The organism is Agrobacterium sp. Ap1 (assembly GCF_017313375.1).
Lineage (GTDB): Bacteria > Pseudomonadota > Alphaproteobacteria > Rhizobiales > Rhizobiaceae > Neorhizobium > Neorhizobium cellulosilyticum.
The window spans coordinates 167,984-280,966 of sequence record NZ_JAFLMY010000001.1 but is presented as its reverse complement, the minus strand read 5'-3'; the positions used below and the strand labels follow the sequence as shown (position 1 = coordinate 280,966).

The window sequence follows — 112,983 nt, the reverse complement described above, 5'->3', positions numbered from 1 at the left end:
GACGGCGGCGGTAGCATCGGAAGCAGCCTCACACAGGCTGCCGCGAGTTCGGACGCGGTGCATTCAGCGACCGATATCTCGCATCGAAACACAGCTATCCTTGTGTCTGGTCCGGGGGCTGCCGCTACGCTCAACGCCGGTTGCGCGCTGGATCTCTCGCTCGACGCTTTCCCGATCGGGGCCTGCTCGCGCACGCTGTTCGGCAAGGTGGAAATCGTGCTGCTCAGGACCGCGGAGAATACGTTCCGGGTAGAAGTCTGGCGGTCGTTCTCCGATTACGCCTTTGCTCTTCTGGCTGAAGGCGCGAGAGACGCCGCGCTCTGAATATCCGGTCTTCGACCATAGCCTAACTTGATCTTGGCTTATCGATATCGCACCCTCCCGGGTCAAAACGGGAGGGTTTTTCTATGCCGGAGACTCAATGGATCGTGCTTGGGCTGGCGGCGGCGATTGCCGGCGGTGCCATTGCTGCCAAACTGGCGGGTGTCGAACTCTGGAAGGGGCTGCTTGTCGGTGGGGCCGCAGCATTGGCCGCGCTTCTGGCCTCTTTCGCGCCCGGCATCGATCGTGATCTCTCCATGCCGATTGCGGCGTTGATTGCGTCCGGCATTGCCGGTACGACCGTCGGGCTCAGTGCTTCGCGAACCGCTCCAATCCTGATCGGTGCTGCCGTTCCGCCACTTCTCGGCATGATGATGCTGGATCTGAGTTGACAGGTGTATTGCTATTGCAGCCGCTGCCATCCGGCGGCTAGTCTCTTCAGGCAAAACTCTGGGAGGAGTTCGTGAAGATACGTGCAGCCGTCCTGCGGCAATCGCCTGTCATACCGCCTTTTGCAATAAGCAGGCCGCTTTCCATAGAAGAACTTGATCTCGATCCGCCTGGGCGTGAAGAGGTGCTGGTGCGCATCGGTGCGGCGGGGCTTTGCCATTCCGACCTTTCCGTCATTAATGGCGACCGCCCGCGACCCATGCCGATGGCGCTTGGCCATGAGGCCTCCGGTGTCGTCGAAGCCGTCGGTCCGGGCGTACATGATCTGGTGCCGGGCGATCATGTGGTGATGAGTTTCGTACCGAGTTGCGGCCATTGCCTTGCCTGCGCCGAGGGCCGTCCGGCACTTTGTGTGCCGGGGGCCGAGGCGAATGGCAAGGGCGTGCTGCTATCGGGAGAGCGGCGGCTGATTTGCGATGAGGTTCCTGTCAATCACCACCTCGGCGTATCCGGTTTTGCCACGCATGCGGTTATCTCCCGTCACTCGGCAATAAAGATCGATCGTGATTTGCCTCTGGCGGAAGCAGCATTGTTCGGTTGTGCGGTGCTGACGGGAGTGGGGGCGGTCGTCAATACCTGCAAGATACAGGCGGGTCAGAGCGTTGCTGTGGTCGGTCTCGGCGGCGTCGGACTCGCTGCCCTGCTCGGCGCGCTTGCGAGTGGTGCGGAGCGGGTGATTGCCGTTGATCTTGCTCCGGAAAAACTGGAGGTCGCCCTTAAACTCGGTGCTACGGATGTTTTTCTGGCGGGCGATGTGGATGTAATCGAAAAGATTCGCGAGGCAACCGGCGGCGGCGTCGATCATGCGCTTGAGATGGCCGGCTCGACCCGGGCCTTCGATCTCGCATATCGCATTACGCGACGAGGAGGGACGACAGCCACAGCCGGTCTTGCCAATCCTGTCAGTCAGTTCGCCATTCCGGCGGTCAGTCTGGTGGCCGAAGAACGGCGAGTGCTTGGTAGCTATCTTGGTGGATGCGTGCCCTCCCGGGATATACCCCGCTTTATTGCCCTTTACCGACGTGGAAAGCTGCCGGTGGACAGGTTGCTGTCATCAACCGGGCCGCTGGAGGAGATCAATGAGGCTTTCGACCTACTGCATGAAGGCAAGGTCATCCGCCACGTCATTACCTTTGATTAGACGCCTTCCGGCCGATCCTTAGGGTCAAACTGCACGATGGTGATCCAGGTGGCGGTCAGCGCTGGTTTCTTCTCGTTTTCGATCTCGATCGAAACTTCATAGGTGGTCATCAGCATGCCGCCGCCGCGGAAACGGCAGTCGGACAGGGTGAAGTGGCCACGCACACGTGCGCCGCATTTGACCGGCGACATGAAGCGGACACGATCGAAGCCGTAATTTATGCCCATGGTCTGCTCGCGGATCTTTGGCACGGTGCCGAAGTTCATCGCGGAAAGAAGGGACAGCGTGAGAAAGCCGTGTGCGATCGTGCCGCCAAAAGGACTTTCGGCTGCCGCCCGCTCTGGGTCCACATGAATAAACTGGTGATCGAGCGTCGCATCGGCGAACTGGTTGATCATCGTCTGATCGACGGTGATCCAGTCCGAAACGCCGAGTTCCTGGCCCACAAGTCCTGGCACGTCGGCCAGCGAAATCTCACGCATGCAACACACCGCTTTGTCGTCGTTTTAAGCTATTGCCCGTGGGCCGCAACATTACCCTTTCAGGCAGAAGCTGACGGAGCGGGAAGGAAGGAGGTTCGTCCAAGGCTTATCCGAAAGCAGATCCTGCCAGCCGCTGCCGGGCAGAATAAACTCAACATCTTCATGGCCCCGGTTGAAGAGGATTGCAAGACGAGTCGAGCTGTCCGATGAGCGATCGTCTGTCGCAACGATCATGCCTATCAGCCGGTTCTCGGCATTTTCCCAATCGGATACCTGCATGGGAAGGCCAGAGGGGGCCAACCATTCAATATCGCCGTTTCCGGCGAAGAAATCCGTTTCGGAAAACACCGAGAATCGCCTGCGGATACCGGCAAGCCATGTCGTATGCCGCACCAGTTCTGTATCCGGCTCCTGCCAGTCCATCCATGTAATCTCGTTATCCTGGCAATAGGCATTATTGTTGCCGCGCTGCGAACGACCGGTTTCGTCCCCCATGGTGAGCATGATGGTGCCGCGACTGGCAAACAGCGTGGACAGAAGTGCGCGGACATCACGACGACGGCGTTCCTGTACTGCAGGATCAGCGGTCAGGCCTTCCACTCCGTTGTTCCAGGAGTAGTTTTCGTTATGGCCGTCGCGGCTATCCTCGCCATTGGCATCGTTATGCTTGTGGTCGTGGGAGACGAGGTCGAACAGGGTGAACCCATCATGGGCTGCGAGGAAATTGACACTGCGTGTGCGGCCAGATTTTTCAAAGATGTCCGATGATCCGGCAAGGCGGGTGGCGAGCGCACCTGTCATCCACTGGTCGCCGCGCCAGTAGCGGCGCATGTCGTCGCGGGCGCGGTCGTTCCATTCGATGAAGGGCGCGGGGAAATTGCCGAGCTGGTAGCCGCCGGGACCTATATCCCAGGGTTCGGCGATCACTATACGATCCCTCAGCAGAACATCGGACAACAGTGCCGTCAGCGTTTCGCCATTCGGATCGAAACCCTCTGCCGTGCGACCCATAACCGGCGCGAGGTCGAAGCGAAAGCCATCGACGCCGGCATGCCGAACGAAATGACGCAATGTGTCGACGATCAACTGTCGGACGACCGGATGATCCGCGGCGACCGTGTTGCCGGTGCCGGCGTCGTTGACCAGCTCGCCCGGATCATTCGGCAGATGGCGGTAATAGGCCAAATTGTCGAGACCGCGCATAGAAAGCGTTGCGCCGTATCGGTCGCTTTCGCCTGTGTGGTTGAATACGAGATCGAGGATCACGCCAATGCCGGCTGCGTGCAGTTTCGTGACGGTTTCACGCAACTCCACCATGCCACCGGGGCAGAGGCGTGGATCGAGCGCCATGAAGGCGACCGGATTGTAGCCCCAGCCATTGGTGAGGCCCAGAGGCGGAAGATGGCGCTCGTCGATCCATGCGGTGATCGGCATGAGTTCGATCGCATCGACACCGATCTGTTTCAAGTGTGCGATAATACTGGGATGGGCGAGTGCCGCGACGGTGCCGCGGATCTCTTCCGGTATCTCCGGATGCAGGATCGTGAACGGTTTCACCGCGATCTCGTAAACGAAACCACCGGAAGGCAGGAGCGGAGCCGATATCTCCGCTTCGAGGTCTTGCGTGACGATAGCTCGAGGCACAAGGTTCGTGGTGTCGATCTCATAGGTCGCAAGGTCGTGATCTGCCTGGAAAGGGCGATCGAGTTCTTTGGCATAAGGATCGACGAGCAGTTTTGCCGGATCGAACCATAGTCCTTTGTCCGGATCATAGGGGCCGTAGGCGCGGTAGCCGTAACGCTGGCCATTGCCAAGGCCTTCGATCGAGACGCGGTGGACATCGTCGGTGCCGCGGAGCATGTCGTGACGAACGGTTTCGCTGCCGCTCTCAGTGTCGAACAGGCATAGCACGATCTTTTCGGCAGACGAGGACCAGACGCTGAAGTCCACGCCGGTCGGGGTGAGGGTGGCGCCGAGTTTTGGCTTTAGTGTCGAGGGCATGTGATACCCCCCTCTGCCCTGCCGGGCATCTCCCCCACAAGGGGGGAGATCAGCTGGAGGCGTGATCCCTGTGTTGCTTTAACAAAGAGTGCTGCAATCGATGCGTTGGAGATGGTCGAGGCGTTGCCACGAGTAATATCCCCCCTCGTGGGGGAGATGCCCGGCAGGGCAGAGGGGGGTAAATTCATCTGCGATCTCCGGGCTTTTATGGTCAGGCTCTTACGTAATCACCGTCGGCGCATCGCGGCCGGAGCGCTTTTTCAGGTCGGAGATTTCGTCCGCGACGGCGATCAGGCCGGCGAGCGCTTCCTGGGTGTCGATGCCGTGCTTTGCCGGGTCCGGCTCGTAACGTTCGACATAGACGCGGATCGTCGCGCCTGAGGTGCCTGTGCCCGACAGGCGGAAGACGACGCGGCTGCCGCCTTCGAACAATACGCGGATGCCTTGGTTCTTCGAAACGGAACCGTCGATCGGATCGTGATAGGCAAAGTCATCGGCGGCGGCGACCTTCAGCGAGCCGAAACTCTGGCCCGGCAATGAGGCCAGCTTTTCGCGCAGCGCGGTCATCATGCCGTTCGCCGCATCCGAATCCACTTCCTCGTAGTCGTGGCGGGAGTAGTAATTACGGCCGTATTCGGCCCAGTGGCTCTTGACGATCTCGGCGACGCTTTCGTTGCGGCCGGCCATGATGTTGAGCCAGAAGAGCACAGCCCAGAGGCCGTCCTTTTCGCGCACATGGTCGGAGCCGGTGCCGAAGCTCTCCTCGCCGCAGACGGTCGCCTTGCCGGCGTCGAGCAGGTTACCGAAGAATTTCCAGCCTGTCGGGGTCTCGTACATGCCGATGCCGAGCTTTTCGGCCACGCGGTCGGCGGCAGCACTGGTCGGCATGGAGCGGGCGATGCCGGCGATACCTTTCGCATAGCCCGGTGCGAGTGTTGCGTTCGCGGCGATGATTGCGAGGCTGTCCGACGGTGTGACGAACATGCCCTTGCCTACGATCATGTTGCGGTCGCCATCGCCATCGGAGGCGGCGCCGAAATGCGGGCCGTCCTTGCTCATGACATCGTCATAAAGCTCCTTGGCATGGACGAGGTTCGGGTCCGGGTGATGACCGCCGAAATCCGGCAGAGGGGTTGCGTTGCGGACCGAGCCTTCCGGTGCGCCGAGGCGGTTTTCGAGGATCTCCGTGGCGTAGGGGCCGGTGACAGCGCCCATGCTGTCGATGACCACACGTACGCCGCTGGCAATCAGCGCGCGGATGGCGCCGAAGTCGAAGAGCTGTTCCATCAGTTCGGCATAGTCGGCGACCGGATCGATGACCTCGACCGCCATGCCGGCCACTTTGAAGGTGCCGGTCTTGTCGAGGTCGAGATCTGCCGTGTCGGCGATCTTGTAAGTGTCGATCACCTTGGAACGGGCATAGATGGCGTCGGTGATCTTTTCCGGGGCCGGACCGCCATTACCGATATTGTATTTGATGCCGAAATCTTCGGTCGGGCCGCCGGGATTGTGGCTGGCCGAAAGAACGATGCCACCGAAGGCATGATACTTGCGGATAATGTTGGAGGCTGCCGGCGTGGACAGGATGCCGCCCTGGCCGACCATGACCTTGCCGAAGCTGGCAGCGGCGGCCATCTTGATCGCTTTCTGGATGACTTCGCGGTTGTAATAACGTCCATCGCCGCCGATCACCAGCGTCTTGCCTTCAAAGCCTTCCAGGCTGTCGAAAATGGATTGGATGAAATTTTCCGCGTAGTTCGGCTGGGCGAAGACCGGAACCTTCTTGCGCAGGCCGGACGTGCCAGGCTTCTGGTCCTGGTAGGGGGTCGTTGCGACGGTCTTGATCATACTCAAATGCCTTTTCTTTCAAGGATCTCGGAAAAGAGCGCGGCGTAAAGGGCTGCGCTGCGGTTCCACGAAACATCGGATTTCATGCCCTGCTTCTGGATCACAGTCCATAGCTTCTCGTCCTTATAAAGGCGGATGGCGCGACGGAGTGCGCGGGCAAGGTTATCGGTGGTCAACGGGCCGAAGGAAATGCCGGTCGCGGCCTCGGCTGCAAGACCTGCATGGCTTGCATCGATCACCGTGTCGTTGAGGCCGCCGATGCGCGCGACGATCGGCACGCAGCCGTAACGCAGGCCGTAAAGCTGGGTCAGGCCGCAGGGTTCGAAGCGGGATGGGATGATGATCGCATCGCAGCCGGCCTGCATGAGATGGGAGAGCGGTTCGTCATAGGCTGCAATCACGCCGATCCGGCCGGGATGGCGTAGCGCTGCCGCGTGAAATGCATCCTCCAGCACCTTGTCGCCGGAACCGAGAACGGCGAGCGTCGCGCCATGGGAGACGAGATCGTCCAACGTTTCGGCAAGAAGGTCCATGCCCTTCTGTTCGGTCAACCGTGAGACGACGCAGAACAGCGGCGCATCGTCGATGTCGAGCGCAAAGCGTTCCGCCACCCGCCGCTTGTTTTCCGCCCGTTCCTTGAGGGTCGATGCGGAATAGGTGCTGGCGAGAAGGGTATCTGTCTCAGGGTTCCAGACATCGGTATCTATGCCGTTGACGATGCCTGTCAGGTCTTCTGATCGGTGATGCAGCAGGCCTTCCAGACCCATGCCGTATTCAGGCGTGAGGATTTCCTCGGCATAAGACGGGCTTACGGTGGAGATTTCCCAGGCAGTCTGCAGACCGACCTTCAGGAAGCCGACCTTGCCGTAGTATTCCACGCCGTCGATCGAAAAGGCGTGCGGCGGTAATTCGAGTGCGGGGAAAATTTCGGCATCGAACACGCCCTGGAAAGCGATGTTGTGGACGGTGATGACGCTCGGCACTTCCGGCTCTTCCGCATAACGCATGTAGGCCGGCAAAAGAGCCGCCTGCCAGTCATGGACATGTACGAGATCCGGTCGCCAGCCGCCGAGATCACCCGTCAGCCCCTGCTGGGCGATGGTGGCGCCCGCCTTGGATAAGGCTGCAAAACGGCGCCAGTTGTCCGTATAATCCCTGCCGGTCATATCAAGATAGGGTCCGCCCTGCCGGTCGAACAGCTCGGGGCAGTCCAGGATCAGGAGGTCGAGACCCTTGTGTTCGATTTCGAGGATCCGGGCTTCTGCGCCGAGCAGATCGGGAAAGGTGCGGCGCAGGACGGCATTATCGACAATCCGCATCACGGCGGGGTAGCCCGGTATCAGCGTCTTGACGGAAATACCCCGCTTGCCGAGCGCGATCGGAAGCGCGCCAGCCACATCGGCCAGCCCGCCCGTCTTCACCAGAGGAAAGACTTCAGAAGCGACCGAGAGTACCTGCATCACAAATCCAACTTGTCGATCATCTTCTGGGTTATCAGGCAGATGCCGCTTTCGGTGCGGCGGAAACGCTTCGCATCGAGTTCCGGATCCTCGCCGACAACCAGTCCCTCGGGAATAGTTACCCCATGGTCGATGACAACATCACGAAGCTGGGCGCGGCGACCGATCCTGACATTCGGCAGCACGACCGCGCCTTCGAGCTTCGAATAGGAATTGGCGCGAACGCCGGTGAAGAGCAGGCTCTTGTTCAGCGATGAGCCGGAAATGATGCAGTCGCCGGAAATGACCGAGGACGTTGCCGAACCGCGACGATTTTCGTCGTCATGGACGAATTTCGCCGGTGCGGTGAGTTCCGCATAGGTCCAGATCGGCCATGACTTGTCGTAGAGGTCGAGGCCGGGAACGATTTCGGTCAGGTCGATATTGGCCTGCCAATAGGCATCGATCGTGCCGGCATCCCGCCAATAGGGTTCGCGCTCGTAGTCAGAGCGGACGCAGCTGTCGGCAAAACGGTGAGCGACGGCCTTACCGTGTTCGACGATATAGGGAATGATGTCCTTGCCGAAGTCGCGGCTTGAGCCGGTAACCTCCGCATCACGCTTCAAGGCGTCGATCAGGAACTTGGTGTGGAAGACGTAGATGCCCATCGAGGCGAGCGCGAAATCCGGCTTGCCGGGAATGCCTGGCGGATCGGCCGGCTTCTCGACGAAATCGATGATCTCGTCCTTCTCGTTGACATGCATGACACCGAAGCCGGTTGCTTCCATGCGCGGCACTTCCAGGCAGCCGACGGTGACGTCGGCGCCGGAATTGACGTGCTGCTGCAGCATCAATTCGTAGTCCATCTTGTAGACATGGTCGCCGGCGAGGATGACCATGTATTCGGTCGCATAACCCTCGATGATATCGATGTTCTGGTAGACCGCGTCGGCCGTGCCTTCATACCATTGCGTTTCCGAAACGCGCTGGGAGGCGGGCAGGATGTCGAAGCTCTCGTTGCGCTCGGGGCGGAAGAAGTTCCAGCCGCGCTGCATGTGGCGGATCAGCGAGTGGGCCTTGTACTGGGTGGCGACGCCGATGCGGCGGATGCCGGAATTCAGCGCGTTGGAGAGAGCAAAATCGATGATGCGGGCCTTGCCGCCGAAATAGACGGCGGGCTTGGCGCGCCGATCTGTCAGTTCCTTGAGGCGGCTGCCACGTCCGCCGGCCAGAACATAGGCCATGGCGTCGCGAGACAGAGGCTGGACACGTTGCTTGTCGTTCATTGTTCTCCTCCCCTATGCGTTGTTTTCGAGTTCCAGCATGATTGTCGCCAACGGTGGCAAAGTCACGTCCGCCCAGATGCTTCCTCCCGCATCCACGGCCTGAACCTTGCCGCCATTGCCCTTGCCGCTGCCGCCGTAGATCTCGGCGTCGGTATTCAGGACTTCCCGCCATTTACCGGCATGCGGCAGGGGAAGCCTGTAATTTGCGCGATAGACGGGCGTGAAATTGGTGATGACCGCGACCGGCTTTTCACCCGGCGCCATGCGCAGCCATGCGAAGACTGAATTGTCCGCATCGTCGACGATCAGCCAGCGAAAACCTTCGCCCTCGCAATCGCGGGCGTGCAGTGCGGGCTTGGAGCGGTAACAGAAATTGAGGTCCCGCACGAGGCGGCGCATGCCCTGATGCGGATGGTAGGCAAGCAGGTTCCAGTCGAGCGATTTGCTTTCGCTCCACTCTGCCCATTGGGCGAATTCCTGTCCCATGAAGAGCAGCTTCTTGCCCGGATAACCCCACATGAAGCCGTAATAGGCTCTGAGGTTGGCGAATTTCTGCCAGTCGTCACCGGCCATCTTGGCAATCAGCGAGCCTTTGCCGTGGACCACCTCATCATGGCTGAGCGGCAGCACGAAGTTTTCCGCGAAGGCGTAAACGAGGCCAAAGGTGATGGCGTTGTGATGGTGCTTGCGGTGGATCGGCTCGCGCGCGAGATAGCTCAGCGTGTCATGCATGAAGCCCATGTTCCACTTGAAGCCGAAACCAAGCCCACCTTCATGCACCGGCGCCGAGACCTTCGGCCAGGAGGTGCTTTCCTCGGCGATTGTCATCACACCCGGATGCGTGCCGTAGGAGAGTGAATTCATCTTCTGCAGGAAACGGACGGATTCGAGGTTCTCTCGCCCACCATATTCATTCGGAATCCATTCGCCTTCGCGGCGCGAATAATCGAGATAGAGCATCGAGGCGACGGCATCTACGCGCAGGCCGTCGAGATGGTATTTTTCCGCCCAGTAGAGTGCGTTGTTGATCAGGTAGGACAGAACCTCGACGCGACCAAAATTGTAGATCGCAGTGTTCCAGTCGGGGTGATAGCCCTGACGCGGATCGGCATGTTCATAAAGTGCGGTGCCGTCGAAATCGCGCAGACCGTGGGCGTCGGTCGGAAAATGCGCAGGCACCCAGTCGAGGATAACGCCGATGCCGACCTTGTGGCAGCCGTTGACGAAACGGGCAAAGCCTTCCGGCTCGCCGAAGCGGGCGGAGGGTGCATAAAGTCCCGTTGTCTGATAGCCCCATGACGGGTCATACGGATGTTCGGTGATCGGCAGAAACTCGATATGGGTGAAGCCCATGTCGACACAGTAAGGGATGAGGCGCGAGGCGAGTTCATCCCAGGAGAGGAACGATCCGTCGTCGCGGCGCTGCCATGATCCCGCATGCACTTCGTAGATGGTGATCGGCTGTCGGCGATGATCGGCCTTTTCCCAGAATTCCCGGTGAGCCTGATCTTCCCATACCTGGGCCAGTTCCGGGGATGTTACCGAGGCAGTCTTCGGTCGCATCTCGGCTCGCCGTGCAAACGGGTCTGCCTTCAAGGGCTGCAGCTTACCATCCTTGCCGATGATCTCGAATTTGTACGCGGCACCGGCACGAACATCGGGCGCAAAGATTTCCCAGATACCGGTATCCTGGCGCAGGCGCATCACATGCCGGCGGCCATCCCAGTTGTTGAATTCGCCAACGACAGAGACACGCCGGGCATTTGGTGCCCAGACAGCGAAATGAAAGCCCTCGACACCCTCATGCTTGAGCGGATGGGCGCCCATCTTGTCGAAGAGCCTCAAATGCGAGCCTTCGCGTAACAGATAGTCATCCATCGGGCCGAGAACCGGCCCGAAGGAGTAGGGATCGGTCACGGCCCATTCCACGTCACCGCGCTGGGCGCGGTAACGGATGGGCTGGAGTTGGCCCGCGTCGACGAGGCCTTCGAAATAACCCGCCTCATGACGGCAGGTCAGTTCGCCGAGTTCCGTGCCGCTGAGCGAGAGCACGGTCACCTCTTCGGCACCGGGAATGAAGCAACGGGCACGATATTTTTCGCCGAGCTTGTGAAGCCCAAGCACGGCGAAAGGATTTGCATGCCTACCTGCCAATATCGCCTCGATCTCGGACAACGGGATTTCTCCAGGAGCTCTCCCGTCATCGAGCGCACTCGGCGATTTTGTCATCAGGCTCTCCAGATTTCCGACGCGTACTGGCGGATTGTGCGGTCCGAGGAGAACCATCCCATCCGGGCGGTATTGCGAATTGTCTTTGAATACCAGGATTTAGGGTCTGACCAGATTTGGTCAACCGTGCGCTGTGCCGCAGCATAGGCATCGAAGTCGGCGGCGACCATGAACCAGTCATGGTTATAGATGCCGTCGATGAGTTCCTGGAAGCGCGAACGGTCGTCCGGGGAGAAGACGCCGGAAGCGATGGCGTTCAAGGCCTGCACCAGTTCGGGCGATTGCTCGATCACGGCACGAGGATTGTGCCCTTCCGAGCGCACCTTCGCCACTTCGTCGGCGGTCAGGCCGAAGATGACGATATTGTCGTCGCCGACATGTTCGCGCATTTCGACATTCGCGCCGTCGAGTGTGCCGATCGTCAGCGCGCCGTTCAGGGCAAATTTCATGTTGCCGGTGCCGGACGCTTCCATCCCGGCGGTCGAAATCTGCTCTGAAAGGTCGGCGGCGGGCACGATCGTTTCCGCCAGCGAGACATTGTAATTCGGCACGAAGACGACCTTGAGCAGGCCGCGCACCGAAGGGTCGTTATTGATCACACGGGCAACGTCGTTGGCCAGCTTGATGATAAGCTTGGCGTTGTGATAGCTCGGCGCCGCTTTGCCGGCGAAGAGTTTGACCCGCGGCACCCAGTCCAGTTCCGGATGGGAGCGGATCTGGTCATAAAGCGCGACGGCTTCGATGATGTTCAGAAGCTGGCGCTTGTATTCGTGGATGCGCTTGATCTGGATGTCGAACAGTGCCGACGGATCGAGCCTGATGCCCATGCGGCTGCCGACGAGGTTGGTGAGCGTCGCCTTGTTGGCCCGTTTGACCGCAGCAAACTTCTCCTGGAAGCTGGCATCGTCGGCGAACTTGTCGAGTTCGACCAGCGCTTCGGTATCGTCGAGGAACTTGTCGCCGATCGCATCGCGGATCAGCGAGGTGAGGCCGGGATTGCACTGCATCAGCCAGCGGCGAGGGGTGATGCCGTTGGTCTTGTTGTTGATGCGGGTCGGGTAAAGCGTGTGCAGGTCGGCAAAGACGGTGACCTTCATCAGGTCGGTATGCAGCGCCGAGACGCCGTTGATCGAATGGGAGCCGACAAAGGCGAGGTTGCCCATGCGCACCCGCCGTTCGCCGCCTTCGTCGATCAGCGAAATGGCGCGGACCTGCGTGTCGGAGAACCGCTTTTCCTTGCGGGCTTCGAGCAGGATCTTGGCGTTGATCGCGTAGACGATCTGCATGTGGCGCGGCAGAAGGCGCTCGAAGAGCGGCACCGGCCAGGTTTCCAGAGCTTCGGGCAGAAGGGTGTGGTTGGTGTAGGAGAAGGTCTGCCTGACGATTTCCCAGGAGACATCGAAATCCATGCCGTGGATGTCGACGAGAAGTCGCATCAGTTCGCCGATCGAGACGGCCGGATGCGTGTCGTTGAGCTGGATCGAAACCTTCTCGTGCAGGTTGGTGAAATCCGGATATTGCTGGAGATGGCGGCGCAGGATGTCCTGCAGCGATGCCGACGAGAAGAAGAATTCCTGGCGTAGGCGCAGTTCCTGCCCGGCCGGGTTTGCGTCGGCGGGATAGAGGACGCGGGTGAGCGATTCCGCCTTGTTGCTCTCGCGCAGCGCGCCGATATGGTCGCCGGCATTAAAGGCATCGAGCAGGATCGGGTCGATTGGCTGGGCCGACCAGAGCCGTAAGGTGTTGACGCGATTACCGCGCCAGCCGACGATTGGCGTGTCATAGGCCATGGCGATGACGCGTTCGGCCGGCTTCCACACGTAACGAGGCAAATCCTCGTAGCCGCCGATGGTTTCCACCGATCCGCCGAAGCCGATTTCGTAGGAGCTCTCGCGGCGTTCAAACTCCCAGGGGTTGCCGTGGGCAAGCCAGGTTTCGGGCAACTCGACCTGCCAGCCGTCGGCCATCTGCTGACGAAACAGGCCATGGATATAACGGATGCCGTAGCCATAGGCCGGAATATCGACCGTTGCCATACTCTCCATGAAACAGGCAGCAAGGCGGCCAAGGCCACCATTGCCGAGTGCGGCGTCCGGTTCCAGACCGGCAATCACCGACACGTCGACACCGAGAGAGGACAGCGCGTCGCGAATTTCCTGCATCAGGCCGAGATTGCTGACGGCATCGCGCATCAGGCGGCCGATCAGGAATTCCAGCGATAGGTAGTAGACGCGCTTCTGGCCTGTCCGGTAGGCCTGGCGCGTACTCTCCATCCATCTGTCGATAATTCTGTCCCGGACAACCAATATGGTTGCCGTCAGCCAGTCATGCGGCCTGGCCACCTTGGCGTCCTTGCCGATGCGGTAGGTCAGGCGCTCAATGATTTCTTCCGCCATGATTTCAGGGCGGGACGAGCGCGGGGCGGGATAGGGAATTTCGATGGGGGGAGTTGTGTTGTTCATATAGTCGCCAATTGTTCTCGGTTGAGCGGGTGGAGGAATGTCCGATTCAGTCGATATGGCAGAATGTTACCGGCACAGTTATGCATCGTTGTGAACGGCATGCAACGGCGGAATTGAAGATGGTTGCCGGAGGGTGACTGGAGCCCCTTGCGGTAGAACGCAAAAAGCCCCGCAAGGGGCGGGGCTTTGACTGAATTCTGATTGTGTCCAAATTTTCAATCGGCTCGCGGAGCGCGACTAATCATTGCGTGAGCAGTGTCTTGCTGGCGCTCGCTTCTTCACCAATCGCCTTGAAGGCGTTCAGCAGGTCGGACATGCTTTCTGCAGCATAATAGTAGCCCGCACCGCTTGAGCATTTATTGAGAAGGTTTTGGCCTCCCGTCGGCGCCATGAACGCGATCGAATAGATCTTGATTCCAGCAGCCTTGGCTGCTGTGCAAATCTGCAGCGTGTAGGTGTCGGAAGAAGAGTTGTTGTTTGAGCCGTCGGTCATGAAGACTATGTATTTTGTCAGCTTCGAGTTCCCAGCTGTGGTCTGAATTTTGGTTTCAGATCCACTGCCGGTTGTTGTGAGGTCCTCATACGCCTTTTTCATGGGAGCATATGACTCGGTGTTGCCGCCGGCAGACATCGTATTGATGACGTCGTTTCTGGTCTTGGTCGTTCCCCAAGCGAAGGCACTCGAGTCCTGAATGGAGCCACTCCAGGCAATTGCATTCGTGCGGACGTATTTTGACTTGGGGTCCGCCTTGTCGAGCTGATCCAAGAGCAAGTTCGAAGCAGTTTTGAGGGCTTCGATCTTTTTCACGTAGCAGGTAGCATTGTTTGAAACGAGTTTGCCGTTCGTGTTGTACTCGCTGCAGTTCTTCGCTGGCTGCACCTTTTCATTCGTGTTTGCCAGCATCGAGCCGGATTCGTCCAGCACAAGCGTCATGGACAATGCGCTTTTTGTCTCGCTGATACCGCTTGTCGTCGAACTGGTGGCACCGATCGGCGTCGAATACCGGCCGAAGACCGACATGAAGGGCGTCAATTTAAGCGTATAACCTGCGGCGATATTGATATCGTAGCGCTTCCCATCGGACGTTGCTGTCGTCGTGATCGTCGTTGTCACCGACTTTGCGATGTCGTTTGCGACTTCGGAGGTTACGGAGTTGGCCATCTGACCTTTGATGAAATCCAAAGCCAGTTTTTTGGCTCCGTCCTCCGTGGCCGATTCATTCTGAGCCAGATAGGTGGCTACTGCGAGCGATGCCGCATCGCTTGCTTCCTGTAGATCACGCTTTGAAAGCAGCATGTTTGAAACGTCTACCGCTAGCCCTGCTGCGCCCACCAGTACCGGCAGCACGATTGCGGTTATGATGCCGAAGTTGCCGCTCCGATCAGCTGACAGTCGCTTAAGCATGGACATGGTTTGGTCGCCCCGATCTATGTTTGCGCCATACAAACACTAGCGGCCCTTAATTACTGAGGAAGTCGCATAGAATTGCGTAAGGAAAACTCTCGCATTTTAGTGATCAGCCAGAATCAGCACCAAAACGGGTCTATTTGACCGGAATTACGTCAACGGCCTGATCAGCCTTCTGATTTCCGTAACCTTTAAGCACTCCGATGACCGGTGCGACATCGGAATAATCACGTCCGTAACCGACGACGATGTGGTCGCTGCCGGCTGGAATATTGTTGGTCGGGTCGAGTTCGACATAACCCAGTGCATCGCCGCACCAGACGCGTACCCAGGCATGCATGGCGTCGGCCCCTTCAAGCCGTTCCTTGCCTGGCGGCGGGATGGTACGCAGGAAGCCGGAGACGTACCCGGCCGGTATACCGAGGCTGCGCAGCGCAACGATCATCACGTGGGAGAAATCCTGGCAGACGCCGCGTTTCAGCTTGAAGGCTTCCTTTGGCGTGGTGTCGACCGTCGTTGCCTCGGCATCGTATTTGAAATCCTTATGGATGCGGGTGCAGAGTGCGGCGGCGATCTCGCGCACCGTCTGTCCAGGTTTCACTGCTTCGCGTGCGTAAGCCGCAATTGCCGGTTCCTCCGGCAGTCTGGGGCTGGAGCCGGTAAAATGATGCGGCGAGGACGGGTCGACGGACCAGACTTCGGCCAGTTCCGTGCGCAATACGTCGAGCGTCGGGGAAAGATCCGCCTGCATGGTCGGCGCCTCTACCATGACACGGGCCTGCATGCGGATGTCCAGTCGGTCATGTGGGGCGCGGACTAGAACCGAAGTCGCCTGCTGGCCGAAGAAATCGATGAAGGTGACCCTTTCGTCGGTTGCCGGCGAGACGGTGACCGAGCCTGCGATCAGGCGCTGGCGATCTGGCAGCGACAGCGGCAGAAGCCGGATGACATGGCGAGCACCGGAGGCCGGCACATCATAGGCATAACCCATGTGCAGAGAGAGGTCGTAGAGCATTCGTCGTTCCTCCCCTTCAACTCAACTGCAATAGGTCCGGCCGAGAAGATCGGAGAGGTTCTCCAGATCCTTTTCCAGCCTGCGATAGACATCCTCGTTCATCGTCTCCGGTGTCATCACCGCCAGCCCGGAATGAAGGCGCATGGCCTCGCGATAGAAGGGCGACATCTGGCCATTTTCGAAGGCGTTGGGCAGTTTTTCCACTTCGGTGCGGATCTCGTTCAGCTGGAACAGGATCGAGCGCGGGTTGAGCGGATCGAGCGCGAGCAGATCGTTGACCGTGAGACGCGCCGTGTTGACGTTGTAGCGGCGGCGGTGGGTCATGACGCTGTCGCCAATCTCCAGCAGCATGTCGAGCGAACCGTCGGGCGCATCCGGGCCGGAAAGATGGGCCAACATGCGCGTCATGTGCAGGCCGCGCTCCAGGTGGCGGCCGATGGACAGGAAGCGCCATCCGGTGAAGCGATACATGTTTTCATGCACGAGACCGGCAAAACCGGCGAGCTTGCGCAGAAGAATGGTTGCGGCGTGAGCTGCGTCATCACCCGGTTGAGCCGCTTCATGGAAGCGCTTGGCGGTCTTGGCCAGATCGGTCAGCGCCAGCCAGCCATCCGGCGAGAAACGGTCGCGGATATTGCTGGCGGAATAGATGGCGCTGTTGATGTTGGCAAGCAGCGGTTCCGGCACGGCCTTGACCATGTCCATATCGACCGACTTCAGATAGCGGGTTACATCGGCAAGCAGAGGCGCGTTCGGATCCGCCGATTCCGCGTAACGCAGATGCCAGGAGCGCAATATGCGCAATGCGCCTTCGGCCCGTTCGATATAGCGGCCGAGCCAATAGAGGTTATCGGCGGCCCGGCTCGGCAGCGAGCCCGGCATGTTGCGGGTAAAACTCTCTTCCGGTGGCAGCAGCGTCGATTTCGATACCGGCTTGTCGGAGACGATCCAGACATCGGCTGCCGCACCACCCGACTGCATGGCGATCGCGGCGACATCGTCACCGGTGCCGATACGGGCAAAGCCGCCGGGCATGATTTCCCAGCCGTTTTCGGTGCGGGCTGCGAAGACGCGCAGCGACATCGGCCGCGGCGTCAGCTTGCCGTCGACCCAGGTCGGCGTCGTCGACAGGGTCACGACTTCCTGGCCGACGAGTTTCCCGCCTTCGCTGGCCAGCCAGTCGCCGACCGCGTCCTTCGCGGTTTCGCGCAGCGACGAGCCGAGTACGGACTGGCTGTTGTCGTCAAAGAAGGGCAAGCGCGAATAGGCAGGGCCGATCACCATGCGCTCGATATTCTTCGCCACATGCTCACGCTCGGATGGCTGGCCGCACCACCATGTGGCGATCGACGGCAGGATCGGGTCTTCGCCGAGCAGGCGACGGCAGATGGTCGGCGCGAAGGCGAGAAGCGCACGGGTTTCCAGAATGCCTGAGCCGAGAGCGTTGACCAGGGTCAGCGAGCCGGAGCGCAGTGCCTGCACCATGCCCGGCGTACCGATATGCGAATTCTGGTCGAGCTCCAGCGGATCGGCATAGGAGGCATCGAGGCGGCGCCAGAGCACGCCGACCGGTTTGAGGCCGGCGACGGTGCGAACCATGACGCGGTTGTTGACGACGGTCAGATCCTCGCCTTCGAGCAGCATGAAGCCGAGATAGCGGGCGATATAGGCGTGTTCGAAATAGGTCTCGTTGGCCGGGCCGGGGGAGAGAACGGCGATCCGGTCATCCGGGTGTTGCTTGCGCGACTGCAGCGCATCACGGAAGGCGCCGAAGAAGGAAGCGAGGCGATGGACGTGGGTCTCGCCATAGATGTCGGAGAACGCACGGGTGGTGGCGACGCGATTTTCCAGCGCGAAGCCAGCGCCGGACGGAGCCTGGGTACGGTCTGCCAGAACCCACCAGTTGCCATCCGGGCCGCGGCCGATCTCGAAGGAGCAGAAATGCAGGTAATGGCCGCCGACCGGCTTTACGCCAACGAGCGGACGCAGGAATTCGGGATTGGCGGCAATCAGTTGCGGTGGCAGAAAACCCTCTTGCACCAGCCGGTTTTCACCATAAATATCGGCAATCATCGCCTCGAGCAAATCGGCGCGCTGCTGCAGACCGCGGGAAATATTCTGCCACTCGTCTTCCTGGATCAGGACCGGGATATGCGAGAGAGGCCAGTTACGTTCGCCGTTGCCGCCCGGGCCTGTGCCGCCATAGGTGCGGTAGAAAACGCCAGCATCGCGCAGATAACGGTCGGCACGGGCGAAACGCTCATAAAGATCGCCTTCCGACAGGCGGCTCAGATGTGCGATCAGGTTCTGCCAGACGGGCTTGATTTCGCCGTGGGCGTCGAGCATCTCGTCGGCCACGCCGGGGAGCGCGGCATAACCGAGGATCGGATCGTGTTCGATCTCCTCATCCATGCGTCGTTCGCTCGCCGTGCCAGTCGTCAAATCGCGTCATACTCCTTGCGGCCGGCGGAGATCGAGCGTCAGGGGGAATTCGGGCGAAGGCGTCTCCGGCATCAAAGGATAAAATCCTGCCGTGTGACCCCAGGGCTCGAACCGCGCCAGACGCCGCGCTTCCGCCTCGTTGCCGTTCACCGGGAAGGTCTCATAATTGCGGCCGCCCGGATGCGCAACATGATATCTGCAGCCGCCAATCGCGCGGCCAGACCATGTATCATAAATGTCGAATGTGAGCGGTGTATTAACCGGCAATACGGGGTGCAGGCCGGACCTCGGCTGCCATGCCTTGAAACGCACGCCTGCGACCGAGACTCCAGACTGGGCGGTTTCTCTCAAAGGTACCGCGCGGCCGTTGCAGCTCACGGTGTAGCGAGACGGATTGGAGGTTTCGAGCCTGACCTGCAGGCGCTCGACGGATGAGTCGACGTAACGGACTGTGCCGCCGATAGCGCCCTGTTCGCCCATGACATGCCAGGGTTCAAGCGCCTGCCTGAGTTCCAGCTTGGCACCTTCGTATTCCACCTCGCCGAAGAAGGGGAAGCGGAATTCCAGCTGCGCCTCGAACCATTCGGGCCTGAGGTCAAAACCGTTTTCGCGCAGGTCCTGCAGCACATCCATGAAATCGGCCCAGATGTAGTGGCCAAGCATGAAGCGGTCCGCGAGCGCCGTGCCCCAGCGGGTAAACTTGCCCTGCAAAGGGTTCTTCCAGAAACGAGCGATCAGCGCTCGGACGAGAAGCTGCTGGGCAAGCGACATGCGGGCGTTCGGCGGCATCTCGAAACCGCGGAACTCGACAAGGCCGAGACGGCCGGTCGGGCCATCGGGTGAAAACAGCTTGTCGATGCAGATTTCCGAACGATGGGTGTTGCCGGTGACGTCGGTCAGCAGGTTGCGGAACAGACGGTCGACCAGCCATGGCAGCGGCGGTACGCCTTGACCGGGAGCGGGAACCTGCGCCAGCGCAATCTCCAGCTCGTAAAGACTATCGTGTCGGGCTTCGTCGATCCGCGGTGCCTGCGAAGTCGGGCCGATGAAGAGGCCGGAGAAGAGATAGGACAGCGACGGGTGGCGCTGCCAGTGCAGGACCAGGCTCTTCAAAAGGTCGGGGCGGCGCAGGAACGGGCTGTCATTCGGATTGGCGCCGCCGACCACGACATGGTTGCCGCCGCCGGTGCCGGTGTGGCGGCCGTCGATCATGAACTTGTCGGCGCCGAGGCGGCTCTGGCGAGCCTCCTCATAGATCGCGGTGGTGATGTCTACGGTCTCCTTCCAGCTTGAGGCCGGATGGATGTTCACCTCGATGACGCCGGGATCGGGGGCGACGCGGATGACGTTGATGCGCTCGTCATGCGGCGGTGCGTAGCCCTCGATATGGACCGGCAGGGTCAGCCTGGCGGCGGCATTTTCGGCGGCTGCAATCAGTTCGAGATAGTCCTCGATCTTCTCGACAGGCGGCATGAAGACACAAAGCCGTCCATCGCGCGGCTCGACGGAAATTGCCGTGCGGACCGCGCCGCCAATCTCACCCAGTGTCTGCTCGATACGGCCAAGATTGGTCGGGTCGCCCGCCTTGAAGGAGGATTCCGGCATGGCCCGACCTTGCGATGGATGCCCGGCGGGTACGAACGTATCCGGCAATGCGCCGCGTGGGATCGACGGGTCGGCCTCATGAATATAGGGAAACTGGGATGGCGGAATATAGGGCAGGGTGCCGAGCGGCAGGCGATAACCGACCGGGCTGTCGCCGGGAACAAGGAAGATGCGGCCTCGGCGGGTGCGCCATTTTTCGCTGATCCAGCGACGACTGACAGGCGCCCCGCTAGCCTGTGCATTCCATGCCTGAACGGGCAGAACGTGGCCGGTGGGTTTGGTCAGGCCGCGTTCGAAGACACGGGCAATGCGATTGCGCTCTTCCGGATCCTTGAGCTTCGAATTGGACGGGTCGACATTGTCGGGCAGCGAGCCTTCCTTGATGATCCACTCCGCCGGGTCTTCATAGGCCGGCACCACCATTTCGGCTGCGATGCCGAGTTCGCCGGCCAATGCCGTCAGAAACTTTTCTGAATCATCCTCGCCGGCGCCATGGTCGCCGCCTTCCTGTGCCACGAGGTTCGGGTCATTCCAGATCGGCTTGCCGTCCTTGCGCCAGTAGAGCGAGAAGGTCCAGCGGGGAAGGCTTTCGCCGGGATACCACTTGCCCTGGCCATAATGGAGAAAGCCGCCGGGGGCGAATTTTTCGCGCAGGCGTCGGATCAGGATGTCGGCCTTTTCGCGCTTGGTCGGGCCGACGGCATCCGTGTTCCATTCCTCCGACTCGAAATCGTCGATGGAAACGAAGGTCGGCTCGCCGCCCATGGTGAGGCGGACGTCCTGTGATGACAGGACGCGGTCTACCTGTTCTCCGAGATCGTTCAGCGCGTCCCAACTTTCGTCGGAAAACGGCTTGGTGATGCGCGGGTGTTCGGCGACGCGGGTGACGTTCATAGCGAAGTCGAACGAGGTGTTCGCTTCACCGAAGTAGCCGCCGGAAATCGGCGCGGCGTTACGGTAATTGGGCGTTGCGGCCAGCGGAATATGGCTTTCGCCGGTCAGAAGACCGGAGGTCGGATCGAGGCCGACCCAGCCCGCGCCGGGCAGATAGACTTCGCACCAGGCGTGAAGGTCGGTGAAATCCACCTCGGTGCCGGAGGGGCCGTCGAGTGCTTTCAGGTCCGGGGTGAGTTGAATGAGGTAGCCCGAGACGAAACGTGTGGCGAAGCCGAGATTGCGCAGAATCTGGACGAGCAGCCAGCTCGTGTCGCGGCAGGAGCCGAGTGCTGCCGTCAGCGTTTCCTCCGGCGTCTGGACGCCGGGTTCCATGCGGATGACGTAACTGATGGCCTGCTGCAGGCGCGCATTGATGCCGACGATCATGTCGACCGTTGGCTGGTCCGGCGACATGTCGAAATGCTTCAGATATTCGACCAGGGCAGGGCCGGGCGGCTCGGGGATCATGTAGATCGAGAGGTCCTCGATCAGGTCTTCAGGATATTTGAACGGCCATCTGGTGGCCTCTTCCTCGACGAAAAAATCGAAGGGGTTGTAGACCGTCATGTCGGCGACAAGATCGACCTCGATCTTGAATTCCGTTACCGGGTCCGGGAAAACGAACCGCGCGAGATAGTTGCCGTAGGGATCCTGCTGCAGGTTTACAAAATGGTTTTCCGGCGTGACCTTCAGCGAATGCGACAGCACTTTCGTGCGCGAATGGGCGGCGGGTTTCAGGCGGATGATCTGGGGTCCGAGGCGGACGGGCTTGTCGTATTTGTAATGGGTGAGATGATAGATGCTTGCCTTGATCGACATGCTGTCCCTTCGAATGCCCTTATCCGGGCGCTCCCGTTTTCCCCTTTCGGGGCGTTCCCGCGGATGCTGTTTTTCGACCTCGTTCAGCGGGCCGGTGCATCACTATTGCAACTAAGTTTGTGCAATGCAGAAGAAGAAAGCAAGGACGATTGCGCGGTTATCGCTCGGACGGAATAGGGCGAGCTCGATTTATTGCATGGCGTTCTTCCGAATCGTTACTACAATTCCCGATATAAGGTGATGACAATCGGAAACCGAAGGTGAAGCCTCTTCGCCTGTACAACCCTTTACCGCGTGGTAAGTCTGCAGGAAGCATAGAGTCATGACATTGCGAGAGGAGACAGTCGCAGATGTCTAAAGCGGCCGCAGCAGCATCCGAACCTTACGAACTTCCGCTTTCCGGCCAACTTCGCATGATGATCGGGGCATTCTGGGCGTCACCGGTGCGTCGTCATCTTCTTCTGCTGGCGGCCGCGTTGCTGATCATCATTATTGCCACAACCTATGCGACCTATCGCCTGAACGAGTGGAACGGGCCCTTCTACGACTCGTTGGAACGGCGTGATATGGCCGGGTTCCTTCAGCAGCTCGGCGTATTCGCCATTATTGCGATTTCACTCACATTGCTCAATGTCATCCAGACATGGCTCAACCAGACCACTGCGCTGAAAATGCGCGAGGGGTTGGCGCGTGATCTTGCCAATGTCTGGCTGACGCCTGGGCGGGCGCTGAAGCTTGCGGGTGCGGGATCGATCGCCAACAATCCTGACCAGCGATTGCACGAAGATACCCGCATCCTGGCAGAGAACACCACGGCGCTGGCTATCGGTCTGGTCAATTCAACCATCCTGCTCGGTAGCTTCATCGGCGTGCTCTGGGCAATCTCGACGGATTTCGGCTTCAATATCGCCGGTCATCACGTCGTCATTCCCGGTTACATGCTCTGGGCAACCATCCTTTATGCGCTGACCGGTTCAGTACTCAGCAATGTCGTCGGCAGCATGCTGGCAAGGCTCAATGCCGATCGTTATGCCCGCGAGGCGGATCTTCGTTCCGCGCTGGTCCGTGCCAATGAGAACCTGAAGCCGATCACGCTTGCCCGGGGCGAGCCGAGCGAGCTTGCCCGGGTGCAGGATGCGATCGGCGGCGTGCTCGGCATGCTGCGCAAGCTTGCCTGGGCGCTGACCAATCTCACATGGGTCTCGTCCGGTTTCGGTTGGCTGGCGCTTGTGGCGCCGATCATCATTGCTTCGCCGATGTATTTTTCCGGCGAACTGACATTCGGCGGTTTGATGATGGCGGTTGGGGCGTTTAACCAGGTGAATACGGCCTTGCGCTGGTACGTGCAGAATTTCAGCGTCATCGCCGACTGGCGGGCCACACTCGCCCGCGTTTCCTTCTTCCGCAATGCGTTGCTGATGGCCGATACACCTGCAAAGGAGGGCGAAGTCATCAACTACCAGCATGGCGTAGAAGGCGATGGGGTTTCTGTGACGGGTGTCGAGGTTTATGGCGAGCCGGACAAGGCAGCCGACGGGCACGGCATCAAACTGAAAGAAAATGGGTTCACGGTCGAACCCGGAGAGCGAGTGATGGTCAATGGAGATCCGGGTACGGATCGCCATCTATTCTTCCAGGCGCTGGCCGGGATATGGCCCTGGGGTAAAGGCGAAATCCGGCTGCCGCAGGCAGAAAGGATGATCCTCATGCCCCAGGAAGGCTATCTGCCGACTGCGAAGCTGCGTGAGGTCATTACCTACCCATCAGGTATTCCCGATGTTACCGACGAGGCGTTGAAGGCTGCTCTGCTGCAAGTGGGCCTCGATCGTTATGTCGGACAACTGGACAAGGTAGAGCGCTGGGATCGGGTCCTCGACAAGGAGGAGGAGGCGGCGTTGCAAGTGGCGAATGCCGTTCTGCGCAAACCGGACTGGCTCGTCATGGACGACGTCCTGGAAGGGTTGGAGCCGGAGGTGCGCGTGCAACTGATCGGTGTTCTCGAAGGCCTTGAAGGCACGACCCTCATCTATGTCGGTCGCTCGGAAGACTTCGCCAATCGGTTCAAGCCGAAGATCTACCATGTTGCGCCGCTTCATCCGAACGGGGGGAATGGAAATGTGCTAGACAGCGCCCCAAACGACGGTGAAACTGCATGAATAATCACTCCTCGCTCGCCAAAAACGGACAGGCCAAGACTGGACAATGTATCGTCTGCGGCCGAACCTTTCCGCTGTCCAAGCTGCACAAGGCCGGCAGTCTCAGGCCGCATCTCTACGAGATGATTGCCGAGGAGGTTAAAGACTGCGCTCCCACCAGTCTGATCTGCGACGAGGATCTTGCGCGCTTTCGGCGCCGCTATGTCGAGCAGCTTCTGGAAGAGGAGCGTGGCGAGCTTTCCGATCTCGACCGACATGTTCTGGACAGTTTCGAGAAGGGCACGCTGACGGTGCAAACGGACTCTGCCGCGGCAGCGGACAGGAAGTCCAGCTTCGGGGAGCGTGTTGCCGACAAGGTGGCGTCCTTCGGCGGTTCGTGGACTTTCATCCTGTCCTTTATCGCCGTTCTGGTGATCTGGATGGCGATGAATGTTGTCGGCGTTTTTGCCAGGCCCTTCGACCCGTATCCGTTCATTCTTCTCAATCTCGTTCTCTCCTGCCTTGCCGCTCTGCAGGCGCCGGTCATCATGATGAGCCAGAAGCGGCAGGAGGAGAAAGACAGGCTTCGTGCCGAAAACGACTACATGATCAATCTGCGCGCCGAACTTGAAATCCGGCAATTGCACGAGAAGATCGACCACCAGATGGCCAAGCAATGGGAACGGCTAGCGGAGTTGCAGCAGATCCAGATCGAACTTCTGGAAAAGCGCGACGACCCGAGACATGGATGAACCTCTAATTCGGTGTCTGTGGGATGCGACCGGCGTTCGGCCGGCGCAGGTTGAAGAGGTTGCCGGTCAGGATAAGTGCCGCGCCGACCGCCATTAGGGCGTCTACCCCTTCGGAATACATGAAATAGCCAATTACGGCCGAGAGCGGCACGCGCAGATAGTCCATCGGCATCGCCACCGTCGCATCGGCGTGGGAAAGCGCCTTGGCCAGGCAGAAATGTGCGAAAGTTCCGGTAAATGCGATGATGAAGATCCACGGCCAGACACCGGCTGACGGCCAGGTCCAGACGCGCAGCGCCGGGATGAGGCCGATGATCGACTGGATGATCAGCATCCAGAAGATGATCTTCGTGGCACTGTCCGTTCGCGTCAGGAACTTCGTTGCGATGAACGAGACGGCAAAGAAGAAGGCCGCACCCAGCACGACCAGATGACCGGGATCAAGCGGCACCGCGCCCGGCTTGATGATCAGCAGCACGCCGACGAGGCCGAAGCCGATTGCAACGCATTTGCGCCAGGTCAGGCGTTCGCCCAAGAACGCCGCTGCCATCAGCGCCGCCCAGATCGGTGCGGTGAATTCGATGGCGATCACCTGAGCCAGCGGGATCATGGTGATCCCTATCAACCAGGTGAACTGGCCGACATAATGGGCGATGTTACGGGCGATATGAGCCGGCAGGATGCGTGTGCGCATGGCCTTGAAGCCGCCCTCACGATACACGAACGGGAGAAGCATGACGAAGGCGATGACCGAACGCATTTCCATCGCCTGGAAAACGTCGATCTCACGCGTGACCTCTCGCCCGGAAACCGCCATGAGCAGGAAGAGGGCAATTGATGCCATCATCCATCCGGCTGCCTTTGCGATCGATTGTGTATTCTCCACCCGTATTCCTCCTGCGGCATGCTCGTTCCGGCAATGCCCTATAGGGTTTCAGTGGCTAATGGAAATGGCCTTTTCGCCACAGAGGAAGGCATCGTTCGAGGGCGGAGGAAACTCCTACGCCGAAAGCCGTCGCAGCTGCGAACCGATGATGGCGACAAATATCTCAGGTTTGCCGAGTGCCCGTGCTGAAAGCATCGCGCCATGGACGCATGCCATGAGTATCTGCGCTTCTTCCTCCGGCGTTCCGCTCAATCTGAACTGTCCCTGCTCAGTGCCGGCCTTCAGGACGGAGGTCAGCCAATGGCCCAGATTTTCGAAATGCCGTCTGACATGCAAGGCGACCTCTTCCGGCAAAAGCTCCATTTCGCTTGCCAGCATCGCGCAAACGCAGAAAGGCTCCGAAGCTTCGACGATGCAGGATCGCCAGTGTTGGAAATAAGCCTGTAATTGGTCGGCCGGGTTTGGGAGATTGGCGGAAACAGCATTCAGGCCATCTTCCGCCTGTTTTGCATATCGTTGCAGCAGGACGGACGCGAGATGCGCCTTGGTAGGAAAATGGTGATGAATGCTCGCCTTGCGAATACCGACCGCGGTTGAAATATCGGCATAGCTGAAGCCGTTATAGCCGCCGGCCACGATCAGCGCCTGCGCTGTGTCGAGAATTTTTTCCGAAGTCGTCTGTTCCATAAAGCTGCCTACCTCCCAGTCGGAAGGCCGTCAAGAATTGCGGGCTGCTATGCTCGCAAAGTTGTGAGGGCCGGTTCGGATTGACTCTTTTCAATCTATCTACCTATTAGTAGGTAGGCAGTAAATTAGGATCTTACCGTGTCTGTTCAATCCCCCACGCAGTCGAGCTGGCTGCGATCCTATTATTTCGTACGCGCGCTCTTTTCGATCGCGTGGATTGGCGCTGCAGTTCTGGCTCAAGGCCAGATCGCGGCGGCATCGCTGCTACTGGTGATTTACCCGGCCTGGGATGCGATCGCCAATCTTGCCGATGCCCGCGCCAATGGCGGGCTTGCGGCCAACCGGTCGCAAATGCTGAATGTCGTTGCCAGCAGCATCATGACGGTGGTGGTCATCTTCGCGGTGATGAAGAGCAGTTATGCCGTACTTGCAGTCTTCGGCCTCTGGGCAATCCTGTCCGGGCTGCTGCAGCTTTATACCGGTGTGCGGCGCTGGCGGATTGCCGGGGCCCAATGGGTGATGATCCTCAGCGGCGCACAATCCACGCTCGCAGGCGGGTTTATGATCAGCCGTTCGGTGGCCGATGCCGTGCCGACCATTCTCGATATCGTCCCTTATGTCGGCTTCGGCGCCTTCTACTTCCTGCTGTCCGGCCTGTGGCTGACCGTAGCAGCCTACAGGCAGGCAAAGGCCTAACGCCACATGCCACGCATGCGGGCCGTGACGTCTATTCGCACCTGTTGACGATGCTGCCGTTCGGCATCCGACATGGGGGCGACCACCGGCCAGGCGGAGGTTTCGAAGAACTGCAGCAGTGTTGCCGGAATGAAGCGGGTGCGGGCGGCATAGACATGCCGGTCGCCCTGCGAATGCTGTCCATGAACGAAGAAGCGCTGCGGTGTGATGACGTGGAGATGATCCTTGGCGCGGGTCATCGCCACGTAAAGCAGGCGGCGTTCCTCCTCGATCTCGGCCGTCGATCCGACGCCGAGATCGGATGGGATGCAACCGTCGACGCAGTTCAGCAGGAAGACCGAGCGCCATTCCTGTCCTTTGGCCGAGTGAATGGTCGAGAGGATCATGTAATCCTCATCGAGCAGCGGCACACCAGCCTGATCGCTGGTCGCATCCGGCGGATCAAGCGTCAGTTCGGTGAGGAACCGTTCGCGCGAGGCGTAACCCGAGGCGATCTGTTCGAGTTGCAGAAGGTCCGCCTTGCGGGTCTCCGCATCTTCATGGACGCGTTCGAGATGCGGCTGGTACCATTCGCGCGCCGTGCCGATTTCCGCCGGCCAGCCTTCGTTTTTGCGGATGGCGGTCAGCATTTCGATGAAGGCAGGCCAGTCTGCTCCGGAACGGGGCGGGGCGGGGATTTCCTGCAGGGCCGCGAGCGGCTCCGGATCGGTCGCGATTGCATCGAGGATCTTGCCGGCAGTTTGCGGACCGATGCCGGGGATGAGCTGCATCAGCCGGAAACCGGCAACGCGGTCGCGCGGGTTCTGGGCGAAACGCAGCGCCGCCAGCATGTCCTTCACATGGGCGCTGTCCAAAAACTTCAAGCCGCCGAATTTGACGAAGGGAATGTTGCGGCGGGTGAGTTCCACTTCCAGCGGGCCGGAATGGTGCGAGGCGCGAAACAGCACGGCCTGCTGTTTGAGCGTCATGCCGGTCTCGCGGTTTTCCAGCACCTTTTCGACAATGTAATTGGCCTGCTCCGTCTCGTCCTTGACGGCAACGAGGCGAGGGCGCTCTTCCGACTGGCGGTCGGTCCAGAGGTTCTTGGTAAAGCGTTCGCGCGCAAGCTCGATCACGCCGTTTGCCGCAGCAAGGATAGTGTTCGTCGACCGATAATTGCGGTCCAGCGTGACGATATTGGCCGGCGGATCGAATGTATTGGGGAAGTCGAGAATGTTGCGGATCGTCGCGGCGCGGAAGGAATAGATGGACTGCGCATCATCACCGACGACGGTCAGGCCGCGGCCGCCGGGTTTCAGGCCCATCAGGATCGAGGATTGCAGCCGGTTAGTATCCTGATATTCATCGACCATGACGTGGTCGAAGCGGGCGCCAACATCCTCGGCGATAGACGGTTCGCTCATCATCTGCGCCCAGTAGAGCAGCAGGTCGTCGTAATCGAGGACGTTCTGGGTCTGCTTGGCTTCCACATAGGATGCGAAGAGTTCGCGCAGCTGTTTTTCCCAGGCCTGGCACCATGGGAACGAGGTTTTCAGTACTTCGTCGAGCGGTGTTTCGGAATTGACCGCACGGGAGTAGATGGCGAGGCAGGTGCCCTTGGTCGGGAACCGGCTTTCCATCTTGGAGAAACCCAGCTCGTGGCGCACGAGGTTCATCAGGTCGGCGGAATCTTCCCGGTCGTGAATGGTGAAATCCGGGTCGAGGCCGATCTGGTAGGCATAGATGCGCAACAAGCGCGAGCCGATGCCGTGAAACGTGCCGGCCCAGGCGAGCGCATCGGACATGATGCCGCCATTCGCGCCCATAACCTGCTTGCAGATGCGTTCGACACGGCGGCCCATTTCGGTGGCCGCGCGGCGGGAAAAGGTCATCAGCAGAATGCGGCGCGGATCGGCGCCCGAGACGATCAGGTGGGCAACGCGATGTGCGAGCGTGTTGGTCTTGCCTGAGCCGGCACCGGCGATCACCAGAAGCGGACCGGCAGGACCGCCATTCGGGACGTCCGAACCATGCTCGACCGCACGGCGCTGGGCGTCATTCAGTTTTTCCAGATAGGCGACCGACATCAAATTCCGCACGTTGTTCCCGATGTGTTCGTTAGCTGTAACTGATTCGCTCGGGAACAGGCATATGGTGCTGTGGAGAGAGGAGGTAGTGGTGAAGGCAGGATTGGGATGAGCGGCGTTCAGGTGTCTGTCAGGGTCAAGGCGCAATCGGGGCCGGCATCGATCAGACCAGGGACGCACCGCTACAAGCCAGTTTGTTTTTTCACCAGCCAACCTTCATTCCGCTAGATTTTTTTAGCTGATCGAGATGTTTCGATCGGATGTTTATCTTTTTGTTTTTATTGTTTTAATAGTGATTTGTTGTGTCGATTTCTCTGGATTAAACTTGACCAGCCTTGTCCTGTTTGGATATGAGAACACCGTGAGTTTTCCACGGAGGCGATCTTGAAAACTTCTTCTTTCCTGGCAGGCGTAGCGCCCGCCTTTTCCGTTTTTGCTATTTCCGTCCTGTCTCTTTCGTCGCCGGCATCAGCCCAGGTGGCTGACAGCCTCACCATTTACAACGCCCAGCACGAAGGGCTGACCAAGGAATGGGTGGACGCCTTTACCGAAGAGACTGGTATCGTCGTGACCGTTCGCAATGGTGGCGACATGGAAATCGCCAACCAGATCGTACAGGAGGGGGCAAACTCTCCGGCAGACGTATTCCTCACCGAGAACTCGCCGGCGATGGCGCTGGTGGATGGCAAGGGCCTGTTCGAGCCAATCGACAAGGCCACGCTCGATCAGGTGCCGGAACAGTTTCGCCCGGCGAATGGCCATTGGACGGGCATTGCCGCTCGCTCCACGGTCTTTGCCTACGACAAGACGAAGCTTTCCGAAGACAAGCTGCCGAAATCGCTGCTGGATCTGGCCAAGCCTGAATGGAAGGGTCGTTGGGCAGCATCTCCGTCGGGTGCCGATTTCCAGGCGATCGTCGGTGCCCTGCTGCAGTTGAAGGGCGAAGAAGCGACTGCGGCATGGCTGAAGGGCATGAAGGAAAACTTCACCTCCATCCGCGGCAACTCGACGGCGATGAAGGCGGTCAATGCCGGCCAAATCGAAGGCGCGGTGATCTATCACTATTATTATTTCAGTGACCAGGCGAAGACCGGCGAGAACAGCAAGAACGTCTCGCTGCACTATTTCAAGAACCAGGATCCGGGCGCTTTCGTCTCGATTTCGGGCGGTGGCATTCTCGCATCCTCCAAGCACAAGCAGCAGGCGCAGGCTTTCCTCAAATGGGTTGCCGGCAAGGGCGGCCAGAAGATCCTGCGTGACGGCACCTCGTTCGAATATGCCGTCGACAAGGACGAAGCCTCCAACACGGCGCTTGTGCCGCTCGCCGACTTGCAGGCGCCCAAGGTCGAGCCGACCGAGCTTAACAATGCCAAGGTTACCGACATGCTGACGGCCGCCGGCATTCTCTAAGAGCTGGTGCCTTTCCTGAGCCTATAATTCCAGTTAAAGGGAGAGGTCGCAGATGCATCTGCGACCTCTCGTCATATTCAGGTAATCCATGACGTCTTTCGCCGACAGCAAGCCGCTTTCCATGCCACTTCCCCGTCTCCAGTCGGGAAAGCGCGGAACGTTTGTTTTGGCCGTCATCATCGCGTTTCTGGCGCTGCTGCCGCTCGGTTTCGTTTTCTGGGCAACCGCCGTAACGGGCTGGGAAACCGCGTCGCAGATGATCTTTAGGCCGCGTGTCGGCGAGTTGATGACCAATACGCTGCTGCTGGTGCTGTTTACCGTGCCGCTTGCAACCCTGCTCGCCACCTCGCTTGCATGGCTGACGGAACGCAGCGACCTGCCGTTTGCGAGGGGATGGTCGGCGCTCTGCGTTGCGCCGCTCGCCATTCCCGCCTTCGTCCATTCCTATGCCTGGATCGGCATGTGGCCGGGTTTCCACGGATTGCCTGCCGGTATCGCGATTTCCGTCACGGCCTATTTTCCGTTTCTCTATCTGCCGATTTCGGCGGCGCTCAGGCTTCTCGATCCGGCGCTCGAAGACCAGGCCGCTTCGCTCGGCCTTTCCGATGCGGCCGTTTTTCGCCGTGTGGTGCTGCCGCAATTGAGGCTGTCCATTCTCGGTGGCGGATTGCTGGTCGGCTTACATCTTCTGGCCGAATACGGCCTCTATGCGATGATCCGCTTCGACACGTTTACAACCGCGATCGTCGACCAGTTCCAGTCGACCTATAACGGCGTGGCGGCGAACATGCTGGCTCTGGTGCTGGTTTTATGCTGCCTCGTCCTGCTCGGTTTCGATGCAGGCTTGAGAGGCCGTCGGCGTTATGCCCGCATCGGCTCCGGCGTAGCGAGGAAGGCGAGAAAAGTCTCTCTCGGCCGCTGGCGTTATGTCTGCGTGCTGTTGCCAATTGCGGCGGTCGCTTTTGCGCTGGGGATCCCGGCCGTTACCCTCTCGCATTGGCTAATCGCCGGCGGCGTGGAAATCTGGCGGATGAACGAAATCGGCCTGGCGCTTGCCCAGACGCTCGTGATCTGTGTGGTCGGCGGGCTTGCAACGACGCTTGCAGCGCTTCCCATCGCCTGGCTTTCGGTTCGCCGCCCCAGCCGCGGAAGCCGGATCATCGAGGGGTGTTATTATCTCGCCAGTTCGATGCCAGGCGTGGTCGTGGCGCTGGCGCTGGTGACGATCACGGTCAGGGTGGCGCTGCCGCTTTACCAGACGGTTGCAACGATCGTGCTTGCCTATGTCATCATGTTCCTGCCACGCGCACTTGTCAGTCTTCGCGCCAGCATCGCACAGGTGCCGGCGGAGCTTGAACAGGCGGCTGCGAGCCTCGGACGCTCGCCGGCCAACGCGCTCTGGTCGACCACCGTCAGGCTGGCGGCGCCAGGGGCCGCAGCAGCAGTGGCGCTCTCATCACTCGGCATCATGAACGAACTGACCGCAACGCAGATGCTGGCGCCGAACGGTACCCGCACGCTTGCCATGGCCTTCTGGGCGCTGACCAGCGAGATCGATTATGCGGGGGCTGCACCCTATGCGCTGCTGATGATCCTGTTCTCGCTGCCGATGACGGCACTTCTCCACCATCAATCGAAAAAGATCGCCGGCCGATGAGCTTTGTAGAGATCCAGAGACTACGTAAGAATTTTGGGCCTGTAGTGGCTCTCGACGGGATCGATCTTACCGTCGAGCGCGGCAGCCGCACTGTCGTCGTCGGTCCTTCCGGTTGCGGCAAGACCACACTGTTGCGCCTGATTGCCGGTTTCGAGGTGGCGGATGCGGGCCGTATCGTTATCGGTGGCGATACTCTGGCCGATGGTGTGAGTGCAATGCCGGCACATAAGCGCAATATCGGCATCGTCGCGCAGGACGGGTGCCTGTTTCCGCATCTGACCGTTGCCGGTAACATCGTCTTCGGCATGACGGAAGAGCCGTCGGCGAGGCAGCGAAGGGCCGCGGAATTGATGGAAATGGTCGGGCTGGAGCGTTCAATGCTGGTGCGGCGGCCGGACGAGCTTTCCGGCGGGCAGCAGCAGCGCGTGGCGCTAGCGCGCGCGCTTGCCCGCAAACCGCGACTGATGCTGCTCGATGAGCCCTTCTCGGCGCTCGATACGGGCCTTCGGGCTCAGACGCGCAAGGCGATCGGCAACGTGTTGAAAGAGGAGGGGATGGCGACGCTGCTCGTCACTCACGATCAGGCAGAAGCGCTGCTCTTTGCCGATCAGCTAGCGGTGATGCGGGGAGGCATTCTCGTGCAATCCGGCCGGCCGCGTGATGTCTATTCGCGCCCGATCGACCCGGCGACGGCCGCGTTTCTCGGCGAAGCGATCGTCCTGCCGGCCGAGATCGCGGATGGATATGCTCATTGCGTGCTGGGGCGGCTGCCGCTTGCTGCCTCCGTGGCTCCCGCGCGGCAGGTGACGATCATGCTGCGGCCAGAGCAGATCAGCGTCACCGAGCCGGGTGAAAGGGCCTGTGAACGGGAAATTCGCGGACGCGTGGTCGAGGCCGGTTTCCGCGGCTCGACCAGCGATCTGCGCATCGTTCTACGCGAAAACGAGAATATCGTCCTCAACATCGAAGTGCCGAGTTCAGTCGACGTGATCGCAGGTCAGGAAATTGCCCTGCGTGTCTCGGGAGCCGCGCACGTATTCAGCTGATTTTGTTCCAGAGACGGGAACCGGGAACATTGGCAAAACGTTATTCGGCCATCGCAATCAAGGACACAAATCCATGCTGAAATGGGCGCTCATTTTCCTCGTCATCTCCCTAATTTCGGGTTTCCTCGGCTTCTCGGGAGTTTCTGCCGCGACGGCAGGCATCGCCAAGATCCTGTTCTTCCTGTTCCTGGTTATCTTCCTGGTCTTCCTCGTGCTTGCGCTTATGGCGGGCAGTGCGATCATGTGATCGCTTGAAAGCCTTAAAACGATGAAGCCGCCCTTGCGGGCGGCTTTGACGTGTTCCGGCGAAGCTATATGGACTTCATCGTCCCGGGTGTTTCTGGGCGAAGACGAGCAATTGCCAGACGACCGGCCCCAGAAGCGAATGCTCGTGATGGCTTTTCGGGATCGTTGCCCCCTTGTCGACGACAATCTCGTCACCGCAGGCCCGACAGCGGTAGATGCCGGCATTAGTGACGGGCTGTCCAGGCTTGTAGTCCTGGTCGAAGGCCCACGAATTGGCCTGAACGAGGCGGTCAGAATATTTGTACTGTGCCATCCTGCTTCTCTCGGATCGATGCCTTTGGTCGGCGCAAGACTGCCCAAAACAAGTGACCAAACAGTAATTTAGGTCTGAGGCATTGCAGATTTTTTGCCTTTTGGCAGATTTCGACAAAGATTTTTTCGCTGCAGGATTGCATGAGCATTCGGCATTGTAATCCAGGGTGAATATACGCGGCCTGATTTGTTATCCTTCAGCGGAATGGGGCGGGTCTTCTGGTTCTGCCAGGGAGAGCAGGAACGAGGCGCAGGCTATGACGACCTGATCTGTCCAGACCCATTAAGAAGGCGATTTGTCGACAGGCGCGGAACGTGTACTGACGTCTGCAGGAGATAGTCGATGAACGTCAGTAATCCCGTCGAAGACGATAAGCCGCCGCCAAAGCGAAAGCCGATATGGCCATGGCTGGTTATGCTGGTTCTCACGCTCGCGATAATTTACACCCATCATCGAATATCTTTGATCATCGATGACCTGGCGCAGATGGCGAGAGATTTTATCCAGTTGCTACGATGGATTCTGGCAAAGCTGGAGGGCTAATCGGAAGGTAGGCAAAACTGGCCGGAGCGGACTTTCCGAATTGGTTCAGCCGAACCCAGCGGCGCTATTCGCGTATCTTCCAGAAATGCAAAAGGCCTTGTCATTACAAGGCCTTGCTTAAAGTTCGGATGGTGGGCGTGACAGGGATTGAACCTGTGACCCCTACGATGTCAACGTAGTGCTCTCCCGCTGAGCTACACGCCCATCCGATGTCGGCGCATAGACCATACCGTGATCGGGGCGTCAACTGGTTTTTTGGAAGAAATGCGAAGCTTTTTTGACCGGCCTGCATTTCTGGGATTTTTGTGCCTGTGGATGATTGAAGGCGGGATTAGGGGGCGGTTATGTGCCGATCCCAAAACGCAAAAGGCGCCCGATTGGGCGCCTCGATCGTTCGTCTGATTCCGAAAAAATGATTCAGGCTGCAGCGAGCATCTTGTTTACTTCGTCGACGAGGTCACGAAGGTGGAAAGGCTTCGACAGGACCTTGGCGTCCTTGGGGGCCTTCGAATCGGAATTCAGGGCAACTGCGGCAAAGCCGGTGATGAACATCACCTTGAGGTCGGGATCGAGTTCGGTGGCGCGGCGGGCAAGCTCGATGCCATCCATCTCCGGCATGACGATGTCGGTCAGGAGAAGAGAGAAGGGCTCTTCGCGAAGCCGGTCATAGGCGCTTGCGCCATTGTCGAAAGAGGCGACCTTATATCCCGCCTTTTCCAGTGCCTTCACCAGAAAACGGCGCATATCGTTGTCGTCTTCGGCGAGAAGGATTTTCTGTATCATCGTCGGGACCGTATCCGTGCATGCCTGAGGTTGTATGAGCCTTCCATAATGCCGGCTTACGGTAAATTTCCGTTTAACCGACGCGGAGCGGCGTTTGGTGGGCTATACATAGTATGGACTTGGCGTCGGGCAACTGGCAACATGCCACATCAGACTTGTTCGTGACATGGTAAAGGCAGGATGGATCAGTCGACGGGAGATTTTCAGGAATTCGAAGTCAGAGAACCCGCGTCGCAGACCATTCCATTCGTCTTCAATTCACCGCATAGCGGCAACCATTTTCCTGTGGATTTCCTCGCGAGCAGCCATCTGGACTCGCTTTCGATCCGGCGTTCTGCCGATCATTACGTCGATGAGCTTTTTGCCGATGCCCCTGAACTGGGAGCCCCGCTTCTCGTTGCACACTTTCCGCGTGCATATCTCGATGTCAACCGCGAACCGTACGAATTGGACCCGCGCATGTTCGACGGGACGCTGCCGCCCTATGTGAATATAGGGTCGATGAGGGTTGCAGGTGGTCTCGGGACGATTCCGCGGATTGTGGCGGAGAACATGGAAATCTACCGCAAGCGGCTTTCCGTCGATGAGGGATTGTCCCGTATCGAGACGATTTATAAACCTTACCACGCCTGCCTGCGAAAACTGATCGCGCGCACCCATGCTCGGTTCGGCATCGGCATCCTGATCGACTGTCATTCGATGCCGGGCAATGTCCGTCTCTCCGGTTCGGATGTGCGGCCGGATTTCATTATTGGTGATCGTTACGGAACGAGTGCGTCGGCCGAGCTTTCGCGCGCAGCGCTGCAGTTCTTCGATGACATGGGTTTTTCCGCCGTGCGCAACAAGCCATATGCGGGCGGGTTCATTACCGAGCATTACGGTCGGCCGGTTCGCGGGCTGCATGCGCTGCAGATCGAGATCAATCGTGGCCTTTATGTCGATGAGGTGACGCTGGAGAAGAAGGCGGAGTTCCCGCTTGTTGCTGCAGCGCTTTCCACCTTCATGCGGCAGATGGCGGAGCTCGTCGGTGATTTCGCCGATGATGCAGGCGCTCTCGCGGCGGAATAGCCGCGTTCTCAAGATTCCAGCTTGTATTCCTGAATTTGCCGGGCCTTGCGCGCGTCGGCTGACGTGCGGGCAAAAAAAACCGCGCTCATCGCGCGGCTAAGTCTAGGGAGGAAACACCCAAGGAGGGTATTTACAGTCAAAGACTGTGATTAGGAAAATACGGCCAGTTATGCACAATTGTCAAGCATGTTTTTCGAATGACTAAATTTGCGTCATTTTTGGGCTTTCTGATTAAGGGGTCGGCATCGAAAGCGGTTTTCTTTGGCAGAAGGACGCCTTAAGAAGGATTTGACCTGCCTACGCTCAACGTTTTCACGCCACAAACCCAAGGATTTGCCGATGTTGCCTGACCGCGATTTCTTCGATGCGCTTGCCGATGCCGCCAAGGGTGAGACGCTGCCGCGGTTTCGCACCGGAATTTCCGTCGTCAACAAACTGGCCGGCGGTTTCGATCCGGTAACAGAAGGTGACCGCGCAGCTGAAACGGCTATCCGTGCGCTGATTGAAGAGCGTTTTCCCGAACATGGCATACTTGGCGAGGAGCATGAAAGCATCGGGCTCGATCGCGAGCATGTCTGGGTGATCGATCCGATCGACGGAACGCGGGCGTTCATTTCCGGCCTGCCTGTCTGGGGCACGCTGATCGGTTTCCGCTCCAATGGACGCGCGACCATGGGGATGATGGACCAGCCGTTCATTGGCGAGCGTTATTTCGCCGATGGCAATCGTTCGTGGTATTCGGGGCCGGACGGCGAGCGGCAGATTTCGGTGCGTGACTGCGGATCACTTTCCGATGCCATCTTGTTCACGACCTCGCCGCATATCTTTCAGGGGGATGACCTGAAGCGCTATCGGGCCGTCGAGGAGAAGGTGCGGCTGTTCCGGTATGGCTGCGATTGTTATGCCTATGCGCTGCTTGCGGCAGGGCATGTCGATCTCGTCGTCGAAAACAGCCTGCAGCCTTATGATGTCGGGGCGCTGATCCCGATCATAGAGCAGGCAGGTGGTATCATCACGACTTGGGACGGCGGAAGGCCCGAGAATGGCGGCAATATCATCGCAGCCGGCTCGAAGGTCGTTTACGAGCAGGCTATGGCGCTGCTCGCCGGGCGGTGATCAAAGAAATCAGGCGGCGGTTTCTGCCATTTCCAGCCCGCCATCGAGGCCGGGCATGAAGGTCTCGATCGCATCCATGGCCTGGGCGCGATAGATATCCTTCTCCTGAAACAGTTCGTGCCGGCCACCGGTGACGGGGATGAGCTGTCCGGCACGGAAATTCCGCGACAGGTTTTCCTGCAACCGGTAGGGCACGACGCCGTCGAGCACGGGTGCGAGAATCAATGTCGGGATGGTGATTTCCATCAGGTGCGACTGCAGTGATACGCGGGAGGCTGCTTTCAGCGTTTCGTGCACCCAGCGCGCCGTGGGAGCGCCGACAGTCAGGTCTTCGAAACTGCGATAAAGTTCGAGATTGCGTTCGAAACGCTTCCGGTCTCCCGTCAGGCCATTGCCCTCGAAGGGGATCAGTCGTCGGTCGCCGCCGAGCTGGACGCCGCCGAAACCGGTCCAGGACATCAGTCGCGCCAGAGGGCGGGCGAATTTTTCCGATGCGGGCTGGCCATGGAAGCCGACATAGGGGGATGCGAGCGCCATCCGGCTGATACGGTTCGACAGGCGCGGTGCGACTGAGAGGGCAATCAGCGCGCCGGTGGAATGGGCGACAAGGAAGAAGGGCAGGCGGGCATCCGGCAGCACGACCTGTTCCAGAAAGATCTCGAGATCCTTCTCGTAATCGGAAAAGCGCCGGACATGCCCTTTCCTTGCGTCTTTCTTAAGCCGGTCGGATCCGCCTTGCCCGCGCAGGTCATATGTTGCGACCCACAGGCCCATCGCGTTCAGATGGCGGATCGTCTCGAAATATTTCTCGATGAACTCGTTGCGACCCTGCAGCAAAACGATGGTGCCGCGCGCCGGCACGATATCCGAGCGGAACAGGCCGTAACGGATTTTTGTGCCGCGGTGGCCGGTAAAATAGCCCGCGGAGTAATTGTCCGGCGCAGGGTTTTCCGGCGTGGGGCGAAGGATGTCGTGGCTGATCTGGTTCTCGCTCATGAATTCAGCGTTAGGCGAGTGCCGCTGCAGGTCAAGCAAAATCGCGTCTTCCAGGATTATGCGTGGAGCGTGGGTGGACATGGGCGATGTAACTGTATAACGCATTATATGTAATGTTATTACATATAGGAGAGGTTATGTCCCATTTGTTGCGTGTTGCCGGATTTACGGCGACCCTTCTCGCCTCGAGCGCGGTGTTTGGATCCGTTGCATTTGCAGAGGAAAAGGATGCGGAGACGTGGCGGTTGTTCGTTGCCGATCACACTCTGCCAGTGATGCGCGCCATCAATCTTTCGTCCGGCAAGGAGATCGGCAAGTTCGATCTGGAAGGATATGCAGCGCTTTCAGTGAGTGACAGCGGGCGGACGGTTTTCGCCGTTCAGGGTGACGAGAATATCGTTCATGCCATCTCAACCGGAATTGCGCTGTCGGATCATGGTGAACATCGCGATATCGAAATCAACGAACCGAAACTGATCCCGACGGCGATCAAGGGGCAGAAGCCCGGCCATGTCGTCACCCATGGTGATCAGGTCGCCGTCTTCTACGATCGGGAAGCGAAGTTCGATCTGGTCAGCGAAGAGGCGCTTGGGGATGGCGGCGCGGTGTTGAAACCGTTCGACACGATCGCAGCCCATCATGGTGTCGCCGTTCCAGTCGGCAATCATTTCCTCGTTTCGGTGCCGAATACCGAGGTGGCGGTGAAGGAGGGCGAATTGCCGCCGCGTCTCGGCCTGCGTGTCGTCGATGCCGATGGTGAGCAGGTGGGCGAGGTCGCGACCTGCACCGGCCTGCATGGCGAGGCAAGCTCTGCGCGGCTTGTCGCCTTCGGTTGCGAAGAAGGCGTTCTCGTTGCGCGGCCGGGCGGCATGGATGGGCCGAAGCTTGAGATGCTCGGCTATGGCAAGGACCTGCCGAAGGGAAAGGTGTCGACGCTACTGGGCGGAAAATCGATGCAGTTCTTTCTCGGCAATTACGGTGAGGACAAGATCGTGCTTGTCGATCCGGACAGCGCTGAGGAGGTTTATCGCCTGATCGAGCTGCCGACGCGACGTGTCGACTTCGCGCTCGATCCTGCCGATCCGCATAGCGCCTATGTGCTGACCGAAGACGGCAAGCTGCATCTCATCGATGTGGTGAAGGGGGAGATCGTCAAGAGCGAGACGGTAACCGAGCCTTACAGCAAGGACGGGCATTGGCGTGATCCGCGTCCGCGGCTGGCTGTTGCTGATGGCCAAATCGCCGTCACCGATCCGCGCAAGAGCCTCGTTCGCGTTGTCGATGGAGACAACCTGAAGGAGGTGCGGACCATCGCCGTGGAAGGTCAGCCCTTCGCCATCGTGGCGGCCGGCGGGTCGGGCGCGGTGCACTGAACCACGCCATTTTCAGCCGGGGTGGGCGCTGGTTCGGCTGGCGCTCATCTGCCTATGACGTGAGAAAAAGAGGGCCGGAACCGGCGACACGGGGATGACAGCGCGGTTCCGGCAAGGCTGACCGAAGCGACGGGACGAATATGCTTCGGTCCAAGGAGGCATGCCGCCTTCCAGAACCTTGCTTCTAGCAATGGGGGGCTGAACCTCAGCAAAACCTGCTGTTCATGCGGTGTTCATTGGCAAAACGGCTGTGACGTATCGGGGTCTTGAAGGGCGTGGCTGCAATTCCCATCTTCACTCTGCAGGCGCCGAAAGGGTCTGCTCAACGGGGTCCTCATCGCCATTACGGGATGTTGACGCCCAAGTGAAAACCGCAACGTCGCTTCAATGGAGGACATTATGCGTCACGTCGATTTCTCCCCGCTTTACCGCTCCACCGTCGGTTTCGACCGGCTTTTCAATCTTCTCGACAATCGCAACTTTGGCGATCAGGGGCAGAGCTATCCGCCCTATAATATCGAGCGGACCGGTGAAAATACCTATCGCATCACCATGGCTGTCGCCGGTTTCGACGAAAAAGAACTTTCGATCGAATTCCAGGCTCATGCGCTCACCGTAAAGGGTGAAAAGGCTGAAGAAGATGGCGCCGATCAGAACGAGTTTCTCTATCGCGGTATCGCCAAGCGCGCCTTCGAGCGACGCTTCCAGCTTGCCGATCACGTCGAAGTCGAAACCGCTTCACTGAAGAACGGATTGCTTCATATCGACCTCGTCCGGAATATTCCGGAAGCGATGAAGCCCCGCCGTATCTCGATTGCAGCTGAAGCCGGCGACACGACCAAAACGATCGAAGCCCAGGTCGCTCCGCAGCAGGTGAATTAACGCTTTCGTCTCTGATCCTCCCATCAAGGACCGCAAGCCGCCGCCCCTTCCTTTCGCGAGGAGGGGGCGTTTTTGTATTCGGGCCTGGTTAAGCCGCTGCCGGTTCCGCCTTCAGTTCCTTTGCTTTCAGGCGGTCCGCATATTTCTGCGCCAGCACTGCACAGGTCATCAGCTGGATCTGGTGGAAGAGCATGATCGGCAGAACGATCGCGCCGATCGATGCGGAATTGCCAGAAAAGATTGCATTTGCCATCGGCACGCCTGATGCCAGCGACTTCTTCGAACCGCAGAAGGTGATGGTGATCTCGTCTTCCTTGCTGAAGCCGAGCAGTCTGCTGCCGAACATGGTGATGCAGAGTACGGCGGCCAGCAGGACGATATCGAGGCCAATGACGACGGCGATATCGGTGAGCGAGAAGGTTTTCCAGATGCCTTCCATAACGGCTGTCGAGAAGGCGAGATAGACCACCATTAGGATCGAGCCGCGATCAAACGGCATCAGCAACTTCTTCTTCGAGCGGATCCAGTTGCCGATCCAGGGCTGCAGGAGCTGGCCGAGGACGAAGGGGGCGAGCAGCTGCAGCGCGATCTTTTCCAGAGCATCAAGCGAAACCCCGCCGCCGCCAGTTGTCGACAGAAGCAATGCGATGAGGGCAGGGGTCAGGAACATGCCGAGAATGTTGGAGCCAGATGCTGCGACGATGGCGGCCGGAACGTTGCCTCCGGCCATTGAGGTGAAGGCGATCGATGACTGCACGGTAGACGGCAAAACGCAAAGGAACAGCATGCCGAGATAAAGCGGTGCCGGCAGTATGCTTTCGGGAATGAAACCTAGGGCAAGCCCGAGAAGCGGGAAGATGGCGAATGTGGTGAGCACGATCGTCAGGTGCAGGCGCCAGTGCAGTACGCCGGCGACAACCGTGTCGCGGGCAAGGCGTGCGCCATGCAGGAAGAAGAGAAGGCCGATGGCGATATCCGTCGCAATGGCGAACCAGTCTGCCCAAGTGCCGTAAATGGGAAAGAATGACGCAAGGATCACGGTTCCCAGCAGCATCATCGTATATAGATCGGGCAGAAAGCGCTTCATCACATGCTCCGCGGGCCTTGGCCCTCAAGGGTGGGTAGATTGCGGTTTCTATTATCGTAAAGTAGAATGCAAACACTAACAGTTATCATGAAGCGCGATAGCAATGCTGAACCTTCATCATCTCGACAGTTTTCTCATGCTGCAGCAGACGGGCAGTTTTACCGAGGCTGCGGCTAGGCTCGGTGTCGGGCAGTCGACCGTAACGCAGCATATTCAGCTGCTGGAAAAATCGCTGGGACGCCAGTTGGTGTTTCGCGACACACATCAGGTGAGGCTGACGGCGGATGGCGAGGCGCTTGTCGGTTATGCGCGGGGGATGCTGGATCTCAATGGTCAGGTCCTGTCGCTTTTCGGTGAAAGCCGGCTGCGCGGGCGGCTGAGGCTCGGTGTGTCCGAGGATGTGGTCGCCAACCGGTTGACGGGAATATTGGAGGATTTCATTCGCCTCCATCCGCTGGTCGATCTGGAGCTGACTGTTGCGCTGTCGGCGGTGCTCAACCAGATGCAGGATGCCGGCGATCTGGATCTGGTGCTCGCCAAGCGGCATGTCGGCGAAACGCATGGCAAGCTTCTGTACCGCGAGCCGTTGGTCTGGCTTGCGCGTGATCCGCACTTCGCTCCGGCCAGGGATGCGGTTCTGCCGCTGATCGCATTTCCGCCGCCCTCCATTACCCGACGGGTGGTGCAGGAGGCGCTGGATCGGGAGAAGCTTGCGTGGCGCGTCGTCTGTACCTGCGGCAGCCTGAGCGGGCTGACCGCTGCGGCGCGCGCCGGCATGGGCGTGATGGTGCAGCCGCGCAGCATGGTGCCTGAGGGCCTGCGTGAGATTGCCGGTGACCGCCTGCCGCGGCTTGAAGACGTGGAGTTCGTGCTGATCTCGCGGCGTGGCGCCGATGCGGTGATGGTTGAGGCCCTGTCGAGCCTGATTGCGGCACGCATCGTGCCGCAATCGATTTAAGCGTCGAATCCGATCTTACGCAGAAGCGCAGATAGACAAGAACTGGTCGACATCCTCTTCGGTCGTAGCAAAAGAGGTGACCATGCGGATGAGAGCTTCATCCTTGCCGACTTTTTCCGGCATGTCGCGCGGTTCCAGCCAGTCGTAGAATTTCGCGCCCTGTTCGGCTGCAGCCTTGGCTGAGGCTTTGGGCAGGACGGCGAAGACTTCATTCGCTTGCGTCGGCCATGCTAGGCGTGCGCTGTTGAGCGAGCCAAAGCCTGTGCGCAGGCGATCAGCCATCGTATTGGCATGCTTGGCCAGGCCTAGCCACAGATCATCCTGGAGATACGCTTCGAACTGTGCGGCGATGAAGCGTGACTTAGAGAAAAGCTGGGCGGTGCGCTTGCGCAGGAAGGCGAAGTCCTTTGCAAGCTGCGGGTCGAAGAAAACGATGGCTTCGGCGCACCAGCAGCCATTCTTCGTGCCGCCGAAGGAGAGAACGTCTACGCCGCGCTTCCAGGTCATTTCCGCCGGCGTGCAGCCGAGTGAAACCAGAGCATTGGCAAAGCGCGCGCCGTCCATGTGAAGCGGCAGGCCATTTTGCTTGGCGATCTTCGAGATCGTGTCGATTTCGTCGAGCGTATAAATGGTGCCGACTTCCGTTGCCTGGGTCATGGTGACGGCGGCAGCGCGGCCATGGTGGACGGCGTCCTGAGGGTAACGCGCAATCCGCTCCAGAAGGTTTTCCGGAAGCATCTTGCCGGCCGGGCCCTCGACACCAACCATGCGCATGCCGGAGAAGAAGTCCGGGGCGCCGCATTCGTCTTCGATCACATGCGCTTCGGTGTGGCAGAAGGTCAGGCCGCCGGGGCGGGCGATGCTGGCAAGCGAGAGCGAATTGGCGGCCGTGCCGGTGGCGACAAAAAAGACCGCGACCTCTTTTTCAAAGATCTCGTTGAAGCGCTGCTCAATGGAGCGATCCAGATCGCTCGTTCCATAGGCTGCGGCGAAACGAGTCGATTCCTTCGACAAGCGTTCGTTGATGGCAGGATGGGCTCCTGCCCAATTGTCGGAGGCGAAGAACATAAAATGACACCTTGGGGTGGTTGGGAGGTGCCGGGAGATTAAGACTTTTTCGCATTCGTGCAACGGTAAAGCCTGTCTCCGACGGGTGGACCTATTCGCATGGCAATGAAAGGGTTTATCGGATCGGCTTTGCGCAATTAAATTACTCAAACCCCTTTGTTTTGCGTAATGGACTGTCGCGTCGCGTGCAGATTTTTGCAGACACGCCCTTGTGAGAAAGTTAAAATCATGCGATATCAGATTGAGAATTAGGTCAGCTTTTCTGTCCTAATTTATCCGGCAATCAGCTTTGAACTCGTGTCGAGCCGCCGAATTTGACGCCGATCTGGTTTGGGCTTTGAGTCTTTATAGGTTCTTGGCTCGATGCTGGAGCGGCGCAGTTGCGTGACTGGTGATGGCTCTGTCATCTCCAGGATTTGATGGGATGCCACCTTGCTCGCTGAAGATAGCGGCCAACAGGAGGAATGACGATGACGAAGAAGGTTCTAGATCAGCACTGTCCCACCGACATGGCCTCGGCGAAAGCCGGGCAGGGCGTGCCTTTCGTCGCGTCAGGCATTCCTGCCGCCCAAGGTCTTTATGATCCGCGCAACGAGCATGATGCCTGCGGCGTCGGCTTCATTGCCAATATGAAGGGCCAGAAGTCTCACCAGATCGTCAAGGACGGCCTGTTCATCCTGGAAAACCTGACGCATCGCGGTGCTGTCGGTGCCGACCCTCTGATGGGTGACGGTGCGGGTATTCTTGTGCAGATCCCTGATCGTTTCTTCCGTGAAGAAATGGCAAAGCAGGGCATAACGCTGCCGAAGGCCGGTGAATATGCCGTTGGTCATTTCTTCCTGCCGCGCAACGCCGAGCAGATCGAGCATTTCAAGAAGGTCATCATCGATGTGATCGCCGAAGAGGGGCAGCAGTTCCTCGGCTTCCGCGATGTGCCGGTCGATAATTCCTCGCTCTCCAAGGCGCCGGATATTGCCGCCACCGAGCCCTATCATCTGCAGGTCTTTATCGGTGCGGGGCGCGATGCCGCGACCAATGCCGAATTCGAGCGCCAGCTTTTCCTCGTCCGCAAGGTAATTTCCAACCGCATCTACGACCAGTTCGGTGGTCAGGAGACCGGCTTCTACCCGGTTTCGCTGTCGTCCTCGACGATCGTCTACAAGGGCATGTTCCTCGCCTATCAGGTCGGCGCCTATTACAAGGACTTGGCAGATCCGCGTTTCGAGACGGCCGTGGCGCTGGTTCACCAGCGTTTCTCGACGAACACCTTCCCGTCCTGGAAGCTGGCGCACCCGTATCGCATGGTCGCGCATAACGGCGAAATCAACACGCTGCGCTCCAACGTCAACTGGATGGCGGCGCGTCAGGCGTCCGTTTCGTCGCCGCTGTTCGGCGACGATATCTCCAAGCTGTGGCCGATCTCCTACGAGGGCCAGTCGGATACGGCCTGCTTCGACAACGCGCTCGAATTCCTGCTTCGCGGCGGTTATTCGCTGGCGCATGCGATGATGATGCTGATCCCGGAAGCATGGGCCGGCAACCAGTCGATGTCGAAGGAGCGCAAGGCGTTCTACGAATATCACGCTGCCCTGATGGAGCCGTGGGACGGTCCGGCAGCCGTCTGCTTTACCGATGGCAAGCAGATTGGCGCGACGCTTGACCGTAACGGCCTGCGTCCGGCCCGTTATCTCGTCACCGATGACGACCGCGTCATTCTCGCGTCCGAAGCCGGCACGTTGCCGGTGCCGGAAGAAAAGATCATCAAGAAGTGGCGCCTCCAGCCGGGCAAGATGCTGCTGATCGACATGGAGAAGGGCCAGATCATCTCCGACGAGGAGCTGAAGACGACGCTTGCGACCAAGCACCCATACGAGAAGTGGCTCGATCGCACCCAGCTTATCCTTGAAGACCTGAAGCCGGTGGAGCCGCGCGCGCTGCGCCGTGACGTTTCGCTGCTCGATCGCCAGCAGGCCTTCGGTTACACGACCGAGGACACGAAGATCCTGATGTCGCCGATGGCGACGACCGGTCAGGAAGCCGTCGGTTCGATGGGCACCGATACGCCGATCTCGGCGATGTCGGACAAGTCGAAGCTGCTCTATACCTATTTCAAGCAGAACTTCGCGCAGGTGACGAACCCGCCGATCGATCCGATCCGCGAAGAACTCGTCATGAGCCTCGTGTCCTTCATCGGTCCGCGCCCGAACATTCTCGACCATGAAGGCATGGCGAATGCCAAGCGTCTGGAAGTGCGCCAGCCGATCCTGACCAATGGCGATCTGGAAAAAATCCGCTCGATCGGTCACACGGAAGATCGCTTCGACACCAAGACGCTCGATTTCACCTATGACATCGAGCGCGGCGCCGAAGGCATGCCGGAAATGCTCGATCGTCTCTGCGAACGCGCAGAGGCTGCGGTCAAGGGCGGCTACAACATCATCGTGCTGTCCGACCGCCAGATTGGCCCTGACCGTATCGCGATCCCGGCGCTTCTGGCGACGGCTGCCGTGCATCACCACCTGATCCGCAAGGGGCTTCGCACCTCGGTCGGTCTCGTCGTTGAATCCGGCGAGCCGCGCGAGATCCATCACTTCTGTCTTCTGGCCGGTTACGGTGCGGAAGCGATCAACCCCTATCTCGCGTTCGACACGCTGACCGACATGCATATGCGCGGCGAATTCCCTAAGGAAGTCGATGCCGGCGAGATGGTCTATCGCTATATCAAGGCGGTCGGTAAGGGCATTCTCAAGGTCATGTCCAAGATGGGCATTTCCACCTACCAGTCCTATTGCGGCGGTCAGATCTTTGACGCCGTCGGCCTGAACTCGGAACTGGTCAACCAGTATTTCTTCGGTACCGCGACCTCTATCGAAGGCATCGGCCTCACCGAAATCGCCGAGGAAACCGTCAGTCGCCATGCGTCCGCCTTCGGCAAGGACCCGGTTCTGGCCTCGTCGCTCGATATCGGCGGCGAATATGCCTATCGCATGCGTGGCGAAAGCCATGCCTGGACACCGGATGTGGTGGCGACCCTGCAGCACGCCGTGCGCGGCAACAGCCAGGATCGCTACCGCGAGTTCGCCCAGATGGTGAACGAGAGCTCGGTTCGGATGAACACGATCCGCGGCCTGTTCAAGATCAAGTCGGCGGAAGCGCTCGGCCGCAAGCCGGTCTCGCTCGATGAGGTCGAACCGGCTGTCGATATCGTCAAGCGTTTCTCGACCGGCGCGATGTCCTTCGGCTCGATTTCTCGTGAAGCGCATACGACGCTCGCAATCGCGATGAACCGGATCGGCGGCAAGTCGAATACCGGTGAGGGCGGCGAAGAAAGCGATCGTTACCTGCCGCTGCCGGATGGTTCGATGAACCCCGAGCGTTCGGCAATCAAGCAGATCGCGTCCGGCCGCTTCGGTGTGACGACCGAATATCTGGTCAATGCCGACATGCTACAGATCAAGGTGGCGCAGGGCGCGAAGCCCGGCGAAGGTGGTCAGTTGCCCGGCCACAAGGTCGATGCGACCGTTGCAAAGACCCGTCATTCGACGCCGGGCGTTGGCCTCATCTCGCCGCCGCCGCACCATGACATCTATTCGATCGAAGATCTGGCGCAGCTGATCTACGACCTGAAGAACGTCAACCCGACGTCCGACATTTCGGTCAAGCTGGTGTCCGAAGTCGGTGTCGGCACGGTTGCTGCCGGTGTCGCCAAGGCGCGCGCCGACCATATCACGGTTGCCGGTTTCGACGGCGGCACGGGTGCTTCGCCGCTGACCTCGCTGAAGCATGCCGGTAGCCCATGGGAAATCGGCCTTGCCGAAACCCAGCAGACGCTGGTGCTGAACGGCCTTCGTTCGCGCATCGCGCTGCAGGTCGATGGCGGCCTGAAGACCGGCCGTGACGTCATCATCGGTGCGCTTCTCGGTGCCGACGAGTTCGGCTTCGCGACGGCTCCGGTCATCGCTGCCGGCTGCATCATGATGCGCAAGTGCCATCTCAATACCTGCCCGGTTGGCGTTGCCACGCAGGATCCGGTTCTGCGCAAGCGCTTCAAGGGTACGCCGGAGCACGTGATCAACTACTTCTTCTTCGTTGCCGAAGAAGTACGCGAGATCCTGGCATCGCTCGGCTTTACCAAGTTCGACGAGATCATCGGCCTTTCCGACCTGCTCGAGAAGGACGACATGCTGGCGCACTGGAAGTCCCAGGGGCTCGATTTCTCCAAGATCTTCCACAAGGTAGAAGCTCCGAAGAGCGCTACCTACTGGACCGAGCGTCAGAAGCATCCGATCGACGACATTCTCGACCGCAAGATGATCGAGAAGTCTGCTGCCGCGCTGGAAAGCAAGGAGCCGGTTGTCTTCGAAGTGCCGATCAAGAACGTCGACCGTTCTGCCGGCGCGATGCTTTCGGGTGAGCTTGCCAAACGCTGGGGCCAGAAGGGTCTGAAGGACGACACGATCCATGTGACGCTGACCGGTACGGCCGGCCAGTCCTTCGGTGCCTTCCTCGCCCGCGGCATCACGTTCGATCTCGTTGGCGACGGCAACGACTATGTCGGCAAGGGCTTGTCCGGTGGCCGGATCATTGTGCGTCCGCCGGAAAACTCGAAGATCGTTGCCGAAAACTCGATCATCGTCGGCAATACCGTGCTTTACGGCGCGACGACCGGTGAGTGCTATTTCCGCGGTGTTGCCGGTGAGCGTTTCTCGGTGCGCAACTCCGGGGCGATCGCGGTTGTCGAAGGCGTGGGTGACCATGGCTGCGAATACATGACCGGCGGCATTGTCGTCGTTCTCGGCGAAACGGGCCGCAACTTCGCGGCCGGCATGTCGGGCGGCGTCGCTTACGTGCTGGACGAGAAGGGCGATTTCGCCAAGCGCTGCAACATGGCGATGGTCGAGCTTGAGCCGGTTCCGGAAGAGGACGACATGCTGGAAAAGCTGCACCATCACGGCGGCGACATCATGCACAAGGGACGTGTCGACGTTTCCGAAGACATGACGCGCCACGACGAGGAGCGTCTCTACCAGCTGATCTCCAACCACATGCATTACACCGGTTCGACCCGCGCCAAGGATATCCTTGATCGCTGGAGCGAGTTCCGGCCGAAGTTCCGCAAGGTCATGCCGGTCGAATATCGCCGTGCGCTGGTCGAGATGGAACGCATGCGGATGGGCGTGGCTGCGGAGTAAGCCAGATGGCTTTTGTTCACCGACTGGTTTCGGTGAGCATCGCAGTCGCTGTGCCAGCGGCTGCATTCTTCGCGAGCGGCAATGTTGCAATAGAGTTTATCGTGCTGGGGGCGGTTATCGGTTTCGCCTACTGGTACTGGGGTCCTACGGGCACCCTGCTTTGAAGAGGGAATGACATGGGCAAGGTAACGGGTTTCATGGAAATCGACCGGCAGGTGGCGAAGTACCAGCCTGCGTCGGATCGTATCCGCCATTTCCGCGAATTCACCATTCCGATGTCGGATGCGGAAGTAACCAAACAGGCTGCCCGCTGCATGGACTGTGGCATCCCCTATTGCCATGGCCCGACCGGCTGTCCCGTGCATAACCAGATCCCGGACTGGAACGATCTGGTCTATAACAACAAGTGGGAAGAGGCGATCCGCAACCTCCATTCCACCAACAATTTCCCGGAATTCACCGGTCGCGTCTGTCCCGCGCCGTGCGAGGAAGCCTGCACGCTGAATCTCGAGGATGCGCCGGTTGCGATCAAGACGGTTGAACAGGCGATTGCCGACAAGGCCTACGAGCTTGGCTATATCGTGCCGCATCCGGCAACGGTGAAGACCGGCAAGAAGGTTGCCGTTATCGGTTCAGGCCCCGCTGGCATGGCGGCTGCACAGCAGCTTGCCCGCGCCGGTCATGAAGTTCATGTCTATGAGCGCGAGAGCAAGGCCGGCGGCCTGCTGCGTTACGGCATTCCGGACTTCAAGATGGAGAAGAACTTCATCGATCGCCGCGTCGAGCAGATGACCGGCGAAGGCGTTACTTTCCATTACGGCGTCAATATCGGCGTCGACAAGAAGGTCGAAGAACTGACCGCCGAACACGATGCCGTCGTCTATTGCGGTGGTTCGGAAACTCCGCGTCCGGCCGGCATCCCCGGCGCTGACCTGCATGGTGTCTATGATGCCATGCCGTATCTTGTGCAGCAGAACCGCCGCATCGGCCGCGAAAACATCGATAGCGTTGCCTGGGCGGCCGAACCGATCCTCGCCGGCGCCAAGCATGTCGTCGTCGTCGGTGGTGGCGATACGGCGTCCGACTGCGTCGGTACGGCCTTCCGTCAGGGTGCCGTCAAGGTAACCCAGCTCGACATCCGTCCGCAGCCGCCGGAAAAGGAAGACAAGCTTGCCGTCTGGCCCTTCTGGGCAACCAAGATGCGTACCTCTTCCTCTCAGGCTGAGGGCGCTGTCCGCGAGTTTCAGGTCGCGACACTCGAATTCATCGGCGAAGACGGTCAGTTGACCGGCGTGCGTTGCTGCGAAGTCGACGAACGCCGCAAGCCGATCGCCGGAACCGATTTCATCATCAAGGCCGATCTCGCCTTCATCGCCATCGGATTCTCGGGTCCGCTGAAGGAAGGCGTGCTGAGCGAACTCGACGGAAAGCTCGATATCAATGTCGACCGTCGTGGCTCGACCAATGTCGTTGCCAACGAGCGCGACTACAAGACGTCGGTCGACAAGCTGTGGACGGCAGGTGACGTGCGCCGCGGTCAGTCGCTGGTCGTCTGGGCGATTCGTGAAGGTCGCCAAGCGGCTCGCGCCATCGATGAAGCTTTGATGGGAAGCTCTCTGCTGCCGCGCTGATATCGGCCTTCGAGCATTTTCAAGTCATGATGATCGAACCAGAGCCGCTACCTTCCCGAAAACCGGGTAGGTGGCGGTTTTATTTTGTCTGAATCTCATGGTGCCGTCACAATTTTGTAAATTTGACCAACGTCAAGGGGATGGCGGCGGGATCGTGTAACGCCTTGTTCGAAGGGCCTTGATAAACATCAAGGCCCTGGACACCCGAGGACAAGTAAATGCGCTTCAGTATTCCGGCTATTCTAAGTTATTTCAGGGACATGGTTCCGTTCCGAATCATTCCGGCGATCATCACGACGATTTTTCTGTCCACCCTTCTGGCTATCCCGGCCCCTGCTGGGCTGGATGAAAACGGCTGGAAGATGCTGGCCATCTTCCTGACCACAATCCTGGCGATCATCCTCAAGGTCATGCCGATCGGCGTGATGGCGCTGATGGCGATCGTTATCGTCTCGCTGATGCAGGTGACATCACCAAATTCTAAGGGCGCCGTTGCCGATGCGCTCAGCAGTTTCGCCAACCCGCTGATTTGGCTGATCGTCATTGCGGTCCTGATCTCGCTCGGCCTGCGCAAGACGGGTCTTGGTCGCCGGCTCGGCCTCGGCTTCATCGCGCTTCTCGGAAAGCGGACGATCGGCATCGGTTACGGTCTGGTTTTCTGCGAGTTGATCCTAGCGCCGTTTACACCGAGCAACACCGCACGTGGCGGCGGCATCATCCACCCGATCATGAAGTCGATCGCCAATGCCTTCGATTCGGATCCGGCAAAGGGGACGCAGGGCAAGGTCGGCACCTATCTGGCGCTGGTGAACTATCACGCCAACCCGATTTCGTCGGCGATGTTCGTCACCGCGACCGCGCCCAACCCGCTGGTGCTCGAATATATCGCGAAGTCGACCGGCGGCACGATGCAACTGACCTGGGTTACCTGGGCGCTGGCCATGTTCGTGCCGGGTCTGGTCGCGCTCGTGGTCATGCCGCTCGTGCTCTACATGATCTCGCCGCCTGAGCTTAAGCGCACGCCGGATGCCGTTTCGTATGCCAGGAAGGAATTGGCGGCGATGGGGCCTCTGTCGGGCAAGGAAATGGTGATGATCGGCACTTTCGTCATGCTGCTGATCCTTTGGGCCAACGTTCCGGCGATGATCTTCGGACCTGCCTTCACGCTCGACCCGACCGTGGTCGCAGTGCTCGGTCTCTTCGCTCTCCTGATCACCGGCACGATCAACTGGGATGATGTGCTGTCGGAAAAAAGCGCCTGGGATACGCTCATCTGGTTCGGCGCGCTCGTCATGATGGCCGACCAGCTGAACAAGCTTGGTGTGATCGGCTGGTTCTCGAACGGCATGAAGGACATGATCTCGCATGCGGACTTGAGCTGGCAGATGACGGCTGCGATCCTGGTGCTCATCTTCACCTTCGCGCACTACATGTTTGCCAGCACCACCGCGCATGTCAGCGCCATGATGCTTGCCTTCCTTACCGTCGGTGTGATGCTGATCCCGGCAGAATACCATGCCGTCTTCCTGCTGATGATGGCAGCCTCGTCGTCGATCATGATGACGCTGACCCACTACGCGACAGGCACATCGCCGATCATCTTTGGCAGCGGTTACATCACCATGGGCAAGTGGTGGGGCGTGGGCTTCATCATGTGCCTGGTCAATCTCGTCATCTTCGCCGCGGTCGGCGCAGTGTGGTGGAGAGCGCTCGGCTACTGGTGATCCGTCAGCACCGTGCGAGACTGAACATTACAGGCGCCGTAAATGGCGCCTGTTCTTATTGTGTCTTCGAGATCTTGTAGTTGTCGATGCGGCCTGCGGGAGCCGGGTCCATTTCGCCGCGCTTGACCAATCGCTCGCGCGGGGACTGGGTGAGGCTGTTTGTCTTCGGGACCGCTCCTAGCAGTTCCTTGCCGCCGTCGAGGTCGGGGTCGGATAGGCTGATCGGCAGCGCGGGGAGCGTCTTGTTGGGATCCACCGGCAGATTGAGGTCCGGCAACGTGCCGGGTCCCAGGTTCACCAGTTCCGGGCTTGCCATGTCGCCCAGGTGGCGGCGGGCAAGCTTCTCGACATAGAAGGCCAGTTTCTGCTTGCCGGCTTCGGTAAAGGTAATGCCATCTGCTCCACGCAGGCGGACCTGCTGGCCGTTCACATCGGAGCCGGTCAGGATGAACTTGCCGTCCTCGTCGACGAAACCATCCCAGATATCGACGAATTCGCCGCCCACGTCTTCCGTGCGTGCACGGTAGATGGCGTTGAGCTTGGCGGCATCCGCCATCATCGACGGCGACTGGAAAGAGGGCAGGCCGACCCAGAGCAGCGGCAGCCGGCGGCTGGTCACGATGCGAGCGACCTCCGATACGCGTCGCCGGTATTCGGCAAACCACGCGTCTGTCGGGAATTTTTCCCTTGCCCCCGAGGTCATCTGCTGGCGATCGTTGGCGCCGATCATGACGACGACCATCGCCGGCTTGGCCTCGGTGATGATGCCCGGAAGCTCCTTCAGCCAATCGTAATGATCGTCTCGAACGAGGCCCGAAGAGCCGTCGCTTCGGGTGAATACGGCGACGCCGGGAGATGCTTCAAATGTGGTCTCAAGCTGACCGCCGATATTGCCGGCGAAGAAATCACCGACCACGAGGATCTTGCGGGCATCTTCCAGTTTCGCGACCGGATCGGGTTTAGGCGGCGCAAGTGGGATCGGAGGCCGTGGAGCGGGCGGTCTTGCAGCGCTTCGGTTGCGCTCCCGTCGCGGAGCCGTCTCGATGATCGAGCCGTCACGTCGGTTATAGCGGACCGGAGGCTCTTCCCGTTCGTAACGGGGCCCGCCGAAAAGCAGATCAAACAGGTTCCGGCGTCTTACCGGTTCCTGTGCTCCGGCGGAAACGGGAAAGCTGCCGGCCAAGAGAGCAACCGTCAGCACGCCGCAACCAACGCGCTGAACAAGGCTTTTCTTCATGGGGTCAACAAACATCGTTACGAATCCCGACGGGCTATCATGATCACAAATCTTGCGCCCGCTGGATCACATGTCAACGCAGGGCGCGCAGCAGCGATTGCGATGGCTCGCCGTCTTGGTTCATGCCCAGTCTTTTCTGAATCGCAGAAATCGCGGCCTTGGAGCCGGAGCCGAAATTGCCATCGACTTCGCCGTCATAATAGCCCAGTTCCTTCATGCGGCTCTGCAGTTCAAATTTTTCCCTGATATCGAGCGTGCCTTGTGGGCGCGGCCATGATTGTTGCATGCCGCCATAACCCGCGATCTCGTCGGCAAGAAGCCCTACAGCCAGAGCGTAGCTGTCTGCCGCGTTATATTTCTTGATGGTGTAGAAGTTTTTCATCATCAGGAAGGCCGGTCCGTTTGAACCGCCCATCAGCTTCAGCGTCGCACGATCCGTACCGCGCGGGAAACCCTTGCCGTTAGGGCGTACAAAGCCGAGTGCGGCCCATTGGGCAAGCGTCTTCGTCTGGCCTTCGTATCTGCCAGCGCCCGATGGAAGAACGGCCTCGTAACCCCATGTCTTGCCGGTAGTCCAGCCGTTCTGGGCGAGAAGGTTGGCGGAGGTTGCCAATGCATCGGGGATAGAGTGCCAGATATCGCGCTTGCCGTTACCATCTGCATCGACCGCGTAAAGCAGGTAGCTCGTAGGAATGAACTGCGTATGGCCCATCGCGCCGGCCCATGATCCGGTCAGCTGCTTTGGCGTCACGTCACCTGCCTGCAGGATCTTCAGGGCGGCGATCAGCTGGGTACGGGCGAATTTTGCTCGCTTGGGATCCGCCCACGCGAGTGTGGCCAGTGCCTGCGGAACGTGATGCAGCCGTTCCGGCTTTTCCAAGACTGCGCCGTAATTGGATTCCATGGACCAGATGGCGAGCAGGATGTTCTTGTCAACGCCGAAATGGCGCTCAATGGCGTTCAGCGTGGCGCCATGGCGGGCGGCCATCTGCCGACCAATCTGAACGGTGTAGGGATTGACGCGGCTATCCAGATATTCCCAGATCTGCGATTTGAACTCGGGCTGGTACTGGGCCTTCTGTAAAGCCTCCGGGTCCGGTTCATTGATGCCGGCAAAAGCCTTCTGGTATGTCGAACGCGTGATGCCACTTTTGGCTGCGGTCTCGTAGAAATCTGCAACCCATCTCTTGAAGCCCGCATCGGCCTGAGCATTTAATGGCATCATGGCCGTCGCGAGACCGGCTGCAAGCAGGAGGGCGAAGCTACGTGAGCGGGTGCGGAATCTGGTCATCGGCAGTCGTATCCATTCCTTCATGCGCCGTTCATGGCGTGTCTGGTATGCGGCTCAACGATGTCTTAACGTAATAGAGTCAACAAATTCTTTACCATAGATCACGGGTTCGTGGGAGCCTTTTGCGAAACAGTAGCAATTGCACACTACAACCCCGAAGGTTTCATATCCGCACAATGAAGTGCATTCAGGAGGCATGAGTGTCTGAACAGCGTAAGATCCGCAAAGCAGTTTTTCCGGTGGCCGGACTCGGCACGCGTTTCCTTCCGGCGACCAAAGCCGTTCCAAAGGAAATGCTGACTGTGGTCGACAAGCCGGTCATTCAGTATGTGGTTGACGAAGCGGCTGAGGCCGGCATCGAGCATTTCGTTTTCGTCACAGGTCGCGGCAAGGGTGTCATCGAAGACTATTTCGATATCCAGTTCGAACTGGAGCAGATGCTGCGCGAGCGCAACAAGAATGCCGAACTGACGCTTCTGTCGCATATTCTGCCGAAGGCCGGCACGGCGAGCTTCACTCGCCAGCAGGTTCCGCTCGGTCTCGGCCATGCCGTGTGGTGCGCCCGTGACATTGTTGGCGACGAGCCTTTTGCAGTGCTGCTGCCCGACATGATCATGTCATCGGAAAAGAGCTGCCTCAGGGGCATGGTCGAGCTTTACGAACAGACTGGTGGCAATGTTCTGGCCGTCGAGGAATGCGATCCGGAACAGGCGCATAAATACGGGATCGTCGGCAAGGGCGCTTCCGTCGGCAATGGTGGTTTCAAGATCACCGAGATGGTCGAGAAGCCGGTTAAGGGCACCGCACCTTCCAACTTCTTCATTAACGGTCGCTACATCCTGCAGCCTGAGATCTTCAAGATCCTGGAGACCCAGGAGCGCGGCGCCGGCAACGAGATCCAGCTGACCGATGGCATGCTGGCCTTGGCGAAGGATCAGGACTTCGCCGCCTATCCGTTTACCGGCGAGACCTATGACTGCGGCGCCAAGGACGGCTTCATTCTGGCAAATCTCGCTTTTGCCCTGCAGCGCCCGGATATCCGCCCGGCCATCGAAGGCCCGCTCAAGGCGCTTGCTGCCAAACTGAAGTAACATCTGCGCAAGCTCAAAATAAAAGAAGCCGCCGAGGTCTGCCCCGGCGGCTTCTTTCTTTTGGAGCGTGGGGATTTACCCCACGCTAGATAAGCAATGTCAGACGGCCTTGTGGCCCTTGATGCCGTAATAGAAGATGTAGATGTAGCAAAGGACCGGCATCAGGAAGGCGAGGTGGATACCGATCGTATCGGCAAGAGCGCCCATGATAACCGGAACGATCGCACCGCCGACGATGGCCAGGCACAGGATGCCCGAACCCTGGCTGGTGTGACGGCCAAGACCTTTCAGCGCAAGGCTGAAGATTGTCGGGAACATGATCGAGTTGAACAGGCCGATCGCGAGAACAGCCCACATGGCCAGCTTGCCGCCGGCAAAGACCGTTACCAGGAGAAGAACAGCTGCCAGAACGGCATTGAAAGCAAGTGCCTTGCCGTCTTCAATGTAGCGCATGGCATAGGCGCCGATGAAGCGTCCAACCATTGCGCCGCCCCAGAAGTAGGCCACATAGTGCGCTGCTTCTGCTTCCGGCAGGTTGGCGATAGTTGGCTCCGCAAGGTAGTTTACCAGGAAGCTACCAATCGAAACTTCGCCGCCGACATATACGAAAATGCCGATCGCACCGAGAACGAGGTGTCGGTAGGACCATGCGGAAGCGCGTTCGCCGCCTTCGGTCTCAACGGCTTCCTCTTCGATCTGCGGCAGCTTCAACGCTGCGAAGATTGCCGAAAGCACGAGGAAGGCAATCGCCAGAAGCATGTAGGGGAAGCGAACTGCATCGGCTTCTTCCAGGCGCAGCGTTTCCAGTTGCTGACCGGTGGCGGTGGCGATGTCGCCGGTTGCTGCCGACAGTATCAGGAAGGCGCCGAACAATGGAGCAACGGTCGTGCCGAGCGCGTTGAATGCCTGAGTGAGCGTCAGGCGGCTGGCTGCCGTTTCCGGTGCGCCGAGTTCGGTGACGTACGGGTTGGCGGCGACCTGAAGGACGGTCACGCCAGAAGCGAGAATGAAGAGCGCTCCGAGGAACAGACCGTAGACGCGGTAGGCGGCTGCCGGGATGAAGAGGGCGCAGCCGATCGCGGCGATCAGCAGGCCAACGACGATACCCCATTTATAGGTGATGCGCTTAACCAGCGCACCCGCTGGCAGCGATACGATGAAATAGGCGCCGAAGAAGCAAAGCTGAATGAGCATCGACTGCGTGTAGTTCAGCGAGAAGACGTTCTTCAGATGCGGAATGAGAATGTCGTTCAGGCAGGTGATAAAGCCCCACATGAAGAACAGCGACGTCAGTGCAATAAGAGCGAACTGATAATTGTTGGCGCCGGCCTTGGAAGACTTCGTGCTTCCGGCCTTTGTGCCGTTGTTGGTAAGACTAGCCAATTTGAAACCTCAAACTTGCGCCATGCGGCAATGCTGCATTGCGGCAAAAATATGCCGAATGGGCCGCTATATGCTGCATCTGCTAACAGATGAAAGAGGTAGGGATCAGGAAACAGCGATATTTCACAGTTCACTTCCGGCTTGATATTACCGGGCAGCCTTTTAACCATTGCATTTCAAGCATGGGAAACATGATGTCTAAATGGTTGCGCGAAACATTTGTTCATAGGCTTCGAGATTGCGACAAGATGCGACAACTTGTCGTCATGCCATGATTTGTCTGCTGAGCTTTTGCTCATTCTATAGGCAAACTCCAGTTGTGGGAGTTGCGACGTATGCTCATCATGCATCACGTCTGTTCACGGAAATGTGATTATCGTCGCAGGGTCAGCCCTATGCCGGCGCGAAGAATGTCCTGATCGGAGCCGCCGCCGGTCGTTGTTTCGTATTCTACGTCGCCGGTCATATCCAGATATCGATTGATACTCCATGTCAGGCCTGCTCCGGTAATCCAGGTGACATTGTTGTTGCCTGATCCCTGAAAATCGCGAAGCGTCGCACTTCCCGTCAGGCGGCCGACGAGATGATCACGCATCTGGTGAGCGAGAGCGGAACTCAGCTGATATTCCGCCCACCCGCCTTGGCCTGCTGCAGTCGAATCCTGGACAGTGCTGCGAAGCCCGATGTTGATGTCAGTGCCACGGCGCGGTGACCAGCTGACGTTGCCGTCTGCGGTAAAGGCGTCCACCGCATCCAGCCGGGAGTCCTCATAGGCCACGCGTTGATATCCGCCTGCCAACTCTCCGCGCAGTTTTTCACCGAAATCGAACGCTACGCCGGCGCGTGCTGCATAATTGTCGGAAGAGCGTTCATAACCGGCGCTGTCGCGTCGGCGGTCGTAAGACGTATGCCCAAGTGCCACTTCGGCGAAAGGAATGATTGCCGGCGAAAGCTCGTATCCAAGGCGTAGACGTCCGTCGATGCCGGTGCGGTCTCGATCCTTCATGCTGAAGACGGAGCCATCGGACAGTTTCGCATCCGTATACACATTGCGGCTGGCACCGATGGCCGCCAGGCCGTGGACGCGCCCCACCTCACGTTCTATCGAGGCCTCGGTCTCGAATTGATGGACGCCTGCCTGTTCGGAGGCATTGCCGACTGCGTTGGGGGCCGCGACATCCTCGCGTTCGAAACTGTAATTTCCGGTAATATGTGCAACTGTATCGTCGGCAAGATCCAGCCGAAGATCGGCGCCGATCCGTGCGTTCGGATCGGCGTTGTTCTGGCTACCGTTCAAATTGCGTTCGTAGACGCCCTGACCGGTAATCGTCAGTGCGTGGCGAGACCAGTCGGAGGTCAATGTGCCGCGTATGCCAGTTGCAAGATAATTGCGTGTTTCCTTCGAGCCGTGATCGCGGATCACTTCCGTATTGATGCTCTGATTGACGGATGGACGGAGAACGAACGTGCCCAGACGCATGCCGGGCGCGTCAGCGCCCTCGCGGTACCGTTCTTCCCATTGTGACCGGTCCAGAGGCCCCGGGTCGTCATCCGCCGGCTGGTCGTATTGCTGATTCAGATCCTGTTCTACAGGTTGGTTCAGGTCATCATTCTCAGCGGTATTTTCCGGCCGGGCAGGTCGTTGCGTCGCTGGAATAGCGGTGGGATCATAAAGGCGGGACGCTCTCTGATCGATATCATCCTGCGTTGTCGGTGTCGGCCACGTCGCCGTTGCGGCACCGCCCGTAACACTTGTGGTTCCGGCTGTTCCGAACTGGCTGTCCGGAAGGCCGGGCAGGGGAGTGGTGTTGCTTGAAAAAACACTCTGAGCATAAGCCTGATTGACGCCGGACACAGCAGCCACTGCGACGACAAAGCCTAAAGCCGTCCGCCGCCCGCGTCGAGCCGTACCTGTCAGAAGCGTTTTTTTCATCGAATGCCCGGCAACCATAAATGCTTACCCAAATGTAAATCACTGTGGTTAAGGATTGGTTGAAATAGCCGGCCGGTAGTGGATGGACAAAGGACCGCGCCGAAAGCCAATGGACTTGAGGCGGAAAAGGGACTAATCCTGCCGCCATGATCAAGCGCGCATTACAACTCGTCGAACATGATGTCGTCGATTCCGCCTTGCGGACAATTGCTTTCGGACAACAAGGGCTTAGCGCTCTTGAGGAGACTCTGAAGGATAGCCTTGGGCCAGCCTTTCGACAGGCTGTGGAGACAATTGGCGCAATCGATGGTCGAGTGGTGATCACGGGTGTCGGCAAGAGCGGGCATATCGGCCGCAAGATTTCGGCGAGCCTTGCCTCGACCGGTACGCCGTCTTTCTTCGTTCATCCCGTCGAGGCAAATCATGGCGATCTCGGCATGATTGCGCCCGGCGATGTGGTGCTGGCCTTGTCGTGGAGTGGCGAGACTGCCGAGTTGCAGGGTATCGTCTCCTTCACCCGTCGCTTCTCCGTTCCCCTGATCGCGCTGACCTCGGGCGAAACATCGACGCTTGCGCGTGAAGCAGACATCGTGCTGTTGCTGCCGAAGGCGCAGGAGGCATGCCCGCATGGATTGGCGCCCACAACGTCTACGCTGATGCAGCTCGCACTCGGCGATGCGCTTGCCGTGGCCCTGCTTGAGGCGCGTGGGTTCTCTGCAGCTGATTTTCGCGTCTATCATCCGGGCGGCAAGCTTGGCGCTATGCTATCTCATGTCAGCGACCTGATGCATACGGGAGATCGCCTGCCGTTGGTGAACAAGGGCGCGTCGATGCCTGATGCGATCCGCGAGCTTTCTGCCAAGCGGTTCGGCTGTGTCGGCGTGATTGATGATGAGGGACGTATCTGCGGCGTCCTGACTGATGGCGACATCGCCCGTCATCTCGATGGCAATCTCGGTACGATGATCGTTGACGAAGTCATGACGGCCAACCCGAAAACGGTCGGCAAGACGACACTTGCGACGGCTGCCATGGCGCTTCTCAACAAGCACAGTATCGGTGCTCTTCTGGTGGTCGACGAGGAAAAGCGACCGATCGGTATCGTGCATTTCCACGATCTGTTGCGGGTCGGAGTGGCCTGAGGTCGGACTCGTTGCTGGATCTTCATGCTCTCGAGGTGGCGCTTCAGACGAAGGAGGTGCGGTCTTCAAGGGCGCGTCTGCTTGAGATCCTCGCGCCGGATTTTCGTGAATTCGGCCGCTCTGGCCGGTCTTATGGTCTTGTGGAAATCCTTGCAGGTCTGACGACTGAGGTGACGGTCGCAAAAACGGCCATCGAGGATTTCGCCATATCGCTTCTGAGCGAGGAAATTGTGCTCGCGACCTATCGCGGTATCCGCTTCAATGATCACGGGATCGAACTGCGGACCAATCGCAGTTCGATCTGGCGCCTGGAAAAGGATTGTCGCTGGCGCATGGTTTTTCACCAGGGCACGCCAGCGGCCTGAGCGTCTTCATTTCTCCCGGTAGAATATCATGCCGCCGTGATGCAGGACGTCTTTTTCCACGAATGTCCCGTCGGCGGTAAAGCCGGTATCGTCCCAGTAATCAATATGAGCGCCGGTCACGACATAACGGCCCTGATATGCGCTCTTCCTGTTTCCCCGGGCCTCGTCATAACGACCGGTGGGCAAGAGCTCCTGGCGTATCCGGCCATCGCCGGTTACCCACATGCCGAGATAGGGGTGGTTTTGGGCTTGCGCCTGAGTGCTCATGCTGTTCTCTGCCTTTGCCATATGGACAACCGCGCCAAGCGAGGTGGCGGTGGCGATGATAATGCCGACAATGACGGCAAGGGGGTTGTTCAAGATCCTCATGGACGAGCCTCACCGTTTTCCACTTCGTTCACGGCGCGTCTTTCCTCGAATAGCTGCGACAGCGTCTGTGATGCGGCAATCGCCTTGGGGAAACCTGCAGGGACCGTGACCATGTAGATGAGTTCCTTCAGTTCTTCTTCGGTCGCACCGATATTGAGCGCATAGCCCGCGTGGACACGCATCATGGCTGTCTCCCCGATGGCTGCGAAGGCTGCCACTGCCGCCATCTGGCGTGTCCGGTTATCAAGGCCGGGACGCGACCAGACATCACCCAGTGCATAGGCCTCGGTTGCCTCTGCAAGGAACGGGAATTCCTGCCGCATGGCCTCCAGATTGGGCTGGGTCTTCCCGTTGTTGAGTTCGCGGATTACGGCTGCGCCGCGTTCGCGCCTCTCCTCCGTCGTCTGTCCGAATGCCGGTTGTGAGGCAAGCCCCAGAAGGGCAATTGCGCCGGTAGTGGCGACATGGGATCTGATCTTTTGAAGCATCACTATCTCCTCAATGATTGCGTGATTGGGTCCAATCCGGATGGTGATCAGTAGGAAGAACGTGTCGGGCGCACGACGATCTCGTTGACGTCGACATCCTCGGGCTGCTCGATGGCGAAGCGCACCGCGCGAGCGATCGCGTCAGGCTTGAGCGCGATGGCCCGGTATGTCTTCATGCCTTCGGCGGCAACCGGATCGGTGATCGTGCTGGCCAGCTCGCTTTCCACCACGCCGGGATGGATGCAGGTGACACGCAGTCTGTCGTTCTCCTGTCGCAGCCCGTCCGAAATGGCCCGCACGGCGAATTTCGTGGCGCAATAGACGGCCGCCGTTGGCACGACCTGGAGTGCACCGATCGAGGCTATGTTGATGATGTGGCCCGAGCCGCGTTCCGTCATCTCGGGCAGGACGGCAGCAACGCCGTGAAGAACGCCCTTGATGTTGACATCGACCATGCGGTCCCATTCGTCGACCTTCATCGAGGCCATGGGTGACAAGGGCATAATGCCAGCATTGTTGACGATGACGTCGACGCGGCCGAATTCTCTTCTTGCCGCATCGGCAAAGGCTGCGACATCGGCGCGGTTCGTCACCTCCAGCTTGCGGGTCATGACCTTTCCGCCGTTCTGGCGGATTTCATCGGCCAGTTCTTCGAGACGTTCGGTACGTCGCGCGCCGAGCACCACAGTTGCTCCGGCCTTTGCCAGTTCACGCGCAATTCCTGCTCCGATGCCGCTTGAAGCGCCGGTGATGAGAACAACCTTTTCCATGACATTTCCTTCCATATTTTCCGCTTGATTGCGGTTGCCAGAAAGGTAGTCGCAGGGCATTGTCGCGATAAGTCGCTTAGTGTTTTCCAGTTTGGTAAGTGAAGCTAACCAATGTTGCCTGACTTCAATGCCCTTGCCGCTTTCGTTATCGTTGCCGAGGAGAAGAGTTTTCGCGCTGCGGCGGATCGGTTGGGCGTCACGCGCTCGGCAGTCAGCCAGACGGTCCGCAAGCTGGAGGAAGCACTTGGTATTGCTGTGGTTTCGCGCACCACCCGCAGCGTTGCCCTGACCGAAGCGGGCGAGCGGCTTTATGCGGAAGTGGCGCCTGCATTTTCCGCTATGCAGTCAGCTATCGAGACGGCGGCAAGCCTGCGGGACAGGCCGCGCGGGCAATTGCGGCTTGCCGTCTCGTCCATCGCCGAGAGTTTTCTGTCCGGGCCGATGCTTGCTTCCTTTGTGGAACGCAATCCTGAGGTCAGGCTGCATCTCACGGTCACCGACGAGGAATTCGATATCGTCGAGGAGGGCTATGATGCCGGCGTGCGGCTAGGGGAGGTGATTGCCCAGGACATGATCGCGGTTCCGGTATCGGGCGAGCAGCGCCAGCTTGCCGTCGCATCGCCGGACTATCTCAAGCGCTTCGGGGTGCCCGCTCATCCGCGCGAACTGACCGAGCGCCGCTGCATCGGCTGGCGCAAGGCCCCCAACCTGCCGGCTTATCGCTGGGAATTCGAGGAAGACGGGCGGGAAATTTCCGTCGCAGTCAACGATGCGATCACGACGACCGACATGGCGTTGATGATCAAGCTTGCGGTCGCCGGCGCCGGTATCAGCTTCGGTATGGAGGACAGTTTTCGGGCAGCCATCGAACGCGGAGAGCTTGTGCCGCTTCTCGAACGGTTCTGCCCTCAATTTCCGGGTTTCTATCTGTATTATCCGAGCCGCCGCAACATGGCGCCGAAACTGCGCGCGCTGGTGGATCACCTGCGCGGTTTTCGCCAGAGCCAAACGCTTTCAAACGGATGAGATGCGGCAGTGGATTTCGCAGTCCGCGCTTCAAACTGAGTGGCGGCGGTGTTATGGCGCGTGAGATCCGCAATGCTGGCGGGATTAGGAACGGGCAGGGAGCCGCTGCGGCTAAGGGACATGGATCGGAATTCTTCTCCCTATATTCTGTTTCGTGACGATCTTGCCGAGCGGCAGCTTCTGTTTGCGTCTCCGAGCGAGCTGGTTATTGTGCGCCGTGTCGACGAGGTCATTCCGGCTTTGCGACGGCTGGAAGAATGCCGGGCCTCCGGCAAGTGGCTTGCCGGTTACCTTGCTTACGAGGCCGGTTATGCGTTCGAGGAAAAGCTTCGACCGCTTGTGCCGGAGTGCCGGGGGACGCCGCTCGTCTGCATGGGCGTGTTCGACGGACCGGTCGAGGATGGTGATCCGAGGCTGGAGCCGCCGGCAGGGCTCAAGTCCGACGCGACCTTGAGCGAGCCGCATGCGGCCTGGAACGAAGAGAGTTATGCCGCCCGTTTTTCCGTCCTGCATGATCACCTGCGCAAGGGAGACTGTTTTCAGGGTAATCTGACCATGCCGATCGAGGCGCATTGGCCGGGGGATGCGCGGGATCTGTTCTGGTCGCTGATCGCGCGCCAGCCGGTCCGTTACGGAGCGCTTGCCGAACTTGGCGGTCCCGCCATCGTCTCGCGGTCGCCGGAATTGTTCTTCTCCGTCGACGAGAATGGCTGGATCGAGACCCATCCGATGAAGGGGACGGCCGCACGCGGCGCTACGCCCGAGGAAGACGAGGTTATCAAGCAGCAGATGCTGGCGGATGAGAAGACGCTGGCGGAAAACCGGATGATCGTCGATCTGTTGCGAAACGATATCTCGCATGTCAGCGAGGCGCGCACGCTTTTGGTGCCGAAACTGTTCGAGATCGAGACCTATCCGACCGTGCACCAAATGGTGAGCCATGTCCGTGCAAAACTGCTGCCGGATGCGGGGTTACCGGAGATCATGCGGGCGCTGTTTCCCTGCGGATCGATCACCGGTGCGCCGAAGCTTTCCGCCATGACGATCCTGCAAAAGCTGGAACAGGTGCCGCGGGATGTCTATTGCGGCGCGATCGGCTGGTGCGATCCAGCAGGGCCGATGCGATTTTCGGTGGCTATCCGCACGATCAGCCTTTTTTCCGGCGGAAGGGCGGTTTTCAATGTCGGCGGCGGTATCGTCTTCGATTCGATGCCGAAGGCGGAATATGAAGAGTGCCTGTTGAAGGCCAGGTTTGCGGTGGGAGACCAATGGATTTCTCGTTGATCGAGACGATGCGCTGGACGCCCGAGGACGGGTTCGTCCGTCTGGAGCAGCATTTGCGCCGTCTCAGCCGTTCCGCGGATGCGCTCGGCTTTCGCCAGCCGCAGGATGCACGCAAAGCGCTCGATGACGCCGTCGATGGCGAGGAACCGCTGCGTGTCCGGCTCGTCATGTCGTTTCGCGGCAAGATAGAGGTGACGACCGCGCCCTTTGTTATCCAGTCTCCGGAGACCATCTGGAAAGTCAGGATCGGGGCGACGAAGCTGAGGTCTGACGATCCGCTCTATCGTCATAAGACGTCGCGTCGCGAACCTTATGAAGCGGCGCGTGCGGAATATTCCGCCGACGAAGCGGACGAAGTGCTTTTGACCAACGAGCGCGGGGAGATGTGCGAGGGCACGATCACCAACCTGTTCATTGAGGATCAGGAGGGCATGCTCATGACCCCGCCGATCACCAGCGGCATCCTGCCCGGCGTGCTGCGCGCCGACCTGATCCGCGAGCGTCGCGCCAAGGGGGCGGTTCTGAAACCTGCCGATTTGCAGGAGGCAATGACGGCCGGGCGAAAGATTTTCGTCGGTAATTCGCTTCGCGGGCTTATTCGGGCCGAGTTGCTGTGATCTGTTCCAAAGCGCTTGAAAAGACGCGGTCTTGAAACGACACTGCGGCAAACAGGAGATGTCGCGGATCCGATGCCTGCCCCTATAGCCCCGACCTACACACCTTACGACGGTTCGTCGAAACCCTTCACGATCGGTCTTCTGCAACTGGAACCTGAGCGCTGGATCGAGCCCGATGGCGAGCTGGCCGAACAGGTGTCGCTGAAGCGTCGGCTGGTCGCTGAGCATGGCGCGCTTGTGCTGCGCGCCGAGGCGGGTACGCAGGAGGCACAGCAGGAAGTTCTCGATCTCCTGATCGACTATCTGCCGCACTATCATCCGGAGAATTACCGTCTGGTTGGCAATGATGTGCGCATCGCGGGCCTCGATCCGGATATTGCGGATCAAGAGATGATGCCGCTGCATCGGGCCGGACTGCTGGTGCAGGACGATCTGGTGATCATGCGCAAAGGCGAAAACGGATGGCGAATTGCCGCGGCATTTCTGGCCTTCCCATCGTCCTGGCGGCTATCGGAGAAATTCGGCCTGTCGATGGATGAGGTGCATGCACCGGTGCCGGGTTTCGAAGGCGGCAGCCGCAATGCCGGGCTGATCAACCGGATGTTCGACAATCTCTCCGCGGACCGGATCGTGGTTCGCTGGAACTGGTCGGTGAACTGGTCGCATGCGCTGTATCACCCGGATGCGAAATCGGCAGAAGAAAAACGCGGGGTGTCTGCGGACAAGGCCTTCATCCGGGTGGAGCGTCAGACACTGCGCAAGCTGCCGGTTTCGGGCGATATCCTTTTCACCATTCGCATCTATCTCGATCCGGTTTCCGCCATTCTTGTGCAACCGAATGCAGTGGAACTTGCAGCCTCGATGGCGGAGCAGCTGGAAGCGATGTCGGATGTAGAAGTCGCCTACAAGGGGCTGACGGAAAAGCGCGTCGAGCTTGTCGGTTTGCTGCGCCGAACGGAGCCGGTTAAGACTTTGGCAGAATAGTATGCTGTCCTTGTCGCGATCCCGGCACAAGCCCTTTATTGTGACTGATTTTTGTGATCTAGGGCCGCGCATCAGAACAGCGTCACACTCGCTGATTATGCGTGAAGCCAGGCTGCGGTTTGCATAGAGCAGTCGATTTTTAGGGAGTATGACATGTCGGATACCAACTACCCGGTCCATGCTGAAATTACCGGCCCGATCGTGATGATCGGCTTCGGTTCGATCGGTCGCGGCACGCTGCCGCTGATCGAGCGCCATTTCAAGTTCGACAAGAGCCGGATGGTGGTCATCGACCCGCGCGAAGAACCTTCCGACATGGAAATTCTTGCCAAGCACGGTGTTCGCCACATCAAGGAACACGTCACCAAGGACAATTACAAGACGCTTCTCAAGCCATTGCTGGACGACGGCAAGGGCGGGCAGGGTTTCTGCGTCAACCTGTCGGTTGATACCGGCTCGCTTGACCTGATGAAGCTCTGCCGCAAGCTCGATGTTCTTTACATCGATACGGTCGTCGAGCCGTGGCTTGGCTTCTATTTCGACAAGAGCCTGAAGAATTCAGACCGCACCAACTATGCGCTGCGCGAAACCGTGCGCCATGAGAAGAAGAAGAACCCGGGCGGCACGACGGCTGTTTCCACCTGCGGCGCAAACCCGGGCATGGTCTCGTGGTTCGTCAAGCAGGCGCTGGTCAACCTCGCCAACGACACCGGCCTGAAGTTCGACGAGCCGGATCAGAATGATCGCGAAGGCTGGGCCAAGCTGATGAAGAAGCTCGGCGTCAAGGGCGTGCATATTGCCGAGCGCGATACACAGCGCACCAAGCATCCGAAGCCGCTCAACGTATTCTGGAACACATGGTCTGTCGAAGGCTTCATCTCGGAAGGCCTGCAGCCGGCCGAACTCGGCTGGGGCACCCATGAAAACTGGATGCCGAAGAACGCCAAGAAGCACAAGAAGGGCTGCAAGGCCGCCATCTATCTGGAGCAGCCGGGCGCCAATACCCGCGTTCGCACCTGGTGCCCGACGCCCGGCCCGCAATACGGCTTCCTCGTCACCCATAACGAGTCGATCTCGATTGCCGATTACTTCACGGTCGAGAAGGACGGCGAAGTCGTCTACCGCCCGACCTGCCACTATGCCTATCACCCGGCCAATGACGCCGTGCTTTCGCTGCACGAGATGTTCGGCAATGGCGGCAACCAGCAGCCGGTCCTCCACGTTCTCAACGAGGACGAGCTTGAGGATGGCGTCGATGAACTCGGCGTGCTGCTCTACGGCCACGAAAAGAACGCCTACTGGTTCGGTTCGCGCCTGTCGCTGGAAGAAACCCGCCGCATCGCGCCTTACCAGAACGCCACCGGTCTGCAGGTGACGTCGGCTGTTCTTGCCGGCATGGTATGGGCGTTGGAAAATCCGAAGGCAGGCATCGTCGAGGCGGACGAGGTGGATTACAAGCGCTGCCTCGAAGTGCAGACGCCTTACCTTGGCCCGGTCGAAGGTCATTACACCGACTGGACCCCGCTCGAAGGTCGTCCGGGTCTCTTCCCTGAAGATATCGACGAGAAGGATGCCTGGCAGTTCAAGAACATTCTGGTGCGGTAAGCACTGGCTTGTTGCCGATCTTTTTGTGTATTTTGGAAACGCCCGCGCAAAAGCGGGCGTTTTCTGTAGAGACAGAATGTCCCGACACTGTACAAGCTGGCGGCTTGCCATAGATGAAGCGGGACGCCATGGTCCTTGTTACGTATGACCGAGCGAATCGCGGGAGATAAATCATGAAACTGAAAATGGGCTTTGCGCTGATCGCAGCTGCCAGTCTGAGTGCTTGCGTGTCTTCGCCGCCGCCGCGGCAGATGGCTGCGGCCCCGCAGCCGCAGGGCGTCGAAGGAAGCTGGGTCGATCCGAACGGCATCGTCTCGACCTTCCAGGCGGGGACGTTCAACACCCGCGCCAGCGACAGCAACGCGCTGCTGGCATCCGGTACCTATACGACGCTTTCGCCAACGCTGGTCGAGATCAACATGACCTCTCTGGTGCGCAAGACCCAGTCGCGCGTCAACTGCTCGCTCGTGAGCACCAGCCAGCTCAACTGCACCCAGGATAGCGGCGCGCAGTTCTCGCTGACGCGACGCATCTGATTTTAGCGCACAACATTCGAAGTCTCTTGAGAACCCTGCGCAAGCGGGGTTTTCGCGTTATGGAGGCAAAATGATGCAGTGCGCTCTTGTCATATTTGCCTTGAAACCGATTTTGCTTGGTGAAAGCATGCAGTGCACAATCACTGTCACGCTGAAAAGTTAAGACAATCGGGAACAGCCGTGCGTTCTGCACGGTGATTAAACAAGGAGAGAAATGATGATGAAGACTATGGGATTGGGGCTGTTGACCGCATCGGTCATGGCCTTGTCGAGCGGAGTGGCCTTTGCCGACTACGAACTCAATATCCTGCACATCAACGATTTCCACTCCCGTATCGAATCCGTCAACAAATTCGATTCCACTTGCTCGGCCGAAGAAGAAGGCAAGGGTGAGTGCTTCGGCGGTGCTGCGCGCCTGCTGACCGCGATCAACCAGACGCGTGACGCGCTGAAGGCAGACAACAAGAATGTTCTGCTGCTCAATGCCGGCGACAACTTCCAGGGCTCGCTGTTCTACACGACCTACAAGGGCGCCGTCGAAGCCGAAGTCCTGAATGCGATGAAGTTCGATGCTATGACCGTCGGCAACCACGAATTCGACGATTCGGACGATGTTCTTGCCACATTCCTCGACAAGATCCAGTTCCCGGTCGTAACCGCAAACGTCGTTGCTTCCGCAGCTTCCAAGGTCGGTGACCGCATCAAGCCCCATATCGTTCTTGAGGTCGGTGGCCAGAAGATCGGTATCGTCGGTGCGGTGACCAACGATACGCCGGAAATTGCAAATCCCGGTCCGAACATCACCATTGCCGACGATATCGCCAAGATTACCGAAGCCGTGCAGGCGGTGAAGGCTGAAGGCGTGACCAAGATTATCGCGCTTACCCATGTCGGTTATCCGCGTGACCTCGCCTACATCGCCAAAATCCCGGATGTCGACGTCGTTGTCGGCGGCCACACGCACACGCTTCTTTCGAACACCGTCAAGGGTGCCGCCGGTCCTTATCCGACCTGGGTGGATAATCCGGGCGGCTACAAGGTTCCGGTCGTGCAGGCATTCCAGTACAGCCGCTACCTGGGCGACCTGAAGGTCGTGTTCGACGACAACGGCGTGGTCAAGTCGGCCGAAGGCGAACCAATCCCGGTCGATGTCAAGTTCCAGCCCAATCCGGACATGGTCAAGCGCGTCGACGAGTTGAAGGCGCCGATCGACGAGCTGAAGAAGAAGGTCGTCGGCTCGACCGAAACGGCGATCGAGGGCGACCGCAAGATTTGCCGCGCAGCCGAATGCTCGATGGGCAACCTGCTTGCCGATGCGCAGCTCGATCGCGTCAAGGATCAGGGCATCACCATCTCCATCCAGAATGGCGGTGGTCTGCGTGCGTCGATCGATGCCGGCGAAGTAACCATGGGTGAAGTGCTGACCGTTCTGCCGTTCCAGAACACGATCGCCACCTTCCAGATCAAGGGTTCGGACCTTGTTGCCGCGCTTGAAAACGGCGTCAGCCAGATCGACGACGGTGCAGGCCGCTTCCCCCAGGTCGCAGGCATGAAGTTCTCCTTCGACAAGTCGAAGCCGGTCGGCTCGCGCACCAGCGACGTGCAGGTGAAGGAAGGCGATGCCTTCGTCGCAATCGATCCGAACAAGGTCTATGGCGTTGTCACCAACAACTATGTTCGTGGTGGCGGTGACGGGTTCAAGATCTTTGCGACTGCTGCGCAAAACGCCTATGACTTCGGTCCCAACCTTGAGCAGGCGGTTGCCGATTATCTTACGGCTCACAATCCCTACAAGCCTTACACGGATGGACGCATCACCGACCTGACGCCGGCTGGCTACACGCCGCCTCCGCCGCCGGCCCCGGCTGCTGCACCGGCTGCCGCTGCACCAGCCGCAACGTCTGCTCCGGCTGCTCCTGCCCCGGCAACCACTGCCCAGGCTCCCGCTGCAACGGCTCCGGCCGCAGTCGAAGCCCAGGGGCAGACAACTCCGCCGGCTGCGGGTCCGAGCAAGTACACGGTCGTGAAGGGCGACTCGCTGTGGAAGATCGCCGAAAGCACCTATGGCGACGGCGAGCGCTGGACCGAAATCGCTAAGGCCAACAGCCTGCGTCATCCGAACCTCATCCAGGTCGGCGCAGAGCTGGAACTGCCGGCCAAGTGAGGTTCTTGATCCCGGTCAAGGCCGGGATTGATAAACTAAATCATTGGATCGGGACAAATTGTCTCAGCGACGATTGCGGCTCGGGGTTTCCCGAGCCGTTTTTTGTTTCTAAATGATCCGCAGCCCGTCGATCGCCGTAATGGTTTCGGTTCGCATATCTGGAAAGCTTTCATGAGCACGTCTTCTGCCTCCATGCCCGCATCCCATCCGTCCGTTTCCTTTGGCAAGGTCGGCGTGCTGCTGGTCAATCTCGGCACGCCCGATGGTACCGACTACTGGTCGATGCGGCGTTATCTCGCCGAATTCCTGTCCGATAGCCGCGTCATCGAATGGTCGAAGCTCTATTGGTACCCGATCCTTTACGGCATCGTCTTGAACAAGCGGCCGCAGAAGGTCGGCAAAGCGTATGAGGAGATCTGGAACAAGGATCTCAACGAAAGCTATCTGCGCACCTATACCCGCAACCAGGGTGAGCTGATGGCGCAGCGGCTGAAGGATCTGCCGAATGTGGTGGTCGACTGGGGCATGCGTTACGGCAGTCCGTCGATCGCCTCGAAGATCGATGACCTGAAGGCGCAAGGCTGCGACCGCATCGTGCTTTTCCCGCTTTACCCGCAATATGCGGCAGCGACGACCGCGACCGTCAACGACAAGGCGTTCGAGCACCTGATGAAGATGCGCTGGCAGCCGGCCGTGCGCACGGTGCCGACCTATCATGACGATCCGGTCTATATCGAAGCCTTGGCAAACTCGGTGCGCCAGACGCTGTCAACGCTTGACTGGGAACCGCAGCTGCTGATCACCTCGTTCCACGGCATCCCGCAGTCCTATTTCAAGGCCGGCGATCCCTATCAGTGTTTCTGCCAGAAGACGGCGCGGCTGTTGCGCGAAAAACTCGGCTATCGCGAGGATCAGTTGCGGATCACCTTCCAGTCGCGTTTCGGCCCGGAAGAATGGCTGCAGCCCTATACGGACAAGACGATGGAAGGGCTGGCGGCAGAGGGCATCAAGCGTGTCGCCATCATGAACCCGGGCTTCGTTTCGGATTGTCTCGAGACACTGGAAGAAATCGCCGGTGAGGCGGGCGAAATCTTCATGCATCACGGCGGCGAGAAATTCGTTCACATCCCCTGTCTGAACGACAGCGAGGGCGGCATGGACGTGCTGGAAACGGTTGTGCGGCGGGAGCTGCAGGGCTGGGTTTGATTGGTAGAGTGCGCTCTTAGAGAGAGCCTCTGCCCCTCACCCTAACCCTCTCCCCCCCAAGCGGGGAGAGGGGACGTGCCCTGCCTGATGCTCGAGAGGGACGGAGGCCTTGCGGTTCGCGTCCTTCTCCCCGTCATTACGGGGAGAAGGTGCCGGCAGGCGGATGAGGGGCAGCGCCAACGCTCAAGATGACGCTTACAGCGAAGCCAGTTATCCAAAGGAATATCGCATGAAAAAGGCAATCATCACCGGCGGAGCAGGGCTGATCGGGGCTGGAATTTGCAAGGCTCTGGTTGCCCGTGGTTTCGAGGTTGCCTCTTTCGACCTCTCCGGCAAGACCCACGCTGTCGAGGGTGTTCGTGCCATCGAATGTGATGTTGCAGACGAAGCCTCAGTCGAGATCGCGATTGCCGAACTTGGCTGGGATCGTCTCGATCTGCTCGTCAATAATGCCGGTGCCACAGGCGGGGCGCTCGGCACCTCCATCCTCGACATGTCCTATCTCGACTGGCGCCGCGTGATCGACAGCCATCTCACGGGTGCCTTTCTGATGACGCGTGCCGTCGTGCCGTTGATGAAAACCGGCGGAGCGGTGGTCAACATGGCGTCCACCCGCGCCTTCATGTCGGAGCCGAATTCGGAAGCCTATGCGGCGTCCAAGGGCGGGCTGGTGGCGCTGACCCATGCGCTTGCCGTCAGCCTTGGCCCGACGATCCGGGTCAATGCGATCGCTCCGGGCTGGATCACCAACGAGACGAATCTGAGCCATGAGGACAAGGCGCAGCATCCCGCCGGCCGCGTCGGGCGACCGAAGGATATTGCCGATGCCGTGCTTTATCTTGACGGTGCCGGTTTCGTCACTGGTCAGGTGCTGACGGTCGATGGCGGCATGACGAAGAAGATGATCTACGCTGAGTAAAATTGGGCGCGTTTCTCAGACGCCCCGCTTGTTGCCCCAGAGCAGAACGTGAAGCTGCGGCAGAACCGTTGCCGAAAACCAGCGGTCAGCCGTCACCTTGTCGACCAGCCACAACATCCGATCCATGATGCCGTCGAGATCGATGCGGGCATCGTCGTCTTCCGGTGGTGGCGGCGTGTGGTTGCCGGGCTGCAGATAGACGGGCAGTTCCGGAAAACGCAGCGATGCCTCGCGGGCAAACGCATAATCGGCATCGTCGAAAATGACGAATTTCAGTGCGATGCGCGGCGCTTTTCCTGCCGCCTCAAGACAGTCGGCCAAAACGTCCCAATCCGTTTCCATGCCGCTCGATGGCGGCTTGGGAGAGAGCACGAGCACATCGAGATCGGCAAACCAGTCACGGGCGATGCTCCCCTGGGTCTCGATGGCAAAGCGGTAACCGTCGTTCTTGCCGCGCCGAATCAGGGGCTTGAGAGGCTGGATCGCAGGATTGCCGCCCGAAAGCGACACCATCAGTGGCCTGCCGCCCGAAAGGTCGCGTACCTCCTGCCAGATCGCCTCGGCATCCATCGGCGTCCAGTCGTGACGATACGCGCTGTCGACCGCATGCAAAGTATCGCACCAGGAACAACGGTAATCGCAGCCGCCGGTGCGGACGAAAACGGTCGGCTGGCCGATCAGCATGCCTTCGCCCTGAATGGTCGGGCCGAAGATCTCGCTGATGCGGATCGTTTCTGCGGATGCGGTCATGGTCTGTACTCAGCCCAGGTCTTGGGCGTTTCGCTGACCTTGACGGCCGAAGTTTCGGGCAAGCGCCGTTTGCACCAGTCGTAAAAATGCTTCGCCAGATATTCCGAGGTCACCTTGTCATGGCCCAGAACCTCGTTCAGGTGACGGTGATCGAAATCTTCATCGATATAGCGCTTCAGCGGAGCCAGTTCGTGATAGTCGCGAACGAAACCGTCGTCGTTCAGACCGGCGGAGGCAAGTTCGACCACGACGATGTAGTTATGGCCGTGCAGGCGGGCACATTGATGATCCGCCGGCAGATGCGACAGCTGGTGCGAAGCGGAGAAGTGGAATTCCTTCGTGATGCGATACATCAGCGGACCTCCTCGGCCTTAAAACCCTCGGTCGCGGCTTTCCAGAAATCCGGGTCTTCATAATCGGTCGGATCTTCGACGCCGGAGAGGTGGAAGGCTTCGCGGCGTTCGACACAGGTGCCGCAGCGGCCGCAATGGCGGGTGCCGCCCTTGTAGCAGGACCATGTCTCGACGAAGGGCGTTTCGTGCTTTGCGCCGTCGGTGACGATGTCGGCCTTGGAGCCGGTGACATAAGGGGCGAGCAGTTTTACCGAGGCGTAACCGTCCAGTGCATGGCGCTGCATCGTGTCGAAACTGTCGATGAAGCCGGGGCGGCAGTCGGGATAGATGAAATGGTCGCCGCCATGCACGGCGATTGCCACAGCATCGGCCTGGCGAGCAGCCGCAACGCCGAAAGCAATCGTCAGCATGATTGCGTTGCGGTTCGGAACGACGGTTATACGCATCGTCTCTTCGGCATAATGGCCGTCGGGAACGTCGACATCATCGGTCAGCGCCGAGCCGGTGAGCTGGCTGCCGATGGCGCGCATGTCGATGATCTGGTGGAAAACGCCGAGGCGTTCTGCAGCGGCTGCGGCAAATTCCAGCTCCTTTTTGTGGCGCTGGCCGTAGTCGAAGGAGATGAGGCCCATAAGCTCGCCCTTGGCGGCGATGTTATGGGCAAGCGAAACGGAATCCAGTCCGCCGGAGCAGACGACGATAGTCTTCATGATTGGTGTCCTTGTTTTATCCGGGTAGGCTGCGACCGGTCTTCGTGGAGCCTTCTAGACTACCTTCCTGTGCTTGTGAATGGTGCTGTGGTTGAATAGGATTGCCGCGATTTTAAGCAATTCATAAGGGAGGCTTTTATGGGCTTGGGTGGTTTCGATATTTTCGTCATCGTCGTGGTGATCTTCGCGATCCTGCTCCTCTTTGCATTGGTGAAGACGGTACCGCAGGGTTACGCTTATACGGTCGAGCGTTTCGGCCGTTACACGCGTACGCTTCAGCCGGGGTTGAACATTCTCACACCGTTCATCGAACGCATCGGCGCGAAGATGAACGTGATGGAACAGGTGCTCGACATTCCGACACAGGAAGTCATCACCAAGGACAATGCCAGTGTGGCTGCCGATGCCGTGGCCTTCTACCAGGTGCTCAATCCGGCGCAGGCGGCCTATCAGATCGCCAATCTGGAAAATGCCATCCAGAACATCACGATGACGAATATCCGCTCGGTCATGGGCTCCATGGATCTCGACGAACTGTTGTCGAACCGTGATGTCATTAACGACAAGCTGTTGCGCGTGGTCGACGAGGCAGTGCACCCGTGGGGCATCAAGGTCACCCGTATCGAGATCAAGGACATCCAGCCACCTAAGGATCTGGTGGAATCCATGGCGCGGCAGATGAAGGCGGAACGCGAAAAGCGTGCGCTTGTGCTGGAAGCCGAAGGTGCGCGTAACGCGCAGATCCTTCGGGCGGAAGGTGCAAAGCAGGCTGCAGTCCTTCAGGCCGAAGGCGAGCGCGAAGCGGCGTTCCGCGAGGCAGAAGCACGCGAGCGTCTGGCCGAAGCCGAAGCGAGGGCGACTCAGTTCGTCTCGGAAGCCATTGCTGCCGGTGACGTGCAGGCGATCAACTACTTCGTTGCGCAGAAATACACAGAGGCGCTGGTCGAGATCGGCAAGGCCAACAATTCCAAGATCGTGTTGATGCCGCTCGAGGCCTCGTCGCTGATCGGTTCGCTCGGCGGCATCGGCGCCATTGCCAAGGAAGTGTTCGGTGATGGCAATGGCCCGGCACCGTCCACTCCTCGTACTCAACAGCCACGTCCGGCGCGCAGCACGCCGACGGTGACCGCCGTGGTTCCGCCATTCACCCCGCCGACTTCCGAGAGGTGATGTGATGGTGGTTGAACTCTGGAACAGTCTCGGTCCCTGGGGCTGGTGGATTGTCGGTATTGCGCTGCTGGTGCTGGAACTGCTGGTACCCGGCGTATTCCTGATCTGGATAGGTGCCGCGGCCGTGGTGCTCGGCGCGCTGTCGCTGGCACTCTGGGATGCCGAATTCTGGGGCTGGCATGTTCAGCTTCTGCTGTTTGCCGTTCTGTCGGTCCTGTTCGCGGTGATCGGCCGGCGGATTTATAACGGCAAACGTACGACAAGCGACGAGCCCTGGCTCAACCGTCGCGGCGAAAGCCTCATCGGTCGCACGGCGACGCTTTCCGAACCTATTCAGGAAGGGCGCGGAAGGATCAGGCTCGATGATACGATGTGGTCGGTCATGGGCCCGGATCTGCCGGTCGGCTCCCGCGTCCGGGTCGTGGCGTCGAGTGGCCGGGATCTGACAGTGGAACCGGTGGTGCGGTAGACATTTACTTCAAATAGAAAACGGCCGGGTCTCCCCGGCCGTTTGTCATTTCAGGCTCTCAGCCCAGTTCCTTGTCCAGTGCTTCCAGTTCGTCGATCAGACCTTCGATCATCGAGAGGCCCTTGGACCAGAAGGTCGGGTCTGTGGCGTCGAGGCAGAAGGGCTTCAGGAGTTCGGAATGATGCTTGGTGCCGCCGGCCTTCAGAAGCTCGAAATACTTGTCCTGGAAGCCCCCTACGCCCGAATTGGGAGCAGCGTTTTGGTAGACGGCGTAGAGCGAGTTCACCAGGCAGTCGCCGAAAGCATAGGCATAGACATAGAAAGGTGAGTGGATGAAGTGGGGGATGTAGGTCCACCAGCTTTCATAACCTTCCGAAATCTTGATCGCCGGGCCGAGGCTTTCGCCCTGAACCGACAGCCAAAGCTCGCCGATCTGCTGCGATGTCAGTTCACCTTCTTTGCGGGCCGTGTGGACCTTGCGCTCGAACTGGTAGAAGGCGATCTGGCGCACGACCGTGTTGATCATGTCCTCGACCTTCTGGGCGAGCATCGCCTTGCGCTCACGCTTGTCCTTCGTTTTCTCCAGTAGCGTGCGAAAAGTCAGCATTTCGCCGAAGACGGAGGCGGTTTCGGCAAGCGTCAGCGGCGTCTGGCACATTAGTGCGCCCTGTCCACCGGCGAGAACCTGATGCACGCCATGGCCGAGTTCGTGGGCAAGCGTCATCACGTCGCGCGGTTTGCCGAGATAGTTAACCAGAACATAAGGGTGGGCAGACGGCACGGTCGGATGAGCAAAGGCTCCGGGCGCCTTGCCGGGACGCGACGGCGCGTCGATCCATTCTTCTGCAAAGAAGCGGCCGGCGATATCGGCCATTTCCGGCGCAAAGGCACCATAAGCGGAAAGCACGGTCTCCTTCGCGGTCTCCCACGGAATGACCGCCTTCGGCGTTTCCGGCAGCGGTGCGTTGCGGTCCCAGTAATTCAGCTGGTCCACGCCGAGCCATCTTGCCTTCATCGCATAATAGCGGTGCGACAGGCGCGGATAGGCGTCCTGAACGGCGGCGGCCAGCGCATCGACCACTTCGCGCTCGACCCGGTTGGCAAGGTGGCGGCTGTCGGCGATATCCTCGAAGCCGCGCCAGCGGTCGGAAATATCCTTGTCCTTGGCGAGCGTGTTGGTGATCAGGGTGAAAACACGCAGGTTGTCGCTAAAGGTTTTCGACAGGGCGCTTGCCGCCTTGGCGCGGATGGCCGGATCGGCCTCCTGGAGCATGTTGAGCGTGACTTCGAGCGGCTGCTTTTCGCCGTCGATATCGAAGCGCAGTTCCGCCATGGTCTCGTCGAACAGGCGGTTGAAGGCAGAAGCCGAGGTCATCGATTTTTCGAGGAAAAGCTGTTCCAGCTTGTCATCCAGCTGAAAGGGCTTGTCCTTGCGCAGGTCGACGATCCAGGGGCGATAATGGCCAGCCGTCGGATCGCGATCCATGCAGGCATCCATCACGGCGTCGTCGACGCGGTTTAGTTCCAGCGCGAAGAACAGAAGGTGCGACGAGATATCAGTGAGTTTCGACTGCACGTCGCCGAAGAATTTGCCGTTGGCCGGGTCGGACGTATCGGAAAAGTAGGTGAGGCCGGCGAATGAGCCGATCTTGCCGAGGAGATCGTCGAGCGCTTCGTATTCCTTGAGTGCCTCGCCGATACCGCCTGCGCCGTTCTTCGTCGCGGCCTCGGCCAGCTTGCCCTTCCACTTGTTTTCAAAAGCGAGCGCGTCCGTTTCGGATTGCTTCAGGTCGCCTGTAAAGGCCGGTGCATCCTTGGCGGCATAGAGATCGGAAAGCTTCCAGACGGGCAGGAGACCAAGCGCGGGATCCGTTGCGCCGCCACCGGCCGCCGGTGCGGCATGTGCAATTTCAGACAGCGCTATGCGATTTTTCATGGTCTTTCCTTCCCTCAACCGGGTACTCGAATGGGTGCCAGATGGGTAGCATTTCAACCCTTCTGCCGCCACCCGTCCGTTTTCTGTTCAGACTGTTAAAATGTGAGCTTTTCTCAAAAGGGGATGTTCAAGCCTATCTGGCACAACTTCCAGCATAAGAGCCCGCAAAGGGTGCACGATGAACGTTGCCGGGAGTTCACAAATGTCTGCTCATATCCTTGTCGTCGATGACGATCCCATTCAGCGCCGCCTTCTGAAGAATGCAGTCGAGCGGCAAGGTTATGTCGCGCATCTGGCCGAAAACGGAAAGGTCGCACTCGATTTTCTCAGCCGCACCAGCGGCGATGTGAATGTCATCGTGCTCGACCTGATGATGCCGGAAATGGACGGGCTTTCCTTCCTCGCCGCACTGCGCGAGATGGGCGTCCAGACCCCGGTCATCGTGCAGACCGGACAGGGCAGCATCGAATATGTCGTTCAGGCCATGCGAGCAGGGGCTTTCGATTTCGTCGTCAAGCCGGTCTCGCCGGAACGGATCGCCACATCCATCGCCAACGCATTGAAGCTCGATTATCGCGAGGGCAAGGCCAAGGTCGGCCGCCGTCGCGCCGGTGTCGTCGGTTTCAACGACATCGTCTCGGCCAGCCCTGACATGCTGCGTGTCATCGATCTGGCACAGCGTGCGGCGCATTCGAATATCCCTGTCGTGCTCGAAGGTGAATCCGGCGTCGGCAAGGAAATGATCGCGCGCGCCATCCAGTCGGGCAGCGATCGTGCCGGCAAGCCGTTCATCACCGTCAACTGTGGTGCGATCCCTGCCAATCTGGTCGAGAGCATTCTCTTCGGTCATGAAAAGGGCGCGTTTACGGGAGCGACAGAGCGTCACACCGGCAAGTTCGTCGAAGCCGATGGCGGTACGCTTTTCCTGGACGAAATCGGTGATCTGCCGCTCGAAGTTCAAGTGAAACTGCTGCGCGCGGTGCAGTCGGGCGAGATCGAAACGGTCGGTGCCGGTCGCGTCCACAAGGTCAATGTGCGGTTGATTTCGGCGACCAACAAGGACCTGATCGAAGAGGTCCGTGCCGGTCGCTTCCGCGAGGATCTCTATTATCGCCTCAACGTGTTCCCGATCACGATCCCGGCTTTGCGCCGCCGCAAGGAAGACATTCCGCATCTGGTGCGCGTTTTTGCCGAGCGTTTTTCGCTGGAGCAGAAGCTGCCGCAGAACCTCAATGTCAGCGCCGGTGCGCTGGCACTGCTGACGGCTTACGACTGGCCGGGCAATATCCGCCAGCTCGAAAACGCCATCTTCCGGGCCATCGTACTTGCGGAAGGTGACGAGCTTACAGAGCTTGATTTCCCGCAGATTGCGGCCCAGGTGCCGGAATTCCGCACTCCCGAGCTGGTCGCGACTTCCACCACACCAATGTCTGCTCCTTCAGCGGTCCTACGCCCGATCACCGAGGATCTGGGCTTCCCGCAGCCGATGCTGCCGCCTCGTACGACACGGCCGGATCCGCGTGCGCTTCTGGCTGCTGCCTACCCAGCATCGGACAATGTCATCGTCAGCACCGACGACACGGGTGAAGTGAGAAAACTTGCCGATGTGGAAGAGGAACTGATTCGTTTCGCACTGAAGTTCTACCGCGGCCAGATGAGTCAGGTTGCCCGCAAGCTCGGCATTGGTCGCTCGACGCTTTACCGCAAGCTGAAGGATTACGGCATCGATCCCGATGATCCGCTCAAGGAAGCCGCTTGATTAGATAGTGTTAATTTTCAGGCAAGGAAGCGATGGCAATTTCTGTCAATCTCTCTTTAGCACATCATTGACTATAAGAGAGATGCTTGTACATGTGTGGCAGATTTGCCATCGTGTGACCGCAATTGTCAGCCAAATGGGACAACGAGGGACGTTGTCTGCAGGACGGGGATCGCTTTGCCTGATTTGAATGCAAAAGAAATGCCTTCGGGCACAGGCGTTCGTCGCCTCGTCCTAAAGGCCTTTCAATCGCTCACCAGGCGTGCCGCTCAAGGTGCGGCACTTGCTGTCGTTGCTGCTTCCATCTGGTCTGTGCAGGTGTCCGAGGCGGCTGCCGAGAACCGCAGCCTCAAGCTCTACTTCATCCATACGGGCGAAAAGGCCGAGATCACGTTCAAGCGTAACGGCCGCTTCGATCCCAAGGGTCTCCAGCAGATCAACAACTTCCTGCGCGACTGGCGCAAGAACGAGCCGACAAAGATGGACCCGCGTCTTTTCGATCTCGTCTGGGAAGTCTATCGGCGCAGTGGCGCAAAAGATTACATCCACGTCGTCTCTGCCTATCGTTCGCCGACCACCAACGGCATGCTGCGCGGTCGCTCGCGCAATACCGGCGTGGCGAAGAACAGCCAGCACATGCTCGGCAAGGCCATGGATTTCTACATTCCCGGCGTGAAGCTTGCGACGCTGCGTGCGCTCGCGATGCAGATGCAGGTCGGTGGCGTCGGCTTCTATCCGACATCCGGTTCACCTTTCGTGCATCTGGACGTCGGTGGCGTGCGTGCATGGCCGCGTATGTCGCGCCAGGAGCTGGTGCAGATTTTCCCGAAGGGCAATACGCTGCATCTTCCGGCAGATGGTCAGCCGCTTCCAGGCTATGATCAGGCGCTCGCAGATTACAAGAAACGTGTCGGTTCAAGCTCGATCGAGATCGCATCGACGGCCGGCGGCGCGCCCGCTGCTGAACGCAAGCGTCGTGGTTTCCTCGCAACTCTCTTTGGCGGCGGTGCCGACGAAGAAGAGGATAATGGTGAAAGCAGCACGCCAGCCATTGCGTCGCCGCGGCCCTCCGCGCCTGCAAGCCGGCCGGCTGATGCAGAGGACGAAGCACCTGCCGCCGCTCCGCTGCCGGGTGTGATGGTCGCTTCGGCCCAGCCTCAGCAGGCGCCGCAGCCGGAGAATATCACGGCGCCGGTTCCCGCTTCACGCCCAGCCTTCCGCCAGGACGGTCCGGGTGCACTTGCAGCTGCTCTCTATTCGCAACAGCGTAATCCTGCCCAGGAGGCACTTGCGCTTCAGGCCGCTGCGGCTGTTAACAGCAGGCCTCAAGGTGAAAGCTTCGAAGATCTGACGAAATACGCCGTTCCGGTGCCGACCTTGCTCGGTTCGCGCGGGACGAAGGCTGATGCCGACACATCAAACATGATGGCGTCGCTGGGCGATGTTCCGCCTTCGCTGCAGGATGTATCGGGCGTACCGCTTCCTGCTCACCGTCCGGTTGTCGCCCAGGTTGCCGCAATGGTGCCAGCTCCGCAACCGGCGGAACGGGCAAGGGAAAATGAGCAAGCCTTGACGCCTGAACTGGTCGCAGCCCTTTCGCGCAGTGTGGATGATGATCGCAGAGCAGCGGCCGGTATTCGTGCTGTCAGCGATGAGGCCGGTGCTACTCCAGCACCCGTGCATTCTCAGGCGCGCAAGCCGACGGAAGTTGCAGCACTACCGAAAAAGGTTATCCAGGCACCTTCGGCTTCCGGTCATTTCGGCGATGGTTTCGATACGCCCAAGTGGGTCGCTGCAGCAGCTTCCGCAGTGCCGACCAAGGGTGGCCGATCGACGAAGCCTGACCTGGCACCGGCTTCCGGCAACCTGACCAAGGATACGCTAGAGAAATGGGCGCTGGATAACAAGCGCTCGGGTGAGGTGGTTTCGATGAAGGCGCCGCGTGTGGTGACCCGTACGCTGAACAGCGAATATTCGGCTGCCTATGCCAGCGAGGGCTTCAAGCCGGTCGCTGCGGCGGTTGCGATCGATCCCAATCGTTTCAGCGGCTCCAACTGATCCCGTTTTGAAGCTGATTGATGCTCGGCTAGGCTTACCCGAGCTGAAGTCTATTCTCTGTCTTTCAAGATAGACTGCGCAGCCAGTTTTCCGGCGACGATCGCACCCTCGATATATCCAGGGAAAGACGGCGACAGTTCCGAACAGGCAAAATGCAAGCGCGGCAGTCCCTTGAGCAGGATTTCTTCCGCATCCGTGGCCTCAAGGTCGGTGATGACGTCGCTATAGGCACCATCGCTCCAGGCATCGTTGACCCAATCGCGAATGCAGACGGAAACCGGTTCGTGACCTTTCCCTCCCAATGCGGCGCTGAGTTCTGACGTGACGAAGTTCGCCAGCTCGGTCTGCGGTCGCTTGTGCCATTCCGAGGCCAGCGGTCCGCCAAGAAAGACGACGACGCCGAAATAATCGTCATGGCTGGCGTCGCAGGCGTAGATGCCCTGCGGATCGCTCCACATGACTGACCCGCTCAGTCCCTTGTCGCGCCAGAATGGTGTCCTGTAGCCGATCTGCAGCTTGATCGCACAACCCGGCTCCCAGGCAGAAAGTGCCCTTTCGAGTTCAGCTGGAAGCGGTGGCGATATTTCTATTCTTCGCGCCATGACGGGCGGTACGGCAATGATCACATGCCCTGCAGTGAGCGCACGTCCCTCGACATCCACTTCAACCTCATCTTCCATGATGGTGATAGAGGTGGCGGGGGCGGACAGTCTTAGTCGGTCATCGAGGCCCGCCGCTAAACGGTCGGCCAGCGCGTGCATGGTGTCACGCATGAACATCTCAAGTTCGGGATAGATATTGGTAATCCGCCGGTCGTTCGAGACGAGATAGGCAAGCGCCACGTCTTCCGGCGCGCGGCACCACAACCCCTTGATCAGTCTTCGGAAGGAGCCGGTGACGTCCGAAGGCATGTCGGTCTGGCGGTCGATCCATTGCCCCCCGGTCAGACCCGAGAATGTAGGATTGGCGAGATCGATGGAGCGCATTCGCTCACGCAACTGCTCCACGCCGTTCCAGATGGCATCGCCGTGTTCGGGTGGAATGGCGGGGCGATAGGATTGTTCTCCATCGACATGAGAGAAGACAGTGCGTGCTCCGAAGCGCTGCGCCGTCTCGACCAGATGGGTCATGTCACGGCATAGGAACTGGCCGCCGGTATCGATGCGTGTCCCGTTCGGCAAATATTCCGATTCCACCCGGCCGCCGACGCGGTTGCGGGCCTCAACCACGATGACATCGAGGCCGGCCGCCATCAGGTCCGTGGCCGCGGTGAGGCCGGTAAAGCCTGCGCCGATAACGATGACGTCGTGATCTGCCATTGGAAACTCGCGTGAAGGGAGATTGGCTGCATCAGGCGCAAAAGAAAAAGCCCGCCTTCAAGGGGCGGGCTTTGAAAAGCGGATCAGGCGGCTTCTTCCTCGTCGGTGCCGGCGCCCGGGATCATGCCGAGGGCGCTGAGGTAGGTGTCGAGGATCAGGTCCTCTTCCATGCGCTCCTGGTCATCCTTCTTGCGAAGGGCGATGACCTTTTTCATGATCTTGGTGTCGTAGCCCATCGACTTCGCTTCGCCATAGACGTCCTTGATGTCGTCGGCGATCGTCTTCTTTTCTTCTTCAAGTCGTTCAATGCGCTCTACAAAAGCGCGGAGCTGGTCGCGGGCGACGCCATGAGCATCAGACATCGGTGTCTCCTGATAATGGAAATCTCTATTGGATAGTGGTCAAGTGCCGAAAAGCAGGCGCAAGGTCAAGCCTAATCAATCGCCAATGCCAATTCAGCCATGCGGCGGCTTGTTGATCTCGAATGCGGCTTTTTGAGCGTCGCTTGCTTCCATCTGGTGAAGGTTCTTCCAGTCTTCATAAGGCATGCCGTAGACGATCTCGCGGGAAGCCTCTTTTGAAAGGTCCAGTCCTGCCTCGGTCGCTGCATCGCGATACCAGTTGGACAGACAGTTCCGGCAAAAGCCTGCCAGATTCATCATGTCGATATTCTGGACGTCGCTCCGTTCACGCAGATGCTGGACGAGCCGGCGAAATGCCGCCGCTTCAAGCTCGGTTTGTTGTTGTTTGCTGAGTTCGGTCATGGGAACGTCTCCTGACTGCTCTCGTCACACGGCGGGGTAGGGGCCGGTACGCGACGGGAAAATCCTGTATTCATGCAATTTGGGGTCTGCGTTGAGCGAGGTAAAGATCGGCGCAAGCCTTGCCGCCCAGGCATCCATGCCTGCATCATCGCCGATCAGGTCCTGCCTTACTTCCAGAAGCGTGTGCGGAATGCCGGGGATCATGCAGTGGCGATACATCGTGTCGCCCTTCAAGGCGCCATCATAAGGCTCGTTGTCGCCGATAACGATATCGCCCGGTTCGCGAAGTTTTGACAGAAGTGGCAAGACTGCCCTGTCGTCGCTGTCCCATAACACTGCTGCATGCCAGGGCCTTGCGAAATCCTTCCAGTAGGGAGTGAAGGAATGTATTGAAAGCACCAGAGGCGCCCGGCCGGATGTCGAGGCCTTGGCTATCGTCTGTTCGACGGCGCGGTGATAAGGCCGGTGGTAGGTGTCGAGGCGGGTTTGCCATTCTTCATCGGTAATGGGGTGATTGCCGGGAATGATCGCGCCGTCGGAAATCTTCATGATCAGGGTCGGATCGTCCTCGCCACGGTTCGGATCGATCAGCAGGCGCGAGAAGCAACCGAGCACTGCCGGCACGCCGAGCATGGCGGCAAGCCTGCGTGTCAGGCCCTCGACGCCGATATCGAAAGCGATGTGTCTGAGAAAGGCGCTGTCGGGAAGGCCAAGACTGCCATATTTCGAAGGAAGGCGGTTCATGGCGTGATCTGCTAGAAGCACCATGCCTGTGTCATAGTTGCCGTCTATGATTTCGAACGATTGGAAATTCTGCATGCTCACGTACATTTCAAACGATTATGTTGTGAGTTTGGTGATCGCATGACAGCCGTTTTTGCACAAGAGAGGCGGCCTGTGCTTGTCAAAAAGCAAGCCCGTGCAGGGGGATGAAACAAATTTAAGCAAGCGTAGCGGCAGGGCGACGCAATCAACCACAGCTTCGTTGACTTTCTGCCCGTTGCGCGCGAGAAAGTGCCTCCACGATAACCATGGAGACCTGACGGAAACCGTGCCGATAAAATCGATTAAAATCTATCTTCGTTCGCTCCTTTCCGTTCCGGCGGGTGCTTTTGCTGTTTGCGCAAGCGCACCGCTTCTCATGGCTTCTCCGGCTCATGCTGATTTTCGTGTCTGTAACGGCACGCAGAATCTTGTCGGGGTGGCAATCGGTTATCGTGCCCAGGATGGTTGGAATACCGAGGGTTGGTGGCAGGTTCCTGCTTCCACCTGCGCTACTCTGATCGAAGGGGAACTGCAGTCACGATACTATTATCTTTATGCCGAGGATGCCGCCCGCGGAGGGCGGTGGACCGGAAATATCAATATGTGCGTCGCCGAGAATGAATTCAAAATTGTCGGCGTCAATGATTGTTTCACCCGTGGCCACCAGCGCATGGGTTTCAAAGAGTATGATACGGGTCGTCAGGGAAGCTGGATGGTCCAGCTGTCCGACACGCCCGGTACGCAAGAAGGCCAGAATTGATGAGGCGTAACCGCAAAGTAAAGATCCTTGCCACGCTCGGTCCGGCATCGTCGGAAGAGGCAATGATCCAGAAGCTCCACGAAGCAGGCGCTGACCTCTTCCGTATCAACATGAGCCATGCCAGCCATGAAATGATGCGTACCCTGATCGAGCGCATCCGCTCGGTCGAGAAGAAGTCGGGTCGCCCGATCGGTATTCTCTGTGACTTGCAGGGACCGAAGCTTCGCGTCGGCAAATTTGCCAACACCAAAGTAACACTGACCCCGGGTCAGACATTCACGCTCGACAACAACGAAGCGCCGGGTGACGAAAACCGCGTCTACCTTCCGCATCCGGAAATCCTCGAAGCGGTCAAGGCCGGCGATCGCCTGCTGATCGACGATGGCAAGCTGGCTCTGAAGGCTGTCGAAGCCGACGGCAAGAAGATCGTCTGCACCGTTGTTGCCGGCACCAGCATTTCCGACCGCAAGGGCGTCAGCCTGCCCGACACGATCCTGACCGTCGGCGTTCTGACCGACAAGGACCGCGCCGACCTCGATGCCGTTCTTGCCACCGAAGATGCCGACTGGGTTGCGCTGTCCTTCGTGCAGCGCCCGGAAGACCTGGCGGAAGTCCGCAAGATCGCTCGCGGCCGTGTCGGCATCATGTCGAAGATCGAAAAGCCGCAGGCTATCGAACGCATCGACGAGATCATCGAGCTTTCCGATGCTGTCATGGTTGCCCGTGGTGACCTTGGCGTTGAAATGCCGATCGAAATGGTTCCCGGTATCCAGAAGCAGCTGACCCGCGCCTGCCGCCGTGCAGGCAAGCCGGTCGTGGTTGCCACCCAGATGCTGGAATCGATGATCACGGCTCCGGTTCCGACCCGCGCGGAAGTCTCCGACGTGTCGATCGCCGTCTTCGAAGGCGCCGATGCCGTCATGCTGTCGGCCGAATCCGCTTCCGGTCAGTATCCGGTCGAAGCTGTCTCGATGATGGCGTCCATCGCCCGTCAGGTCGAGCAGGATCCGCTTTATCCGAGCATCATTTACGCACAGCGCGCAACGCCGGAAGCCACTGGCTCCGACGCGATCTCGCTTGCTGCACGCCAGATTGCCGAAACGCTCAAGGCTGCCGCGATCGTCACCTACACCCAGTCCGGCACGACCGGTCTGCGCGCCTCGCGCGAGCGTCCGAATGTTCCGATCCTGGCGCTGTCCCCGAATGTCAAGACGGCCCGCCGCCTTGCTGTCTGCTGGGGGCTGCACTGCGTCGTAACCGAGGATGCAAGCGATCTGGAAGACATGGTGAACCGCGCTGCGCGCATCACCGTTTCGGAAGAGTTCGGCAAGCCCGGCGACCGCGTCATCATCTCGGCCGGCGTTCCGCTCGGCACGCCCGGTTCGACGAACATGCTGCGTATCGCCTATATCGGCGCTGACGGCCAGACCGGCGCATAATCGGGCTGACACAATTTGCAATTACCAGACGGCCGGAGCGATCCGGCCGTTTGTCGTTTTGGAAATGGGCGTGGAGCAGTAAAGGCGGTCTGTAAGCGCAATCAGTGCGCCAGAGCGGTGACGCTTCACTTTCTTTCGATCGCCATTCCCAATGTTGTCTCGCTCGTAGTTCCCGACTGGGTCAGCCGCGCCTCAGCCATGCGTGCCAATGCCTGCAAGTCGCGGTCCATGCCTGCGATCTTTTCCATTGCGGCGATTGCCACGTCGGGCACCACATAGTCCGGCTTGTGGCCGAGGCCATGGATTTTCACCAGTTCGGAACCGGCTATATCACGCGCAAGCCCTTGGGAATGGATCTCTTCGAGCACGATCGGGTCGCTGTCGCCGGTGATGACAATGGTTGGTGCCGTAATCTCTTTATAACGTGGTGAGATGCGCGTGACATAGTCGTGCAGATTGGCGACATCGACCGCGTTGTTGCGGAAGTTTTCAGGCCTCAGCACCAGTGCGGGTGCGCCCTTCTCGACATAGCGGTCACGACGGAGGTTGGGGCTGAAGACGGACCTCGTTGCACCATCCAGCAGAACAAGGCCTGCGGGCAGGCTGATGAGGCGGGTGAACCAGAAGCCCAGATAGGGAGCGGCCGAAATCCTGTAGTACCAGTCCACGCCGCCGGGCCAGGGATGGGTTGCCGGTGCGAGAAACAGCAATCCGGCCGTCTTTTCGGGATGGAAGACGGCAAAGCTTGCAGTAATCGCCCCGCCGAAGGAGTGGCCGACGATGATGGCGCGCTGCATGCCCTTCATATCCATCACGCGGCTGATGGCTACCGCCTGTCCGTCCGGAAAGCCGTTCTCGGGCCTTCCGCGCTCCGAATAGCCATGTCCGGGCCTGTCGATGAAGAGAAGCTCCGCACGGCCTTCCAGGAGCTTGCGGAAGGCCGTTTCCTGGTCCCGCAGGTTGCCGCTTGCTCCATGGATGAAGACGATCGGGGGCAGGGCGGGATTTGGCGGTGCAGGAATGTGCAGAGCGTTGATCCTGTAGCCGCCGACATCGATCAGTTCGCCATGGCGCGGAAACTGCCGCTCAATCTGGCGGCTTTTCCAGGCGGTAAAGCTGAAGGCCGCGGCGACAAGAATGGCGACAAGGGCAAGCGGCAGAATCATTGGAGAATAACCTGGGAAAGGCTCAAGTTCTGTTCCCGGCGATCTTTTCCGAGAGTTTCGAGACGGCTTCCTGTGCCTCCCGATCTGCTGGATAGACGTTGAGATAGCGCTCCCAGGCCTTAAGCGCCATGTCGTCATCGCCGGCTTCCGTCAGTATTCCCGCTAAGCCGGCAAGAGCGCCGAAGTGGCGCGGTTCACGCTTCAAGACTTCGGCAATATCGGCCATCGCCTTGCGCTGATCCCCCATCGTGTAGTGAAGTGTAGCACGCCTGTTCCAGCCCTCTGTGAAGGCAGGATCGAGAAGGGTTACACGGTCGAGGAAGTCCAGCGCGGCGGCGTTCTTCTTTTCCTTGATGGCGTCTTCGGACCACTGCATCAGAAGGTTGACCGTGGCGCTGCCGGAATCGTTCATCTCGGCAATGACCTGGCTGGCAATACCCTTGGCCTTTTCAGGATCGCGCTCGCGTTTCAGCACCTCGAACAATGTGTCGAGCGGTTTTGCAGCTGCGGTCGTGGGGGCGGCTGATTCTGCTGCGGGGGTGGCCGGTTGCGGAACGGCTTGTGCAGGAGGGGCGGCTTGAGGCGCCTGTGCATGAGCAACAGGGGCGAGAGCGGCCAAAGCCAGAATAGGTGTGCTCAAAAGCAAATAGCGCATCCGGATAAGTTAATCCGGATGCGCCGAAGGTCAAAGCCGAATTGTCGCGCTATCGACAATTTGATTGCCGGCGAGAAACTCGCCTGCAGCAATCAGCCCTGGCGGGCCTTGAAGCGCGGGTTCTGCTTGTTGATGATGTAGATGCGGCCCTTACGGCGAACCAGACGGTTGTCGCGGTGACGAGCCTTCAGCGCCTTAAGCGAGTTCTTGATCTTCATTGTACTGGTCCAGCAGTCTGTGGGCTCATAGAGCCGCTTGTCTCTAACAATCGAAAGCGCGCCGCCTAGTCCCTAGAGATAGGGGCGCGCCTCAGGTTGGGGTGCAGATAACCCGAGGCTTTCTCCATGTCAACCTTGTGACGAGGTTTTCCGGCCTTTCAATTCGGTGACATGGCCCATTTTACGGCCCGGACGGGCTTCCGTCTTGCCGTAAAGATGGACAAGCACATCCTTGGTTGCCAGCCATTGCGGCAGCGTCAGAATGTCGTCGCCGATTAGGTTGGTCATCACGCAATCGGAATGCCTGTCCGGGTCGCCGAGCCCAAGACCGGCAACCGCGCGCATATGCTGCTCGAACTGCGAGATGACGCAGGCAGCCTCCGTCCAGTGGCCGGAATTGTGGACACGCGGGGCAACCTCGTTGGCTATCAGCGTGCCATCCGCCATGGCGAAGAATTCCATGCCGATAACGCCGACGTAACCGAGCGCTGCGAGCAGCTTTTCGGCCGCAGCACGGGCGGTTGCCGCTGTCTCGGCCGGGATGTTTGCCGGCAGGGTCGACGTATGCAGTATGCCATTGCGGTGGACATTCTCTGCCGGGTCGTAGCACCGAATCGTGCCGTCCTTGGCACGGGCGGCGATGATCGAGATCTCGCGCTCGAAGGCAACGAAGCTTTCGAGAATCAGGGGCACGGAACCGAGCGCTTCATACGCGCCTGCGGGTGAGTCGTCGCTCGAACGGAAAACGCGCTGGCCCTTGCCGTCGTAACCCATGCGACAGGTCTTCAGCACACCTTTGCCACCGAAGTCGACCAAAGCTGCTTCGAGCTCCTGCTGGCTGTTGACCGCATGGAAACGGGCCGTCTCGATGCCACAGTCGTTGAGGAAGTGCTTTTCCGTTAGTCGGTCCTGCGCGACTTCAAGTGCCTTGGATGGCGGGTAGACGGGAACCGAGCGCTCCAGCGTCTGGGCGGCCGAAACCGGCACGTTCTCGAATTCGTAGGTGACGATATCGCAGCGTCTGGCCAGTTCCGCGAGAGCGGCAGGATCATCATAGGCTGCGGTGATCTGCTCGTTGGCGACCTGAGCTGCGGGACAATCGGCCTGCGGTTCCAGAATGATGATGGTGAGGTTCAGCCTTGCGGCTGCCATTGCAAGCATGCGGCCGAGCTGGCCGCCGCCGATAATGCCGATCGTCTGCGCCTTCATGCTTCGTCCATCGGGTATTCGGCGACTGCGGCACTCTGGCGGGCGCGCCATTCGTCCAGGCGATAGGCGATGTCCTCGTCGGAGAGGGCAAGCACGGCCGCTGCAAGCAGGGCCGCATTGACCGCACCGGCGCGACCGATGGCGAGCGTGCCGACGGGAATGCCGGCCGGCATCTGGACGATCGACAGAAGGCTGTCCTGACCGGATAGAGCCTTGGACTGGACCGGAACGCCGAAGACCGGCAGCGGTGTCATCGAGGCGGCCATGCCGGGCAGGTGGGCAGCGCCGCCGGCACCGGCGATGATGACCTGAAAGCCCTCGTCACGCGCGCCCTTGGCGAAATTGAACAGGCGTTCGGGCGTCCGGTGTGCCGAAATAATGCGGGCCTCGTAGTCGATTTCGAGGGCATCGAGGGTTTCGGCGGCGTTCTTCATGGTCTCCCAGTCGGACTGGCTTCCCATGATGATGGCGACGGGCGGTGTCTCGGCCATTTGAGCGTTCCTAGGCAATGATGTCGGGCAGGATCTGATCTTCGATCTGGGTCATCTTGTCTTTTATGGCGAGCTTTTTCTTCTTCATGCGCTGCACGCGCAACGCATCGCAGCCCACCTTTATCATGGCGTTGATCGCGGCGTCGTAGTCTTCATGCTCCTGCCGGAGCTTTGCCAGCGCCAGCCGGTTGTCCGCCTGTTCCTGATCGGCCATGTCTTAAAGTCCCCATATCGATCCGGGCTTGTGACCCGGCCCAGCTTAATGCGCAAGCTCCTATCACCAAACCGCGTTAACGGGAAGTTCGCCAACGTCACGAATTTGCCGCGCTCTTGTCACGAAAACACCTTCGACAAACAGCTCAGATCGTGTCACACTTCCGTCGTAAACCTGAAGCTTCGGCCGATGGAGTGGCCGGAGCAGGCAATAGGGAAGGACATGCCACATGACCATCCAGGCTCATATAGCATCGCTTGAAAAGAAGCACGGCGATCTCGAGGAGGAGCTCCAGGCGATTCTTTCGTCTCCTTCATCTGACGATCGGGAAATCGCCGATCTGAAGCGTCGTAAGCTGCGTATCAAAGACCAAATGCAGCGCCTCAAGGCGTCTACACGCCACTAAGGCAAGCTAATAGAGCCATAGCCGCGGATCTCGATTTGGATATGATCCGATAGCGGCGCAAAACCCAATTTTCAGTTCTGGTCGTGGTTCATGCGGGCTGCGGCCAGAATTGTTTCCGGAGCCTGGTTTTATCCCCAATCCGGGCCTGTTCAGAACGGGAGGCCATCCCATAGCAGCTTGAGGCCGGCAAGAAAGGCGAGGCCATAGGTCATCGGGTAAAAGGTTTCGGCCTTGAGATGCTTGACGACGGCCGCTCCCATTATTGTCGAGACGAGTGCTACAGGCAGAAGCGTTGCCGACAGGGTCAGGTTCTGCGTATCCAACGCACCCAGAAAGAAATAGGGTATCACCTTCACCGCATTGACGATGGCGAAGAAGCGGATGCTCGCGCCGGTGTAGTTTTTCGGATCAAGCTGCATCGGCAGGACATAGATTTGGAACGGCGGGCCCCCGGCATGGGCAACAAAGCTGGCGTAACCCGAAAGCGATCCCCAGAATGTTGCGGCGACCGGGCGATGCGGGAGAGGGGCAACGATTTCGCCCCGGCGCCCATAGACCTGCCAGAAATAGCGGGCGGCGAACAGAATGGTCGCGGAAGCGATCACCACTTTCAGCGCATCGTCGGAGACATAGGCCGACGTCGCCCAACCGAGGGCGATGCCGATCACACCGCCGGGCATGATCATCAGCAGTGTTTTCGGGTCATTGTATTTGCGCCAGGACCACAGCGCGACAGCATCCATCAGAATAAGGATCGGCAGGAAAATTGCGGCTGCCTGGACCGGCTCGACCGCAAGCGACATGATCGGTACGCCCATCAAGCCGATCGCGCCGCCGATGCCGCCTTTCGACAGACCGACAAGCATGACTGCCGGAACTGCGGCGAGGAAGAACGACAGGCTGGGAAAATCTATCATCGGCGGTTACTGTCGAGGGTGTTGATCCTGCAATCCGTCCGGTCTATCGAATTGTCCGAATAAAACCAGAGCGGAACGTGCTGAAGCGGTACGTCTTCGCTTCAAGGCGAGAATGATCGGATAAGAACATGACAGAACCGGACAACCGCTGCCGCATCGTGCTGATCGTACCGGATGATGCCGATGCCGATCACCAGGCCAAACTTCTAACGGAGGCCATGTCGGGTGGCGATGTCGCATCGGTCATCCTCCCGCAATACGGGCTGGACGATCAGGCATTCCAGAAGCGGGCGGAAGTGCTGGTGCAGATCATCCAGAATGCCGGAGCCGCCGCCATCATTTCCGGTGACAGCCGGGTTGCCGGTCGCGCCAAGGCCGATGGTCTTCACATGTCGGGTTCGCTCGAGGAATTGGGTGAGGCGATCGAGAAGTTCACGCCGAAGATGATTGTCGGAGCCGGCGGTGCGGCGGAACGGCATACTGCGCTCGAGATTGGCGAATTGAGGCCGGACTATATTTTCTTCGGCCGTTTCGATGGCGACATCAAGCCGGAAGCTCATCCGAAGAACGTTGCGCTTGCTGAGTGGTGGGCGTCGATGATCGAGATCCCCTGCATCACTATGGGCGGCAACGATGCCGAATCGGTTGTCGCCGTCGCCGAGAGCGGAGCCGAATTCGTGGCGTTGCGCGATGCCGTTTTTGCCAGTGGTGATGGCCCCGCTGCAGCCGTTGCCAAGGCCAATGCGTTGCTGGACGAAAAAGCGCCACGGTTTGAGGGTTGATGGTCGCATGCCATCGACGAAAAAACTGTATCGCAATCCGGTCAAAGTCTTCACTGCACTGCTCGTTTCTGTGGCTGCGGTCACATCTGTGCATGCCCAGTCCAATCAGGCGGTGACCCGGCCGGTCGGGCCGGAAGCAGGCAAGATGGAGCGGCAGCAGCAGCCTGATGGCTTGGTGCCGTCGGGCGGCGTCGAGCTTTACAGGCGAATGGGTGCTGCATTGCCAGCGCCACCTGAGGAAAAAACTTATAGCGGCAAGGTCGATGAGGCTTATGGCGCCTATCAGCGCGGCATGTATGTCGAGGCGATGAAGCTTGCGCTTGAACGGGCGCAGCAGGGCGATGCAGCGGCGCAGACATTGGTTGCAGAGATGATGACGAAGGGGCAGGGGATCGCGCGCGACCCCAAGGGCGCTGCCTTCTGGTATGGTCAGGCCGCCGAAGGAGGCGATGCCGCAGCAATGTTCCAGTATGCGCTGCTGTTGATGACGGGACGCGATGTTCCGGCCGATAAAAAGAAGGCCGATGATTTCATGCGTCGCGCGGCGGAAGCCGGGAATTCGGCGGCCCAGTTCAACTGGGGCCAGATCCTTATTTCCGACAATCCCGGCGAAAAGGGAATGCAGCTGGCACTGCCGTTCTATGAAAAATCCGCCAGCCAGGGCGTAGCCGATGCGCAATATGCCGTGGCCCAGCTCTACATGGCGCTTCGCGAAGTTTCACCGACCAAAAAGGCACAGGCGCGTGACTGGATGCTGCGTTCCGCCAAGGCAGGCTATGACACCGCCCAGTTGGACATGGGCATCTGGTATGTAAACGGCGTCGGCGGCGAGCGTGACTACGACAAGGGGTTCGAGTGGTTGAGGATTGCCGCGATGCGCGGCAATGTGGTCGCCCAAAACAAGCTTGCCTATCTCTATATCAATGCGCTCGGCACGCGACCCAACCCCGTGGAAGCCGCCAAGTGGTACGTGCTCTCCCGGCGCGCCGGCCTGCAGGATGCCGGACTTGAGGATTTCTATCTCGGCATTAACGAAGACCAGCAGAAACAGGCGATCGATGCCGCCAACAAGTTCCGGCGGAATTAGCCCTGTAGCGCCTGCAATGCAAAGAGCGCGCCGCGGATGATGAAGCCGTGGGCTACGGCCAGCGCCAGAATAACAAACAGCCAGATGGCAGTGTAAAGACCGGGTCGATCAAGCGCCTTTGGGTTGATGGACGGCGACACGACAAAGACGGCGACCGCAAACAGCATCGCGCCGGGCAGCAGGAAAAGAGCGATCGTCGGGCGCGCGAAATTATCCGGATTTCCGGAGAAGTCGAAGTGGATCGGCAGCATAGTCTCGGCCGGCAATGCGGCCCATAGGCCCAGCGACAAAAAGGTCATGGTGATGAGCATGCCGAGGCTGATAAAAAGAGGGATGGGCATGCGCATGGGGCTGTCTCCTGTATGAGGTCTGCCCTCCTTTCGCAGGCTGGGCCGCGAATGACAACACTGCCGTGCGACCGCATGACTTGAATTTACCGGCAATTTGTGGTCTTGAAGCCGCCCAATCAACAAAATCAGTATCGCCCGCTCTCCCGGTCATCCGGATTCCGGGGCTCAAGGATTCCGAAATGGCCCGTTCAGCGCTTCTCAATGTCATGGTGCAGGCTGCCTTGAAGGCAGGCAAATCGCTTACCAGAGATTTTGGTGAGGTGCAGAATCTGCAGGTTTCCGTAAAGGGACCGAGCGACTTCGTTTCGCAGGCCGACCTGAAAGCTGAAAAGATCGTCCGTGACGAGCTGATGAAGGCTCGCCCGACCTATGGCTTCCTTGGTGAAGAGGGGGGCGAAGAAAAGGGCACAGACGGTGCGCATCGCTGGATCGTCGATCCGCTCGATGGCACCACCAACTTCCTCCACGGCATTCCGCAGTTTGCAGTCTCGATCGCGCTCGAGCGCAATGGCGAGATCGTTGCCGGTGTCGTGTTCAACCCGGCAGTGGATGAACTCTATACGGCGGAAAAGGGCGGCGGTGCGTTCCTCAACGACCGCCGTATCCGTGTCGCTGCCCGCCGGGTGTTGTCCGATTGCGTCATCGGCTGCGGCATTCCGCATCTGGGCCGTGGCAACCACGGCAAGTTCCTCGTCGAACTGCGTCATGTCATGGGTGAAGTTGCAGGCGTTCGCCGTGCGGGTGCGGCTGCTCTCGATCTTGCTTATGTCGCTGCCGGTCGTCTTGACGGTTTTTGGGAAGCCGAGCTTTCTCCGTGGGATATGGCTGCCGGCCTGCTGCTCATTCGCGAAGCCGGCGGCTTCGTTTCCGACATGAAGGGCGCGCAGAACATGTTCGAGGCCCGCAATGTGATCGCTGGCAACGAACTGATCCGTAATGCACTGGTCGAAGTCGTCAATCGTCCGGTGCCGAGCCGCTGAGGCAATAGGGAATTCAGTGCGCGCTATTGGATAGCGCACTGTTTTCCAATGCTTGCGCACTTCAATTCGTCGCAATTTTACACTAGCCTCCGCTCAATTTAGCGGAGTCGAGGCGTATTATGGCGAATGCGACAGTGGATGATCTGGACGAGTCGGAAACCGGCCGCGGCGGCTATAAACACAAGCTCTCCAATCCTGCGTCGTTCCTCTGGACGATGCTCATCTTTCTCGCGCTTGTCGGCTTCGTCGCGTCGATCCTCTACCGACAGGCGGCGCACGCGTTCCAGACCAATCCGGGCCTGAACGGTCTGATCCTCGGCGTTCTGGCAATCGGTATCCTGCTCGTCTTCGTGCAGGTGATCAGTCTTGCGCGGGAAGTCGGCTGGTTCAATTCCTTCCGGGCCGCCGGTGGTAATGCCGACAAGGTGGGCCGCGAACCGCGCCTGCTCGCCCCGATGCGCACCCTGATCGGTCGCCGCCGCAAGGTGGCGCTGTCGACCGTCGCCTATCGCTCCATCCTCGATTCGATCGGCACGCGACTGGACGAATCGCGCGATACTTCGCGCTATCTCATAGGCCTTCTGGTTTTCCTCGGCCTGCTTGGCACGTTCTGGGGGCTAATTGAAACGATCGGCTCGATCAGCGACGTCATCGGTGCGCTTGATCCGTCGTCGGGCGGCTCGAACGACATTCTGAGCGCAATCAAAAGCGGATTGGCCCAGCCGCTCGCCGGCATGGGCACGGCGTTTTCGTCCTCGCTGCTCGGCCTTTCCGGTTCGCTGATTCTAGGCTTCCTCGATCTGCAGGCCGGCCGCGCACAGAACCGCTTCTATACGGAACTCGAAAACTGGCTCTCTTCGGTAACCGACGTTGGTTACGACGGGCCGATCGCCAATGGCGATAACGGCGCCGCAGATGAACTGAAGGCACTGACCGCCGAGTTACGCAAGCTTGCTGCCGTCCAGGCCAAGGCCGGGCGTGACGGCGCCGAGAGCGAGCGTTCGATGGCTGCCATGGCCAATCTGGCTGAAGGTATTCAGGGGCTCGTGAAGAACATGCGCAACGAGCAGCAGATGCTGCGTGACTGGATCGAGGCGCAGCAGGAAGAATCCAAGGCGATGCGCCGCACGCTTGACCGGCTTTCCGACAAGATCGGGGGGAAATAAGCGATGGCGCTCGCCAAGAACCGCCGTCGCGAACGCACAGTCGATTTCTGGCCGGGCTTCGTGGATGCGCTGTCCACTCTTCTCATGGCGATCATGTTCCTGCTGACGGTCTTCGTGCTGGCGCAGTTTCTGCTAAGCCGCGAGATCACCGGTCGTGACGAGGTGTTGAGCCGCCTAAACAGCCAGATCGCAGAGCTGACAAACCTGCTGGCGCTGGAAAAGAGCGGCAATCAGGATCTCGAAGATCAGCTTGCCAACCTTCAATCCTCGTTGGCTGCAGTGGAAAGCGATCGCTCGCGTCTGCAGCAGCTTTTGAATGACGGCGCCGGCAGCAGTGCGGCCGCCAATGCAAAAGTTGGTGAGCTAACCAGCGAGTTGAACAACCAGCAGCAGATCAGCCAGCGCGCGGCAAGTCAGATCGAACTCCTCAACCAGCAGATCGCAGCATTGCGCGCGCAGATCGCTGCGGTGGAGCAGGCGCTTCAGGCTTCGGAAGCCAAGGATGCGACCTCGCAGGCGCAGATCTCGGATCTCGGCCGCCGCCTGAATGTTGCCCTCGCTGCGCGCGTGCAGGAACTCAACCGCTATCGCTCCGACTTCTTCGGCCGTTTGCGTGAAATCCTCTCGGATCGCGAAAATATCCGTATCGTCGGCGACCGTTTCGTCTTCCAGTCGGAAGTGCTGTTTCCGGTCGGTGGCAGCGAGCTGGATGATGCCGGACATGGTGAAATGGATAAGCTGGCAATGGCCCTGCTTGAGCTTGCCAAGGAAATACCGGCGGAAATCAATTGGGTGCTCAGGGTCGACGGCCATACCGATAATTCGCCGCTCTCCGGTGCGGGGCGTTATCGCGACAACTGGGAGCTTTCATCCGCCCGCGCAACTTCGGTTGTGAAGTATCTGATTTCGAAGGGTGTTCCGGCTCACCGGCTTGTCGCTGCCGGCTTCGGCGAATTCCAGCCGATCGCTCCGGGCGATACGCCAGAAGCGAAGTCTCAGAACCGGCGTATCGAATTGAAGCTGACGGAACGCTGATCGATGGTTGCGCAAAAACGAGATATCAACGCCCTGATCAAGGCGGTGGCGGATACGCCACGCCGTGACAATAGCACCTACCATCAGGTAATTGCCGAGGCGCGCGAAATGTTTGACCAAGCCGAAGCAGCGCTCGGCGGGGCGGTCAGGATGAAGACGAAGACCAAGCTGAAGCCGAACGGCAAATATGTGGTGAAATGGGTCTTCGAGCGGGCCGAATAGGCCCTGTCCTCATGCCGTATAGTGGCTTGAGGTGAAGCCGAGGCGCTCCAGTCCGCGCCGCACTTCAGGCGCCTTCATGAACAGGCTCCACAAAAGGCCGGAGCGGTGGTTCTCTATCATGGCGATGAGCGGACCCTGGTCGATGGCGATATAGGTTGGCGCGAGCCAGTCTATTGCCGGTGCAAAGGCATCGACGAAACCGAACGATCCGAACAGCTTTCCATCCTCGTAGCGGATCATGGCGCGCAGGGCCTCTTCGGCCTCCGACGGCTGAAAGGGGAAGCTCGACAGTGCCGCGGTCGGGGCGATGGCGCCCGTGTCCGACGTTGGAGAATTGGCGTTGTAGCCATTCGGCGCCTCCGAAGCCGTCAGGCCCCAGACATCGTATTGCTTATAGGCCGGGATGCTGAGGCAGTAGTCCCGGTTGATCTTCGTATGCGCCACGGCCTGCTGCCAATAATCGGCATAGCGGTCCGACAGTCCGCGCGGATCAAGCGCGCAGAAGGAATATTGGGAGAGGAACAGCGGGCCACCAAGAGGCTCACCGAGGGGAAGTTCGGTGCCGAAATAGCTTTCGCCGTTTTTCATCGCGCCGGAGCGCGCCCAGCCTTCATGATAACTTTCCGGCTTGATCGAATGCGTGTCAGAACCAGCCGCCAGCACATAGGCCGAGAGCGCTTCGTTCCAGCCCTTGATCGGAAGGTTCATGGTCCAGTTGTGGATCGGGCTCCAGTGCCAGTAAAGCGGACCATCGTCCTTGCCGCGTGTGAACCAGTCCCACTCGACTTCGTCGAACAGCCGCGTGACAGTTTCCCGCAGAGCCCGCTCGGTTTCCGATGCGCCGGTGAAATATTCTCGCGCGCAGATCAGGCCCTGAAACAGGAGGGCGGTTTCCACAAGGTCGCCGGCATCGTCATATTGCGAAAACTGGACGGTCTCGCTGGTGGCGCCATCGACCATGTGGGGGAAGGCGCCGTGATAGCGGGTTGCGAGGTTCAGGCGGTCCAGAATGAGGCTGATCCGCTCCAGCGCCTCATCGCGGGTCACCCATTGCCGCTCTGCCGCAACAAGGATCGCCATCAGCCCGAAACCGGTGCCGCTGATGGAGATCATGTTGGTGGCAATCGCGCCGTTTACCCAGCGCTTGTCATAGGTTAGCTTGCTATCTGCATGCGCGCCTTCCCAGAAATACAGGAAGGTCTGGTACTGAACGCTGTCCAGCAATTGCTCGAGCGGGGCATTCGGGTCCAGTGGCTCGACAATCATGCAGTCTCAATCCTGTTTATCGGTCAGATAGCGCTTGCGCTGCGCTGTTCCAGATCATGGAACTGCAGGCGCGCCAGCTTGGCGTAAAGTCCACCCTTGGCGACGAGGCTCTGATGGGTTCCTTCCTCGACAACGCGACCGTCTTCAAGCACGAGAATTCTGTCAGCCTTGAGGACGGTTGCCAGGCGATGGGCGATGACGAGCGTCGTGCGGTTTTCCATCAGCCCGTCAAGCGCGCGCTGTACCAGAGTTTCGCTTTCGGCATCGAGCGCGGAGGTTGCCTCATCCAGAAGCAGGACGGGCGCATTCTTCAGGATCGCCCGGGCAATCGCGATACGCTGCCGCTGGCCGCCGGAAAGGGTGATGCCGCGTTCGCCGGCCATGGTGTCATAGCCCTGGTCGAGCTTGCCGATGAACTCGTCAGCCTGGGCGGAAATGGCCGCGGCACGGACGGCCTCGCGGGTAGCACCCGGCATGCCGAAGGCGATGTTGTCGTGGATCGATGCGGCAAAGATCGTCACGTCCTGCGGCACGATTGCCAGGCGCGAGCGGATGTCTTCGATGCAAGCATCGCGAAGATCGACGCCGTCCAGTTTCACCGATCCGGTCTGTGGGTCGTAGAACCGCATCAGAAGCGAGAATATCGTGCTCTTGCCGGCACCCGACGGGCCGACGATGGCGATCGTTTCACCGGCTTTGACATTCAAGGACAGGCGGTTGAGCGTAATCGCGCTGACGCGGGCCGGATAAGCGAAGGAGACCTGATCGAACTCGACCTCCCCGCGGGCCGGTGAAGGCAGGGCAACCGGTTGTTCGGGGTCCTGAACGGCCGGGATTTCATGCAGAAGTTCGGTCAGCCGTTCGGCGGCGCCACCGGCGGCGGAAAGCTCGCCCCAGACTTCCGAGAGCTGGCCGAGCGAGCTTGCGGCGATCACCGAATAAAGCACGAACTGGCCAAGCGTGCCGGCGCTCATCTCGCCGGCAAGAACGCTCTGCGCGCCATACCACAAGACGCCGACGATCGAGCCGAAGACGAGGAGAATGGCAAAGCCGGTCAGCAGTGCGCGCGAACGGATCGCGACGCGGGCGGCGTCATAGGCATTCTCGACAGCAGAGGCATAACGCACGCTTGCCATCTCTTCGCCGCCGAAGGCCTGAACGGTGCGGGTCGCCGCCACGGTCTCCGATGCGAAAGCCGAGCTTTCTGCCAGCGTGTCCTGTGCGGCGCGGGAACGGCGGCGCACATTGCGGCCAAAACCGACGATCGGGAAGACGATGACCGGAATGGCGCCAAGCACCATGACCGAAAGCCATGGGCTGGTATAGATCATCATGCCCATGGCGCCGAGACAGAGAATAGTGTTGCGCAAAGCCTGGGAGGCGGCCGAACCGAAGGCGGACTTGATCTGGGTCGTGTCGGCTGTCAGGCGCGATACGATCTCCCCCGATTGGTTGACGTCGAAGAACGATGCGGAAAGGCGGGTGACATGGGCGAAGACTTCGCGCCTCAGGTCGGCCACCACGCGTTCACCGATGGTGATCACGTAGTAATACCGCATGGCACTGGCCAGCGCCAAGAGGATGGCAAGGATCAGCAGCATGCCGAAATAGTTGTTTATGAAATGGCCGTCGGAAGACGCGAATCCATGATCGACCATGCGCCGGACGGCGAGCGGAAGAGCAAGTGTTGTCGCGGCCGCCAGAACCAGAAAGAAAAGAGCCGAAGCAACCAGCCTTCGATAACGGGAAAGATAGGGGATCAGTCGGGCGAGGGGCTTGAGGCTGCGATTCTTCTTTTCGGTCTCAGACATGTCTGCCACGGGAACTCCTGCTTGCGCATCGTCATTTTCACAATACGCGAACTCTAATATTTCAACGCATGCTGCCCGCCATTGATGTCGGACAAAGAACGCTGTAGAGGCCCTCTTATCTTGGCCTTGCGGGTACTTGTGCTAGTCGCGACCTTCCTGTATAGGCTCCGCATCGAATTGGGAAGCCGTGACCGTGCTGGTCTACGGCTTCATTGATTAAAGAGGGTCGGTGATCGCAAATGCGGCATGGAGACCCCGCAGAGCAGGAATATCGACATGAAGGCTGACATTCATCCCGAATACCACAAGATCAAGGTCGTCATGACCGATGGCACCGAGTACGAAACCTTCTCCACCTGGGGTTCGGCCGGCGACACGATGAACCTTGAAATCGACCCGAAGTCCCATCCGGCATGGACTGGTGGCAACCAGCAGCTGATGGACCGTGGCGGTCGCGTTTCCAAGTTCAACAAGCGTTTCGGCGGCCTCGGCCTCTAATAGCCTTAACGTTGGCGGACCAAAAAAAGCCTGGCGAAAGCCGGGCTTTTTTCGTTTGGTGTCATGGCAGGGCTCAAGGGGAGTGCCATGATAAAAGACAAGCAATATGAGGCCCTTCGCCGGGTAGTGATCATGGGCAATGGCGGTTCGGGCAAGACATGGCTCGCCCGCAAGCTGTCGTTATACCTCGACCGCGCTCCCGTGCATCTCGATGATGTCTACTGGCAACCCGGCCCGCATGGCGACGGCATTGCCCGTGACAAGGCGATCGTCATCGAAGAGGTGCGGGAATTGTCGCTGACCTCCGGATGGATCATCGAAGGCGTCTATGGCTGGCTGGTCAATGTCATCCTGCCGCGCGCGACGACACTGGTGTTTCTCGATCTGCCGGAAGACGAATGCATCGCCAATATCAGGGCGAGGGGCAAACAGCGCGGAGAAAGCGACGAGAGCTTCGCAGAATTGCTCGATTGGGTGTCGAAGTATCGGGAGCGGAAAAACAACTGGAATTCGTTCGAAAGCCATTTGCGGATGTTCGAAGAGTTTCCCAACGAAAAAGTGCGGCTGAGAAGCCGCACTGAAATTCTCGAATATCTGGAGCAACTGGCTGATCGATGATCAGTTGCTGAAGGCTGTCTGCAGCAGGTTCAACTGCGAGCGGACGCTGTTTTCGTTGTCCGGAACGGCAACTGCGTCAGACGGGCGATAGATCTCGCGATCGAGAAGGGCCACTCGGTTTTGCAGGCGCAAAGAGCGCTCGACGAGATCGCGGAAACCTTCCGGAAGTTCGTTCCAGCCCGGTGCGTTGCGGTCGACGTTGAAACCGTCAAGGCGAACCTTGTTCTTTTCGGCGAGAACCTGATCCTTCGACATCTCGCCATTGTTGACGGCGCGCTGCAGCAGCAGCCAAGAGGCCATCTGCATGAGGCGGGTCGTCAGGCGCATAGATTCAGCGGCGTAAAGAACCGAGGCAATACGAGGCAGGACCTTCGATGCGGCGCGACCCGTTCCGTCGAGATAGGTCGCGGTCTCTTCCACCAGGGACATGCCCTCGGAGTAAAGTGTCTTGAACTGCGAGGAATTCGCTGCGCGACCGGCGAAATTGACGGTATTCAGACCCTGTTCTTGCATGAATGTCATCCTGCTAACGCAACCACGATGAGGCAATGGCGGGATGTAGCGAAAGGTTCCATCGCCGCCCTCATTGACTTGAACATGATCTTTATAATTGAAATCCGCAAGGCGTTTATTAAGGAAAGGTTAATACCCACAAGAAGCGGTAAACCGATGCGGATGTTCTTGTTTTGGAACACATTTTCGGAAACTGCAAGAGAGCCTGCGAGGCGTCTCTACACGGCCGAGTAAAGCAGTTTTGCGGCGTGCCAAAAAAGAAGAGCCGCGGAAAGGCGGCTCTCAAGGTAAAACAGGGAGAAATCAGACCATTCGCCGGGTGGTGAAACTGTCTGAGTCCAGGAAGCCTGGACGGTCTGATAATGTCTGTTAATGATTAATATCCACTTAAAATCCCCAGGCTTTACTTGGGCATTTTCGGATCGTCCCACTTCTTGAAGAAGTTGTCGGCCGCCATCCGACCTGCCTGTTTGTTCTGCTTGTCGGTTTCCAGCCGCGCGATTTCCTCTCTGAGGAGATCGATTCGAGCATCGAGATCGCCCACCGAAAGCATGGAAAGATCCGAGCCGATCTCATGGGCGAGCTTCTTGGCCGGTCGGTCGTCGTCGAAAAATGTCATCCTCAGTTCCTCCGGTCTTCAGTCGTGCCTTCAGCCTGTGCTGCGCGCGGGTCGAGCGCCAGGCTTTCCGGGGTCGTCATCGGCGATGTCGCGGCCGGAGCGACCGTATAGGCATCACGGTGCTCTGCCGGGACCGGTGCCCGCTGGCGGCTGCGGATGATGGCATAGGCCGTGATCAGGATATGCGCGATCGCGGTGACGAGGAAGAGCGCATAAGGTCCGGCCCAGGTCATGACCGGGCCGCCGAGTGTCGGGCCGATGATAGTGCCGATGCCGTAGAGCAGGAGCAGGCCGCCGGAAACCTTGACGAAGTCCTCCGGCGAGGCGAAGTCGTTGGCATGGGCAACCGCGATCGGATAGAGCGCGTTCGCCGCGGCACCGTAGATCGCGACCAGCACGATGATCCCGTAGGCGTCAGTCGGCCGCACCATGGCGACAACCAGTCCCGCCAGTGCTGCAGCGGCGGAAAGACCTGCCAGCACGTAGCGACGGTCCATGCGATCGGAGAGGCGGCCCGCCGGAAACTGCATGATCGCGCCGGCAAAGATGGTGATCGTCACCATTGCGGCGACTGCCCCTTGAGAGAGGCCGGCGCGGTTTGCGAACACAGCGGCCAGAGTGCCGTAGGCGCCATTGGCAATGCCGATCAGCAGAATGCCGACGAAGGAGATCGGCGAGTTTTTGAACAGCCCCTTCAGATCCAGCTTGGCGCGTTTGAGCGGCTGGGGAGAGGCGGCTTTTGAGAGCGTCGTGGGCAGCGCGGCGATGCTGTAGAGAATGCCGCAGATCATGAAGAGCGTCGTCGTTGTCACGTCGGAAAAGGGGACCAGCATCTGGCCGCCGACGACGCCGAAGAGCGTGATGGAAATGTAGAAGGAAAAGATCGTGCCCCGGCTTTCCGGCGTTGCGCGCTCGTTCAGCCAGCTTTCGATGATCATCGAAGTGCCGGCGGTGCAGAAGCCGGTGATGGCTCTCAAGGTCAGCCATGCCGTCTGATCGACCAGCAGGCCGGTCAGGAGCACGTTCAGGCAGATCAGCGCGAGGAAGCCGGAAAAGGCGCGGACATGGCCGATCCGTCGCACCACGTTCGGTGCAACAAAGCAGCCGATGACAAAACCCGCAGCCCAGGTCGTGCCGAGCAGGCCAAGCGTCTCGTTGGAATAGCCTTCGAGAGAGCCCCTCAAGGGCAGGAGCAGGCCCTGGAGGCCGTTGCCAAGGAATAGAAAAAGGGTTCCGGATAAAAGGGCGAGGACGGGAAGCAGGTTTCGTCTCATCGTCTCACAAATGGGTTCGTGTCAAACAATCAATGGCACAGTTGCCTGCCGTCAGACGTGTTGCGCCTTGCCGCAGGGAACGGTAACGAGGGACGGGGCTCGCTGTTGATTTGTTTGCCCCTCCCAAAGCCTATCTGTGGTGGAGTTTAAAAATGTCTACCCTGTGGCGAGACGCGAAAAGATCGCAGCAGGGCGAACAATGACAAAAACAATCTCCATCCTGCTCATGCTTGGCATGGTCGTTCAGATCATAAGGCCGCTGGGCTTTCCGGGCCTCAAGCGCCGCATGGATTTCTGGAAACTTGCCGTGCTTGCTTTTGTGATCTGGACCATTGCGCTGCTCGCGCGGGAGTTCTTCTGATCAGCATTCGATGCTGCCGCGCATGACGAAGACAGAGCGGCCGCTGATCCGCACATCGGTTACCTTGCCATGTTGCTTGGTAACATCGAGTTCGATGATGCTCCTGCGGCCCATCTCCACGCCCTGCTCGATGGTCAGTTGGGTGTGGATATCCGCCTCGGGCATGTTGGCGACCAGATAGGCGCCAAGCGCGCCGGATGCGCTGCCAGTCGCGGGATCTTCCGGAACATCGTCGAGTGGAGCGAACATGCGTGCACGGATATGGTTCGGCCGCGACGGATCGCGGACATAGAGAAATACTGAAAATCCGAGGCCGTCGCCGGGATGACTGGCGACTGCTTCCCGGAAGGCCGCAAGATCCGGCAGGGCTCGACCAAGGGCGTCTAGGCCATCCAGTTCGGCAAGGACGAAGCCGAGGCCGACAGAGGCAAAGACCGGCTGGTGCCGATCGGTGCGGACATTTTCCGTTTCGATAGCGACGCAGCGCGCCACAAGCTCTGCTGCAACCGTCTCTCCGATCTCGAGCGATCTCGGGGCGCGGATCGAGGCGGCGGCGACCTTGCCGTCTTCGCGCTTCAATTGGACCTCGACGAGGCCGGCTTTTTCCTCGAAACGAAGGCTGTCGCCGATGGCTTTGCCGAACAGGCTCGTCTCCTGGCCAAGAACGTAAGCCGTGCCGACATTGGGATGGCCGGCGAAGGGAACTTCCAGCGTCGGCGTAAAGATACGGACATGGGCGCTGTTGGCCGGATCTTCTGGCGGCAGCACGAATGTGCTTTCGGAATAGCCGAATTCGGTAGCGATGTCTTGCATCTGCTGCGTGGTCAGTCCGCGTGCATCGGTGATGACGGCAAGCGGGTTGCCGGTGAAGCGTTCGGCAGTGAAAACATCGACGGTGACGAATTCGACTTTGGGCATGGCATCCTCCAAGGGTGAGGGACGATGCTTAAGCGGCTGCGATGCGGCTCACCAGTCAAACTTTGTTATGGTATCAATCAACGGAAAAACCGCGCCGTTGCCGACGCGGTTTTCTCCCTCCCTGCAGCATCCGCGCCCAATCAAGGCTGCGGACCGGCTGCAACGATTTCGGTGAAAAGGCTTGGCTTACGCAGCCTTTTCGAGGTCCTTCTTCCACGTGCCCTTGGCGGCGAGCGTGTTCATCTCGGCACGGTGCGCAAAGGCGCGCTGGCCGGCTGCCACGTTCTCGGACTTGCCGCCCCAAGCCTTGAGGGCGGTTTCCTGCAGCGCACGGCCGTAGGAATAGGTGAGCTTCCAGGGCAGGTCGTAACCGGCAACCATGGCTGAGAGGTGCGCCGTCGCTTCTTCCGAGGTCTGGCCGCCGGACAGGAAGGCGATGCCCGGTACGGAAGCAGGAACGGTGGCCTTCAGAACCTTGACGGTGCGTGCGGCGACTTCTTCCACCGAAGCCTTGCGGGCCTTGATGCCATCAATGACCATGTTCGGCTTCAGGATCATGCCTTCGAGATCGACGCGGGCGTCGAACAGGTCGGCGAAGACGGTCTGCAGCACGTGCTGGGTAACTTCGGCGCAACGGTCAATGTCGTGGTCGCCGGGAGTGCCGTCCATCATCACTTCCGGCTCGACGATCGGCACGATGTCAGCCTGCTGGCAGAGCGCTGCATAACGAGCGAGAGACTGCGAGTTGGCCTTGATCGAACCCCAGCTCGGACGTTGGTCGCCGATGGTGATGACGCCGCGCCACTTGGCGAAACGGGCACCGGCTTCACGATACTTGCGGAGGCGTTCATAAAGGCCATCGAGACCTTCAGTAATGAATTCGTGCGGGTGAAGCGCCATCGGCTTCGCGCCGATATCAACCTTGATGCCAGGAATGGAGCCGGCTGCGGTCATGATGTCGACGAACGGAGTGCCGTCGGCTGCCTTCTGGTAGAGGGTTTCTTCATAGAGGATGACACCGGAAATGCAGTTCTTCATCGCTGCTTCGGTGCGGAAGAGCATCTCGCGGTAGTCACGGCGGCTCTCTTCGGTAGACTCGATCCCGATGCTATCGAAGCGCTTTTTGATCGTCCCGGTTGACTCGTCGGCGGCCAGAAGGCCCTTGCCGTTCGATACCATCTTGAGTGCAATATCTTCCAGACGTTCGGTCATTTGTCGATCTCCAACACTTGATATCTGAGGCGATAACAGATGTAGGGCGGAAGTAAATCCACGGCTAAATATTTGAAACGATTGAATTCAATTCAATCGTTTAAAACATCTAAAAAATTTAAAGGGGTCTTGAAACGCGAATGCGCGGAGCCATGTCCGCGCACTCTGGTTGTGGTCAAGCTGTGGATAAACAGCAATCAGGCCGTCTTGGACAGAACTGCCACGCCGGGCAGTTCCTTACCTTCCATCCATTCAAGGAAAGCGCCGCCTGCCGTCGAGATGTAGGTGAAGTCGTCGGCAACGCCCGCATGGTTGAGGGCTGCGACCGTGTCACCGCCACCTGCAACGGATGTCAGCTTGCCGGCCTTGGTCTGTGCCGCTGCGAACTTTGCTGCCGAAACGGTTGCTGCGTCGAAGGGCGTGATTTCGAAGGCGCCGAGCGGGCCATTCCAGACGAGCGTAGAGGCCTTGCCGATCCATTCGTTGATGGCTTCGACCGACTTCGGGCCGACATCGAGGGCCATGGCATCGGCCGGGATGGCGTCGATGGCGACGATCTCGTTTGCTGCATTGGCCTTGAACTCGCGGGCAACGACAGCATCGACGGGGAGGACGATGGCGCAACCGGCGCTTTCGGCTTCAGCCATGATTGCCTTGGCGGTTTCGCCGAGATCATGTTCGCAGAGCGACTTGCCGACATTGATGCCCTTTGCCGCGATAAAGGTGTTGGCCATGCCGCCGCCGATGACGAGCGCGTCGACCTTCTTTACCAGGTTCTGCAACAGGTCGATCTTGGTCGATACCTTTGCGCCGCCGACGATGGCGACGGTCGGGCGAACCGGTGCGCCAAGACCCTTTTCCAACGCTTCAAGCTCGGCCTGCATGGTGCGGCCAGCATAGGCGGGCAGATGGTGCGCGAGGCCTTCGGTCGATGCGTGAGCGCGGTGAGCGGCAGAGAAGGCGTCGTTGACGTAGATGTCGCCGTTTGCGGCAAGCGCTTCGGTAAACTCGGCGTCGTTCTTTTCCTCGCCCTTGTGGAAGCGGGTGTTTTCCAGAAGCAGGATGTCGCCGTCCTTCATCGATGCGACGGCCTTTTCGGCGTCGGGGCCGATGCAATCGGCGGCGAAGAGGATCTTGGTGCCGAGCACTTCGTTGATGGCCGGGACGATCAGCGAGAGAGACATGTCGGCGACAGGCTCACCCTTTGGGCGACCGAAATGGGCAAGCAGGATGACCTTGGCGCCTTTTTTCGACAGTTCAAGGATGGTCGGGGCAACACGCTCGATGCGGGTCTTGTCGGTTACCTTACCGTCGGCAACCGGTACGTTGAGATCGACGCGTACGAGAACGCGCTTGCCCGCTGGGTTGCTGATATCGTCAATAGTCTTGAATGCCGGCATGGGCTAATCCACTCCTTGAGTGCTGAAATGGGACCGAGTGCCCTGAAGCGCCCGGCCGCTGAAACTGGCGGACCATACTATGGTTGCGGCCCGACGCAAGGGCGCCAAGAGCCGCAGTGGTCTCTCAAGTATAGCCTATCGCCTTTGGGTGGGCACCGGCTTTCCGCGGTATTTGCGGATGAGGTCACGCACGCGATGGGCGATCTCTCGCATGTTGATGAAGATCGGCAGGTTGGTGGTCGGTTCGACCGGTTCCAGTGAAACGCCGATCGAACGGATGTGGTTTAACTCGTCGACTTCGCGGACGATCAGGACGATCGAGCCGAAGCGCATGCGGTCGGCATATTCCGCCTTGCCGCCGAGGCGTGCGATCAGCAGTTCGCCGACCGTCATGGAATGTTCGGAGGGAGACAGAAGGCCCGGACCATAGGCGGCGTCGAGTTCTTTTGCGGGGCGCGCGGGGGAAATGGCGAAGGCGCCGAAGAATTCCTCGTCATTATCATCCACCGGGGCGCGGGCCGCAAACAGGCGGTCGAGCAGTTTGGTGTAGGTCGGGGCGACGAAGAGATAGACCTGATCGCCCTCCCGCAGCCGTCCGGCATATTGATAACGCATGCTCTTTGCGTCGCGGATGACGAGCGAAGGCATGGCCCAGCGGGGAATGCGCTCGCCGCGCATGATCGGGCTGTCCTTGATGACCTTGTAGGAGATCAGTTCGTGCTGGGCAGCGCCCGGCAGATCGAGCTCGATCTTGTCGACCGCGCCCATGCGGGGCGGAATGATGAGGCCAAGTTTTGTCGCGACCGGCTTGATCGTCCAGCCCTGCAGGCAGAGCGATACGAGGACGATGATGAAGGCGACATTGAAGAAGAGTTCGCCATTCTCGACGCCGCTCAGGAGTGGCATTATCGCAAGCAGGATGGAGACCGCGCCGCGCAGGCCGACCCAGGCGACGAAGCCGATTTCTTGCTGGGTGAAATCGAAGGGCAGCAGGCTCAGCCAGACCGCGATGGGCCGGGCGACGAAGATGAGGAAGAGTGCAAGGCCGATCGCTGGCAGAAGAATGGCCGGGAACTGCGATGGCGTGGCGAGCAGGCCAAGGACGAGGAACATGATGATCTGGGCAAGCCAGGTCAGTCCCTCGTTGAAACGCATGATCTGCTGCTTGGCGTACATCTTGCGATTTCCGGCATACATGCCGGCGACATAAACGGCGAGAAAGCCGCTGCCGCCCATGGCGCCGGTGAAGGCGAAGACGAGCAGGGCGAGTGTCAGCACGAAGATCGGCGCGAGGCCGCGGTCGGAGGTGAAGCGGTTGAGGATCGCCACGATCATCATGCCGCCTAGCAGGCCGAAGACGAGGCCGAGCCCCATTTCCTCGAAGAAGGTGAAGAAGAAGTGCAGGTCGATGCCGGAGAGGCGCTGGCCGGTGCCGATCAGCTCGGCAATTGCGATCGTCAGGAAGATCGCCATCGGATCGTTGGTGCCGGATTCGACTTCGAGCGTCGAGCGTACCTTGTCGCGGATATTGATGCCGCCGATGCGCAGAAGAAAGAAGACGGCGGCAGCGTCGGTCGAGGCGACGATCGAGCCGAGCAGCAGGCCTTCCAGCCAGTCGAGATCCAGAAACAGGGCTGCTGCAAAAGCGAAGATGCCGGAGGTCAACAGCACGCCGACCGTGGCCAGGGTGATCGCCGGAACCGCAGCGATCTTGAAGGAATGGATCGGTGTGATGAAGCCGGAATCGAACAGGATAACGGCCAATGCCAGCGATCCCAGCATGAAGGTGAAGGGATAGTTGGAGAATTGTATTCCTAGGCCATCGACGCCGGCGAGAAGACCGATCGACAGGAAGACGAGAAGCAGCGGTGCGCCGAAGCGGAAGGCGAGAAGGCTGGAGAAAGCGGAAACCAGCACAAGCAGTGTGCCGATCAACAATACGATATAAAACGCCTCCAAAGACCCCGACCTCTTCGTTTGCCGCTTGCTCCCTTCCCGGGCAGCACGTGCTGGTCGCGAAACCCGTTTTCGGTCGCGGGGCATCTGTCGGGGCGGGGGCAGATCCGGCGCAGGCCGGAGCGAATCGTCACTCTCAGCAATAGGCAGGAACAAATCCGGCAAGAGAAGGGCAGGGCGGAAAAAAGACGGTCTTACCCCTTGGTGCTTTCAGCTTTTCAGAGAACGGAGAGCCCACGCAAATGCGGAACCTCGATTGGGTAGATAAGGCGGCTCCGCATTCGCGTGGCCTTCGGCGTTCTTTCGGGACTTCCGGTCCCTACGTGTGATCTTTTCGCCTGGCTGCATGTGGTTACCCACACTTGGACGGCTCAACCGAACCCGACATGGTTGCCGAGGGGGGAGGCTTGATAGGAGGGGCCGGTTTTGACGACGCCGGACGCTCCATGCGTTTCGCCCCTCTCGTCCTTGCCGCACGTGATGGGGCAGACGAAAGCGCCGGCCGCCGCCTGCCCGCGAACGTCTCGCGAAACACTCCGGCGATGGAGGCGGGCGGATTGTAAATGCAGGTCGGGAGGGCGGGGATGATTGATGCGCTAAAGTATTGAATATGTGTGCAAGGATGGCGCTCGCGTCCACGTGGTGGTGGTTCAGCGCTCGACGGTTACGTCCTCATCAATTATCTATAATTCATGACGACAGCCAAATCAGACACGATTGCCTCGCGTATCAGTCGAGAGCTTGCCGAGCGTATCGTTACCGGCGTGATTGCCGCCGGGGCACGGCTTCGGCAGGATCATATTGCCGAAGAGTTCGGGGCCAGCCATGTGCCTGTGCGTGAGGCGTTTCGGCGGTTGGAGGCGCAGGGCCTGGTTGTCAGCGAGCCGCGCCGGGGGGTGAGGGTTGCGGGCTTCAGTCTTGACGAGGTAAAAGAGGTGGCCGAAATGCGCGCCGCCCTGGAAGTGCTGGCTTTGCGCCATGCTGCGCCGCATCTGACGAGGGCCATTCTGGATGCGGCCGAGGCTGCGAACCATGCCGGCGAAAAGGCTGCCGATGTGCAGGCGTGGGATGAGGCAAACCGGAGTTTTCATCGTCTGATCCTCAGCCCTTGCGGCATGTCGCGCCTGTTGAAGTCCATCGACGACCTGCAGGTGGTCGGTGCGCGATTGCTGTTTTCCGGATGGCGGGCGGAGTGGGAAGCGCCAACGGACCGGGATCATCGTGCCATTCTCTCCGCGCTGAGGGACGGGGATGTGGATCAGGCCGCCTCGGTTCTTGCGCGGCATGTGCAGTGGGTCGGCCCGAGCCCCCGCAAAAGCTAAAATTCCTTCGCAATTTCAAGGCGTTTTGCTGGCCGTGAATTTCATGGCTTGTCAATTCGTGCGACCTATGGACTCATTAGCTATAGATTACTTAAATTATCTATAATTTGGAGATCCGCATGAACTACGCTTCTACCCGCACTGCCAAGCCTGCCTTCAGCCCGCTTGATCTGCAGAATGCTCCGCTCGTCCTGCGTGGCCTGGCTATCGTGCTCGGCACTGGGATACTTGCCGCATCTTCCTACGTCTCGGTGCCGATGATCCCCGTGCCAATCACCATGCAGACCCTGGCTGTCACGCTGATCGGTGCGCTTTACGGCTGGCGTCTGGGGGCGGCGACGGTTGTCGCATGGCTTGCCGAGGCTGCCATGGGCATGCCGGTTCTGGCCAACGGGGCAGGCGGGCTTCATGTTTTCGTCGGGCCGACGTCCGGTTATCTGTTTTCCTTCCCCGTCATCGCAGCCGTCACGGGCTTTCTGGCGGAGAAGGGTTGGAACGGACATCGCCCGGTTCTGGCGTTCGTGGCGATGTTGGTCGCCAATCTTCTGTGCCTTGTTATCGGCGGTGTCGTTCTGGCCTTCATGATCGGGGCGCAGAAGGCTTTTCTGTTCGGAGTGCTGCCGTTCCTCGTCGGCGCCGGGTTGAAATCCGCGCTCGGCGCGGCGATCCTGCGTCTGCTGGCGCGAGGCAGGACCAAGCCTGCTGCATGACGGTTCGGCTGAGACCGCATCATCTCCTTTGCCTGCTCACATATGTGGGCAAAGGATACACGCCGGGTTTTGTCGCCAACTACGATCGTATCGCCAAACGGCTATCGAGCGGCGAGGATGTTCTCGTCGTCGACGGTCCGGACGACATTTGCGCAGCACTTTTGTGCGAGCCTGAACCGCATTGTTTTCGTGACAGCGTGCGTGTCCGTGATGCGCAGGCGGCGGCGGATATCGGGGATCTGCTGGAGATGCGCTTGTCGGCGGGTGCGCGGATCGATCTGCATCCGGGGTTGCTTGCTAGAATGCGAAAAGCCTTTGCCGAGGGACAATCGCGGAGAGCCTGTCGCGGCTGCGAATGGTACGATCTCTGCAGCGGTATCGCCAATGATGGTTATGGTACGGTGCGGGTGAGGGCGACTATCGAGACGACGTGTCTCTGATGCAATAAAAAAGGGGCGCTCGAGGCGCCCCTTTCTTCATTCGTATCGGCTCGATCAGATGAGCTTTGCCATTGCGACGGAGGTGTCGGCCATGCGGTTGGAGAAGCCCCATTCGTTGTCGTACCAGGACAGAACGCGGACGAAGTTGCCTTCCAGCACCTTGGTCTGATCGATCGCGAAGATCGAGGAATGGCTGTCGTGGTTGAAGTCGCGGGAAACCAGCGGCTCTTCGGTGTAGCCGAGGATGCCCTTCAGCTTGCCGTTTGCAGCAGCCTTGATGGCTTCGCTGATTTCGGCAACCGTGGT

102 protein-coding genes and 1 tRNA gene (2 of these 103 only partly in view) are annotated in these 112,983 nt (G+C 59.3%); 50 read left to right on the top strand and 53 right to left on the bottom strand.

The annotated features are described in order from the left end of the window. The 3 genes from JZX87_RS01370 to JZX87_RS01360 all read left to right on the top strand — a co-directional run. Positions 1-324 carry the 3' portion of a sarcosine oxidase subunit gamma gene (locus tag JZX87_RS01370; protein ID WP_206823125.1) on the top strand. The gene continues 249 nt to the left of window position 1, outside the view, so 324 of the gene's 573 nt are visible here — the last part of the coding sequence; its start codon lies off the left edge, out of view; its stop codon occupies positions 322-324. An 83-nt stretch (positions 325-407) separates the two neighbouring features. Beyond that, positions 408-713, top strand: coding sequence for a hypothetical protein (locus JZX87_RS01365; protein ID WP_183821063.1), 306 nt, complete (start codon positions 408-410; stop codon positions 711-713). A gap of 71 nt (positions 714-784) precedes the next feature. Then, a complete protein-coding gene (locus tag JZX87_RS01360) occupies positions 785-1,912 on the top strand; it encodes a zinc-dependent alcohol dehydrogenase family protein (RefSeq protein ID WP_206823124.1) in 1,128 nt (375 codons plus the stop codon). Here JZX87_RS01360 and JZX87_RS01355 read toward each other — a convergent pair. The 11 genes from JZX87_RS01355 to JZX87_RS01305 all read right to left on the bottom strand — a co-directional run bounded on the left by JZX87_RS01355 (position 1,909) and on the right by JZX87_RS01305 (position 21,884). Further along, positions 1,909-2,394 carry a MaoC family dehydratase gene (locus JZX87_RS01355; RefSeq protein WP_148143403.1) on the bottom strand — a complete coding sequence of 162 codons (486 nt, stop codon included), beginning with the start codon at positions 2,392-2,394 and terminating at the stop codon, positions 1,909-1,911. The two genes, JZX87_RS01360 and JZX87_RS01355, sit on opposite strands and share 4 nt — an antisense overlap. A gap of 51 nt (positions 2,395-2,445) precedes the next feature. Next, positions 2,446-4,395, bottom strand: coding sequence for a glycogen debranching protein GlgX (gene glgX, locus JZX87_RS01350; protein WP_206823123.1), 1,950 nt, complete (start codon positions 4,393-4,395; stop codon positions 2,446-2,448). Positions 4,396-4,614: 219 nt separating this feature from the next. After that, positions 4,615-6,243 (bottom strand): alpha-D-glucose phosphate-specific phosphoglucomutase, encoded by a 1,629-nt coding sequence (locus tag JZX87_RS01345; RefSeq protein ID WP_206823122.1) that lies wholly within the window; start codon positions 6,241-6,243, stop codon positions 4,615-4,617. Positions 6,244-6,245: 2 nt separating this feature from the next. Further along, positions 6,246-7,703: a glycogen synthase GlgA gene (gene glgA, locus JZX87_RS01340; RefSeq protein ID WP_206823121.1), complete on the bottom strand. Its 1,458-nt coding sequence runs from the start codon at positions 7,701-7,703 to the stop codon at positions 6,246-6,248. Beyond that, positions 7,703-8,968 carry a glucose-1-phosphate adenylyltransferase gene (glgC, locus tag JZX87_RS01335; protein WP_206823120.1) on the bottom strand — a complete coding sequence of 422 codons (1,266 nt, stop codon included), beginning with the start codon at positions 8,966-8,968 and terminating at the stop codon, positions 7,703-7,705. Before glgC ends, glgA begins: the two co-directional genes overlap by 1 nt. A 12-nt stretch (positions 8,969-8,980) precedes the next feature. Then, the gene (gene glgB / locus JZX87_RS01330) at positions 8,981-11,197 is read right to left on the bottom strand and encodes a 1,4-alpha-glucan branching protein GlgB (protein ID WP_206823118.1); all 2,217 of its coding nucleotides are present in this window, start codon (positions 11,195-11,197) and stop codon (positions 8,981-8,983) included. Beyond that, positions 11,197-13,659, bottom strand: a complete 2,463-nt coding sequence (locus JZX87_RS01325; RefSeq protein ID WP_148143413.1) for a glycogen/starch/alpha-glucan phosphorylase — start codon at positions 13,657-13,659, stop codon at positions 11,197-11,199. Before JZX87_RS01325 ends, glgB begins: the two co-directional genes overlap by 1 nt. 241 nt (positions 13,660-13,900) lie before the next feature. Beyond that, the gene (locus JZX87_RS01320; protein ID WP_206823116.1) at positions 13,901-15,070 is read right to left on the bottom strand and encodes a vWA domain-containing protein; all 1,170 of its coding nucleotides are present in this window, start codon (positions 15,068-15,070) and stop codon (positions 13,901-13,903) included. Positions 15,071-15,203: 133 nt separating this feature from the next. After that, positions 15,204-16,082, bottom strand: a complete 879-nt coding sequence (locus JZX87_RS01315; RefSeq protein ID WP_206823114.1) for a transglutaminase family protein — start codon at positions 16,080-16,082, stop codon at positions 15,204-15,206. A gap of 21 nt (positions 16,083-16,103) precedes the next feature. After that, entirely contained in the window at positions 16,104-18,494 is a 2,391-nt protein-coding gene (locus JZX87_RS01310) for a circularly permuted type 2 ATP-grasp protein (protein WP_206823873.1), read from the bottom strand. 36 nt (positions 18,495-18,530) lie between these two features. After that, on the bottom strand, positions 18,531-21,884 hold the full coding sequence (locus JZX87_RS01305; protein ID WP_206823112.1) for a transglutaminase family protein: 3,354 nt from the start codon (positions 21,882-21,884) through the stop codon (positions 18,531-18,533). Positions 21,885-22,234: 350 nt separating this feature from the next. Here JZX87_RS01305 and JZX87_RS01300 point away from each other — a divergent pair, with 350 nt between their 5' ends. Then, positions 22,235-24,040 (top strand): ABC transporter ATP-binding protein/permease, encoded by a 1,806-nt coding sequence (locus tag JZX87_RS01300; protein ID WP_206823110.1) that lies wholly within the window; start codon positions 22,235-22,237, stop codon positions 24,038-24,040. Next, entirely contained in the window at positions 24,037-24,771 is a 735-nt protein-coding gene (locus JZX87_RS01295) for a DUF1003 domain-containing protein (RefSeq protein WP_206823108.1), read from the top strand. Before JZX87_RS01300 ends, JZX87_RS01295 begins: the two co-directional genes overlap by 4 nt. A 4-nt stretch (positions 24,772-24,775) precedes the next feature. On the opposite strand, the gene JZX87_RS01290 is transcribed toward JZX87_RS01295, so the two are convergent. Both JZX87_RS01290 and JZX87_RS01285 read right to left on the bottom strand, forming a co-directional pair. Then, positions 24,776-25,657, bottom strand: coding sequence for a DMT family transporter (locus JZX87_RS01290; protein ID WP_353654149.1), 882 nt, complete (start codon positions 25,655-25,657; stop codon positions 24,776-24,778). Positions 25,658-25,771: 114 nt separating this feature from the next. Continuing rightward, positions 25,772-26,344, bottom strand: coding sequence for a TetR/AcrR family transcriptional regulator (locus JZX87_RS01285; protein ID WP_206823106.1), 573 nt, complete (start codon positions 26,342-26,344; stop codon positions 25,772-25,774). 138 nt (positions 26,345-26,482) lie between these two features. On the opposite strand from JZX87_RS01285, the gene JZX87_RS01280 reads away from it, so the two are divergent. Next, positions 26,483-27,040 (top strand): DUF308 domain-containing protein, encoded by a 558-nt coding sequence (locus JZX87_RS01280; RefSeq protein ID WP_206823101.1) that lies wholly within the window; start codon positions 26,483-26,485, stop codon positions 27,038-27,040. On the opposite strand, the gene JZX87_RS01275 is transcribed toward JZX87_RS01280, so the two are convergent. Further along, positions 27,037-29,106, bottom strand: coding sequence for an ATP-dependent helicase (locus JZX87_RS01275; protein WP_206823871.1), 2,070 nt, complete (start codon positions 29,104-29,106; stop codon positions 27,037-27,039). The two genes, JZX87_RS01280 and JZX87_RS01275, sit on opposite strands and share 4 nt — an antisense overlap. 438 nt (positions 29,107-29,544) lie before the next feature. Here JZX87_RS01275 and JZX87_RS01270 point away from each other — a divergent pair, with 438 nt between their 5' ends. From JZX87_RS01270 to JZX87_RS01255, 4 genes are all read left to right on the top strand, one after another. Beyond that, entirely contained in the window at positions 29,545-30,516 is a 972-nt protein-coding gene (locus JZX87_RS01270; protein WP_404945117.1) for an iron ABC transporter substrate-binding protein, read from the top strand. A gap of 88 nt (positions 30,517-30,604) precedes the next feature. Further along, on the top strand, positions 30,605-32,173 hold the full coding sequence (locus tag JZX87_RS01265; protein WP_206823099.1) for an ABC transporter permease: 1,569 nt from the start codon (positions 30,605-30,607) through the stop codon (positions 32,171-32,173). Further along, a complete protein-coding gene (locus tag JZX87_RS01260; RefSeq protein WP_206823098.1) occupies positions 32,170-33,219 on the top strand; it encodes an ABC transporter ATP-binding protein in 1,050 nt (349 codons plus the stop codon). The genes JZX87_RS01265 and JZX87_RS01260 overlap by 4 nt, the downstream gene beginning before the upstream one ends. A 73-nt stretch (positions 33,220-33,292) precedes the next feature. Continuing rightward, positions 33,293-33,466, top strand: a complete 174-nt coding sequence (locus JZX87_RS01255; protein WP_148143435.1) for a DUF1328 domain-containing protein — start codon at positions 33,293-33,295, stop codon at positions 33,464-33,466. Between the two features lie 75 nt (positions 33,467-33,541). On the opposite strand, the gene JZX87_RS01250 is transcribed toward JZX87_RS01255, so the two are convergent. From JZX87_RS01250 to cpdR1, 3 genes are all read right to left on the bottom strand, one after another. After that, complete coding sequence (locus JZX87_RS01250) at positions 33,542-33,778, bottom strand: hypothetical protein (protein WP_183685251.1); 237 nt, start codon at positions 33,776-33,778, stop codon at positions 33,542-33,544. 672 nt (positions 33,779-34,450) lie between these two features. Next, a tRNA-Val gene (locus tag JZX87_RS01245) sits at positions 34,451-34,525 on the bottom strand. A 213-nt stretch (positions 34,526-34,738) separates the two neighbouring features. After that, complete coding sequence (cpdR1, locus tag JZX87_RS01240) at positions 34,739-35,104, bottom strand: response regulator CpdR1 (protein WP_112457710.1); 366 nt, start codon at positions 35,102-35,104, stop codon at positions 34,739-34,741. A gap of 180 nt (positions 35,105-35,284) precedes the next feature. Here cpdR1 and JZX87_RS01235 point away from each other — a divergent pair, with 180 nt between their 5' ends. Both JZX87_RS01235 and hisN read left to right on the top strand, forming a co-directional pair. Next, a complete protein-coding gene (locus JZX87_RS01235; protein ID WP_206823097.1) occupies positions 35,285-36,172 on the top strand; it encodes an N-formylglutamate amidohydrolase in 888 nt (295 codons plus the stop codon). A 339-nt stretch (positions 36,173-36,511) separates the two neighbouring features. Then, positions 36,512-37,288, top strand: a complete 777-nt coding sequence (hisN, locus tag JZX87_RS01230; RefSeq protein WP_206823096.1) for a histidinol-phosphatase — start codon at positions 36,512-36,514, stop codon at positions 37,286-37,288. 9 nt (positions 37,289-37,297) lie between these two features. Here the strand turns inward: hisN and JZX87_RS01225 are convergent, their stop codons facing one another. After that, positions 37,298-38,284 carry an alpha/beta fold hydrolase gene (locus tag JZX87_RS01225; RefSeq protein WP_206823095.1) on the bottom strand — a complete coding sequence of 329 codons (987 nt, stop codon included), beginning with the start codon at positions 38,282-38,284 and terminating at the stop codon, positions 37,298-37,300. Between the two features lie 137 nt (positions 38,285-38,421). Here JZX87_RS01225 and JZX87_RS01220 point away from each other — a divergent pair, with 137 nt between their 5' ends. Both JZX87_RS01220 and JZX87_RS01215 read left to right on the top strand, forming a co-directional pair. Further along, the gene (locus JZX87_RS01220) at positions 38,422-39,657 is read left to right on the top strand and encodes a metallochaperone AztD (protein ID WP_206823094.1); all 1,236 of its coding nucleotides are present in this window, start codon (positions 38,422-38,424) and stop codon (positions 39,655-39,657) included. A 399-nt stretch (positions 39,658-40,056) separates the two neighbouring features. After that, positions 40,057-40,539 (top strand): Hsp20 family protein, encoded by a 483-nt coding sequence (locus JZX87_RS01215; protein WP_148143449.1) that lies wholly within the window; start codon positions 40,057-40,059, stop codon positions 40,537-40,539. An 88-nt stretch (positions 40,540-40,627) separates the two neighbouring features. Here JZX87_RS01215 and JZX87_RS01210 read toward each other — a convergent pair whose 3' ends face one another. Continuing rightward, positions 40,628-41,626 (bottom strand): bile acid:sodium symporter family protein, encoded by a 999-nt coding sequence (locus JZX87_RS01210; protein ID WP_148143452.1) that lies wholly within the window; start codon positions 41,624-41,626, stop codon positions 40,628-40,630. Between the two features lie 103 nt (positions 41,627-41,729). Here JZX87_RS01210 and JZX87_RS01205 point away from each other — a divergent pair, with 103 nt between their 5' ends. Next, positions 41,730-42,584, top strand: coding sequence for a LysR family transcriptional regulator (locus JZX87_RS01205; protein WP_206823092.1), 855 nt, complete (start codon positions 41,730-41,732; stop codon positions 42,582-42,584). Between the two features lie 15 nt (positions 42,585-42,599). Here the strand turns inward: JZX87_RS01205 and JZX87_RS01200 are convergent, their stop codons facing one another. Further along, complete coding sequence (locus JZX87_RS01200) at positions 42,600-43,652, bottom strand: threonine aldolase family protein (protein WP_206823091.1); 1,053 nt, start codon at positions 43,650-43,652, stop codon at positions 42,600-42,602. 509 nt (positions 43,653-44,161) lie between these two features. Here JZX87_RS01200 and gltB point away from each other — a divergent pair. The 4 genes from gltB to JZX87_RS01180 all read left to right on the top strand — a co-directional run bounded on the left by gltB (position 44,162) and on the right by JZX87_RS01180 (position 52,199). Then, positions 44,162-48,844, top strand: a complete 4,683-nt coding sequence (gene gltB, locus JZX87_RS01195; RefSeq protein ID WP_286194092.1) for a glutamate synthase large subunit — start codon at positions 44,162-44,164, stop codon at positions 48,842-48,844. Positions 48,845-48,849: 5 nt separating this feature from the next. After that, positions 48,850-49,008 carry a hypothetical protein gene (locus JZX87_RS01190; protein WP_183685249.1) on the top strand — a complete coding sequence of 53 codons (159 nt, stop codon included), beginning with the start codon at positions 48,850-48,852 and terminating at the stop codon, positions 49,006-49,008. A gap of 12 nt (positions 49,009-49,020) precedes the next feature. Next, entirely contained in the window at positions 49,021-50,475 is a 1,455-nt protein-coding gene (locus tag JZX87_RS01185) for a glutamate synthase subunit beta (protein WP_148143458.1), read from the top strand. 218 nt (positions 50,476-50,693) lie between these two features. After that, on the top strand, positions 50,694-52,199 hold the full coding sequence (locus tag JZX87_RS01180; RefSeq protein WP_210348962.1) for a DASS family sodium-coupled anion symporter: 1,506 nt from the start codon (positions 50,694-50,696) through the stop codon (positions 52,197-52,199). Between the two features lie 55 nt (positions 52,200-52,254). On the opposite strand, the gene JZX87_RS01175 is transcribed toward JZX87_RS01180, so the two are convergent. Together JZX87_RS01175 and JZX87_RS01170 are read right to left on the bottom strand one after the other, a co-directional pair. After that, positions 52,255-53,451 carry an SGNH/GDSL hydrolase family protein gene (locus JZX87_RS01175; protein ID WP_183821084.1) on the bottom strand — a complete coding sequence of 399 codons (1,197 nt, stop codon included), beginning with the start codon at positions 53,449-53,451 and terminating at the stop codon, positions 52,255-52,257. Positions 53,452-53,509: 58 nt separating this feature from the next. Further along, complete coding sequence (locus JZX87_RS01170; RefSeq protein WP_148143464.1) at positions 53,510-54,727, bottom strand: lytic murein transglycosylase; 1,218 nt, start codon at positions 54,725-54,727, stop codon at positions 53,510-53,512. Positions 54,728-54,927: 200 nt separating this feature from the next. Here JZX87_RS01170 and galU point away from each other — a divergent pair, with 200 nt between their 5' ends. Further along, a complete protein-coding gene (gene galU, locus JZX87_RS01165; protein WP_206823090.1) occupies positions 54,928-55,818 on the top strand; it encodes a UTP--glucose-1-phosphate uridylyltransferase GalU in 891 nt (296 codons plus the stop codon). Positions 55,819-55,917: 99 nt separating this feature from the next. On the opposite strand, the gene JZX87_RS01160 is transcribed toward galU, so the two are convergent. After that, positions 55,918-57,201 (bottom strand): sugar MFS transporter, encoded by a 1,284-nt coding sequence (locus JZX87_RS01160; RefSeq protein ID WP_286193988.1) that lies wholly within the window; start codon positions 57,199-57,201, stop codon positions 55,918-55,920. 373 nt (positions 57,202-57,574) lie between these two features. Next, entirely contained in the window at positions 57,575-59,134 is a 1,560-nt protein-coding gene (locus JZX87_RS01155) for an outer membrane beta-barrel protein (RefSeq protein WP_206823089.1), read from the bottom strand. A 146-nt stretch (positions 59,135-59,280) separates the two neighbouring features. Between JZX87_RS01155 and JZX87_RS01150 the strand changes: the two genes are divergently transcribed. Both JZX87_RS01150 and JZX87_RS01145 read left to right on the top strand, forming a co-directional pair. Beyond that, on the top strand, positions 59,281-60,276 hold the full coding sequence (locus tag JZX87_RS01150) for a KpsF/GutQ family sugar-phosphate isomerase (RefSeq protein ID WP_148143472.1): 996 nt from the start codon (positions 59,281-59,283) through the stop codon (positions 60,274-60,276). 11 nt (positions 60,277-60,287) lie between these two features. Continuing rightward, positions 60,288-60,641 (top strand): nuclear transport factor 2 family protein, encoded by a 354-nt coding sequence (locus tag JZX87_RS01145; RefSeq protein ID WP_206823088.1) that lies wholly within the window; start codon positions 60,288-60,290, stop codon positions 60,639-60,641. A 6-nt stretch (positions 60,642-60,647) separates the two neighbouring features. On the opposite strand, the gene JZX87_RS01140 is transcribed toward JZX87_RS01145, so the two are convergent. The 3 genes from JZX87_RS01140 to JZX87_RS01130 form a co-directional block, all read right to left on the bottom strand. Next, a complete protein-coding gene (locus JZX87_RS01140; RefSeq protein WP_394353634.1) occupies positions 60,648-60,929 on the bottom strand; it encodes an Atu4866 domain-containing protein in 282 nt (93 codons plus the stop codon). 77 nt (positions 60,930-61,006) lie between these two features. Beyond that, positions 61,007-61,498, bottom strand: a complete 492-nt coding sequence (locus tag JZX87_RS01135) for a carboxymuconolactone decarboxylase family protein (RefSeq protein ID WP_206823087.1) — start codon at positions 61,496-61,498, stop codon at positions 61,007-61,009. A 47-nt stretch (positions 61,499-61,545) separates the two neighbouring features. Beyond that, positions 61,546-62,268, bottom strand: coding sequence for an SDR family oxidoreductase (locus JZX87_RS01130; protein WP_206823086.1), 723 nt, complete (start codon positions 62,266-62,268; stop codon positions 61,546-61,548). Between the two features lie 111 nt (positions 62,269-62,379). Between JZX87_RS01130 and JZX87_RS01125 the strand changes: the two genes are divergently transcribed. From JZX87_RS01125 to JZX87_RS01085, 9 genes are all read left to right on the top strand, one after another. Then, positions 62,380-63,294 carry a LysR family transcriptional regulator gene (locus tag JZX87_RS01125; RefSeq protein WP_206823084.1) on the top strand — a complete coding sequence of 305 codons (915 nt, stop codon included), beginning with the start codon at positions 62,380-62,382 and terminating at the stop codon, positions 63,292-63,294. 120 nt (positions 63,295-63,414) lie between these two features. Beyond that, positions 63,415-64,578 carry an aminodeoxychorismate synthase component I gene (locus tag JZX87_RS01120; RefSeq protein ID WP_206823082.1) on the top strand — a complete coding sequence of 388 codons (1,164 nt, stop codon included), beginning with the start codon at positions 63,415-63,417 and terminating at the stop codon, positions 64,576-64,578. Beyond that, entirely contained in the window at positions 64,563-65,195 is a 633-nt protein-coding gene (locus JZX87_RS01115; protein ID WP_206823081.1) for an aminotransferase class IV family protein, read from the top strand. Before JZX87_RS01120 ends, JZX87_RS01115 begins: the two co-directional genes overlap by 16 nt. A gap of 72 nt (positions 65,196-65,267) precedes the next feature. Next, positions 65,268-66,179: a heme-dependent oxidative N-demethylase family protein gene (locus JZX87_RS01110; protein ID WP_206823078.1), complete on the top strand. Its 912-nt coding sequence runs from the start codon at positions 65,268-65,270 to the stop codon at positions 66,177-66,179. Between the two features lie 153 nt (positions 66,180-66,332). Continuing rightward, positions 66,333-67,784 carry a homospermidine synthase gene (locus JZX87_RS01105; RefSeq protein ID WP_206823076.1) on the top strand — a complete coding sequence of 484 codons (1,452 nt, stop codon included), beginning with the start codon at positions 66,333-66,335 and terminating at the stop codon, positions 67,782-67,784. A 173-nt stretch (positions 67,785-67,957) separates the two neighbouring features. Further along, positions 67,958-68,320 (top strand): outer membrane lipoprotein Omp10, encoded by a 363-nt coding sequence (gene omp10 / locus JZX87_RS01100; RefSeq protein ID WP_148143492.1) that lies wholly within the window; start codon positions 67,958-67,960, stop codon positions 68,318-68,320. Positions 68,321-68,537: 217 nt separating this feature from the next. Beyond that, positions 68,538-70,484, top strand: a complete 1,947-nt coding sequence (locus JZX87_RS01095; protein ID WP_206823074.1) for a 5'-nucleotidase C-terminal domain-containing protein — start codon at positions 68,538-68,540, stop codon at positions 70,482-70,484. Positions 70,485-70,655: 171 nt separating this feature from the next. Continuing rightward, a complete protein-coding gene (gene hemH, locus JZX87_RS01090) occupies positions 70,656-71,690 on the top strand; it encodes a ferrochelatase (RefSeq protein WP_206823072.1) in 1,035 nt (344 codons plus the stop codon). Positions 71,691-71,919: 229 nt separating this feature from the next. Further along, positions 71,920-72,609: an SDR family oxidoreductase gene (locus JZX87_RS01085; protein WP_206823070.1), complete on the top strand. Its 690-nt coding sequence runs from the start codon at positions 71,920-71,922 to the stop codon at positions 72,607-72,609. Between the two features lie 15 nt (positions 72,610-72,624). Here JZX87_RS01085 and queE read toward each other — a convergent pair whose 3' ends face one another. From queE to queC, 3 genes are read right to left on the bottom strand one after another with little or no spacing between them, the layout of a single operon-like run. Beyond that, entirely contained in the window at positions 72,625-73,359 is a 735-nt protein-coding gene (queE, locus tag JZX87_RS01080; protein WP_206823069.1) for a 7-carboxy-7-deazaguanine synthase QueE, read from the bottom strand. Beyond that, the gene (gene queD, locus JZX87_RS01075) at positions 73,356-73,712 is read right to left on the bottom strand and encodes a 6-carboxytetrahydropterin synthase QueD (protein ID WP_206823065.1); all 357 of its coding nucleotides are present in this window, start codon (positions 73,710-73,712) and stop codon (positions 73,356-73,358) included. The genes queE and queD overlap by 4 nt, the downstream gene beginning before the upstream one ends. Beyond that, positions 73,712-74,422: a 7-cyano-7-deazaguanine synthase QueC gene (gene queC / locus JZX87_RS01070; protein ID WP_206823060.1), complete on the bottom strand. Its 711-nt coding sequence runs from the start codon at positions 74,420-74,422 to the stop codon at positions 73,712-73,714. Before queC ends, queD begins: the two co-directional genes overlap by 1 nt. 138 nt (positions 74,423-74,560) lie before the next feature. Between queC and JZX87_RS01065 the strand changes: the two genes are divergently transcribed. Beyond that, positions 74,561-75,592: an SPFH domain-containing protein gene (locus JZX87_RS01065; RefSeq protein ID WP_206823059.1), complete on the top strand. Its 1,032-nt coding sequence runs from the start codon at positions 74,561-74,563 to the stop codon at positions 75,590-75,592. A gap of 4 nt (positions 75,593-75,596) precedes the next feature. Beyond that, entirely contained in the window at positions 75,597-76,061 is a 465-nt protein-coding gene (locus JZX87_RS01060; protein WP_206823057.1) for an NfeD family protein, read from the top strand. A 58-nt stretch (positions 76,062-76,119) separates the two neighbouring features. Here JZX87_RS01060 and JZX87_RS01055 read toward each other — a convergent pair whose 3' ends face one another. Beyond that, the gene (locus JZX87_RS01055; protein ID WP_206823056.1) at positions 76,120-77,997 is read right to left on the bottom strand and encodes a M3 family oligoendopeptidase; all 1,878 of its coding nucleotides are present in this window, start codon (positions 77,995-77,997) and stop codon (positions 76,120-76,122) included. A gap of 178 nt (positions 77,998-78,175) precedes the next feature. Between JZX87_RS01055 and JZX87_RS01050 the strand changes: the two genes are divergently transcribed. Together JZX87_RS01050 and JZX87_RS01045 are read left to right on the top strand one after the other, a co-directional pair. Beyond that, entirely contained in the window at positions 78,176-79,756 is a 1,581-nt protein-coding gene (locus JZX87_RS01050) for a sigma-54-dependent transcriptional regulator (protein ID WP_502711284.1), read from the top strand. Between the two features lie 201 nt (positions 79,757-79,957). Next, positions 79,958-81,814: a peptidoglycan L,D-endopeptidase MepK gene (locus JZX87_RS01045; RefSeq protein WP_206823051.1), complete on the top strand. Its 1,857-nt coding sequence runs from the start codon at positions 79,958-79,960 to the stop codon at positions 81,812-81,814. Positions 81,815-81,864: 50 nt separating this feature from the next. On the opposite strand, the gene JZX87_RS01040 is transcribed toward JZX87_RS01045, so the two are convergent. The 4 genes from JZX87_RS01040 to JZX87_RS01025 form a co-directional block, all read right to left on the bottom strand. Further along, entirely contained in the window at positions 81,865-83,133 is a 1,269-nt protein-coding gene (locus tag JZX87_RS01040) for a flavin monoamine oxidase family protein (protein WP_206823049.1), read from the bottom strand. Between the two features lie 83 nt (positions 83,134-83,216). Continuing rightward, on the bottom strand, positions 83,217-83,495 hold the full coding sequence (locus JZX87_RS01035) for a DUF2312 domain-containing protein (RefSeq protein WP_112454363.1): 279 nt from the start codon (positions 83,493-83,495) through the stop codon (positions 83,217-83,219). Between the two features lie 93 nt (positions 83,496-83,588). Continuing rightward, positions 83,589-83,897 (bottom strand): DUF1244 domain-containing protein, encoded by a 309-nt coding sequence (locus tag JZX87_RS01030; protein WP_206823047.1) that lies wholly within the window; start codon positions 83,895-83,897, stop codon positions 83,589-83,591. Positions 83,898-83,921: 24 nt separating this feature from the next. Further along, positions 83,922-84,716: an N-formylglutamate amidohydrolase gene (locus JZX87_RS01025; protein ID WP_206823866.1), complete on the bottom strand. Its 795-nt coding sequence runs from the start codon at positions 84,714-84,716 to the stop codon at positions 83,922-83,924. 322 nt (positions 84,717-85,038) lie between these two features. Between JZX87_RS01025 and JZX87_RS01020 the strand changes: the two genes are divergently transcribed. Both JZX87_RS01020 and pyk read left to right on the top strand, forming a co-directional pair. Beyond that, positions 85,039-85,422, top strand: coding sequence for a DUF1036 domain-containing protein (locus tag JZX87_RS01020; RefSeq protein WP_223218398.1), 384 nt, complete (start codon positions 85,039-85,041; stop codon positions 85,420-85,422). Next, the gene (gene pyk / locus JZX87_RS01015; protein ID WP_148143521.1) at positions 85,422-86,861 is read left to right on the top strand and encodes a pyruvate kinase; all 1,440 of its coding nucleotides are present in this window, start codon (positions 85,422-85,424) and stop codon (positions 86,859-86,861) included. The genes JZX87_RS01020 and pyk overlap by 1 nt, the downstream gene beginning before the upstream one ends. A 125-nt stretch (positions 86,862-86,986) precedes the next feature. Here pyk and JZX87_RS01010 read toward each other — a convergent pair whose 3' ends face one another. The 6 genes from JZX87_RS01010 to JZX87_RS00985 form a co-directional block, all read right to left on the bottom strand. Beyond that, positions 86,987-88,027, bottom strand: coding sequence for an alpha/beta fold hydrolase (locus tag JZX87_RS01010; protein ID WP_183821106.1), 1,041 nt, complete (start codon positions 88,025-88,027; stop codon positions 86,987-86,989). Between the two features lie 22 nt (positions 88,028-88,049). Continuing rightward, complete coding sequence (locus JZX87_RS01005; RefSeq protein WP_206823045.1) at positions 88,050-88,682, bottom strand: tetratricopeptide repeat protein; 633 nt, start codon at positions 88,680-88,682, stop codon at positions 88,050-88,052. A 92-nt stretch (positions 88,683-88,774) separates the two neighbouring features. Then, entirely contained in the window at positions 88,775-88,900 is a 126-nt protein-coding gene (gene ykgO, locus JZX87_RS01000) for a type B 50S ribosomal protein L36 (protein WP_006726873.1), read from the bottom strand. 129 nt (positions 88,901-89,029) lie between these two features. Continuing rightward, positions 89,030-90,109, bottom strand: coding sequence for a 5-(carboxyamino)imidazole ribonucleotide synthase (locus tag JZX87_RS00995; protein ID WP_206823043.1), 1,080 nt, complete (start codon positions 90,107-90,109; stop codon positions 89,030-89,032). Beyond that, entirely contained in the window at positions 90,106-90,600 is a 495-nt protein-coding gene (gene purE / locus JZX87_RS00990) for a 5-(carboxyamino)imidazole ribonucleotide mutase (protein WP_119941029.1), read from the bottom strand. Before purE ends, JZX87_RS00995 begins: the two co-directional genes overlap by 4 nt. A gap of 10 nt (positions 90,601-90,610) precedes the next feature. Beyond that, a complete protein-coding gene (locus JZX87_RS00985; protein ID WP_112454343.1) occupies positions 90,611-90,814 on the bottom strand; it encodes a YdcH family protein in 204 nt (67 codons plus the stop codon). 229 nt (positions 90,815-91,043) lie between these two features. Here JZX87_RS00985 and JZX87_RS00980 point away from each other — a divergent pair, with 229 nt between their 5' ends. Then, positions 91,044-91,220, top strand: coding sequence for a YdcH family protein (locus JZX87_RS00980; RefSeq protein WP_148143532.1), 177 nt, complete (start codon positions 91,044-91,046; stop codon positions 91,218-91,220). 149 nt (positions 91,221-91,369) lie between these two features. On the opposite strand, the gene JZX87_RS00975 is transcribed toward JZX87_RS00980, so the two are convergent. Further along, on the bottom strand, positions 91,370-92,137 hold the full coding sequence (locus JZX87_RS00975; protein ID WP_206823040.1) for a sulfite exporter TauE/SafE family protein: 768 nt from the start codon (positions 92,135-92,137) through the stop codon (positions 91,370-91,372). Between the two features lie 128 nt (positions 92,138-92,265). Here JZX87_RS00975 and JZX87_RS00970 point away from each other — a divergent pair, with 128 nt between their 5' ends. Next, entirely contained in the window at positions 92,266-92,919 is a 654-nt protein-coding gene (locus tag JZX87_RS00970; RefSeq protein WP_206823039.1) for a thiamine phosphate synthase, read from the top strand. A 7-nt stretch (positions 92,920-92,926) separates the two neighbouring features. Then, positions 92,927-94,006, top strand: coding sequence for a tetratricopeptide repeat protein (locus JZX87_RS00965; RefSeq protein ID WP_286193987.1), 1,080 nt, complete (start codon positions 92,927-92,929; stop codon positions 94,004-94,006). Here JZX87_RS00965 and JZX87_RS00960 read toward each other — a convergent pair. Next, the gene (locus JZX87_RS00960; protein WP_148143539.1) at positions 94,003-94,353 is read right to left on the bottom strand and encodes a DUF1648 domain-containing protein; all 351 of its coding nucleotides are present in this window, start codon (positions 94,351-94,353) and stop codon (positions 94,003-94,005) included. The genes JZX87_RS00965 and JZX87_RS00960 overlap by 4 nt on opposite strands. Positions 94,354-94,535: 182 nt before the next feature. Here JZX87_RS00960 and JZX87_RS00955 point away from each other — a divergent pair, with 182 nt between their 5' ends. The 4 genes from JZX87_RS00955 to JZX87_RS00940 all read left to right on the top strand — a co-directional run bounded on the left by JZX87_RS00955 (position 94,536) and on the right by JZX87_RS00940 (position 97,759). Beyond that, entirely contained in the window at positions 94,536-95,336 is an 801-nt protein-coding gene (locus JZX87_RS00955) for an inositol monophosphatase family protein (RefSeq protein ID WP_148143541.1), read from the top strand. A 119-nt stretch (positions 95,337-95,455) separates the two neighbouring features. Next, positions 95,456-96,502, top strand: a complete 1,047-nt coding sequence (locus JZX87_RS00950) for a flagellar motor protein MotA (protein ID WP_206823038.1) — start codon at positions 95,456-95,458, stop codon at positions 96,500-96,502. Between the two features lie 3 nt (positions 96,503-96,505). Continuing rightward, on the top strand, positions 96,506-97,537 hold the full coding sequence (locus JZX87_RS00945; RefSeq protein ID WP_206823037.1) for a peptidoglycan -binding protein: 1,032 nt from the start codon (positions 96,506-96,508) through the stop codon (positions 97,535-97,537). A gap of 3 nt (positions 97,538-97,540) precedes the next feature. Next, a complete protein-coding gene (locus JZX87_RS00940; RefSeq protein WP_148143548.1) occupies positions 97,541-97,759 on the top strand; it encodes a hypothetical protein in 219 nt (72 codons plus the stop codon). A gap of 9 nt (positions 97,760-97,768) precedes the next feature. Here JZX87_RS00940 and JZX87_RS00935 read toward each other — a convergent pair whose 3' ends face one another. Together JZX87_RS00935 and JZX87_RS00930 are read right to left on the bottom strand one after the other, a co-directional pair. Beyond that, positions 97,769-99,025 (bottom strand): glucoamylase family protein, encoded by a 1,257-nt coding sequence (locus JZX87_RS00935; protein WP_206823036.1) that lies wholly within the window; start codon positions 99,023-99,025, stop codon positions 97,769-97,771. A 23-nt stretch (positions 99,026-99,048) separates the two neighbouring features. Continuing rightward, a complete protein-coding gene (locus JZX87_RS00930) occupies positions 99,049-100,836 on the bottom strand; it encodes an ABC transporter transmembrane domain-containing protein (RefSeq protein ID WP_210348961.1) in 1,788 nt (595 codons plus the stop codon). Between the two features lie 276 nt (positions 100,837-101,112). Here JZX87_RS00930 and rpmE point away from each other — a divergent pair, with 276 nt between their 5' ends. Both rpmE and JZX87_RS00920 read left to right on the top strand, forming a co-directional pair. Further along, complete coding sequence (gene rpmE, locus JZX87_RS00925) at positions 101,113-101,334, top strand: 50S ribosomal protein L31 (protein ID WP_112454588.1); 222 nt, start codon at positions 101,113-101,115, stop codon at positions 101,332-101,334. An 87-nt stretch (positions 101,335-101,421) separates the two neighbouring features. Beyond that, complete coding sequence (locus JZX87_RS00920; protein ID WP_286193986.1) at positions 101,422-101,952, top strand: P-loop NTPase family protein; 531 nt, start codon at positions 101,422-101,424, stop codon at positions 101,950-101,952. On the opposite strand, the gene rcdA is transcribed toward JZX87_RS00920, so the two are convergent. From rcdA to JZX87_RS00905, 3 genes are all read right to left on the bottom strand, one after another. Then, entirely contained in the window at positions 101,953-102,465 is a 513-nt protein-coding gene (gene rcdA / locus JZX87_RS00915) for a protease adaptor protein RcdA (RefSeq protein WP_206823030.1), read from the bottom strand. 403 nt (positions 102,466-102,868) lie between these two features. Beyond that, positions 102,869-103,084: a DUF1192 domain-containing protein gene (locus JZX87_RS00910; RefSeq protein ID WP_206823029.1), complete on the bottom strand. Its 216-nt coding sequence runs from the start codon at positions 103,082-103,084 to the stop codon at positions 102,869-102,871. Between the two features lie 2 nt (positions 103,085-103,086). Continuing rightward, positions 103,087-104,358: an MFS transporter gene (locus tag JZX87_RS00905; protein WP_148143560.1), complete on the bottom strand. Its 1,272-nt coding sequence runs from the start codon at positions 104,356-104,358 to the stop codon at positions 103,087-103,089. 199 nt (positions 104,359-104,557) lie between these two features. On the opposite strand from JZX87_RS00905, the gene JZX87_RS00900 reads away from it, so the two are divergent. Continuing rightward, the gene (locus JZX87_RS00900; protein WP_206823028.1) at positions 104,558-104,719 is read left to right on the top strand and encodes a hypothetical protein; all 162 of its coding nucleotides are present in this window, start codon (positions 104,558-104,560) and stop codon (positions 104,717-104,719) included. Here the strand turns inward: JZX87_RS00900 and JZX87_RS00895 are convergent, their stop codons facing one another. From JZX87_RS00895 to JZX87_RS00880, 4 genes are all read right to left on the bottom strand, one after another. Beyond that, entirely contained in the window at positions 104,720-105,637 is a 918-nt protein-coding gene (locus JZX87_RS00895) for a PhzF family phenazine biosynthesis protein (protein WP_206823027.1), read from the bottom strand. A gap of 186 nt (positions 105,638-105,823) precedes the next feature. Further along, the gene (locus JZX87_RS00890) at positions 105,824-106,849 is read right to left on the bottom strand and encodes a class I fructose-bisphosphate aldolase (protein ID WP_148143565.1); all 1,026 of its coding nucleotides are present in this window, start codon (positions 106,847-106,849) and stop codon (positions 105,824-105,826) included. Positions 106,850-107,046: 197 nt separating this feature from the next. Further along, positions 107,047-108,249, bottom strand: coding sequence for a phosphoglycerate kinase (locus tag JZX87_RS00885; protein ID WP_148143568.1), 1,203 nt, complete (start codon positions 108,247-108,249; stop codon positions 107,047-107,049). A gap of 135 nt (positions 108,250-108,384) precedes the next feature. Then, complete coding sequence (locus JZX87_RS00880) at positions 108,385-110,208, bottom strand: potassium/proton antiporter (protein WP_206823026.1); 1,824 nt, start codon at positions 110,206-110,208, stop codon at positions 108,385-108,387. A 689-nt stretch (positions 110,209-110,897) separates the two neighbouring features. Between JZX87_RS00880 and JZX87_RS00875 the strand changes: the two genes are divergently transcribed. From JZX87_RS00875 to JZX87_RS00865, 3 genes are all read left to right on the top strand, one after another. Continuing rightward, positions 110,898-111,527, top strand: coding sequence for a GntR family transcriptional regulator (locus tag JZX87_RS00875; RefSeq protein ID WP_206823024.1), 630 nt, complete (start codon positions 110,898-110,900; stop codon positions 111,525-111,527). A gap of 119 nt (positions 111,528-111,646) precedes the next feature. After that, positions 111,647-112,237, top strand: coding sequence for a biotin transporter BioY (locus JZX87_RS00870; RefSeq protein WP_206823023.1), 591 nt, complete (start codon positions 111,647-111,649; stop codon positions 112,235-112,237). Continuing rightward, positions 112,234-112,677: a DUF1284 domain-containing protein gene (locus JZX87_RS00865; protein WP_206823022.1), complete on the top strand. Its 444-nt coding sequence runs from the start codon at positions 112,234-112,236 to the stop codon at positions 112,675-112,677. Before JZX87_RS00870 ends, JZX87_RS00865 begins: the two co-directional genes overlap by 4 nt. A 54-nt stretch (positions 112,678-112,731) precedes the next feature. Here JZX87_RS00865 and gap read toward each other — a convergent pair whose 3' ends face one another. Beyond that, on the bottom strand, positions 112,732-112,983 hold the end of the coding sequence (gap, locus tag JZX87_RS00860; RefSeq protein ID WP_148143578.1) for a type I glyceraldehyde-3-phosphate dehydrogenase. It continues 759 nt past the right edge of the window; the window shows 252 of its 1,011 coding nt (coding positions 760-1,011); the start codon falls outside the window, past its right edge; it ends in the stop codon at positions 112,732-112,734.

What these genes read in the sequence shown, in the direction of transcription:
- JZX87_RS00950 (WP_206823038.1), top strand. Translation starts at nt 95,456, where the DNA reads ATGGCGAATGCGACAGTGGATGATCTGGACGAGTCGGAAACCGGCCGC.
- JZX87_RS01030 (WP_206823047.1), bottom strand. Translation starts at nt 83,897, where the DNA reads ATGACCGAACTCAGCAAACAACAACAAACCGAGCTTGAAGCGGCGGCA.
- JZX87_RS01045 (WP_206823051.1), top strand. Translation starts at nt 79,958, where the DNA reads ATGCCTTCGGGCACAGGCGTTCGTCGCCTCGTCCTAAAGGCCTTTCAA.
- JZX87_RS01365 (WP_183821063.1), top strand. Translation starts at nt 408, where the DNA reads ATGCCGGAGACTCAATGGATCGTGCTTGGGCTGGCGGCGGCGATTGCC.
- JZX87_RS01205 (WP_206823092.1), top strand. Translation starts at nt 41,730, where the DNA reads ATGCTGAACCTTCATCATCTCGACAGTTTTCTCATGCTGCAGCAGACG.
- JZX87_RS01185 (WP_148143458.1), top strand. Translation starts at nt 49,021, where the DNA reads ATGGGCAAGGTAACGGGTTTCATGGAAATCGACCGGCAGGTGGCGAAG.
- glgA (WP_206823121.1), bottom strand. Translation starts at nt 7,703, where the DNA reads ATGCAGGTACTCTCGGTCGCTTCTGAAGTCTTTCCTCTGGTGAAGACG.
- JZX87_RS01275 (WP_206823871.1), bottom strand. Translation starts at nt 29,106, where the DNA reads ATGTCGGTCGCCTATCTGGAAAAACTGAATGACGCCCAGCGCCGTGCG.
- JZX87_RS01060 (WP_206823057.1), top strand. Translation starts at nt 75,597, where the DNA reads ATGGTGGTTGAACTCTGGAACAGTCTCGGTCCCTGGGGCTGGTGGATT.
- JZX87_RS01055 (WP_206823056.1), bottom strand. Translation starts at nt 77,997, where the DNA reads ATGAAAAATCGCATAGCGCTGTCTGAAATTGCACATGCCGCACCGGCG.
- JZX87_RS01020 (WP_223218398.1), top strand. Translation starts at nt 85,039, where the DNA reads ATGGCTTCTCCGGCTCATGCTGATTTTCGTGTCTGTAACGGCACGCAG.
- JZX87_RS00935 (WP_206823036.1), bottom strand. Translation starts at nt 99,025, where the DNA reads ATGATTGTCGAGCCACTGGACCCGAATGCCCCGCTCGAGCAATTGCTG.
- JZX87_RS00905 (WP_148143560.1), bottom strand. Translation starts at nt 104,358, where the DNA reads ATGAGACGAAACCTGCTTCCCGTCCTCGCCCTTTTATCCGGAACCCTT.
- JZX87_RS00865 (WP_206823022.1), top strand. Translation starts at nt 112,234, where the DNA reads ATGACGGTTCGGCTGAGACCGCATCATCTCCTTTGCCTGCTCACATAT.
- JZX87_RS01150 (WP_148143472.1), top strand. Translation starts at nt 59,281, where the DNA reads ATGATCAAGCGCGCATTACAACTCGTCGAACATGATGTCGTCGATTCC.
- JZX87_RS00945 (WP_206823037.1), top strand. Translation starts at nt 96,506, where the DNA reads ATGGCGCTCGCCAAGAACCGCCGTCGCGAACGCACAGTCGATTTCTGG.
- JZX87_RS00955 (WP_148143541.1), top strand. Translation starts at nt 94,536, where the DNA reads ATGGCCCGTTCAGCGCTTCTCAATGTCATGGTGCAGGCTGCCTTGAAG.
- JZX87_RS00895 (WP_206823027.1), bottom strand. Translation starts at nt 105,637, where the DNA reads ATGCCCAAAGTCGAATTCGTCACCGTCGATGTTTTCACTGCCGAACGC.
- JZX87_RS01235 (WP_206823097.1), top strand. Translation starts at nt 35,285, where the DNA reads ATGGATCAGTCGACGGGAGATTTTCAGGAATTCGAAGTCAGAGAACCC.
- JZX87_RS01155 (WP_206823089.1), bottom strand. Translation starts at nt 59,134, where the DNA reads ATGAAAAAAACGCTTCTGACAGGTACGGCTCGACGCGGGCGGCGGACG.
- rpmE (WP_112454588.1), top strand. Translation starts at nt 101,113, where the DNA reads ATGAAGGCTGACATTCATCCCGAATACCACAAGATCAAGGTCGTCATG.
- JZX87_RS01305 (WP_206823112.1), bottom strand. Translation starts at nt 21,884, where the DNA reads ATGTCGATCAAGGCAAGCATCTATCATCTCACCCATTACAAATACGAC.
- JZX87_RS00960 (WP_148143539.1), bottom strand. Translation starts at nt 94,353, where the DNA reads ATGCGCATGCCCATCCCTCTTTTTATCAGCCTCGGCATGCTCATCACC.
- JZX87_RS01140 (WP_394353634.1), bottom strand. Translation starts at nt 60,929, where the DNA reads ATGGCAAAGGCAGAGAACAGCATGAGCACTCAGGCGCAAGCCCAAAAC.
- JZX87_RS01190 (WP_183685249.1), top strand. Translation starts at nt 48,850, where the DNA reads ATGGCTTTTGTTCACCGACTGGTTTCGGTGAGCATCGCAGTCGCTGTG.
- rcdA (WP_206823030.1), bottom strand. Translation starts at nt 102,465, where the DNA reads ATGCAAGAACAGGGTCTGAATACCGTCAATTTCGCCGGTCGCGCAGCG.
- JZX87_RS01115 (WP_206823081.1), top strand. Translation starts at nt 64,563, where the DNA reads ATGGATTTCTCGTTGATCGAGACGATGCGCTGGACGCCCGAGGACGGG.
- glgB (WP_206823118.1), bottom strand. Translation starts at nt 11,197, where the DNA reads ATGACAAAATCGCCGAGTGCGCTCGATGACGGGAGAGCTCCTGGAGAA.
- JZX87_RS01310 (WP_206823873.1), bottom strand. Translation starts at nt 18,494, where the DNA reads ATGGATGAGGAGATCGAACACGATCCGATCCTCGGTTATGCCGCGCTC.
- JZX87_RS00965 (WP_286193987.1), top strand. Translation starts at nt 92,927, where the DNA reads ATGCCATCGACGAAAAAACTGTATCGCAATCCGGTCAAAGTCTTCACT.
- JZX87_RS01180 (WP_210348962.1), top strand. Translation starts at nt 50,694, where the DNA reads ATGCGCTTCAGTATTCCGGCTATTCTAAGTTATTTCAGGGACATGGTT.
- JZX87_RS01355 (WP_148143403.1), bottom strand. Translation starts at nt 2,394, where the DNA reads ATGCGTGAGATTTCGCTGGCCGACGTGCCAGGACTTGTGGGCCAGGAA.
- JZX87_RS00930 (WP_210348961.1), bottom strand. Translation starts at nt 100,836, where the DNA reads ATGTCTGAGACCGAAAAGAAGAATCGCAGCCTCAAGCCCCTCGCCCGA.
- JZX87_RS01085 (WP_206823070.1), top strand. Translation starts at nt 71,920, where the DNA reads ATGAAAAAGGCAATCATCACCGGCGGAGCAGGGCTGATCGGGGCTGGA.
- JZX87_RS01110 (WP_206823078.1), top strand. Translation starts at nt 65,268, where the DNA reads ATGCCTGCCCCTATAGCCCCGACCTACACACCTTACGACGGTTCGTCG.
- JZX87_RS01345 (WP_206823122.1), bottom strand. Translation starts at nt 6,243, where the DNA reads ATGATCAAGACCGTCGCAACGACCCCCTACCAGGACCAGAAGCCTGGC.
- JZX87_RS00995 (WP_206823043.1), bottom strand. Translation starts at nt 90,109, where the DNA reads ATGAAGGCGCAGACGATCGGCATTATCGGCGGCGGCCAGCTCGGCCGC.
- JZX87_RS00870 (WP_206823023.1), top strand. Translation starts at nt 111,647, where the DNA reads ATGAACTACGCTTCTACCCGCACTGCCAAGCCTGCCTTCAGCCCGCTT.
- hemH (WP_206823072.1), top strand. Translation starts at nt 70,656, where the DNA reads ATGAGCACGTCTTCTGCCTCCATGCCCGCATCCCATCCGTCCGTTTCC.
- pyk (WP_148143521.1), top strand. Translation starts at nt 85,422, where the DNA reads ATGAGGCGTAACCGCAAAGTAAAGATCCTTGCCACGCTCGGTCCGGCA.
- JZX87_RS01315 (WP_206823114.1), bottom strand. Translation starts at nt 16,082, where the DNA reads ATGCTCTACGACCTCTCTCTGCACATGGGTTATGCCTATGATGTGCCG.
- JZX87_RS01040 (WP_206823049.1), bottom strand. Translation starts at nt 83,133, where the DNA reads ATGGCAGATCACGACGTCATCGTTATCGGCGCAGGCTTTACCGGCCTC.
- queE (WP_206823069.1), bottom strand. Translation starts at nt 73,359, where the DNA reads ATGACCGCATCCGCAGAAACGATCCGCATCAGCGAGATCTTCGGCCCG.
- JZX87_RS01225 (WP_206823095.1), bottom strand. Translation starts at nt 38,284, where the DNA reads ATGAGCGAGAACCAGATCAGCCACGACATCCTTCGCCCCACGCCGGAA.
- JZX87_RS01295 (WP_206823108.1), top strand. Translation starts at nt 24,037, where the DNA reads ATGAATAATCACTCCTCGCTCGCCAAAAACGGACAGGCCAAGACTGGA.
- cpdR1 (WP_112457710.1), bottom strand. Translation starts at nt 35,104, where the DNA reads ATGATACAGAAAATCCTTCTCGCCGAAGACGACAACGATATGCGCCGT.
- JZX87_RS01250 (WP_183685251.1), bottom strand. Translation starts at nt 33,778, where the DNA reads ATGGCACAGTACAAATATTCTGACCGCCTCGTTCAGGCCAATTCGTGG.
- JZX87_RS01135 (WP_206823087.1), bottom strand. Translation starts at nt 61,498, where the DNA reads ATGCTTCAAAAGATCAGATCCCATGTCGCCACTACCGGCGCAATTGCC.
- JZX87_RS00875 (WP_206823024.1), top strand. Translation starts at nt 110,898, where the DNA reads ATGACGACAGCCAAATCAGACACGATTGCCTCGCGTATCAGTCGAGAG.
- JZX87_RS01200 (WP_206823091.1), bottom strand. Translation starts at nt 43,652, where the DNA reads ATGTTCTTCGCCTCCGACAATTGGGCAGGAGCCCATCCTGCCATCAAC.
- purE (WP_119941029.1), bottom strand. Translation starts at nt 90,600, where the DNA reads ATGGCCGAGACACCGCCCGTCGCCATCATCATGGGAAGCCAGTCCGAC.
- omp10 (WP_148143492.1), top strand. Translation starts at nt 67,958, where the DNA reads ATGAAACTGAAAATGGGCTTTGCGCTGATCGCAGCTGCCAGTCTGAGT.
- JZX87_RS01285 (WP_206823106.1), bottom strand. Translation starts at nt 26,344, where the DNA reads ATGGAACAGACGACTTCGGAAAAAATTCTCGACACAGCGCAGGCGCTG.
- JZX87_RS01035 (WP_112454363.1), bottom strand. Translation starts at nt 83,495, where the DNA reads ATGTCTGATGCTCATGGCGTCGCCCGCGACCAGCTCCGCGCTTTTGTA.
- JZX87_RS00985 (WP_112454343.1), bottom strand. Translation starts at nt 90,814, where the DNA reads ATGGCCGATCAGGAACAGGCGGACAACCGGCTGGCGCTGGCAAAGCTC.
- glgX (WP_206823123.1), bottom strand. Translation starts at nt 4,395, where the DNA reads ATGCCCTCGACACTAAAGCCAAAACTCGGCGCCACCCTCACCCCGACC.
- JZX87_RS00980 (WP_148143532.1), top strand. Translation starts at nt 91,044, where the DNA reads ATGACCATCCAGGCTCATATAGCATCGCTTGAAAAGAAGCACGGCGAT.
- JZX87_RS01130 (WP_206823086.1), bottom strand. Translation starts at nt 62,268, where the DNA reads ATGGAAAAGGTTGTTCTCATCACCGGCGCTTCAAGCGGCATCGGAGCA.
- queC (WP_206823060.1), bottom strand. Translation starts at nt 74,422, where the DNA reads ATGAAGACTATCGTCGTCTGCTCCGGCGGACTGGATTCCGTTTCGCTT.
- glgC (WP_206823120.1), bottom strand. Translation starts at nt 8,968, where the DNA reads ATGAACGACAAGCAACGTGTCCAGCCTCTGTCTCGCGACGCCATGGCC.
- JZX87_RS01210 (WP_148143452.1), bottom strand. Translation starts at nt 41,626, where the DNA reads ATGAAGCGCTTTCTGCCCGATCTATATACGATGATGCTGCTGGGAACC.
- JZX87_RS01325 (WP_148143413.1), bottom strand. Translation starts at nt 13,659, where the DNA reads ATGAACAACACAACTCCCCCCATCGAAATTCCCTATCCCGCCCCGCGC.
- JZX87_RS01025 (WP_206823866.1), bottom strand. Translation starts at nt 84,716, where the DNA reads ATGCAGAATTTCCAATCGTTCGAAATCATAGACGGCAACTATGACACA.
- JZX87_RS01005 (WP_206823045.1), bottom strand. Translation starts at nt 88,682, where the DNA reads ATGCGCTATTTGCTTTTGAGCACACCTATTCTGGCTTTGGCCGCTCTC.
- JZX87_RS01300 (WP_206823110.1), top strand. Translation starts at nt 22,235, where the DNA reads ATGTCTAAAGCGGCCGCAGCAGCATCCGAACCTTACGAACTTCCGCTT.
- queD (WP_206823065.1), bottom strand. Translation starts at nt 73,712, where the DNA reads ATGTATCGCATCACGAAGGAATTCCACTTCTCCGCTTCGCACCAGCTG.
- JZX87_RS01065 (WP_206823059.1), top strand. Translation starts at nt 74,561, where the DNA reads ATGGGCTTGGGTGGTTTCGATATTTTCGTCATCGTCGTGGTGATCTTC.
- JZX87_RS01260 (WP_206823098.1), top strand. Translation starts at nt 32,170, where the DNA reads ATGAGCTTTGTAGAGATCCAGAGACTACGTAAGAATTTTGGGCCTGTA.
- JZX87_RS01010 (WP_183821106.1), bottom strand. Translation starts at nt 88,027, where the DNA reads ATGATTCTGCCGCTTGCCCTTGTCGCCATTCTTGTCGCCGCGGCCTTC.
- JZX87_RS00890 (WP_148143565.1), bottom strand. Translation starts at nt 106,849, where the DNA reads ATGACCGAACGTCTGGAAGATATTGCACTCAAGATGGTATCGAACGGC.
- JZX87_RS01125 (WP_206823084.1), top strand. Translation starts at nt 62,380, where the DNA reads ATGTTGCCTGACTTCAATGCCCTTGCCGCTTTCGTTATCGTTGCCGAG.
- hisN (WP_206823096.1), top strand. Translation starts at nt 36,512, where the DNA reads ATGTTGCCTGACCGCGATTTCTTCGATGCGCTTGCCGATGCCGCCAAG.
- JZX87_RS01215 (WP_148143449.1), top strand. Translation starts at nt 40,057, where the DNA reads ATGCGTCACGTCGATTTCTCCCCGCTTTACCGCTCCACCGTCGGTTTC.
- JZX87_RS00975 (WP_206823040.1), bottom strand. Translation starts at nt 92,137, where the DNA reads ATGATAGATTTTCCCAGCCTGTCGTTCTTCCTCGCCGCAGTTCCGGCA.
- JZX87_RS01050 (WP_502711284.1), top strand. Translation starts at nt 78,176, where the DNA reads ATGAACGTTGCCGGGAGTTCACAAATGTCTGCTCATATCCTTGTCGTC.
- JZX87_RS01265 (WP_206823099.1), top strand. Translation starts at nt 30,605, where the DNA reads ATGACGTCTTTCGCCGACAGCAAGCCGCTTTCCATGCCACTTCCCCGT.
- gltB (WP_286194092.1), top strand. Translation starts at nt 44,162, where the DNA reads ATGGCCTCGGCGAAAGCCGGGCAGGGCGTGCCTTTCGTCGCGTCAGGC.
- JZX87_RS00910 (WP_206823029.1), bottom strand. Translation starts at nt 103,084, where the DNA reads ATGACATTTTTCGACGACGACCGACCGGCCAAGAAGCTCGCCCATGAG.
- JZX87_RS01175 (WP_183821084.1), bottom strand. Translation starts at nt 53,451, where the DNA reads ATGTTTGTTGACCCCATGAAGAAAAGCCTTGTTCAGCGCGTTGGTTGC.
- JZX87_RS00940 (WP_148143548.1), top strand. Translation starts at nt 97,541, where the DNA reads ATGGTTGCGCAAAAACGAGATATCAACGCCCTGATCAAGGCGGTGGCG.
- ykgO (WP_006726873.1), bottom strand. Translation starts at nt 88,900, where the DNA reads ATGAAGATCAAGAACTCGCTTAAGGCGCTGAAGGCTCGTCACCGCGAC.
- JZX87_RS00900 (WP_206823028.1), top strand. Translation starts at nt 104,558, where the DNA reads ATGACAAAAACAATCTCCATCCTGCTCATGCTTGGCATGGTCGTTCAG.
- JZX87_RS01220 (WP_206823094.1), top strand. Translation starts at nt 38,422, where the DNA reads ATGTCCCATTTGTTGCGTGTTGCCGGATTTACGGCGACCCTTCTCGCC.
- JZX87_RS01095 (WP_206823074.1), top strand. Translation starts at nt 68,538, where the DNA reads ATGATGAAGACTATGGGATTGGGGCTGTTGACCGCATCGGTCATGGCC.
- JZX87_RS01105 (WP_206823076.1), top strand. Translation starts at nt 66,333, where the DNA reads ATGTCGGATACCAACTACCCGGTCCATGCTGAAATTACCGGCCCGATC.
- JZX87_RS00920 (WP_286193986.1), top strand. Translation starts at nt 101,422, where the DNA reads ATGATAAAAGACAAGCAATATGAGGCCCTTCGCCGGGTAGTGATCATG.
- JZX87_RS01320 (WP_206823116.1), bottom strand. Translation starts at nt 15,070, where the DNA reads ATGTCCATGCTTAAGCGACTGTCAGCTGATCGGAGCGGCAACTTCGGC.
- JZX87_RS01170 (WP_148143464.1), bottom strand. Translation starts at nt 54,727, where the DNA reads ATGACCAGATTCCGCACCCGCTCACGTAGCTTCGCCCTCCTGCTTGCA.
- JZX87_RS00970 (WP_206823039.1), top strand. Translation starts at nt 92,266, where the DNA reads ATGACAGAACCGGACAACCGCTGCCGCATCGTGCTGATCGTACCGGAT.
- JZX87_RS01120 (WP_206823082.1), top strand. Translation starts at nt 63,415, where the DNA reads ATGGATCGGAATTCTTCTCCCTATATTCTGTTTCGTGACGATCTTGCC.
- JZX87_RS00885 (WP_148143568.1), bottom strand. Translation starts at nt 108,249, where the DNA reads ATGCCGGCATTCAAGACTATTGACGATATCAGCAACCCAGCGGGCAAG.
- JZX87_RS01255 (WP_148143435.1), top strand. Translation starts at nt 33,293, where the DNA reads ATGCTGAAATGGGCGCTCATTTTCCTCGTCATCTCCCTAATTTCGGGT.